Source organism: Deinococcus indicus, assembly GCF_002198095.1.
Classification (GTDB): Bacteria; Deinococcota; Deinococci; order Deinococcales; family Deinococcaceae; genus Deinococcus; species Deinococcus caeni.
Map to the genome: position 1 here is coordinate 1 of NZ_NHMK01000035.1, position 101,344 is coordinate 101,344.

Consider the following 101,344-nt stretch of genomic DNA (forward strand, 5'->3'; position numbering starts at 1 on the left):
CACGGGGGCATGCGGTACGTAACGCGGACCTTCGAGGTGCGGAACGTGAGTGGCCGGACCCTGCCGAACGTGACCCTGCGGGCAATCGCACGTCCGGGGAACCTGGGCGGGACGGCGGTGGTCGAGGTGCGGGGCGCGCCGACGGTCAGTGAGCCGCAGGGGCCGCTGATCACCGATTCAGCGTTCGCGCAGGCGTTCCGTCCAGTGCACCGGACGGTGCTAGGGGCCAGCAGTCCGGAGATCGACGCGGGGGGCGCGTCGTTCCAGGCGTACCGCGCGGCGGAAAATCAGGCGTTACAGGCGCGTGCGGGACTGGGCGCGGACGTGACGGTGCTGGAGTACGGGTTCACAGTGGGAGGTTCGGGCACGCGGACCCTGGCGCCGGGTGACGTGACGCGCATCAACGTGGCGTACCGCTTTCCGCGGCGGTTCGGGACGCAACAGAGGCCGTTCGCGATGACCCTGAGCTTCGTGGCAGTCACAGAGGATGGCGTGCGCGTATCGCAGGCGGTGGGAGAAAGCCGCGCGCAACTGCTGGGCCGGGCGCAGGCCCTGCTGGGCACGGCGCAGGTGGTGCAGGTCAACGCCACAGACGGCACGGACCCGCTGGAGAGCGACGTGACGGGGCTGCTGCCGATGATCACGCCGGACGTGCGGGTGGGAACACAGACAGGGCTGCGGCCCTGAAAGGAATGGGAGGAGCTTGATGAATCAGAAGTACGAGGTGAACCCGGACGTGCTGGTCACGGACCTAGATGATGAGCTGGCGCTGCTGGATCCGCGCACTTCGAAGATGTACACGCTCAATGCGGTGGGGCGGGTGGCGTGGCAGGTACTGGCGGGAGTTGGGGCGACTGCAGCAGAACTTCTGGACGTGATCGTGCAGGCGTTCGAGGTGGAAGAGGAGCAGGCCCGTGAAGATCTGCGGTCACTTCTGTCTGACCTTGAACGGCAAGGGCTTATCAGGCCTGCCTGAAAGCAGCTTCCGTTCATACCTCATACGGACTCCGCTTGGTAACTGCTCAGCAGGGCCAGTTCAGAGGTTGAAATTGGGCATGAGCACGTCACCAGTAAACACGCTGACCAGACCCTCCCAGACGCTGAGACCCTGCTTCTGCAGCGTGGAGATATAGCTCCTGATCCGAGCGAAATTCTGCCCGCCCTCCGCGGACCGGAATCCCCCAGACACCTTGCGTTTCACGCACCAGGACCGCACGTCCCGTTCCGCCTGATTGTTGTCGAACGGCACCCGGCGATCATGCAGGAACAGCAGCACCGCTGCGCGGTGCTGCTGGCACCGTAACGCCAGATTCCGCCCGTGTGACTGCTTCGCCCTGCCCCGCCGTCCCGGAACGGGCGGCGCGGCCGGATTGGCCAGCAAGCCCTCCTCGAGCAGCTCATCAAATCGACGTTCAAACGCTGTGCGGGCCTCTGGGCTTAGCGTCCCAGCTTTGAGCTCGTGATACACCGTCCTCAGCGCTTCCCGAAGTGCTCCAGCCCAGACCTGCCCATGGTGTTCGGCCAATCCCCGCAGTTCCCGCAGGAGATGAGCACCGCACAGCGCATGCTGTGCCGGAAGTTTGAAGTACGAGCTCCAGGCATCGTGGACCAAGATGCCCGTATAGTTCGGCAGGATCTTCATGTCCTCCAGGGCTGCGCGGCCACGCCGGGCATGCTGGCCGTAGAACGTGAGCTGCGCGCAGCTCACGACATGCATCCATTGCAGCTTTCCGTTCACTGGGCTGCCGGTCTCATCTGCATGCAGCACCGGTTGCTCCGTCAGTGCCGTTCGGAGGTGCGACTCAAAGTCCTGCAGCCGATCGGCCGCGAGGTTGAGGTTGAGGGCGATGGTGCCATCACTGGGTCGCGCCCCGCAGAGAGCACGCAGAATCTCACTGGTGCGTTCGAGGGGCACGAAGTGCGCCACGTTCAGATACACCGTCAAGGCGTGGACCCGTGGGCCGTACTGCACCTGACCCGTGACGTGCGTCGGGAAGGGTGCTCGTTGCCGGTGATGACAGCCAGGACAGATTTTGACGTCGGCGCGGTATTCGGTGATCTGAAGCTGCCACGCTGGGAGGTCATGGACCTGTCGAGTAACCTGAGTGTCGACTGGAATGTCATCCCAGACCTGTCCGCAGGTGCAGTGTCCCGTGACAGAGAGGTGGACCGTGTGGTCGGGATGCGCTGACATCTTGAGGGTGTTGCCGGGATGATCTGGTTGAGCGCCAGAAGACCGGCCGGTCTTCTGGCGCTCACTCTTGGGCTGCCAGGGTTTGTCCTGACTGGGTGGTTGATTGGACGTGTGGCTGTTCTTGGCCTGTCGTCCTTCGAGCTCTTGAAGGCGTTTCAGGAGGACCGCAACCTGCGCTTCGAGCTCACGGATGCGTGCCTCGAGACGTTCACAGTTTGGGCAGGGGGGCTCGCTGATCGCTCTACCTTACCCAATCGACTCCGGGAAATCACCCTGCTGAGCAGTTACTCCGCTTGAATGGCTTGCAAGCCATCCAAGCAGAGTCCGGGTCAGTCAGCCGGGTCCTCGCGGGGGGGTTCGTCGCCGGGCTGCGGGTGGCGGCCCAGCTGGTTCCATTCGTCCGGGCCGCTCAGGCGGGGTGGCAGGGCGCGCAGGTACGCGGCCTGCGCGATCAGGTACGCGCTCAGGGGGGTGGTCAGGAACTGGAACAGCAGGATCGCGGCCAGTCGCGTGAAGGCGGCCGCCTCGGTCAGTTCGAGCGCCGCGCCCAGGAAGATCCCGGCCGAGCCGAGCGTGACCAGTTTGCTGCTGGCGTGCAGCCGCGAGTACAGGTCCGGGAAGCGCAGCACGCCGACGGCGGCCGTCAGCACGAAGAACGACCCGATCAGGATGGGAATGTCGCGCAGCGGACTGAAGTCGTTCACCGCATCACCCGGCCGGTCAGCAGGTAGCGGGTCAGGGCGACGGTGGTCAGGAAGCCCAGCAGGCTCAGGACCAGCGCGGCGTCCAGCAGGACCAGCAGGCGGGTCTTCACGGCGATCAGGACGATCAGGACGATCAGGTTCACGCTCAGGAAATCGAAGGCCATGATGCGGTCGCCCCAGCTGGGGCCGCGCAGGACGCGCGCCGCGACGAGCAGGGTGGAGAGCGTCACGATGACGAGGGCCAGGTTCAGGATCACGGGTGGACCTCCGGGGTGGCGCGGCGGGTCAGGACCGGCAGCAGGGCGTCCTCGACCCGGCGGATGGAGTCGCGCGCCTCGGCCGCGCCGGGCAGCCCGATGGCGTGCGCGTACAGCACGCGCCGCTCGTCGTCGAAGCCCATGGCGACCGTGCCGGGCATCAGGGTGATGGTGGCGGCCAGCAGCGTCTGCGCCGTCTCGCCCTCGAGGCGCATGGGGTACGCGACGATCATCGGGTTCAGCGGCGGGCGGGGGCGCAGGGCCAGCAGCGCCACCTGCACGTTCGCGAGCGACAGTTCCTTCAGGAAGAAGCCCGTGAAGCGCAGGGTGGCGACGCTGCGCCGCACGTACCCGGCGCTGCCGAGGGCGCGCGGGAACAGCGCCAGGATGCCGAAGCCCACCAGGAACCCGACGAGCAGTTCGCGCACGGCGACCTGCCCGGCGAACAGCGCCCAGGTGACGGCCAGCAGCAGGTTCAGTGCCAGGCCCCTCATGGCTGCCCTCCGGCCGGTTGCTCTGCGTCCGACTGCCCTGCGTCCGACTGCTCGCCGGCGGGCGCGTCGGGAATGACGACCGGGCCTGTTCCCAGCACGCCGCGCACGTAACCGTCGCCGCGCAGGTCGCTGGCGGCCGCCCCGGTGAAGGACAGCAGGGAGCCGCCGCCCACGGCGAGCGCCGCGACGAGCGCGGACGCCGCGTAGGCCGGCAGGCGCGTGCCGCGCGGGGCGGGCGCGGGCCGGGTGCCGGTCGCCTCGCCCCAGAAGAAGCCGCGCCAGACGTTCAGCAGCGCCAGCAGCGTCACGAGGCTCGCCAGCAGCGCGCAGGTGACCGCCACCCACGCGAGCGGGGTACCGCTCTGCACGCCGGCCTGCACGAGCGCGAACTTCGCGATGAACCCGGCGGTGGGGGGCAGTCCGGCGGTCGTCAGGGCGCACAGCAGGAACGCCCCGGCCAGCCAGGGCCGCTCGTCCAGGAAGCCGCGCGCGCGGACGTTGCGGGTCCCGGCGGCCCGTTCGGCCACGGCGGCGATCAGGAACAGCGCGGCCGTGACGGCCACGCTGACCGCGAGGTACGACAGCGTGGCGCGCAGCGCCAGCGGCGTGCCCAGGCCCAGGCCGAACGCGACGTACCCGGCGGAACTGACCACCGCGAACGACAGCACGGAGCGCCACTCGCGCTGGCTGAGCATCCCGAGCGCGCCGTACAGCATGGTGACGCTGCCCAGGATCAGCAGCAGCGTCTGCGGCAGCGCCGGGTCCTCCGTGAACACGGTCGTGAACACCCGGATCAGGGCGTACGCGCCGACCTTGGTCAGGATCGCCGCGAAGAACGTGCCGGTCGCGGCGGGCAGCGCCGGGTACGTGCCGGGCAGCCAGAAGCCCAGCGGGAACAGCGCGCCCTTGGCGGCGAACACCAGCAGCAGCAGCACGCTGATGGCGTTGACCGTGGCGTTCGGGCCGAGTTCCGCGCTGCGCTGCGCGAGGTGCGCGAAGTTCAGTGTGCCCAGCGCGCCGTACGTCAGGCCGCAGGCCAGCACCAGCAGCGCGGACGCCGCGAGGTTCATCACGATGTACCGGAAGCCCTCGCGCAGCTGCTCGCGGGTGGAGCCCAGGACCGCCAGGGCGTAACTGGCGACCAGCATCACCTCGAAGGCCACGAACAGGTTGAACAGGTCGCCCGTCAGGAACGACATCTGCACGCCGGCGAACAGCACGGCCATCAGCGTGAACAGGTGGTGGCGTTCGCGCGCGGGGTCCGGGTTGACCAGCGCCGCCCAGGTCGCCAGCAGCGCCGACACGGACGCCAGGACGCTCATGAACGCGCCTAGACGGTCGGCGGTCATGACGATCCCGAACGGGGCGGGCCACGCGCCCAGCTCACTGACCAGCACCGCGCCGTTCCACACGGCCGACAGCAGCAGCGCCGAGCACAGCAGCGTCAGCAGCGCCGCCGCGAGCGCCAGTCCCGCGCGGGCGCGCCGGCCCATGGGGGCCAGCATCAGGATGCCCATCCCCAGCGGCACCAGGATGGGCGCCAGCGGCAGCCAGGAGGTCGTCACGCCGCTCACGCGGGCCTCCGGGGCGCGCGGCGGGTGGAGGTCGGGGCCTCGGTCGGCTCGTCCGGCCCGAGGTGACTGGCGTCCGCGTGCAGGCCGTCCGGGCTGTCCGGGTCGCGGGCCAGACTGTCGCCGAAGGCCTCGACGTCGTCGTGCCCGGCGACCTGGTAGGCGCGCAGCGCGACGGTCAGCAGCAGCGCGGTCGTGGCGAACCCGATCACGATGGCGGTCAGGACCAGCGCCTGCGGCAGCGGGTCCACGTACGGGCCCTTCAGGGTCAGCAGGGGCGGCGCGTCCGGCCGCAGTCCGGCGACCGTCAGGATGGCGAGGTTCACGCCGTACGCGATGAACGCCAGTCCCAGCACCACCCGGATGATCGTGCGCGACAGCAGCAGGAACACGCCGGTGCCGACCAGCACGCCGATCAGCAGCGCGAACAGCGGTTCCATGTCGGCCTCCGGGTGGGGGTGTGGTGCGGGCGGCCCTGCGCCGCGCCCGGCGGGCGGGTCGGGGTCCGGGAAAGGTGGGTCATCGGTCGTCCTCCACCCGCTCGCGCGGGTTCACGTCAATCAGTTCGTAGGCGATGTGCAGGGCCGAGCCGGCCACGATCAGGTACACGCCCACGTCGAACAGCAGCGCGGTCGCCCACTCGAACTCGCCGGTCAGGGGCGTGCTGACGTACCCGTAGTCGCTTTTCAGGTACGCGCGGCCCAGCAGGTACGGGACCAGTCCGGTCGTGAACGACAGCGCCAGTCCCCACGGCACCACGGTCAAAGGCGGGAAGTTCAGCGCGCAGCGTCCGTTCGCCACGCGGTGCAGGATCAGCGCGCAGGCGGTCATGAGGCCCGCGATGAACCCCCCGCCCGGCGCGTTGTGCCCGCGCCACAGCAGCAGCGCCGTGAGCAGCATCACCAGCGCGAACGCCGCGCGGCTCACGACCCGCAGGACCGGGTCGCCCACGTCGGTCAGGGCGTTCGGCCGGGCCGCGGGGCCAGGACGGGCGGCGGGCCGTTTCCCGGCGCGTCCCTTGCGGCCCCCGCTCACGGTTTCCTCCGGGGGGCCGGCGCGGCCAGCTGTTCGGCGTCCACTTCCGGCGGGGCCTGTCCGGGCCGCCCCAGGCGCACAAGCGCGCCCACGGCGAGCGCCACGACCGCCACGACCGTGATCTCACCCAGCGTGTCGAAACCGCGGAAATCCACCAGGATGACGTTCACGACGTTCTTCCCGCCGCCCTCCTTGTACGAGTTGAGCAGGTAGTACGGCGAGATCGGCGGCGCCAGGAAGCGCAGGCTGGCCATGACCAGCAGCGTGGCGCCCGCCGCCGCGGCCGCCGAGAGCAGCAGGTCCAGGCCCAGGCGGCCCCGGGTGCGCGGCAGGTCCCGCACGCCCGGCAGGAACCGGAACACCAGCAGGAACAGGATCACCGTGACCGTCTCGACCAGCAGCTGCGTGAGTGCGAGGTCCGGGGCGCGCATCAGCAGGAACGACACGGCGCTCCCGAACCCGGTCAGGCCGGTCAGGACGACCGCCGTCAGGCGGTTACGGGACAGCGCCACGCCCACCGCGCCCGCCACGAGCAGCGCCGCGACCGGCAGCGCCTCGAGGGGCACGGTCCCCAGCCGGGGCAGCACCTGCGGCGCCTGCCACACGGCGTACCCGCCGATCAGGGCGGACGCGCCCAGGCTCAGGCGCAGCTGGTCCGGCAGCGCCAGCCCCTGCGTGCGCGCGGTCACGCGGCTCGCCAGGGTGTTCAGCAGCGTCAGGATCAGCACGTACGACAGGTTGGCGTTCCAGCGCGGCGTCAGGCGTTCCTGCAGGCGCTGCGCGGCCGGAGCCTGCCACACCAGCGCCGCGCCCAGCGCCCAGGTGACCAGCGTGCCCAGCAGGGCGGGCGTCACGCCATGCCACCAGCGGATGTGCCCACCGTACGACGCGAAGGCCAGCGCCTCCTGCGCCGTGCGGGTCAGCGTCTCGGTCAGGGCCGGCCACAGGCCCATCAGCAGGGCCGCGCCGGCCAGCAGCGCCGCCGGGACCGTCAGGCCCGCGCCGGCCTCATGCGGCACCTTCGGGGCACTCAGCTCGCCGGTGAACACCCGCAGCAGCCGCGCGCTGTACGCGAAGGTCAGCGCGCCTCCCGCGACCGCCACCGCCAGGAACAGCGGTCCCTGGTGCCACATCGTCTCGTAGAACAGTTCCTTGCTCAGGAACCCGCCCAGCGGCGGCAGGCCCGCCATGCTCAGGGCCGCCAGCACGGCCACGACGAACGTGACCGGCAGCGCCCGGCGCAGACCCGACAGACGCCGCACGTCCCGCGTGCCGGTCTCGTGGTCGATGATGCCCACCACGAAGAACAGCGCCGCCTTGAACGCCGCGTGGTTCAGCAGGTGCGTCGTCGCCGCGAAGCGACCCTCGGCGTCCGCTACGCCGTACAGGCTGACCAGCAGACCCAGCTGCGAGACCGTCGAGTACGCCAGCAGTGCCTTGAGGTCGTTCTGCCGCAGCGCCAGCCACGCGCCCCACACCATGGTCGCCAGTCCCAGCGGCACCAGCAGCCCACTCCAGAGCGGACTGACCGAGAAGATCAGCCCGAACTTCGCGACCAGCAGCACGCCCGCCTTGACCATCGTCGCCGAGTGCAGGAACGCCGACACGGGCGTCGGGGCTTCCATGGCGGTCGGCAACCACAGGTGGAACGGCAGCTGCGCAGACTTCGTCGCGGCGGCCAGCACGGTCAGCAGCAGCGCCGGCACGAACAGCGGCGAGGCCCGCACCGCGTCCAGATCAAGCTGCGACAGCTGCGCGCTGCCGCCGGCCAGTCCCAGCATCGCCACGGCCGCCAGCAGCGCCACGCCGCCCAGCGCGCTGATCAGGAAGGCCTTGACCGCCCCGTCACGCGCCGAACTGCGGGTGTGCCACAGGCCGATCAGCAGGAAACTCGTGACGCTGGTCATTTCCCAGAACGCGAACAGCGCCGCGAGGTTGTCGCTCAGGACCAGGCCCAGCATCGACCCGCCGAACGCCAGCAGGTACGGGTAGAACCGCCCGAAGCGCTCGCGGTCCGACAGGTACGTCACCGAGTACAGGCTCGCCAGCGTGCCGATCACGCCGATCAGCACCGCGAACATCAGCGAGAAGCCGTCCCCGCGGAACACCAGGTTCAGGCCCAGGTCCGGCACCCAGCGGGTCGTCTCGCTCAGCGTTTCGCCGCCCGTGCGCGAGGCCAGCAGCAGCGCCGGCACGAACGCCAGTGCGGCCAGCACGCCGGTCGCGCGGCCCAGGCGTCCGGCGAGCGCCGCGCACAGGGCCGCCATCAGGAACGGCAGCGCCACGGCCGCCGTCATCAGTCCCATGTCACGTCCGCCGCGCCGCTTCCGGGCGGGAGGGTGGGTTGTGTGTTCATCTGTGCCTCCTCTCGACAGGTGCGCTGCCAGGCAGTCTCCACCCGGAACCGTCCCCCTTCGGCTCCACGCGTCGTCCTCGGACCGTGACGGTCCGACCGGTCTGTAGTCTACGGAGGAACGGCGCCCCGGTGCCCGTACCTGAAGTGCATCCGAAGGTCGGGGCGGGCGCCGGGCAGGACATTCCCACCCGCCCGGCGCGCTATGGTGACCCGCGATGCACGCCCGGCGCGCCCCCCTTCCCTTCACGGTCCGTGCCGTGGAGCGGTGCGTGCTGGTCCTGCTGACGCTCGTCGCGTCCCTGATGCACCTGACCCGCAGCCCCGGCGCGGGCGGCCTGGGCCTGACCCCTCCCGCCGTGACCCGCCCCGCCCTAGCTGCCTCCGGCCCGGCTGCGTCCGTCCGGGTTCTTCCGGCCGGTGAGCGCGCCGCCCCGGCCGACACCGCCGCCCACCCCGGCGCCGGACACCCGCCCCACGAGCACGCCAGCCCGGCGTCCGTCGCGGACGCACCGGCCGGGCACGCCCCGCACCGTCACGCGGGCCACGCGCGGACCGACGCCGCCCCGAACGCCCCGCCCGGACACGCGGAGCACGCCGGTCCCCACTGCCCCTTCTGCCTGACGGCCGGCTTCGCGCTGGCTGCCGCGCCCGCCACGACCCTCCCGACCGTGCCTGCCCCGGTCGTCCCTGCGGCCGTCCGCCCTGCCGGACCGGCCGTTTCTGCCGTCCGTCACGCGGACCCGCGTGCGCCCCCCACCCTGGGCTGAGCGCCGCCCGCGCTGCAACGACCACGTTGCGCCGACACACGTTGCGCTGCGCTCCCGGCCACGGCCGCCGCGGCCCCCGTGGCCCATCCCCCCTGCCCGGAGTGCCCGGCACTTCCGGCTCCCTACTGCCGGCCCCCTGCCCCCGTTCCGCAGGTGCCTGTCTGCCGGCTGCGGCCCGCAGGTCCTGCCCCCACCCGAGGAGTTCCCCATGAAAACCCTGATCCGTTCCATGCTGTCCCTGTCCGCCGCCGTCCTGATCTCCGTGGCGGGGGCGCACGCGACCGTCCGTACCGAGGGCGGCCTGTCCGAGAGCAAGGTGGGTGTCAGCGAGACGTACCGCCTGAACGTCCCCACCGAGAAGGAGATCACGACCACGCAGATCCGCCTCGTCGTGCCGGCCGGCGTGACCATCAGCCGCTTCCAGGTGACGCCCGGCTTCACCCGCACCGTCACGAAGAACGCCGACGGACTGGTGACCGAGGTCGTGTGGAAGGGCCGCGTGGCCCCCATGGAGTACGCGCGGTTCTTCTTCCAGGCGCGCAACCCTGCGCAGGCGGGCGAACTGATCTGGAAGATCTACCAGACGTACAGTGACGGCAGCGTCGTGGCGTGGGACGACGCGGACCCTGCCAAGGGCCCGGCCGGCAAGACCACCGTCAAGTAACCACCCAAGGAGAGTTCCCATGCACCGACTCACTGCCCTGCTCGCGGCGCTCAGCCTGTCCCTGGCCGGCGCGCACACCGCCGTCACGTCCGTCACGCCCGCCCTGAACGCCACCGTGAGCGCCCCGGCCTCCGTGACCCTGACCTTCAACGAGGCCGTCGAGACGCGCTTTTCCACCTTCCGGGTGATGGCCGTCCCCACCGGCCGGACTGCCCAGGCCGCCGCCACGCTGGCCCTGGCCGAGAAGCCCGGCAGCGCCCGCCTCGTCAACCGCGCCGCCACCCTTCCCGCCCTGGCGGCCCGCGTGACCCTGCCGCTGCGCGCCGACCTGAAACCCGGCGCGTACGTGATCGCCTGGAAGATCCTCTCCGAGGACGGGCACCCCGTCTCGGGCCACAGCAGCTTCCGGGTCCGGTGAAGGGCCGCCCCGCGTGACTGCCGCGCTGGCCGCCCTGGGCTTCGCGGGCGTGGCCCTGCTGCTGGGCGGGGCGCTGGCCCGCCGCTGGCTCACGCCGGGCCACCCCCCCACGCGCTTCCTGGGGGCGGGGCTGGCGCTGCTGCTGCTCGGCTGGCTCGGGCAGGCGGCCTTGACCCTGGGCGCGCTGGGGTTCACGGCCCCCACCGACCTGCTCGACTACCTGAGCGGCACCTCCACCGGCCGGGCCATGCTGGGCGGCCTGATCGGCGCGCTGCTGCTGCTCGCCGCCGAACTGGGCAGCCGCCCGCGCTGGCCGGTCCTGGCGGCCGCGCTGCTGCTCGCGTGGGGCGCGGCCGGCACCGGGCACGGCGCCGGGCACGGCCCCTGGGTGCGCGGCCTGCACGCCGCGCACCTGCTGGCCATGTCCGTGTGGGTCGGAGGCGTGCTGGCCATCGTGACCACCCGGCCGCTCACGGTGGCCCTGGCGCGGCGGTTCACGCCGGCCGCGCTGGGCAGCGTGGCCGTCCTGGCCGGCACCGGCCTGCTCATGGCGGGCGAGCACCTGCGCTCGCCCGCGCAGTGGACCGGCACGCTGTACGGGCAGACGCTGCTCGTCAAGGTGACCCTGGTCGCCCTGGCGCTCGGCGCGGCCATCCTGGTCCGCCGGGCGTTCGCGGCCCGCTCACCGCAGGCGCGGGTCGCCCTGGCGCGCGAGGCGCTGCTGCTCGTGACGGTGCTGGGCACCACCGCCGTCCTGAGCACCCTCCCGCCGCCCGCACCGGCCCCGTCGGCGGGACCGGCCCGCGCCGCGCCGCCGGGCCGGTGAGCCTGCTGGTGACTCCGCCGGTGACCCCGCCGGGGCTTGTTACCCTGGGCCGGTGCCTGCCCCGTCCAAAGCTCTGTTCACTGCCGCGCTGCGCCGACACCCCTGGTTGACTGCCCTGCTGGGCGCCGCGCTGGCCTGGGCCGCGCTGTGGACGCTGCGCGCGCCCCTGCCGCCCGCGCCGCCCACCCTGAGCGGCTACGGGGCCGGCACGTACGAGCAGGCGGCCGCGCCGGGCGAGGCCCGCATCCGGCTGGACGACGGTCAGGTGGTCACGGCCGTCACGTACGCCGAATCCCGGCCGCGCCCCGGCCAGCGGGTCGTGGTTCAGGAGATCGGCGGCCAGCACGTCCTGGAAGGCCCGCTGCGCTGGCCGCTGCTGCTGGTCCTGCTGGCCCTGCTGATCGCCGCGACCCTGAGCGTCACGGGCCTCCAGGGCTTCCGGGCGCTGCTGGGCAGCGGCCTGTGTCTCGCCGCGCTCTGGCTGGTGCTGCTGCCCCGCCTGACCGGCGGCGCCGGCACCCTGACGCTCCTGCCGTCCCTGGGGCTGGTCCTGGCGCTCAGCGTGTACTTCGTGCACGGCCTGAACCGCAAGAGCCACGCCGCGCTGGCCGCGCTGCTGCTGTGCGCGGCCGCCGGATTCGGCCTGCTGACCCTGCTGGTCGGCGCCGGCCACCTGACCGGCCTGTCCGACCGTGGCGCCACCGTCGCGCAGGCCTCCTACGGCGTGGACGCCGTCAGCCTGTACGTCGTGGGCGTCATGCTGACCGCGCTGGGCGCCATGAACGACGTGGCGATCACGCAGACCTCGGCCGTCGCGGCGCTCGCCCGCACCGGCCACGCCCGCAGCCGCCGCGACCTGTTCCGCCAGGGCATGCAGATCGGCGCGGACCACGCCTCCGGCATGGTGAACGTGCTGGTCCTGGTGTACGCTGCCGGCGCCCTGCCGCTCCTGCTGCTGCTGCGCGCCAACCGCACCACGCCGCTGTGGGTGCAGATGAGCGGCGAGGGCCTGTTCACCGAACTGACCGCCCTGCTGCTGGCCCTGCTGTGTATGGTGCTGGTCGTGCCGGTCAGCACCGCCCTCGCGGCCCGCTGGATGTTCCGGGAGTCGCCCCCCACGGCACCCGCCCCGGACTGATACGGACTGCCGTTTGTTTCGCCGACAATCCGGAACTTCACCGCCCTGCCGGCTCCACGTCCGGAACCCGCTCCTCTCCCACTCTGCGGAGCAGCTCTACGAGTCGCTTCGCTCGGACCCACCGGGCTTTGCAGCCCATTCAATCGGAGTCCGTATGAAGCGCAGCGGCAACCCGGCGCCGTTCAGGAGGGCGCCAGCTGAGCCTGCCGGATCAGGCCGTCCAGGCCCAGCGCCTGCGCCTCGCGGTGGGCGCGCCGACGTTCGCGCCGGGCGGCGTCCGCCTGACCCTGCAGGTCCAGGAGGGCGGCGAGACTGCCCGCGCGCAGCACCCGCAGGCGCGGGCTGCCCTCGCCGCTCAGGCCCGCCGCTTCCTGCGCGGCGACCTCAGGCAGTCCGGCGCGCCACAGGATCCGGACCTCGTGGTCGCGGGGGTGGTGCAGCAGGCCACTGCCGCGCAGGGCCGGCGTGACCCTCAGCCGCTCGTCCCGCGCCGCGAGCACGTCGCGCAGCGCCTCGCCCCCGGCCGGGTCGCCCTGCCCCAGCGCCTCGCGGGCGCGGGCGCGCAGGGTCCAGACGGTCGCGCGGGTCAGGTGTCCGGCGTCGCCGCCGAGGTCGGCGGGAATGGCGGCCCAGGCGTCGTCGAGGGTGCGCAGGGCGGCGCGCGGCTCGCCCAGGTGCAGCCACGCGGCGGCCAGGGTGCGGTGCGCGGCGTACCCGTGCAGGCCGCCCAGCCGCGCCGCGACCGGGACGGCGGCGCGGGCGGCGTCCAGGGCGCCCGGCGCGTCACCCTGGTCGAGCAGCGCGAGGCTGAGGGTCCGCTGCGCGACGCCCAGGCCGTTCAGGAACTCGGTGTGCCCGAGTTCGTCCGTGAGGGCGCGCAGTTCGTCCGTCACGGCGCGGGCGTACCCCTGCGCGGTGGCGGCCAGCGCGCCCATCGTGCGGGCGTACGCCACCGGCAGTTTCAGCGCGGACCGGCCCGCGCCGCGCCGCACCACCTGCGCGGTGGTGGCCCGGCAGTCCTGCCAGCGGCCCAGCTGCTGCTGCGCCACGAACAGCACCTCCAGGGCGGCGGCGGCCAGGTCCTCGTCCCCGCAGGTGTCGGCGGCCCGCAGGGCGGTGCGGGCGCGGCGCACGACCTGCGGGTAGGCGCCGGCGCTCATGGCCAGCCACGCCTGCCGCTCGGCGATCAGGCCCTGCGCCCAGGGGTGCCGGCGGGCGCGGCGGCGCGCGAGGTCCAGCAGCTGCGCGGCGAGGTCCTCGCGCCCGGCGAGGCGCTGCTCGTCCGCCACGAGGCAGTCCGCGCTGGCCCGCAGCGCCGCGTCGCTGCGCGTCAGCGCCAGCTGCGAGAGCGCCGCGACGAGCTGCGCGCTGCGCGGATGCTGGAACAGCCCGGCGTGCAGCAGCTGACCGGCGCGGCGCAGCGTTCGGGTGAGCGCCGCGGTGTCCAGCTGCGGCAGCGCGCCCTGGTCGAGCAAGTCGAGCAGCCGGGTCAGGCCGCCCGCCACGAACCCGGCGGCGTACAGCTCGTCGAGCAGGTCGAGCTGCGCGAGCGCCGCGGCGCGCCGTTCCCCGGCCGCGTGGGCCGCCTGCGCCCGCTCGGCGGCCGGGACGGGTTCGCCGGTCGCGGCGCGGGCCTGCAACGCCGACCACCACGCGGCGCCCAGCCCGGCGCGGACCGCCCTGCCCAGCGTGCTGCGCGCCGCCTGCCGGATCAGGTCGTGCCGGAACGCCCCCTCGTTCACCCAGCGGGCCTGTTGCAGCGCCTCCAAGTGCCGGGCCAGCGGCAGGACCCCCACCCCCAGAACCTGCGCGCACACGGGCAGGGGCGGCAGGGCGCCGCAGACCTCGATCAGGTGCAGCAGGGCCAGCCGGTCGGGCGGCAGGGCGCGCAACTGCCGTTCCAGCAGCGTCAGGAGCGTGCCGCGCGGCGCGTCCCCCCCGTGCCGCGCCCGCGCGAGTTCGCTGAGGTGCAGCGGCCAGCCGCCGGTCACGCTCAGGACTTCCGGCAGGGTCGGGTCCAGCGGGGAGACGCCCAGCAGCGCCGCCGCGTCCGGCGCGGCCAGCGGCCCCAGCGTCCAGACGGACGCGTCAGGCAGGTCCGCGAGCAGCGCCGCCACGTCCGGGTCGGGCGTGTCGAACCGTCCCGCGAGAATCAGGGTGCCGGTCCCGGCCGCGGCGCGCGCGGCGGCGTGACGCGCCCATTCCAGCGCGACCGGATCGAGCCAGTCCGCGCCGTCAAGCGTCAGCGTCTCCCCGGCGAGCCGCGCGGCCTCGTCCAGCGCCGGGAACAGCTGCCATTTCTGCAGCGGGTCGCCCGGCACGTCCAGCGCCGGCAGCAGGTTCACGAGCTGCCGGGCCGCCCAGCGCGGCAGGTTCCGCAGGGCGCCGGCGGCGTGCCAGTGACCCAGCGCGCGGCCCAGCGTGGCGTACGGGCGGGCCGGGTCGCCCGGCTGCGCCGACAGCCGCGCCGCGTCCGGCCGGGTCCGCAGCAGCGCACTCTTGCCGGACCCGGCCGGGCCGCGCAGGACCCACACGCCGCCGCGCGCCCCGGCCAGCCACGCCTGCTCCCGCGCGCGTCCCGCCAGCGGAGCTGCCGTCGCGGCGGGCAGGTCGGGTGCCGGGAGGGTCCGGTCGCGCCAGGCGCGGACCTGCGCCGCCTGCGCGTTCAGGCCGCGCCGCTCGTGCGCCTCGATCAGGGCCGCGAAGGCGCCGGCGTGCAGGTCGTCCGTGGCGAGCAGCGCCGCGGCGTGCGCCGCGACCTGCGGCCAGTCGCTGTCGGCGCGGGCGGCGTGCAGGGCCGCCCTGAGGTGCGCGGCGCGCCGGGCGGTGTGGAACGCGCCGCGCTCCTGCGCCCAGTCGGCGAAACCCGGCGCGCCGGGCAGTTCGAAACCGTCGAGCCAGGGGGCGCCGCCGCCTTCCCGTTCCCCCAGCGTGTCCACCAGCCCGGCGAAGGCCCAGCTCAGCAGGGCGCCGTCGGCGGTGACGGCGGGCAGGCCGGCGGCGCGCAGCACCCGGTTGGTCTGCGCCAGGCAGTTGCGCAGCGCCCCGCGCGGGTCCTGCGCGTCCGTCCAGAGTTGCCGGGCCAGCGCCTCGCGCGGCTGCGGGCCGTCCAGGGCCAGACGCAGCAGCAGCGCCAGGCCCTTGCGGGACGCGAAGCGCAGGTCCTGGCCGCCGACCAGCACGCCTGGCCAGCCGTACACCCGCACCCACGCGCTCTCATGAGACACGCCGCTCATCGTACCGCGCCCGGCCGCCCGCTAACTCCGGGGCAGCGGGTGGGGGGGGCTGTTGCGGTTCTGTTGCGGCGCTCCGGCAGGCTGTCGGCGCGGCCCCCCGTACGTCCCCCCCTGCGCGCGGCCCGCCGGAGGCACCCATGAACCGAGCCCTGCTCACCCTGACCGTCACGCTGGCCGGCGTGGCCGCCGCGCAGTTCGCGCAGAACCGCACCCTCCCCACCAGTTTCCCCATCGACTGCCGCGCCCTGGACCGCCGCCCCAGCGCCCCGGAGGCCGCCAGGGACTGGAACGCCCGCTGTCAGCGCGTCGCGGACCAGTGGAGCAAGGGCACCCGCCTGGGCACCGGCCCCAGCGTCGCGCAACTCGCCAGCGCCTTTCCCACCAAACCCGGCAGCGTCCGCTACTGGGGCGGGTTCCTCGACGAACGCACCCGCAAGCTGTACATCGGCGCCACCTGGAGCGACAACCGCGACCGCAACGGCGACCCGGAACTGAAGAACTTCGGACTGCTGCTGGAAGTGGACGTGGACTTCAGCGGCCCCACGGCCGGGAACCGCCGCGTGATCAGCGGCAAGCACCTCAGCCGCCAGGGGGACCTGGACGTCGGCAGCGGCCCGAAACTCTCGACGGTCCGCACGGTCCGGCGCGGCCCGGACGGCGCGCTGTACGCCTTCACCATGGACGCCGGCAACCCGGCCACGATCGTCCGGATCGACCCGCAGAGCGGGGACCGCCGGGTGGTGTGGCAGGAACGGGCGATCCTGCACAACCAGCCCGGCCCGTTCCCCGCCGACCAGTGCGACAACGGGCAGACGCCCGGCAAGGACGGTGTCGCCGCCGGCGGCCGCCGGTCCATGCAGATCAACGGGGCCTTCTCCCCGTTCGAGATGAACCCCCGCACCGGCGAGTTCTACCTCGCGCCCATTCAGGCGAACAACGCCAGCCCCCAGGGCCTGCTGAAAATCAGCGCGGACGGCGCACAGTGCTCGTGGGTGACGCGCCTGAAAGCGGCGGGCAGCAACCGCTACGCGGACACGCCGCAGACCCGCGCCGAGGTGGACTCCGGGCAGCCGACCGGCAGCGGCCCGCGCGGCAGCGGCTTCAGCGGCATGACCCTGAACGCCACGAACCTCCACTACCGCGAGCAGGAGGGCCGCGCGTGGCTGTACGCCAGCAGCGGCGCGTCGTACTGGCGCACCGACCTGGAGAGCGGCAACCGCGAACTGGTCGTGCAGCAGGAGGTCGGCGACACCAACAGCGTCTGGGACGAGCGGCGGCGCGTCCTGTGGACCAGCGGCACCGGCAGCAACTCCGGCATCGCGCCCGTGACCATCGAGGCCGAGGAACCCCGCCTGGGCGGGAACCTGTACTGCCTGAACCCCAGCGACGCCACGTACCAGTGCGTGCGCGGGCCGGGCGAGGTCGGGCCGCTGCTGCGCGGCGGGGTGTTCCTCGACCCGCGCGACGGCAACCTGATCGTCGCGCACGACGGCGTGGGCCTGATCCGCATCGAGATCGCCACCGGCAACTCCTACCTGTTCTCCCTGTGACACGGACTCCGGGCGCGCGGGGCGCATCACCCGCCTCCGCCCGGGTCCAGAGGAGGTCCAATATGCACCGACTGACTCCCCACATCCTGGCCCTGGCCCTGCTGCCGGGCGCCGCCCACGCGCAGAACAGCCTGAACGGCATGGCGTACGTGTACGACGTGCCGCGGTTGCTGAACACCAGCCGCGTGGACCTGCTCGAAGGGCTGTTCACGTACCGCGTCAGTGACCGTTCGGGCAGCGCCGCGCTCCGCCTGACGCTGGACGTCCGCAGCGTCGGCGGGGGCCGCGTCCATACCACGGACCTGAGCGTCCCGACTCCGCTGCGCGCCCCGGCGCTGATGACCGTGCAGGACGTCGCGTGGAACCTCGCCAGCCAGTGCTTCAACCTGCTGCCGGAACGGCGCACGCCGGTGGCGTCCTGGCTTGCCGGTCTGAGCGAGGGCCTGCCCGACAACGAGCGGCGCGAGGCGACCTTCGGGCCGCTGACCCTGCGCGCCACGCCCGTGCCGGGCGGCCTGAAGCTCAGCTTCACGCGCTCCGACCAGCCCGGCGTGCGGCCATGGAACCGCTGGTGCTGGACCGACTGAAACGGACTCCGAGTGAATGGGCTGCAAGGCCCGTTCCAGCCGGGGAGGGCGAGGGGGGCGCAGCGTCCCTGGCGGGCCACACCGTTCCGGGGCGGCGCGGCGGTCATCCGGGTTCGTTGCTCTGGAGGGCCCGCCACCTGACCGGCATGTCCCGCAGGTCGCGGTCGAACAGTCCGGCTCCCCGCCCGCCGAACAGCTGTTCCCAGTCGGCGGCGTCCAGCGCCTTTCGCAGCCGCGTCGCGTAGTTCTGCACGAGGGCCGCCCGGTAGTGCGCCGCGTCGTAGTCGCGGCCGTCCGGGTCGCTCAGGGCGGTGAGTCCCTGCCCGGCGCGGACGTACAGGTCGATGCGGTCGCCCACCCGGAAGTCCAGTCCGGCCCGCCACGCCGCTTCCAGGTGCGTTTCCCGACGCTGGGCGCGCGTCTGGGCGTAGTCGGCGCGGGTCTTCCCGATCCGCAGGCGGGTACTGACGTCCGCGTTCGTGAAATCCCGCTCCGTCAGGCGCCTGACGGTGTCCTCGAACGCCGCCTGCACGCCCGGCACGTCCCCCTGCAACAGGGCTTGCAGCGCCGCGCGCAGGAACGCCGCGCCGTACCGCCCGGAGCGGCTGGACCCGAACGACGCGCCGCTCTGGTCGAGCGTGCCGTCGTACCGCAGCAGGGCGTAGTTCTTCACCTGATGGCTCAGCATCGCCCGCGCGCGCCCGTCGAACTCCAGCGTGATCCCGTTCGGCAGGCCGGCGGCGACCTGCGCGATCAGCGTCCGCTCGGCCGCCTCCCCGAGGTCCTGCCCGGTGCTGAAGTACACGCCGTCCGTGTCGGATTCGATCAGCTGCACGCCGCGCGCCTGCAGCGCCGACGTGACCTGCTGCAGGATGGCCCGCCCGCGCGCCGTGACCCGGTCGGCCGCCTCCCGGTCCCCCAGCCGTGCCAGCCGCCCGGCGCCCAGGTACCCGTACGCGGCGTTCACGACCAGTTTCATGGCGTCCTGCATGGCGTGGTGTTCCCGCCGCTGGGCCTCGCCGAGCAGCGCATTGCGCGCCTCGCGCTTGTGCGTCAGGCGCCGGGCGGTCAGGTCACTCACGATCCGGTGGAAGGCGCCCAGTTCGTCCTGGCGCGGGCCGATCCCCTCGGCGCGGATGATGCTGGGGTACATGCTGGCCACGTCCGCCTTGACGACGTGCCGCAGCACGCCCTCGGCGTGCAGTTGCACGTGACCGCCCCGGTGCGGTCCGGCGTGACCCCGCTCGGACGCCGGGAAGGGCCGACCCGCCTCGACGTACGTGCGGACCAGCATGGGTTCCAGCACGCCCTTGGCCGGCCCGGCCCGCGTCAGGCGGTGGTACGGGCGGGGCGTCAGGCGGGCCAGCGCGAACGCCGGGGCGAGCATGATCCGTGCCAGGGCGTCCACCTCCTGCACGTCCTGCCGCGCGTACGCCCGCACGAGCTTCGGGTGGTCCCGGTAGGTGGTCACGATCTGGTCGCCCTCCAGGTACACCCGGCCCTCCGGCGCGACCCCGAAGTGCCGCGCGGCGGCCTTCAGGCCCCCCGACGGGAGGTTCAGGCGACGCACGGCGTCGAGCGTGTCCAGCACCTCCCGGCCCGGACAGACCCACAGCGGCGTGCGGCTCCCGTCGTCCACCGTCCAGGGCACGCCGTCCCCCGCCCGGCCCAGCCGCAGCGCAATCCCGCAGCGGCGGGCCCGGGCGGCCAGGAACGGCAGGTCGAAGCCGTGAATGAAGTGATTCTCGATCACGTCCGGGTCGCGTTCCCGGACCAGTTCCAGGAACGCCTCGATCAGCTCGCCTTCCTGCGCCGCTCGCCTCGCCTCCAGCAGCGTCTCCAGGCCCCGGTTGTCCCGCACGGCGATCAGGAAGATGCGGCCCTCGTCCGGGCTGAGCGCGGTGGTCTCCAGGTCGAACTGCAACCGCACCGGCTGATCGAAGGTCAGGCCCTGATGGTACGTCTGCCGGGAGGTGATCAGGTACTGCTCGGCGTACCCGAGGCGCAGGTAGCCGCTCAGTTCCCCCAGCGGCGGCGGAACGTCCAGGCCGCGGTTCAGGCCCACGCCGCGCCGGACGGCGGCCTCCAGCTGCCGGGGCGACGGGCCGCTCAGCAGGTACCGGTACGCCCGCGCGTCCACCGGGCGGTCCGGCGCGAGGTCCCGCGCGTGGTACAGGGACCCCGTCGGGGCCTCACCGGCCGATACCGTCAGGGCGTCCCCCAGGTGCGTCAGGTCGTCCGGCGTCCGCGCGTACAGCCAGCCGCGCTGCCGCGTAGTCTCCCGCAGCGACGCGCCGCTGTGGGGGTCGCGCCGCCAGACGTGCACCGTCCCGTCCCCCGTCGCGTGAACGGACACGATGCCCGGTCGGGACGGAACAGTGGACGCCATCGCCCGCAGTATAGGAACGGCGCGCCCCCCCGGCCTCCGACCTGAACCCGCTGTATCCTGCGGCGCCAGGACCGGCCGACCGCACCCGACCCCCGCACCCCCCCGCCGACCCGCCCCGGAGGTTCCGATGCCGCCCCTCGACCGCACGAAGCTGATTCAGGACGCCCACAGCACCCTGGCCGCGCTGAGCGCACGCGGGTACGACGGCCCGCGCGGCCACGTGGATCTGACCCTGCACCTCGCCCGCCAGGACGCCGGCACGCGGCTGTACACCCCGGAACACCTGCGCGCCGCCGAACAGCTGCTGGAACCCGGCCCGCACGACACCCGCTTCGCCGTCACGCGCGAAACGACCCTCGCCGCCACGCGCCGCCTGCTTGGCGAACGCCCCGGCCCGGTCTCTGCGCTGAACTTCGCGTCCGCCACGTCCACCGGCGGCGGCTTCCTGACCGGCTCGGCCGCGCAGGAAGAGAGCCTGTGCCGCGCCAGCGGCCTGTACGCCGCCCTGAGCCGCGCCCCCGAATATTACGAGGGCCACCGCGCCCGGCGCGACCGCCTGTACACCGACCAGCTGATGTTCGCGCAGGACGTCCCGGTCTTCCGCGACGACGACGGCGCGTGGCTGGACCGGCCCTACCACACCGACGTCCTGACCGCCGCCGCCCCGAATCTCAGAGGTCTGGACGGCGCAGAACTCGACGCCCTGCGCCCCCAGGCGCAGCAGGCCATCGAACGGCGCGCCTCCCTCGTCCTCACGGCCTTCCGGCACGCCCGCTGCACCCGCCTCGTCCTGGGCGCCTGGGGCTGCGGAGCGTTCCGGAACGACCCCCACCACGTCGCCCGGACCTTCCACGCCCTCCTGACCACAGGCCGGCACCGCGGAGCGTTCGAGGAAGTGGTCTTCGCCGTTTTCGCCATGCCCTGGGAAGAAACCAACCTCCACGCCTTCGAGCAGACATTCGCCGGACTCACGGCGCCCCGCTGAACCGGCTGGCGCGCCCCACCCCGGCGATGCTGGTCACTCCTGCGGCACCTCGGTGGGGGGGAGCATGGCGCGGCTCAGGTCGTGGTGGCTGGTGAGGTCGAGCAGGGGCGGTGATTCGCGGATCAGGGTGCCGGTCAGGTGGTGGTAGCCGTCGGGCAGGTCGCGGCCGCGCAGCAGGTAGGTGTGCCGGTCGGGGGTGACGGCCAGCAGGTCCGCGCCGACCCGCTGGACGCGGGCGGTGACGGTCAGGGTGGTGCCGGCGGGCGCGGTGGGGGAGCTGCGGGGGTGGCGCCGGACGTCGCCGGGCAGGCGGGCGTTGTGGACGATCAGTCGCGGTGCGGGGCCGTTCCGGAGCTGCCCCCAGACGTCCAGGCGGGTGTCGTGCCGGGGGCTCCAGTCGAAGGGTTCGCCGGACAGTTCGATGGTGGCGTCGGCGTCGCTCAGGGTGGCGCCGGTGACGCTGCGGGCGTAGGTGCCGGTCACGAGGACGAGGGTGCCGTCCGGGGTGGCCGCCAGGTCCGCGATGGTCAGGGTGCGGTAGGTCATGGGGTCTCCAGCAGGGTGAGGACGATGGGGTGCGCGCAGAGGTTCGCGGCGTGCGTCAGGGCGGCGTCGGCGGCCAGGGGCGGGGTGGGGCCGCTGCCGGTGGCGTCGCGGCTCACGGTGGGCTGTCCGGGCAACCGAACTGAACCTGCGCGGCGGCGACGCAGGTGACGTGCAGCGTTCCGTGGGGCTGCACCCACGCCTCGCCGTGAAGGGTGAGCGCGGCGGGGTGCGGTGAGGGCGTGACTGTGAAGCCGACGTCGGTCAGGGCGCGCTCGAGGGCCTGCCGGGCGGCGCCGGGGGTGTGGTCGGTGCAGCGGACGTGCAGCGGCCTGAGTGTGAGGTCCGGCCGGGCGTGCAGCGCGGCCCGTTCGAGCAGGCCGTACGGGAGCGCCACCTGGGCGCGGACGGTGTGGCCGTCCGGTCCGGGTTGGTCGTGCAGGACGCGGGTGACCTGCAGCAGGTGGGCGGGGATGCGGGCGCTCAGGGTGGGGTCGCCGGGCGCGGTTCTCTGCGCGAGGGTGTGCAGGCCGGTCTTCAGGAGTGATTCGAGTGCGGCGGCCCGGTCGGGCGCTGTGAGGGTCACCTCGGCGGTGTTGGGTGGGGGAGAACTGGCGTAGATCATGCGGGCGTCACCCCCTGACGGTAGGCCGCTGCCTCCGATATTCAGGAACGAATACAAGTCCACATAGCGCTCACTGGCCGCTGACAGCGGTCGGATAACAAGCCTGCTCCCTGACCGCCTCCCGATCAGCGGTCCCTCCGGGCGGGTTTCTCCACGCGCCGCGCATGCAGGTACGGCCCACCGGTCCATTCACCCGGCCGGGCCGCCCGGAGGACTGCATGAACACCCTGCGCATCATCCTGACCCTGCTCACCCTGACTGCCCAGGCCCACGCCCGCGACGACGGCGCCGTGACCCCCCGGCCCGACACGGCGCCTCACCACCCGTCCCCCGCCTGACCCCGCCCCTCCACGCCACCTGCCCGTCCGGGGGCGTCCGGACAGGTGCGCCCTGGACCTCCTGGATTCCCGGCCGACCGTGAACGCGCTGCATCACGCCTGGCAGCGGGCCTACGCCCTGCATCCCCTGGGCCGCGCGGCCGAGGCGTACGCGGACATCGAACGGGCCGCGCAGATCGCCGAGACGGAATGGCTGCGCCACCGCAGCGCCGTGTACATCGACTGGGCCGTCATGCTGATGCGCGACCAGCGCTTCGAGGAAGGCTTCCGCCTCTACCACCAGGCGCTCGCCCACGCCGCCGACCCCGAGGAACGCGCCACGACCCTCTACAACCTCGGCTGGACGTACCTGCGCCGCGGGCACCTCGGCCACGCCCTCGACGCGCTGCAAGAAGGCCACGCCCTGACGCGCGGCGCCCGCCGGGACGGCCTGCGCTGGCGCGGCCACCTGTTCTGCTGCGCCCTGGCCCTGCACGCCCGCGCGTGCGGGCAGTTCGACCTCGCACTCGGACGCGCCCGGCACGCCACCCGCCTCGCCGGGGACGACCGCGCCGGCGTGTACGCCTGGAACGTCCTGGCCACCACCCTGCGCCTCGACGGGCAGACCGCCGCCGCCCGCGAGGCCCAGCAGCGCGCCCTGGAGCTGGCCGGGGACGGCGCCGCCCGCGACACCGAGGCCCTGTACCTCGCCCTGATCGACGTCGGCGGCCCGGACGCCGGGGCGGCCCACGACACCCTGCGCCGCCTCGCGCCGCGCGCCGCGCCGTACGACGGCTGGCGCGCCCGGCTGCACCTCGCCCAGGCGGACCTGCGCGCCGGGCAGACCGCCGCGGCCCTCCAGACCCTCTAGGCGGCCACCGACGCGAACGAACCCTACGTCCTGCTCGACGAGGCGCCCGCCCTGACCGACCTGTACGCCGCCGGCCGGGCCGCCGGACTGCTCCTCCCGGCGCCCGCCGCGCGGCAGGCGGTGACCCTGCACGTCACGGCGCGCGGCACGCCGGCAGCGGTCCTGTGCGGCCGGCCCTTTCCTGGCGCGCGGCCCCTGGCCCTCGCGGCCGTCGCGTACCTGCACCACGAGGGCCCCGCCACGCTCGACACGCTGGCCGGGGCGCTGCTGGACCTGCCCGCCGGGGACGCGCGCGGCCCGGCCCGCATCCGCGCCGCCCTGACCGACCTGACCGACCTGACCGGCACCGACACCCTGACCGTCACCCGGCGGCGCGCGGTCACGCTGGGACCCGACTGGACGGTGAGCACCGACCTGGACCGCCCCGGCCCCGACCCGTTCACGGAACTCTACGGCGAGTGGATCACGCGACTGGCCCGCTGAGCGGCCCACCATTCCCGAGCCAGTCCAGCGGGTCGTCCAGCAGGCACGGCCCCTGACCGTCCCGCAGGTCCGTCGACCACGCCCACTGCGGCCCCAGCGACAGCCGCCCGCCCCGCAGGCGCACCGCGCCCGAATCCCCCAGCAGGCTCCGCAGGCGCGACACGTGATACCGCACCTGCCCGTACAGCGCCTTCTCGGTCCCCTCGCCCAGCACCGCGTCCGCCACCAGCGGCCACGGCGCGCCGCCCCGCTCGATCAGGTACGCCAGCAGCGTCAGGCTGCGGCCCTCGCCGCGCATCGGCACGAACGTCAGGCCGCGCTGCACGCCCAGCCGCCCGCGCGTCACCAGTCGCGCCCGGTCCGGCGCGGCCGGCGGTTCCGGCCAGCCCAGCGCCGCGCGCACATGCGGCACGCTGCGGGCCTCGTCCAGCACCTCGAACCTGAACCCCGACACGTCCGGCAGCAGCCCCACCGGCAGGCCCGAACGCAACACCGACTCGGCGTCCTGCAACGCCAGCCTGAGCTGCACGCCCGGCGACAGCCGCGCCTCGTCCGGCCGTCCCGACCCCGGATGCACCAGATCCAGCAGCGCCTGCACGTCCGCCGCCGCCTCCGGTGACGGCGCGTACCGCAGCGCCGCGTAATGATGCCGCACCGACACCAGCGGATCGCCCATCACGCGCGTCGTGGTCGCCAGCGTCAGGTGCGCCCCGAACGCCACGCCCGCCTCCACCTGCCCGCCCAGCGCCTCACGCGCGCGGCTCAGGGACGCCTCGAACGCGCCCTGCACCCGGTCCACCGTCGCCAGTCCCACCAGCAGCGCCCCCCGCCACGGCCGCGCCGCACGCTGCGCCCGCACCAGCCCCATGCCCTCCTCGAACTGCCCGGCCGCCGCCGCGACCTCACCCGCCAGCAACGCCGCCCACCCGAGGTCATGCAGAATCGCCGCACGCTGCGGCACGCCCCGCCCACCGTCCGCGAGCAGGGTCAACCACGCGCCCGGCGGCCGACGCCATGACCACCGCCCGGCCGGCTCCAGCGGCGTCCCCACCGCCCAGCCGCCCAGCGGCGGCGGCAGGGGGGTCACGCCGCCCCCCCAGACACACGGGGACGGTCCCGCAGCGTGACCCGGCAGATCAGGGATTCCATCCGCCCGAGCATAGAGTCACTGGCGGCCCCTCTGCACCCCGCTCATGCGGAAGACGGTCGAGTTCCCGCGCCAGTCCGGCCGGAACCGGCGTGGGGGTCCACACCCGGTTCAGGGCCGCGCGCCGTTGCCTGTGGACGGGCAGCGTCATGACCACGCTCTCCGGTTCCGGCGCCGGGAGCCGGTGTCCCGTCGGGCGTTCAGGTACGGACGCTGCCAGTCAGCCGGTGGATGATCAACCTGGATGGCGACGCTCAGGCCCGTTCAGGTGCAGGGAGGTCCGTGCGTCCGTATGGCCTGTCCCGCCGGCCGCGACACGTCGGGTGGGACACAGGGACCTTATGAAAATAAGGTGAAAAAACCGGTGATAATACTGTGCAATTTTTGCACTAGGCTGTCTCCTATCCCGACGCAATGAGCTGTTTAACGGTGAGAGGGGATGCTGTTCCGCACCACTGCGGTAGACGGATCGCCCCTCATCTCCCTGGCCGCTTCCATCCTTCCGTCACATCGCCGGTTCACCCTCAGAGGTCCAGTTGCGCTCACTCTTCCGATTCCGTTCCAGTCTGCTGGGTCTGCTCTGTCTGCTGGGCGGAGGTGCGCTCGCCGAGGGCAGCCGCCACCTGTACCCGGCCAGTTACCCGGCCACCGCGTCCCGTGCCAGCCTCGACTGGCAGCCCGCCAGTGGCCTCTACGTCGGCCGGATCAGCCGCAAGAACGTCCTGTACACGTACGCGCAGGCCGGAGAGCAGATCCTGACCGGTTCGAGCAGTGTCAGCGGAACGACTGTCAGCACCCTGATCAGCATCTATGCCCCGGGCAACTTTGGAACTCCGGGCAACGAGGTGCTCGGTACCCCTGTCAACACCTGCACCGTCGCCAGCACGGTCGCCGGAACGCCCGGCTACATCCCGAGCCGCGCCGCAGAACTGGCCGGCCCGAAAAGCGCCAGCGGGAACGGCGGCGCGGATACCTGGACGCCCTGTGTCTACACCGCGCCGAGCACCGGAGTGTACGCCGTGACGGTTCAGCCCAGGGGCGCCGGATCGCCGACGGGCAGCGTTGCCACGCTCGACCGGGCCGGACAGGCGGTCGCCGCCTGGGAGGTGACCGTCCGGTCCGACGCGGCGAGCACCGCCGACCTGCTCGGCCGGGTGTTCACGTACGCCTTCAACGGTTTCACGGGAGGCAACAACCGGCCCGTGACCAGCAACTACTACGTAGTCACCCGCGACGGCTTCCGCTACCGCGAGAACTTCGCGGGCCCGACCGGGCTGGGCGTCGACCCGAACGGCTACGCCGTGTACGCCAACTCCAGGGGATTCGTCGATACGTTCGACAACTCGCCGCTGTACCGGAACCTGCGCGGCTCCAACGCCCAGGTGGATCCGCCGCTCGGAGCCCCGGCCGTCAGTGCGCAGGCGGCCGAATTCCCATTGTTCTTCGTCGATCCGGTGCAGTACGCCGGGGAGGTCAACCGGGTGCTGACGACCCTGGGGATTCCGGTCACGCCGGACACGCCGACCGTTACCGATCCCGCGTTCGTGAACGCCCAGGGCGGTCCGCGGCTGGTGCGTGGCGGCAGCGGCACCTTCTCGTTCACGAGCAACAAGACCGGAACGTACCAGATCGTCGTGAGCGCCGACGGCACCGACTTCGATCCCGAGAACACACGCAACCGTGTGCTGCGCGGCAACGCCGTGATCGGGCGCAACGCGGTCGGCTGGGACGGCCGGAACAACAACCTGCAACTGTTTGCGTCCGGTTCCGTCCGGTATCAGGTGGTCCTCAATGCCGGCGAGGTGCACTTTCCCCTGGTGGACGCCGAGAACAACCCGGGGGCCGGGCCGATCGTGACGCTGCTGAATCCGCCCCCCGGCGTCGCCAATCCCAACACCGTCTTCTACGACGACCGCGGCTACGTCACGAAGGGCGGAACAGCCGTCGGAACCCTGAACGGCACCCTCTGCCCTGGTCCCGTTCCCGCGGCGCCGACCGACCCGGCGAACCTGCTCGGCGTGGACTCCTCGGCGGTGCCGTACCGCAACTGGGGTTCCGGCGGGAACTCGAACACGGACTGCGCGGCGACGGCCGGCTGGGGCGACGGCAAGGCCCTGGACCTGTGGACCTTCGTGCGCGGCAACACGGTCAGCACGCTGGACGTGGCCGAAGCGGCGGACCTCAGCGTGCAGAAGACCGTGGATAACCCCACGCCAGTCGTGGGGAGCACGGTGACCTTCACGGTGACCGTCAGGAACGCCGGGCCGGACGCGACGACCAACGTGACCGTCAGCGACGCACTCCCGGCCGGATACACACTGATCAGCGCTGCGCCGTCACAGGGAACGTACGCACCCACGACGGGCGCGTGGACGGTCACGCCCTCCGCGCCGCTGGCCAGCGGCGACCAGGCGACCCTGACCATCACGGCCACCGTGAACCCGGCGGGACCGTACACCAATACGGCGCAACTGCTGAGCAGCGACCAACCGGACCCGGATTCCACGCCGGGGAACGGCGTGACCACAGAGGATGATCAGGCGAGCGTGACGCCCGCACCGATCACGCCTGTGGCCGTCGTGAGCAAGGTGGCGGGCGCGACCACCCTGCGTGCCGGCCCGTTCCCCTACGCGCAGACGTACGTGGTGACCGTCCGCAACACCGGCAGCGTCCCGGTCACGTACTCCCTGCAGGACACGCCGGCCCTGGATCCGGACGTGACCGTGGGCACTGTGACCGTCAGCGAGAACGGCGCGGCCCCGGTGCCGTTGCCCGGACCGGCACCGTACACGCTGGCCCAGGGGCGTGTGCTGGGGGCCGGCGCCGCCGACACGTTCACGCTGACGGTCACGCTGGCGGTCGTCCAGGGCGCAACCGACAACGACGTCTGCACCGGTCAGGCGGGGAACGGCCTGTTCAACACGGCGTTTCTGACCGTCGGAGCCATGCAGACCAGGGCGTTTGATTGCGTTCCGACGCCGAGACTGCCGGACCTGCGCCTTCAGAAAAGTGGTCCGGCCTTCTACCGCGCCGATCAGGCACTGACGTACACACTGGCCGCCACCAGTGACCGGGCCGCGTCGGGCGTGGTGGTCCGTGACGCGCTGCCGGTCGGCACGACGTTCGTGTCCGCCAGCGACGGCGGCGTGCTCAGCGGACAGGACGTGGTGTGGACACTGGGGGACGTGCCCGCAGGAACACGCACGCTGACGCTGGTTCTCAGGACCCTGCCGGGCGCCCGGGCCGGCGAGTTACCGGCCACCCTGACGAACACGGCGACCGTCAGCGCGGACCAGCCGGACCGTGAGGCCAGCAACAACGCGGGTGCGGCCAGCAGCCAGCTGGTGCTCGTGCAACTGACGAAAACCGTCCGGAACGTGACCCGTGACACGGCGGCCAGCACAGCGGGCGGCGGACTGCCCGGGGAGACACTCGAATATTGCATCACGGCCCTGAACCGGGGGGTCAGCGTGAACAACTTCGCCGTCCAGGATGCCGTGCCGGGCAACACGGCCGCGCGGACCTCCGCGTACGGACCGGACCGCGGATTACGGCTGGGCGGCGCCGAGACCGGCGTCCTCACCAGCGGCGCGGACGGTGACCAGGGTGAACTGACTTCGGCAGGCGGCCCGGCAGGCGCCGGTCTTCTCACCTACCGGATCGGGACCCTCGCGGCCGGCGTGACGCAGCAGGTGTGCTTTCAGGTGGTGGTCCGGTGACGACCGGCCCGGCAGGCGGGTGCAGGCGCGCGTCCTGTTCGTTGATCCAGACGAGCAGGGCGCTGGCCGCCGGATCGAACGCCCGCCCATCCTCTGTCAGTTCGTACGGCGCGGTCACGGACGAAGAGCTGCGGGTCAGGAAACCCAGGTCCGTCAATTCGCGCAGGCGGGCCATGACGCTCCGGCGGCTCACGGCCGGGAAGGTCAGGTCCCTGGCCCTCTTCGGACCGCCATGCAGGGCCAGGATGATCCCGAGGCTCCCGCTGCGCTGGAGGGTATCCCCGAGCAGGGGAGCTCGGTGATCGAGCTGCGCGTACCAGGACAGTACCCGCCGGACGGCCGGGCACAGGCGCGCGCCCTGCGCCGTCAGTGCGTAACGGCGGTGCCGGCGCTCTATCCAGCCGATCGCCTGCAGTTCTCCCAGTCGTGTCGACAGGGTCGAGGTGCTGGCGACACCAGTCAGGTCACGAATCTCGCCATAGGATCTGGGTTCCTGACACAGGTAGCGCAGAATCCGGAACGCATACCGGGCTTCGAGTTGTGCGAGTGCCCGCTGGCGTCCCTCCTGGAGAATCACCTCAGCGGCGTCTGGCGAAACCTTCACACTTTATCATGGCATGAATGTAAAAGGCAGGTCCGTGACTGTCCAGAACAGTCGGGCGCACCCGCTTCAGAAGGCCCCGACAGGATCACCGTACGACGACCCCACCCGCACAGACGGCTGCGCTGGGCAGTGACGCACGCGGGCAGGTCGCCCGAACACCTCTTCACCTGTCGGGTTCGTCCGCAGCCCCAGGCCGCTCTCCGACCGTCAGCAGACGGCGGGCGCGCCGGCGACCTTCCGGTCAACTCAGGACGCCCATCATTCCCACCGTTTCCGGAGGAGTCGTATGCCGAGCCCCCGTCGCCCCTGGATTCACTCGTTCCGCGCGCAACCTCTGCGCCGCCAGGCAAACCTGCTGGTCATCGCGGTGCTCGTGCCCACCGTGGTCCTGCAGGCTGTCGCCGTCCCGACGCTGCTGCTGCAACGCTTCCGCTCCCTGGAAAAGCGGCAGCTTGCGGGTAACGGGGAGACCCTCACCAAGGCGTACGCCCGTGAGGACGCCCGGCTGCGCGCCTTCACGAAGAATTTCGCCACCTGGAACGAGACCTACCGGTACGCGCAGGGGCGCAACCCGGGATTCCTGAACTCGAACCTCGTTCCGAGTACCTTCGAAGGAGGGAACGTCAGCATCTGGGGCGTCGTCGACCGGAGCGGCCAGATCCTCTCGGCCGCCACCTACACCCCACAGGCGATCCAGACCGGCGGGGCGGCCAGCGCGACCGTCCGGGCACTGCTCCGGCGGATGCCACAGGACTCCGCCCGGACGGCGTCCGGGATTGTGGCCGTCGGCGGCCGCTACTACCTCGCTGCCTCACAGCCCATCACGCAGGACGACGGCACAGGCCTGGCCGGCCGGTTCCTGCTGGCCCGCGAACTGACTCCCGGCGTCATCGCCGACATTGTTCCCCTGGGACAGGACAGCCGGTTGAGCCTCGCGGGACCGGGCGCCGACACCACGCCGCCGGAGCCCCTATCAGACCGGCTCACGCTGCCCGTCACGGCTCCCGACGGCACACCGTCCGCCACGTTGCGGCTGACGCAGACCCGTTTCATTCTCGAGGCCGGCCGCGCCGCCATCCTCCAGATTGCCCTGATCACGGCCCTGAGCACCCTCCTGACCCTATTGCTGGGCGTGACGTTCATCCGCCGGCAGGTTCTACAGGTCGTGGAAGAGTACGACCGGGACGTCCGGCGGATGCAGCGGGACAGCCGGCACCGCCTGACCGTTCGCGGCGACGACGAGCTGGGCCGCCTGGGCGTGACCATCAATGACCTGACCGATCAGTACCGCCGGCAGTACAACGAGATCCAGATCATGCACCAGCGTGACGGCCTGACCGGTCTGCTCAACCGAGAGGGCCTGATTCGCCGTTCCATGCCCCAGTCACTCCGCGCCGCCGCCGTGATCCAGGTCGGCAGCCTCGAGAGCCTCAGCGGGCTGTACGGCGCGGTCCGGACCGACCGGCTCCTGCTGGAGTTCGCCGCGCGTCTACGCGAGCACGCCCCCTCCGCCTTCTGCGCCCGGCTCCGGTCCGACACGTTCGCGCTGCTGTGCGGGCAACCACTCGAGACACTCCTGCCGGCCGTTCAGGCCCTCTCGGCCCCCTACCCGGTGAACACGGGCGAGGTGCAGCTGCGGGTGCACGTGGGACTGGTCGACAGTGAAGAGCTGCAGTCCGCTGACGCTCTGCTCGAATGCGCGGAACTCGCCCTGCAGGAAAGCCACGATTTCGGAGAGCCGACCCGGACGTACACCCGCCAGACCCGGCAGCGCCTGGAACGCGCCCGCACCCTTCAGGACAGCCTGCGGACCTTCACGGACGAGACGTTCACCCTGCACTACCAGCCGATCATGGACCTGAACGGACAGGTGCCCGTCTCGTTCGAGGCGCTGCTGCGCTGGACACACCCGGATCTCGGGTTCATCTCACCGGCCGAGTTCATCCCGCTGGCCGAGCGCGGCGGTCACATCTACGCCGTCGGTCAGTGGGTCCTGCGTCAGGCCGCGTCGGACCTGCTCAGGTCCGGCCGCTCCACCATGAAAGTCAACGTGAATGTCAGTCCGCTGCAACTGCTCAGCCCGTCGTTCGCGCAGGACACGCTTCAAGCACTGTCACAGCTCGGACTTCCAGCCACGCAACTCGTGCTGGAAGTCACGGAAAGCGCCGTGCTGGGAGACCTGGACCTCGCCACCGCCCACCTGAACGCCCTGCGGGAAGCCGGGATTCAGATCGCGCTGGACGATTTCGGCGCCGGATACTCCAGCCTGTCGCTGCTGTCACGCCTGCCGGTCGACGTGATCAAACTCGACCGGACGTTCCTGACCGAGGCCCTGACGGAACAGGGGGCGAGGTCGGTGCTGGCGCAGGTCGTCGTCCTTGCCACCCAGCTCGGGTTCCCGGTCGTGGCCGAAGGGATCGAGAACTTGGATACCCTGACCCTCCTGCGGGAACTGGGGGTCCGCCGGGGGCAGGGATATCTGCTCGGGCGGCCGGCGCCGTACGCGGACTCTCTGGGGAGAGCCTGATGTTCCGGGCGTTGTTCCTGAACACCTGCGTCCTAGTGGCGCTCACGTACGCGCTCAGCCTCACGTACCGCGAGTGGCCGCCGGGCGGCAGCCGCCTGCCATACACCCGCCTGCTGGCCTTCACGGCCATGGGCGCCGCCCTGATGAGTTTTCCGGCCGAGATCAGCCCCGGTGTCCTGCTGGACCTGCGGGTCGTCCCGGTGATTCTGGTGACGGTCCGGTACGGGCCGGGCATGGGACTGGCGGTGGCTGTGCCCATCCTGCTGATCCGCGCCTGGCACGGCGGGGCAGGCGTGGAACCCGCCGTGCTGGCCCTTCTGAGCGTCCTGCTGATGGCGGCCCTCGCCCGGCGCCTCGGCGTGACCCTGCAGGGACTGGTCAGCACCCAGCTGCGCTGGGCTCCCGTCATGGTGCTTCCCTACCCCCTGCCGCTCCTCCTGCTGCCGGACGGCGCCGCACTGTTCACGCAGTCGGCCACGCCTCTGATCGTGTTCAACACGGCAGGTCTGCTGATCTGCACGTCCATCCTGGTCGGGCGCTTCCAGGCGCTGGGGACGCTGCAACGCCTGACCCGTCAGGCCGAACTGGACGCCCTGACGGCGCTTCCCAACCGCCGGCGGCTGGACGCTGACCTGGCGAGACTGGGCACTCAGGACGCCCTGCTGCTGATCGACATCGACCACTTCAAACGCGTGAACGACCAGCACGGCCACGCGGCCGGCGACGCCGTCCTCAGAGAAGTGTCCCGTTGCCTCGAAGCGCAACTGCGCGCCCGTGACACGGCCTACCGCTACGGCGGTGAGGAGTTCGCGGTGATCCTGCGGCGCGTCGACCCGGCCTTCCTGACGCAGGTGGCAGAGCGGATCCGGCAGGCCGTCGAGTCCTACCCGGTCCAGGCACTCCAGGGCAGAAGTGTGACCGTCTCGATCGGAGCGGCCACCAGCGACGGACTGCCAGACGTGGTGCAGCGGGCAGACGCCGCGCTGTACGAGGCCAAGGAAGGCGGCCGTAACCGTGTGCAGACCCACCCGCACCCACCTGTCAATGAACACGCCGGTACGGGGAGTGGAGCGTGAAGATGTCCGGTAAATTCGAAGTTGCCCTGCCCGCCATGACGCCAGAGGACACGCTGGAGGCGTGGAGAGCGGCCTACATCCATTGGGCTCTATGCTGACTGGAGCCTGACCGAATGTTCTGGCATCGGTTCTGTGCGAGCAGCGAGGCGGTATGCCGTGCACGCTGATGCACCTGAGCCTGCGGCAGAATCGGCAACCCTCGCTGACCTCCGGCGGTTCTAGTACTCGACAGTCAGGGTCTCGATGGCGGAGTAGCGTCCGGCCGGGACCAGTTGCCCGCGTTCAATCAGGATGAACAGCGGGATTCGTGCGGTCCCCTGCGTGTCCAGCCGGACCACGACAGGATCGCTGAAACTCAGCTGTCTTCCCGGATCGCGGAACAGGCCGTACCGTAGGGTCCAGCTGTCCATGACCAGGACGCGCGGTGCGTTTCCTGGTCGCAGCAGGCTGACCGTGAGTGCCGGCGGCCGCTCCTGGGCTCCGCACTCGATGTGCAGGGAAGCCTCCGTCAGGGAATCGTTGATCCAGCTGTATGGCGCGGCCGGGCCGGACTGGAACGTGACCGTACAGGCGCCCTGGGCGCCGGCACCGGCCGTCAGGGCGGCCAGCAGGGCCGCGCTCCGGATGAGACGCGTCACGAGTCGCTGCATGAAAGTTCCTTCCTTTCTCGCGGCCACGGAACCGTGCAGGTGAAGGTGCCGTCCCGCAGGATACCGGTCCTGCCCTCGAAACGCTGGGGAATCAGGGTGGCGCCAGCGGCATCCAGGGCGAAGAGTTCCCCGTCGTACTCCACGGTCGGGGTTTCTCCGGGAGGCTGAACGGGCCAGACGTACGTGACCCAGAGATTCCGGGTAAAGTTCGGCCGCCAGTCGAGAGTGGTGACGGCGTCGGTCCCGGCCGTGAACTCCTGCCGTTCGGCACCGACGGTCACTTCGAACGGCAGGGCTTCCGGCACGACCGTCACCTGATAGGCGCCGCCGGGCGCGGCTCCCAGGAACGCGGCGTCACCTTCGGCGTTCGTCGTCGCCTCGCCCAGTGCCGACACGTTCAGTCGGATGCCGGGCACGCCGGTCCTGACCAGCAGGATGCCGCCGCTCTGGGTGGTCGCGGCGAAGACGTTCCCGGCCACCGCGATCAGGGTGCCCCTGGCCACCACGTTCACCTGCCCGGCGCTCGTCAGGCGGCCGGTGATGTCGGCGGGGCCCTGCTGCCTGACTGAAATCTCTCCCTGTTGACCGGTCGGGGTGACCGTGGCATGGAGTCCGACGGAACGCTGCGGGTCGACCTGCACGTACGCGCCGAGCGCCATGGTGCCGGCGGAGGTGTCGGCCCGTAACGTCACCTGATCCGAGGGGCGCAGCAGGACCTGCGCGCGCGCACGCAGGCGCTCGGCGCTCCGGCTGACCTGAAGGGACGCCTGGGCCTGATCGGTGACGAACCAGGTACCGGTGGCCGCCGCGCTCCACTGCTGCGTCTGCGGGACGTACGCCAGTTCCCCGCCGATCAGGACGTCCGGCGTCTGCCAGTTGATCAGCGTGGTGTAGGTCCCGTTTCCTGGTGCGAAGTCCGGCAGGTCGGCCCGCACCCCGAAAGTCACCGGCCCCACGTTCCAGCGGCTCGCCGCCTGGGCCGTCCAGGTGCTGCCGGCAGCATTCCACCGGCTGTTCAGGCCCAGGGTCGAGTGCGTGTGGCCGGCGGCGTAATCCACGGTGACACTGGCCTTCCCGTCCGCGCCGGTCAGCTGGGCGGTCCCGGCGACGGTCAGGTGATCGGTCACGTTCAGGGCGCCCCGGACCCCGGTGTGCAGCGCGCCCCCGGCGGCCCCCAGTTCTGCCTGCAGGTCGAACGAACCGGCCGCGAGGCCGCGCGAATCGACGATGTACGGCTGTTCCACACGGACCTGACCGCGCGGGTCCTGAAGGGTCACGACGATCCGTCCGCTGCCCTGTGTCAGGGGAATGCCCAGCAGACTCACCTCGCCGGCCGGGACGTTCAGGGCGCGGCGGAATCCCCCGGTCGTTTGCACGGTCGCCTGCGCGTCGAACGGCAGGGTCAGTTTCAGTTCCGGCCACAGGAAGGGAACCGTCCGTCCCGTCCGGGCGTGAACGCCGTTGAACGTGCCGGCGGCGCCCAATTCGGAGGTGCCGCCGACCGTCGCTTTCAGGCGCACGGTCTCGTCGGGTTGCCACGCGGCCCAGGCGCCGGCCCTGTTCAGGCTGGCGTCTGAGGACAGCGTGGCGGTGGCCCTGGCCTCCCACGGCCCCTGCCGGTAACCGGGTTCCACGGTGACGCCGCCCCGGAGGTCGCCTCCCTGAAGCGACAGCTGGGTGGTATACCCGAGCTGCCAGACGGGCGTGCCGGAGGTCGCCGGCAGGCCGGGCGTCCCGGTGACGTTGATGGTGTGGCGTCCCAGCCGTTCCGGGCGGGGTTGCAGGGTCAGTACCTGATCCGCCGCGTTCACGGACCAGGGAACGTCCGGTGACAGGATCACGAACGGCCCCTCGGGGCAACTGACTTCGCCCGTGCCGTAGCCCCGGCGCTCTGCCGGGGTCAGCGCCGAAGCCAGTAACCACAGGGCGCGGGTGTCCTCGTTGATCTTCACGTACTGCGCTCCCCGTGCGTCCGCCCCGATGCGAACGTCCAGCAGGGATTCGGGCAGGTCTTCGCAGGTCACGGCGGAGCCGGCGCCGAGCAGCAGGCAGCTCAGGACAACCGCGTTACGGAAGGGTGAATGTCTCATCTACCGTTCCGGTGGCGGTTCCCGTGGTGAGTCGGAACTCCCGGCGCTGCGGTTCCCAGTTCGGGAGGACAATGGTCCGGGTGGCGCCCGGCAGCACGTAGTACGGGATGGGAAGGTCGGCCACGCTGCTGTTCGCCGTGACCTTCAGGTTCGAGAACCGGACGTGCCCGGTGCCGCTGTTCGTCACCTGAAGCAGCAGGTCGTTGCCGCGCCGCTGGGCGGTCCACTTGACCTGCGGCTGAACGGAGCGGGTACTGACGGCCAGAGGCAGCCCGAAACGCAGGGCGCTCACCACGCCGGTCGCGGCGGTCGCCTGCGGGACCTGAGTGACGTACACGCGGTACATCTTCTCGGCGGCGAGATCGACCGGTCCTTTCCAGCCGAGCCTGAACAGCTGCCGCTGTCCGGGTTGCAGGGTCACGCGGGCCGGGTTGATCACCACGTCACGGGTGGGCTCGTACGTGTCCTCGCCGTTCACCTGACGCCACGCCATGATCTCGACCCTGTACTCGCTGGCCACCGAGTCCGTGTTGACCACATTGAACTGCGTAGTCGGAGCGGCGGGCGGCGTCAACTGGAGCGACAGGGGCGCGACGTTCAGGCTCGCGGCGTGTGCGGCGGTCGGCAGGGCCGTGACCAGCAGGGTCAGGAGCAGGCCCGGTAAGCTCAGCTTCTTCACGAATCAGTACTCCAGTGTCAGCGTGACCGTCTCTTGATACGTGCCGGCCGGGCTGTTCCACTGCCTGGCAGGGATGCGGCCGTTCACCTGATACACCTGCGCCGTGCCGTTGAACTGGATGGCCGAGGTCACGATCAGCGGAGAGCTTCCGGCGGGGATTTCGGCGGGCGTGACGGACGACCCGTTGGGCCGCACGAACGTCAGGCGGTAACCCAGGGTGTCGTTGCCGTGGCGGAGTCTGGTGCTGTAGCCGCTGAACTGCAGTTGCGCGGTGACGCCCGGATTGCAGGTCAAGGAGAAGGTGCCCGAAGCCCTGAGGTCACTGGGATCGGCGGCGCGGTACGTGCCGAAGTCGAGGTTCTGCGTCGTGATGGAGCAGGCATTGATGGTCTGCGCCGTGATGGCGAGCGGCTGCACCTGCGCCTGACCGACCCCGCCAAGCAGGACGCTGAACGCCAGCATCCGGGAAACGTATCTGTACATGAGCACTCCTATACATCTGGGTTTCTGGGAAACGACAGGTGGGGGGACGGGAAGCTGCCGGGTTCGCAGCGCTCCTGATCCCCCCTCCGCGTGTGCCGGAGAGATGGTCCCCGGCGTACCGGATTTAGTAGTCGACCGTGAAGGTGATGACTTCGTTGTAGTTGCCGGCCGACGCGCCCCACTGGTTCGGGGCGATGGTGCCGGTCACGGGCCAGATGAGATCGGTGCCGGTCGCCAGAATCCAGTAGGGCAGGGCGCTACCATTCTGGTTGGCCGTCAGGGGGAAGTTGAAGTTGCCTTCAACGTTCGAGGTGCTCACCGCGTAGTCCAGGGTGTCGGTGCCGCCGGCCTTGGTCAGCTTGCCGGTGAACCCCGAGTAGTTCAGGGCGAAGACAGCGTTCTTGGTGCAGGTGGTGGTGACCTTGCCGCCAGCCGTCACGGCATTCGTGGACGCGCCCATGTACCCGCCAAAGTCCAGACCCACGGTGGAGATGGTGCAGCTGTTCTGGACGGTCGCCGCGCTGGTGAACGTGGTGCTCACGGAGGCGGCCATGCCGGTCGAGGCGATCAGGGTCAGGGCGGTCATGGCAATGGTGTTTTTCATCAGGCTCTCCTGCAACTCCTTGGCTAACGGTCTGTTGGCCAGTTGCTCACAAACCTTACAGACCGCTGCATTAAGGCCCTCCTGACGTCGTCCCTGACGTATCCGGCGTCCTCATTGTGTCTCCCTGGGAGAGGGCAGGCGAGCCTCTCACAGCTCCATCCGGGGGGCGATGACCGGCGCCCCGCTGCCGTTCGCTGACCCCATGCCGGGAGCGACGCGGCGGAACGGGTCGTCCAGCCGTAGCCAGATGGCCACAGGCCGTGACCAGATGGACATGAGAAAAAATGAAAACATTCTTAGGGTGGCTGAGGAGGTCCTCACGCCATGCCCACTTCTTCTTCTCAAGCTGTTGCTCTTCAGACGCGGGGCTGTCTGAGACTGGGGCATGTGCAGGAACCCAAGCCGCTGCTGCTGCTCGCCTACCTGCTGATCGAGGGCGCCACGCCGCGTGACCGGCTCGCCCGGCTGCTCTGGCCGGATTCGAGCGATCCCAGGAACAACCTGCGCGTCAGCCTGTGTAAACTCAGGGGCTGGGGCGTGACCGTCATCACGGACGGGGATTGCCTGAGTGCCGAGCATCCGAGCGATCACCGGACCGGCGGAGCCTGCGGTGCTGGCGCCGGGTTCCTGCGGGGAGTGGAGTTGTCTGGCGTGAGCCCCGAGCTGGAGGACTGGGTGCTGGGCCGCCGCGAGGAACTGGCCGCACAGACCCAGGAAACCCTGCTGCGCGAGGCGGCGCTCGTCACCGACCGGGATGAGCTGCTGGACCGGGCGTGGCACCTGCCGGACGCGCCCCTGCCGTCGGCGGGCACGCTGGCGCGCTTCCTGTCGCTGTGCCGGGCCGGGACGGCGCTTCACGGCTCGCTGAGCGAGGAACTGGCCGATCTGTGGGACGGAACGCTGCCCACGCGCGAGCCGCTGGTGCAGGCGTTGCTGGCCGGCTGGCTGGAAGGCGGCGTGACCTGGCTGGCCGGTGACGCGGCGCAGTGGCGACCGTCCCTGGACTGCGTGCGGGCGCTGCTGGAAGCGGACGGGCAGCGCGTCCTGAGCCTGCACGTGCCGCCCGGCGTGGGGGGACAGGGGCCCGCGCAGGAACTGGAGGACCAGCTGACCCGGGCGTGCCGCTCGGCTGCGCCCCGGACCCTGACGGTCATCCTGACGGGCGCCGCACACGCCCTGACAGCGGCCCTGCCGAACACGCTGGCCGGGTGGCCGGACGTCCGTTTCCTGGTGCTGGGTGGCGTGCCCGCAGCCGGCGAGGGCCTGATCCTCACGCTGCCGGATTACTGTGACGGCGTTATGCCCGGACGCGCTGCCGGCGCAGAACGGACGCGCACACGCCCGGCCGGAACCCCGCTCAGGGCGCTGCTGCCGGGCGGGCGCGGTCCGGCCGGACTGCAACGACGCTGCGGGCAGCACCGTCCGCCCCACGGCGCCACCGGTCCCCCGCGCGGTTTCCTGTCGGCCCGCCCGACGGTTCGCTCCCCGACACGCCCGGACTCTACACTCGGGGTCTGATGTTTTCCCCGCTCTACCCGCCCGAGTACGGAACGCTTTCCTGCTCAGCCCAGGAAAGGACCACCTGATGGACACCACCGACCGCACCATCCGCCTTCAACTCGTCGAGGATCACGACCTGACCCGCTTTGGCCTGCGCATGCTGCTGTCCGCCCAGCCGGACTTTCAGGTGGTTGCGGAAGGACGCACCGCCGAGGAGGGCCTCGAGCAACTGGGGCATTTTGAGGTGGACGTCGTCCTGATGGACATCAACCTGCCCGGCATGGACGGCATCCAGGCGGCCCAGGAGGTGCGCCGGGTCCGGCCGGACGCGCAGGTGGTGATGTTCACGGCGTCCAACCGGCGCGACCAGCTGTTCGCGGCGCTCGCGTCGGGTGCCGTGGCCTACTGCCTGAAGTCCGCGCCGCCGGAGGTGATGTTCCAGGCGATCCGTTCGGCCGCGTCGGGCGCCGTGTTCTTCGACCCGGAAAGTGCGCGGCACCTGCTGCATACCGTGCAGGGCAGCGCGCCCCTGGCCCCCCTGACCGAGCGGGACATGGCCATTCTGCGCCTCGTGGCAGACGGGCAGGCCAACAAGGACATCGCGGCCACGCTCGGGATCAGCGTCGGTCTGGTCAAGAAACACATCGGTGAGATCCTCGAGAAGCTCCAGGCCACGGACCGCACCCAGGCGGCCATCAAGGCCTTCCGGGCCGGTCTGATCTGATGCGCGCCGCCCCGACGCCCGAAGTGGTGCGCCGCCTCCAGCAGCCTGCGCGCGGCCCTGTCTGGCGCGCCAGTCTCGTGACCCTGGCGGTCATCCTGGTGGGCGACGTCCTCACGCCGTTCTCCGCGCCGCTGAGCGCCGGCCTGCCCATCCTGCTGTTCGTTTCCCTCATCGCCGCGTCTGACCGCCTCACCGCCCGCCTCACCGCCGCCGCCATCGCCGTCAGCGTCGTGACGGGCCTGATCAACGTGCTTCGCAGCGGCAACGACACTGAAGTGGTCCTGCTTCACCTGGCCGTCACTGCCCTGACGGTCATGGGTGGCGTCACCGCCACGTGGCTTGCCCGGCGTGCGGACCACACCACCGACGAGCCGCTGGGGCTGCCCGACACGGACGTGAACGCCCCGCCAGCCGAACGGGCCGCGCACCTGCTCGCAGCCCTGAGCGGCGCGCGCGGTCATCAGCTGCACCGCGTGGATTCCATCCGCGACTGGCTGGCCCGCTCCCCGCACGTCCGGCCGCTCCCGGCCGGCCGGGTCAATCAGCGGCGCATTCCACGCCTGCCCACTCCGGTCAGCGCGAACACCGCCCCGCTGTGGCAGGACACGCGCGGGAACATCTACGTCCGCCTGACCCTGCCGACGCACGGCGAGGCGCTCGTGCAACTCGTCCGGCCGTCCGCACCGCCCGCGTTCATCCTGGACGCCACGCACGTCCTGCAACTGCAACTCGAGCGGGCCGCCCTGACCGAGCAGGTCCACCTGCAACGCGAGGTGCTGCGCGACCTCGTGTACGCGTTCTCGCACGACCTGCGTACGCCCATCACCGCGAACATCCTGCATGCCGAGGCGGCCCTGAGCGGCCTGTACGGTCCGCTGAGCGACCCCCTGGCAGAGTTCCTGCGGCACTCCCAGCAGGGCAACCGCGACCTGCTGACCGTCTCCGACCAGCTGATGCTGCTCGCCGAGTACGAGAGCGGCGACCTGACCGGTGAGGCAGGCAGCGCCGTGGAACTCGGCAGCGTGATCCGCAGCGTCGTGAGCGACGTGCAACTGCGCGGCCGGGAGCGCGGCATTCACTTCGAACTGAACCTGACCCCCTGCACGGTCATCGGCCACACCTACGACCTGCGGCGCGCGGTGCAGAACCTGCTGGAAAACGCCATGAAATTCAGTCCGCCGCACACGTTCGTGAGGGTGACGCTCCGCCCGGAGAGAATGTCGGCTCTGATCGAGGTACTTGATCAGGGGCCGGGCGTGCCCGAGTCGCAGGTGCCGCAGCTGTTCCGGCGGTTCCGGTCGTCCACGCGTGGCAGCGGCACGGGCTTCGGGCTTTACCTGACGCAGCGCATCGCGGAACAGTATGGAGGCACCGTGACGTATGCCCGCACGGAGTCCGACCACCCGTGGACGGTCTTCCAGCTGTGCCTGCCCCTCGCCCAGGACTGACGACGGCGTTCCGGTGTGGCCCGGGAATCAGGAGCGGCCCCCTGTTCTCCGCTCTCTACCGAACGGCCGATTGACGTCCAGCAGCCCGCTCCTGCTCCCAGTCGCATCCGCCCGGATTGATACGGACTCCGATTGAATGGGCTGCAAAGCCCGTTCAGTCCGAGCGAAGCGAGCAGGAGAGAAGCGGGTTCCGGACGTGGAGCCAACAATCCGGTGACGTTCCGGATTGTTGGCGAAACAAACGGAATCCGTATCAGTCCTGCGGTGCGACGCGCCGGGTGCCGCCGGGCTGGGCGGGGGCCGCGCTGCTCAGGTTGAACAGGTCCGTGGTGGCCAGTTGACGTAGCATCAGGGCCTCCTGGGCGCGCTCCACGTACCTCTGCCGGTACCAGGCGAGGCATAGCGTGGCCAGCAGTACGGAGAAGGTCACGGTCTGTGCGCGGATCATCGCCAGCAGGTAGGGGCGGAAGGCGTCGAAGTTCAGCACCCAGGGCAACGCGACGCACACGGCGTAGAGTGTCATGATCAGGGTCGCCGCCTGTCGCGCGGGCAGCAGCAGCATGATGACGGTGGCGTCCAGCACCAGTGTCCAGTACGACGCGGTCCCCACGAAAGACGGTGATTCGGGCAGGGTCGGTTGCAGGGCGAACGACAGGTTGTGCAGGAAGGCCGTCACGACCAGGATGACCACCGTGACACGTTCGGCGAGACGGCTGTACCCGCCCAGCAGGTTCCACAGGATCGATCCGATCATGAGCGGCATGATGATGGGATAGCCGTAGATCACGTAGGGTTCCTGCACGGGTTGTGTGAGCTGCAGGGCGTAGGTGGCGGTGAAGCTGATGAAGGGCACCAGGGTCAGGCAGATGAAGATCCACCGTTTCTCCTCGAAGGAGCGCCGTTCGTCGCCGGTGATGTGCAGCAGGTGCAGGTCGTGCTCGCGGGCGTCCACCCCGCCAGTCTAGCCCAGACCGTCTGTCGATCGAGACTGAGATCTTCTGTACAGAGTGAACGTAACATAAAAGTGCAAAATTCGAAGCATGCCAGCCCCGGAGATCTGGAAAGCTGTGCCGGACGCGGAAAACAGATACGAAGCGAGCGATCACGGTCGGGTTCGTAGCCTTGACCGAACCATTCAGGTTTCCGGCGATCGGACGGCGTTCGTCAAGGGACGGTTCCTCAAGCCCGTGCTGAACCCCAGTGGCCTGGGGACCGTCACCTGCGACGGCAGACGTTACGCCGTCCACATCCTGATCGCCACACTGTTCGTGGAGCGGCCAGAGGGCGCCAGACATGTCCGGCACCGAAACGGAGACCGGTCGGACAACGCCGCCGTCAACCTCCAGTGGGTCGTCAATCCCATTTTCGTGGGTCCCACCGATGACCAGATCGCCCTGGTGCTCGCCATGCACCAGCACTTCAGAATGTCTCAGCGTGACATGGCCAGCCGCGCCAGCCTGTCCGTCTGGCAGGTATCGCAGATCATCCGACTCCGCGGAACGCCGTAGTCCTGCCAGACCGGGAACCTCTGGCGGCATGAGACCGTACTGAGCTGCATGAGCATCTCACGGTGGCGGTTCCTGAAGTTCTGGCCTTCTCTGGCCATGGACCCACCCCTGGCCGGTGCTCAGATGAGGCAACGCCGCGCCGCGCCGGACGCTAGGGTGCCCGGCATGGCTCCCCCTGGCCCACCGGCGTGACCGAGTTCCTGCACGTGGTGCTGTCGTTCCCGACCGCGCCCTGGACGGCCCTGCTGACGCTGATCGCGGCGGCGGCGCTGCTGGCCCTGCTGGGCGCCATCGACGGGATCTCCGGCGGTGGCGAAGGCCTGCTCGACAGTCTGCTCGTGCGCGTCGGGCTGAACGGCGTGCCGCTGCTGCCCGTCGCGCTGGCGCTGACCCTGACGGGCTGGCTGAGCTGCTACCTGGGCCAGCTGCTGCTCCTGCCGCTGATCGCACCCACGGGGCGTGGCGTGGCAGCCGTGGCATTGCTGCTCGGTTCGCTGGGGCTGGGGGTGCTGGCGGGCTGGGCGGTGGCACGCCCGCTGCGGCGCCTCGCGCAGGGGCAGGACGCCCTGGCCCGCGCCCAGCTGCTGGGCCGCGTGGCGGTCGTCGAATCCGGCACCCTCGCCTCGACCGGTCGCGTGAGCGTGCCCGACGGCGGCGCGGGCCTGCTCCTCGACGCCCGCACCGACGGCGAGCCCCTGCGGCGCGGCGAACGCGTGATCCTCGTGGCGCACGACCCGGCCACTCACGTCTTTACCGTCCGCCGCGCCGACCCGACCGACACCTGATCCCCGAATTCCCCCTGTCCTGCCTGGAGGCCGTATGCCCGACCTGTCCGTAGTTCTGCCCTTCCTGATCGGCGTCGTGATCGTCCTGATCGCCCTGATGATCCTCATCTCGCTCGTGCGGGCCTTCTACGTGAAGGTCGAGCAGGGCACCGCGCTGATCGTGAACGACCTCTCCGCCCGGCCCAAGGTGCGCTTCACCGGCGCGCTCGTGGTGCCCGTGTTGTACAAGGCCGAGATCATGCGCATCAGCCTGATCACCCTGCAGGTCGACCGGCGCGGCAAGGAGGGACTGATCTGCCGGGACAACATCCGCGCGGACATCACGGTCGCGTACTACCTGCGCGTCAACGAGACCACCGAGGACGTCCTGAAGGTCGCCAAGTCCATCGGCGCGAGCCGCGCGAGCGACCTGAACGCCGTGGACGAACTGTTCAACGCCAAGTTCAGCGAGGCGCTGAAGACGGTCGGCAAGAAGTTCGACTTCATCGAACTGTTCGAGAAGCGCGAGGAGTTCCGAGACGCCGTGGTCGCCGTGATCGGCCGCGATCTGAACGGCTACGTGCTCGAGGACGTCGCCATCGACTACCTCGAGCAGACGCCCAAGAGCATGCTCGACCAGAACAACATCATGGACGCCGAGGGCATCCGCAAGATCACGCAGCTGACCGCCGCGCAGAACATCGTCACGAACGAACTCTCGCAGAACGAGCACCTCGCCGTCACGAAGAAGAACGTCGAGACCCGCGAGGCCACCCTGGCCCTCGAGCGCCAGCAGGCCGAGGCCGAGGCGCGGCAGAAACGCGAGATCGAGACCATCCAGGCCCGCGAGAACGCCGAGACGCAGCGCGTGCGCGAGGAGCAGCGCCTCATCTCCGAACAGGCCCGCATCCAGACGACCGAGCAGGTCGAGATCCGCGAGCAGGAACGCCAGCGGCAGGTTGAGATCGCCGAGCAGGCGAGGTTGCGCGCCATCGCCATCGAGGCCGAGCGCGTCGCCCGCGCCGCGAAGATGGAGGCCGTCACCACCGACCGCGAGGTGAAACTCCAGGAGATCGAACGCGACAAGAACGTCGAGCAGGGCGTCATGGACGTCGCGAACATCACCCGTGAGCGCATCGCCATCGACAAGACGGTCGCCGTCGAGGAGGAGCGCATTAACGAGGTGCGCGAGGTGAGCGCCGCCGAACGCGCCAAGCAGGTGCGCGTCATGCAGGCCGAGGCGCAGGCGCAGGAACAGCTCGTGCAGGAGGTCAAGGCCGCCGAGGCCGCCGAGACCGCCGCCCGCCACCGCGCCAGTGAGCTGACCACCATCGCGCAGGCGGAATTCGACGCCGCGTCCCGGCAGGCCGAGGCGAAGAAGATCCTCGCGGACGCCGTCAAGGTCGAGCAGGCCGCGCCGGGCCTCGCGCAGGTGATGGTGCAGGAAGCGAACGCCAGCGCCCTGGAGAAGACCGGCGTGGCCGAGGCCCGCGTGATCGAGGTCAAGGCCGACGCGAACCTCAAACTCGGGCAGAACGAGGCCCGCGTGCTCGCCGAGCGGCTGGGCGCGCAGGCCGAGGGCGAAACCCGCCTCGGTCAGGCGAAAGCCACCGCCACCGAGGCGCTGGGCGCCGCCGAGGCGAGTGCCACCCGCGACCGCATGAACGCCGAGGCCGAGGGCCTGACCGCCAAGTTCGGCGCGATGGACCGCATGAGCGCCGACGCCCGCAGCCACGAGGAATACCGCATGGCGCTGGAAACCAGTCTCCAGCAGGCCCTGGCGTCCATCGAGGCCGGGAAGGAGATCAGCCGCGAGAACGCCGAGGTGATCGCCGCTGCCCTGAAGAACGCGAAGATCGACCTCGTGGGCGGCGAGGGCGGCATGTTCGAGGCGCTCACCAAGGCGCTGAGTCTCGGCAAGGCCGTCGAGGGCTTCACGCAGAAGAGCCCGCTGTTCCAGAGCGTCCTGGGCCGCTTCGGCGTGAATGTCCAGCGGGAGAACCGCCCGAACTGAGGCGGATGATCGGGGGGCGGGCCAGAGGCCTGCCTCTCCACTGACGGACCGCAGTAGTGGCCGGATGCAGCCTCCTCGCGCCTTCCCTGGAGTGGAGTGGTCGGGTGGGGACGAGTGGCGCACGCGCGCGCCGGAGTGAATGGGGGAGAGGATGACGCAGGAACCACTGGCCGGAGCGGGCACGCCCGGCACCGAGACGGGCGGCAGTTTCGAGGTGCTGCGCCGCCGCCTGGACGCGCTGGGCGCGCAGGTCCGTGCGGCCGCCGAGGAGCTGAACGCCGCGCGGATCGCGGAGTACGGCGACAGCCGCCTGAGTCTGCTGGGCCGCGCGCACATCCGCACCGCGCAGGCCAGCCTGGGCCGGGATCTCGTGCAGGTCGGGGACGTGATGCTGTTCGGCTTCAACGTCACGCAGGGCCTGAAGGCCCGCACGGAACTGGCGGACGTGTTCGCGCTGTACCGACTGACGCACGAGGGCGGCGCGTTCGACGTGCAGCCCGTGCCGGTCGAGGGGTCGTTCCTGACCGATCCGGCGTTCGTGCGGGACTTCGAGGAACTGTACGCCTACTACCGGCACGCGCGGCTGCTGCAACTGGAGATCCGCGCCGGGCGGCTGCTGGCGGCCTTCCAGATCGGGGAGCGCCTGACCGACCGGCGGGTGTTCCGCTGGGACCTCACGCCGGACGGCGCGCGTTACCTCGATGCGCGCGGCGAACGGGACCTCAACCCGCTGCCGCCCTTCGATTTCGAGTGGACCCGCGCCGGGCGCGATCAGGAGGTCAGCGGGCGCTTCCCGCACCTGAACATCCTGGACACGCTGTTCGTGGAGACGGCGGGCGGCACGCTGACCGTGAAGGTGGAGAACAACACCGAGACCGGTGAAGGCATCTACAGCGAGCCCGTCGAGGAGCGCACCCAGGGTCTGGACGACGCGACCTTCGAGTTCGCGCGGGTGGGCCGCCTGATCCTGCTGCGCGTGCTGCCGTACCGCGAGAAGACGTGGCGCGGCCTGATCTTCGACACGCTGACCGGGCGGGTCACGCGCGAGGACGCCCTCACGCGCGGCTGCGTGCAGCTGCCCGAGGAGCACGGGATCGTCTTCCCCGGCGGGTATTACCTGCCGGGCGGCGAGCACCGCGCCTTCGAGGGCTTCACGCCCGGCATGGTCCTCGAGCGGGTCGTGCGCAGCCCGAACGGTGAGGACGTGCTGTTCGTCTTCTACGATCAGGACTCGGGCCGCAGCGCCCTGCTGGTGTACAACCTGATCCGCCGCGAGGTGCAGACGCCCATCAGCGCCCACGGGGACGCCGCGCTGCCCGACGGGCGCATGGTGCTGTTCCAGGCCGAGGCCGAACCCACCCAGGTGCATGCGGTGCAGGTGTGGCAGACGCCCTTCACGAGCGACGTGTTCGCCGCGCAGCGCCCGCCCGGCACGTCGTTCCTGGGCCGACTGGGGAACGCGGAACTCGTGCGGGGCGTGTCGAACCTGCTCGCCCTGGCAAGGGCCGCGCAGACGCCGGAGGTCACGGCCGCCCAGTACGCCGCGCTGGCCGAACAGGCCCGCCGCCTGCCGGACACGCACCACTGGCTCGACGACGAGTACACGGGCGGCGCGCGTACGCTGCTGCGCGACGTGACCGCCGCCGCCGAGGCGGTCCTCGACGAGTTCGAGAAGGTGCAGGCCCTGCGCGCCCAGGCGGCGCAGACCCTCGCGGACGTGCAGGGGGCGGTCCGCCGCCGCCTGACGACCCTCGACCCGGAGGGGTGGCGCAGCCTGCCGGAGTTCGTGACCGCCCTGGCCGAACTGACGGCGCTGCGCGCCCGCCTGCTGACGGTGCGCGAGACCCGCTCCATCGACGTGGGGGCCGTGGACGCCCTGCTCGGCGAGGTGCAGGCGGCGCACGCGCGGGTGGGCGGCGCGACCGGCAGCTACCTGGCCGACCCGGCCGCCCTGGCCCCCTTCCACGCGCAGCTCGACACGTTGAACACGCAGGTGGAGGCGGCGGGCACCACCCGCGACCTCGCCGCCGCGCTGGAGGCGCTGGGCACCCTGGCGACCGAACTGGACGTCCTGTCCGACCTGCTCGGCTCGCTGCCCGCCGAGGACCCGGTGCAGCGCACCCAGGTCGTCGAGGGCGTCTCGGCGCTGTACGGCCGCCTGAACGGCGTGCGCGCCCGCGCCGAGGGGCAGCGCCGCAGCCTGGGAAGCGGGGAACTCACCGCGCGCTTCGCGGCGCAACTGGCGCTGCTCGCGCAGACCGTCACGGGGGCGCTGGGCACCGCCGACACGCCCGAGAAGGCCGAGGAGGGCCTGTCCCGCGCGCTGCTGGCCCTGGAGGAACTCGAAGGGCAGTTCGGGGAGCACGAGGCGTTCCTGCCGGACATCCTCGCCCGGCGCGAGGAGACCGTGGAGGCCTTCGAGTCACGCCGTCAGGCGCTGCTCGACGAGCGTCAGCGCCGCGCGCAGGGTGTCGCGGACGCCGCCGACCGCATCCTGGCGGGCCTCCCGGCCCGCGCGGCGCGCCTGAGCGATCAGGACGCCCTGAACGGATTCTTCGCCGGGGACACGCTCATGCTGAAGCTGCGCGACCTCACCCTGAAACTGACCGAGCTGGGCGACAGCGTCCGCGCCGGGGACATCGAGGCCCGCCTGAAGGCCGCGCGCGATCAGGCGCTGCGCACCCTGCGTGACCGCGCCGACCTCGAAGGGGACGGCGGCGCGCTGATCCGCCTGGGCCGCCACCGCTTCAGCGTGAACACCCAGACGCTGGACCTGACGCTGCTGCCGCGGGGCGATCACCTCGCGCTGCACCTGACCGGCACGCAGTTCATGGAACCGCTGCGCGACCCGGCGCTCGACGCGGGCCGCGCGTACTGGGACGTGACGCTGGAGAGCGAATCCCCGGACCTCTCCCGCGCGGAATTCCTGGCGGGCGAGGTGCTGGCCGCCGCGCGGGCGGGGCAGGGGGGCCTGACCCTGGACGCCCTGCGAGGCATGACGCCGGACACGCGGGCCGGGACGGTCGCCACCTTCGCCGCCGCCCGCTACCGCCAGGGTTTCCAGCGCGGCGTGCACGACCACGACGCCGCGCTGATCCTGAACGCGTTGCTGCCGCTGCTGGACGCCGCGGGGCCGCTCGTCGCCCCACCGGAGGCGCGCGCGCTGGCCGCCGCGTTCTGGGCGCAGGCCGACGCGACCTGGACGGCGCGCCTGACCTCCGCGCGGGCGGTGCAGACCCTGCTGGGCAGCGGCGCGGCCCTCGCGGACGCCCGCACGGCGCTGGAGGGAGCGCTGCGTGAATTCCTGACCCGCGTGCCGCTGCCCGTTCCCGACAGCGTGATTCCGGAGGCCGCCGCGTTCCTGACGGAGGCGGCCCCCGACGCGGGCGGGCCGTTCCCGTTCACGCAGGCCGCCGCCGACCTGAACGCCGCGCTGGACGAACACTTGCGCGCCGCCGGGCAGCCGGACGCCCTGAGCGTCAGCCTGGACGCCCTGAGCGCCGATCCGGTCCAGGCCTGGACCCTCAAACACGCGTGGCTGGACGCCCTGACCGGACGGGACGACGCTCGCCCCCTGGCGCGCTTCGTGCCCGAGGCGGTCGCGCTGCGCCTGTACGGGGACGCCCTGCGCGCCCAGCCGCGCGCGGTCACGCTCGACGCGACCATCACCGGCCTCCTAAGTGACCACCCGCGCCTCCAGGGCGGCACGCTGCACCTCGCCGCAGACGACCTGCTCGCCCGGCTCGCCACGCACGCCCGCACCTTCCTGCCGGGTCTGCACGCCTTCCAGGCGCAGCGGCAGGCGGTGCTGACGCGCGAACGGGCCCGGCTGCGCCTCGCGGAATTCCAGCCGCGCCCGCTGACCTCGTTCGTGCGTAACCGCCTGATCACCGACGTGTACCTCCCGCTGATCGGGGACAACCTCGCCAAGCAGATCGGCGCGGCCGGGGACGGCAAACGCAGCGACCTGATGGGCCTGCTGCTGCTCATCTCCCCGCCCGGCTACGGCAAGACCACCCTGATGGAGTACGTTGCGCACCGCCTGGGCCTCGTGTTCGTGCGCGTGAACGGCCCCAGCCTGGGTCACGCCGTGCGCTCGCTCGACCCGGCGCAGGCGCCGGACGCCGCCAGCCGCCAGGAACTGGAGAAACTCAACCTCGCGCTGGAGATGGGCGGGAACGTCATGCTGTACGTGGACGACATCCAACACACCCACCCGGAATTCCTGCAGAAGTTCATCGCCCTGACCGACGGAACCCGCCGCATCGAGGGCGTCTGGAACGGCGAGCCGCGCACCTACGACCTGCGCGGCCGGAGATTCGCGGTCGTTATGGCCGGGAACCCCTACACCGAGACGGGCGAGGTGTTCCGCATTCCCGACATGCTCGCCAACCGCGCCGACGTGTATAACCTCGGGGACGTGCTGGGCGGCATGCAGGACGCCTTCCTGCTCTCGTACGTGGAGAACAGCCTGACCAGCAACGCCGTGCTCGCGCCGCTCGCCGGACGGGACCTGAGCGACGTCCCCAAGCTCGTCGCCCGCGCCCAGGGCCACGAGGATCCCGGCGAACTGTCGCACCCGTACAGCGAGGCGGAACTCGCGGAGATCCTCGCCACGCTGCGCCTGCTGCTGCGCGCCCGCGACACGCTGGCCCGCGTGAACGCCGCGTACATCGCCAGCGCCGCCCAGGCCGACCGCGACCGGACCGAACCGCCCTTCAAGCTCCAGGGCAGCTACCGCAACATGAACAAGGTCGCCGAGAAACTCAGCCCGGTCATGAACGACGCCGAACTGGACGGCGTGATCAGCGACCACTACCGCGGCGAGGCGCAGCTCCTCACGACCGGCGCGGAGGAGAACCTCCTGAAACTCGCCGAACTGCGCGGTACCCTGACCGCCGAGCAGGCGGCGCGCCGGGCGCAGATCCGCGAGAACTACGCCCGCGAACGCCGCATGGGCGCCGCCGACGGCGACACCGGCGCGCGCATGGTGGCGCAACTGGCGGACATCGCGGGCGGACTGGACCGCCTGAGGCTGCCCCCGACCGCTGCGACCCCCCAGCCGGTACCGCCCACCCGTCCCGCAGAGCCGCTGGCCGCGCAGCTCGAACCCCTGCTCGCCCCCCTCCTGGCCGCGCTGCGCGACCGCCCGGCGCCCGCATCCGTCACAGGCGACCCCGACCCGCTGACCGGAGTCGTCACGCCGCTGCTCACCGCGCTGGCCAGCGTCGTGCAGGGGCAGCAGGCCACGAACGCCGCCGTGCAGGACCTCGCGGAAGTCATCCGCCGGCGACAGAACGCCCTGCGGCCCAGCAGTGACACCGGACCGTCCGGCGGGCGGCCGGGCGGCAGCTCCTGATACAGACTCCGATTGAATGGGCTGCAAAGCCCGTTCAATCCGAGCGAAGCGAGAAGGAGCAAAACGGGTTCCGGACGTGGAGCCGGCAATCCGGTGAAGTTCCGGATTGTTGGCGAAACAAACGGAATCCGTACGATCGGACTGCCGTCTGCTTCGCCGACCATCCGGGAGGGCCGGCTCCACGTCCGGAGGGGCGTGTTGCTCACACTCTGCGGAGGGGCTCTCCGGGCACATCGTTGCATTCATCGGAGTCCGTATGATGCGGACTCCGATTGAATGGGCTGCAAAGCCCATTCGATCGGAGCGAAGCGAGTGGGAGCAAAACGGGTTCCGGACGTGGAGCCGGCAATCCGGTGAAGTTCCGGATTGTCGGCGAAATAAACGGAACCCGTATGATCCCCTCGCCCCTGGCTGTTCCAGGAACGGCCGCTTGATGATTCCTTCAGGACATTTTCACCTGACTGGCGCGTTACTATCCTGGCGATGATCCGCCGGTCAGGTCCAGCGCGCTTCACGGTTCCGGCCGTGGGGCGCTGGGTGCTGGCGCTGCTGACCCTCGTGGCAGCCCTGGCGCACCTGACGCGCAGCCCGGCATCCGGCGGCCTGGGGCTGCCCCTGACGGGTCTGGCCGCGCCCCGCCACACGGCCCCGGAGCACGCGGCGCCGGCCACCATGGGCGGGCGCCCCGACCACCCGACCGATCAGCACCCGGCCGACCACCATTCTGCTGACCATCACCCGGCTGACCGCCACGCCGATCACTCGACTCCGGGGCGCCGCCTGCACCCGGCCGGCACCGACCCGCACGCCGGGCACGGGCCGTCCCTGACCGACGCCGCGCCCAACGCGCCGCCCACCCATGACCACCACCCGGACGCGCACTGCCCGTTCTGCCTGACGGCTGCTTTCGCCCTCGCGGCGGCGCCCGTCGTGGCTGTCGCCGCCACCCTCCAGGCACCCTCCCAGCCGACCAGCGTTCCCCTGACGCTGGCGCTCGCCGTTATCCGGCACGCGGATGCCCGCGCGCCACCCACCTCCGGAACGTCACAACCCCCTTTCCCCACGTTCCGCTGAGACGGATTCCGGCTGTTTCGTTGACAGCCTGCCCCCGCGCCGGGTCGCCAATCCGGCGCCCGGAATCCGCTCCGCGCCTGCCTGCCTCCACCCGGACGAAACGGTGCCCGTTTACCCGGCGCCGAGGAGGCGTGACTTCCGGAGGTCTTCCCTTGACGACGATTCCCTCGCCGTCCCCGTCCCGCCCCATGGCGCTCTACCGCGCCGCGTGGCGCTGGCACTTCTACGCCGGCGTCTTTGTCACGCCCTTTCTGCTCCTGCTGGCCCTGACCGGGCTGGTCATGCTGTTCGCCCCGCAACTCGAACGCGTGCAGTACCGCGACCTGCTGACGGTCACCCCCGGTCAGGCGGCCCTGGCCCTCGACCGGCAGGTGGGCGCCGTGCAGCAGCTGTACCCGGCCGCCGAGGTCACCCGCGTACGGCCCCCCGCCGCCCCCACCCAGAGTACCCAGGTCGCCGTGACCACCCAGGGCCACGACCTGACCGTCTACGTCGACCCGTACACCGCGCAGGTGCTCGGGCAGGTCGACCAGTCCAGCCGGCTGTACGCGGTCGCCGAGAGGGTCCACGGCACCCTGCTGCTCGGCGACACCGGCGACCGCATCCTCGAACTCGCCAGCGGCTGGGCGCTCGTCCTGACCGCCACGGGCCTCTTCCTGTGGTGGCCCCGCCCGGTCAGGGGCCGCCGCGACTGGCGCGCCTCCTTCATCCCGCAGCGCGCCGCTGGCCGGGCCGGCTGGAAAAACCTGCACGCCACCCTGGGCTTCTGGGTGGCCGGCATCCTGGTGTTCTTCCTGATCACCGGCATGGCCTGGACCGGCGTGTGGGGCGAGAAGGTCGTGCAGGCCTGGAACACCTTCCCCGCCCAGCTGTGGGGCGCCCCCACGAGCACCGTGCCCACCGCCGCCCTGAACCGCGACGGTGAGAAGGTCGTGCCCTGGACCCTCGAACAGACGCCGCTGCCCACCTCCGGTTCCGCGGCCGGCGCGCCCGGCGTGACCGGTCCCGTCACCCTGGACGCCGTGAACCGCTACGCGGCCGCGCAGCTGCCCAGCTACTGGATCGCGCTACCCGGCGGCCGGGACGGCGTGTACACCGTCAGCGCCAGCACCATGAGCGGCGACCTGACCGACGCCCGCCGCGACCTGACCCTGCACATCGACCAGTACAGCGGCCGTGAACTCGCCCGCGTCGGCTGGGACGACTACAGCCTGGGCGCCAAAGGCATGGCCGCCGGCATCGCCCTGCACCAGGGCCGGCACGGCCCGCTGAACTACGCGCTTGCCCTCCTGTCCTGCGCGGTCATCGCATTCCTGTGCGTGAGTGGCGCCGTGATGTGGTGGCTGCGCCGTCCCGCCGCCGCCCGCCGCCTGCACGCCCCCCCCATGCCCAGCCCGGTCCTGTGGAAGGGCGGCGTGGCGATCATGGCCGCGCTGGGCGTCGCCTTCCCCCTGGTGGGCCTGAGCCTCGTCGCCGTGCTGCTGCTGGACCTGCTGGTGCTGCGCCGACTGCCCGCCGTGAAAGCGGTCCTGTCGTGACGGCCCAGCACCGCGCCACCCGCGCCGTGCAGGTCTGGCTGCTGGCCTTCGGACTGCTGGCCGCGCTGCCCGTGCCCCTATCCGCCCTGGTCGCCCGGCAGAGCGCCGGCCAGCCGCTGAGCGTCACCTGCTCGTTCCGGCATCCCTGTCCGCTGGTCATTCACGTGCCGGGACAGCCGCTCGCGACCCTGCACATGCGCGAGATCACGCAGCCGCGCCCGTAACCCGGGCCATCCTCGCCTTCCGCTCCATCCCATCTTGTCTTTTCCACCTGCCCGCTGCAGGTCACCCAAGGAGTTCACCATGCGTACCCTGATCCGCCTGACCGCCCTCACCACCGCCCTGACCGGCACCACCCTCGCCGCGCCCTTCGCCCTGAACCTGAACGTCCTGAACGGCGACCGGCCCTTCACCGGCCAGCTCACCACCCAGGCCGGGCAGGTCATCACCACCGATCTGTGGCAGCTGTACATCAGCAACGTCGCCCTCGTGAAGGACGACGGCACCGAACTGCCCGTGCCCGGCCTGACCCTCGTGAAACTCGGGGGCAGCGCCGGATACCAGAACGTCCCCGTCCTGAAGGGCGACGTGCCCGCCGGGACGTACCGGGGCGTGCGTTTCGACGTGGGCGTGCCCCGCGCCCTGAACCACCTGGACGCCAGCACCCAGCCGGCCCCGCTGGGCCTGGACGCCGGCATGTTCTGGGCCTGGAACCCCGGCTACATCTTCAGCCGCTTCGAGGGCAAGGCGCAGGTGGGCGGCCAGACCCGCGACGTGGCGCTGCACATGGGCGCCGACACCCGCCGCCTGACCGTCAGCCTGGGCGACGTGATGAAACCCGGCACGGTCCAGGTGAAAGGCGGCGGCGCGCCCGTGACGGTGAACCTGAACGCCGCGCGAATGGTCGCGGCCGGCGTCGGCGCCGAGAAGTTTGACCTGAGCGACGCGAAGTACACGCAGGTGCACGGCGGCCCGGTCGCCGATCAGCTGTACCTGAACCTGGGCGCGGCCTTCAGTCTGGCGAGCGCCGCCCCCACCGCCGGCATGGCCATGCCCGGTCACAAGTGACCCTGGTACACCCTCACATTCCCCGATGACCCGGCCTGGTTGACCCGACTTTCTTCCGGGTGGAGCGCAGCGCTCCACCCACCCTCAAGGAGTACCCCATGAAGACCCTGATCCGTTCCATGCTGTCCCTGTCCGCCGCCGCCCTGATCTCCGTGGCGGGGGCGCACGCGACCGTCCGTACCGAGGGCGGCCTGTCTGAGAGCAAGGTGGGTGTCAGCGAGACGTACCGCCTGAACGTGCCGACCGAGAAGGAGATCGCGACCACGCAGATCCGCCTCGTCGTGCCGGCCGGCGTGACCATCAGCCGCTTCCAGGTGACGCCCGGCTTCACCCGCACCGTCACGAAGAACGCCGACGGACTGGTGACCGAGGTCGTGTGGAAGGGCCGCGTGGCCCCCATGGAGTACGCGCGGTTCTTCTTCCAGGCGCGCAACCCTGCGCAGGCGGGCGAACTGGTCTGGAAGATCTACCAGACGTACAGTGACGGCAGTGTCGTGGCGTGGGACGACGCGGACCCCGCCAAGGGCCCGGCCGGCAAGACCACCGTCAAGTGATCCCCCGGGGGTCGGGGCTCATACGGATTCCGTTTGTTTCGCCAACAATCCGGAACTTCACCGGATTGCCGGCTCCACGCCCGGAACCCGTTTCTCTCCTGCGCGCATCCGCTCGGATTGAACGGGCTTTGCAGCCGATTCAATCGGAGTCCGTATCAGTCCCCGGCCCCGCCCGAGGTGCCCCATGAACAGGTTCCTGAGCCTCCTGACCACCCTGGCCGTCTCCACGGCGCTGGCCCACACGGCCGTGTCGTCCATCACGCCGGCGCTGAACGCCGTGGTCGCCGCCCCCAGTGCGGTGCAGCTGAAGTTCAGCGAGCCCGTCGAGTTGCGCTTCAGTACGTTCCGCGTGATGGCGGTCCCGGCCGGGCAGACGGTGAAGGCCGCTGCGAAGCTGGCATTGGCGGAGAAGGCCGATTCGGACAGACTGGCCAGCCTGCCGCTGACCGCGACCACCATGGCCGCGCAACTGAACATTCCCCTGAACGCCGGGCTGCGGTCCGGACAGTACGTGATTGCGTGGAAGATCCTCTCGGAAGACGGCTATCCGGTCGCCGAGCAGAGTACCTTCCGCGTGAAGTGAGCTGGGCCGTGCAGGGACGCGACTGGCCTGCGACCTGCGGCCCCGCGTCTTGCCGAGGTGAACCATGAAATGGCCCATGACTGCGCTTGGTCTGCTGATCACGGCCGCCGCCGCCAGCGCCGCCCTGACCCCGCTGCCGCCCGGCCCACCCTCGAATCCCACCACACCCGAGAAGGTCGCGCTGGGCCGCGCTCTCTTCTTCGACCCCATCCTCAGCCGCGATCGCAGCGTGTCCTGCGCGTCCTGTCACGACCCGGCGCGGGCCTTCACGGTCCCGCAGGCCGTCAGTCCCGGCGTGGGCGGGCGACTGGGGCGGCGCAACGCCAGCACCCTGGTCAACGTCGGTGACCGTCAGGCACTGACCTGGGCGGGCGCCTCCCCGAACCTGGAAGTGCAGGCCATGATTCCCCTCCAGGACCACGCGGAACTGGATATGACCCCTGAATTGCTGCGTGAGCGGCTCCAGGCGGACCCGGCGTACGCCGCGCAGTTCCGCGCCGCGTTCGGCGAGGCGCCCAGCGTGCAGAACCTCGTGCGGGCCCTCGCGGCGTTCCAGCGGACCCTGATCAGCCGTGACAGCCCCTTTGACCGCTACCGCGCCGGGGACGCCTCGGCCCTGAACGAGGCGCAGGTGCGCGGCCTGGACCTGTTCTTCGACCGGGCCGAGTGCTTCCACTGCCACACCGGACGGGACTTCACGGACGGCCTGGCGCACAACAACGCCATGCGGGTCTTCAATCCGGACATCGGTCTGGCCGAACGTACCGAACAGGAGGGTGATGTGGGCCGCTTCATCACGCCCACCCTGCGGAACGTGGCGCTGACCGGCCCGTACCTGCATGACGGGAGCCGCGCGACCCTGCGCGACCTGCTGGAAACGTACAACGACGGCGGGGAACCCAACCCCAACGCGGACCCGCTGATCCACCCGCTGGGCCTGACCGACGCGGAACTGGACGACCTCGAGGCATTCCTGCACGCCCTGACCGACGAGAGCGTCGCCCGGAACCCCGCCTTCCGCCCGGAGCGGCCGTGAGGGGCGCGGCGCGGCTGCTGGCCCTGCTGAGCCTCACGCTGCCGGTCCCGGCGGCGGCGCACGAGACGCAATCGGCCGGGCAGGTGCAGGTGACGTTCTCGACTGGAGCGGACGACACCCTCAGCACGCAGGGACCGACGCTGCTGCAGTTCGTCTTGACCGGGCCGGGAGGGGACCTGCCGGGCTGCCGCTGCCGCCTGCTGCTGTACCAGGGGACGCCTTCGGCGCGGGTGGCACCGCTGCTGGATGTCCGGCTGGAGAACCTGCAGCGGGGCGTGACCCGCCTTGAACTGCCGAAGGTAGCGGCGGGCGCGTACACGGTCGTGCTCGACGGTCGCCCGGTGAACTTCGGTGAATTCGAGGCGTTCCGGTTGCGCTACACGCTGACCGCACCCTGAGACGGCCTCCGATTATTTGTAGTCCGCTGACTCCTTCGATCTTTGCGTCTTGAGCGGAGTTCGTAGAAGGATGCTCTCGGCGATGGGGTAAAGTCCTGGCTGTCCAGATCTCCCCCCACTCCCTGGGAGGCCCGGTGGTGGGCTGTGACTGGTAGGGGAGAGGTGAGGAACTGCAGGAGGCTTACGGCAGCGGATCGAAGCGGTTCCTATTGGTCAGGTCGACATAGCGGATGCCTCTGAAATCACCAGCATGGGGGACCTGCCTAGTGACGGCCCTGCCAGATGATTTCCATCGGCTGCTGCGCCTGCGTGGCCGGATTCAGCTTGACGGCATAGAGGCACAGTGTTCGTTGTTCGACCCATGACAGGAGGATCACGGCACGCTCTTCGAGGTCGCTGTAGCGAGGAAGGTCGTCCCATTCGCTGCGAGCAAACAGTCCCCGGATGGCGATGGGGGTGAGGCCGGTGTGCCTGCTGACCGGCCGCTCCCGGTGGAACCACCAGCCGAGGTGTTGGTGGCCTGCGCGCCTGATGGCGTGAGCGTAGCCGGCATTCCAGGCTCCGTCATGGCTCTGACGTTCGAAAGGGAGCCAGTCTTCCCGCTGATTGAGCCGGCGATTCGGTTGTACGGCGAACCCATCCACCACGGATGTATGTGGCCAGAGCAGGCCGACGATCAGGGCCGGTGACAGGTGGTGGCCGTAATCCTTAGCGTAGTGGGCCATGGACCAGGCGCCCTGGCGGGTGATCAGGAGACTGGACTGGGATCGGGTATCGTCGGGGCTGGGGTTCTTGAAGACGGAGCGCATGTGAGCGAAGTGATTGAGCATATGTTCTGTACCGAGAGAGAGGGATAGAAGCTTCGGCTGGACTACTTCGGTTGACTGCGCCGCTCCGCGGCTAATGGTGGTGGCGCGAACGGCGGTGCTGTAGGAACGAGGCGGGTAGAGGCAGCAGTTGCGGGCAGGAACAGCCTAACATGACTTTAATTGATATGGCTTAAAGTGAATGGCTGGAGCAGTGGTCTGCCGCCACGCTGAGCGGATGGCCAAAACAAACAAGGGGCCAACGGAATCACGGCTGACCTTCGGACGACGTCTGAGAGAAGAACGGCAAAAGAGAGGCATGACCCTGGAGGACCTGGCCGAGGCGAGCGGGATCACCTGGTCGTACATCGCGCAGGTGGAGGTGGGCCGCCGGAATGTCGGTGTGGATAACATGCACGTTCTGGCGCAGGGTGTGGGGCTTACTCTCCGGGACCTGCTGTGAGGGGCGCTCCTGCTGACGGTCCAACCGGTCTTGTGTTCGGTTCTGCACAGGCCACTGTGGTGCCTGACGATGATGGCTTGCTTTTGCTACGAACAGTGCTGACGGGAAAGACTACCAATTGGGAGGACGCGCGCTCATCTCCAGCGGTTGGACATCGGCCAGGTCGTCCTCGGGCGTAGGAATTGGGATAGGGCCGAGTCCTGGCGCAATTCGCCGCGCTGTGCCGCTCCGCCAGGTGTAGGCGCGGCCTGCGAGGTGTTCGGCGATGTAACCGATCATGATCAGCGGGTGCCACTCGTCGACCAGACCCCGTTTGGCACAGTGGGTCAGGTGAATGAGATCTTGGTCCTCGACGGGCAGCTGATGATGTGGGGGAGAAAGCCACTGGCCACACCACTGCACATTTTCGCCCATCAGGCTGGTGACGGCCTGAGACACACCGACAAGGTAGGGCAGGTTGATGGTGAGCGGATCACGGATGTCGGGGGTGGGTGGATGCAGCGGGCTGACGTGGCGGACGTGCAGGATGCCGCTAACAGCTGTGCCGTACAGGGCGCCACCGGACCAGCGACCGGGGGTGTGCAGACCACGAACGATGTGTTCGCGAACCGCCGGGTCGAAGAGCAAGGTTTCGGTCGGGGGATGGGTGGTGCGGGGCTGGGGGAGCCCAAGGTGCCAGCGGGTCGCGCGGTCCATGACCTAATATAACTTAATTAGTTGACAACGAATCAGGTGTGGACTCAGATGATGGTCACACCGAGCATGGTCGTCATGTCTGAATTCAGCGCGCCGCTGTCCCTGCGCCAACGGCTGGCGCAGAACCTGCGCCGACTGCGCTTGGAGCGCCGCTGGTCGCAAGAAGACCTCGCCGAGCGCTCCGGACTGCACCACAACCAGATCAGTGTCATCGAACGCGCCCGCAGCAGCGTAGGCATCGATATCGTCGAGAAACTCATGACAGCTCTCGGCGTGCGCGCCAGCGACTTGCTCGACTGACCCGTATTCCGATGCAATGCTTGCAGCATCTTCACGCCGGGCAGAATGGGTTCCAAGTTGTTATTTGTGTATCACCGGTGTGTCGTTCAACGCAGTGTTTCCCCCAACCTGCTTGGGCTTGAGCCCGGACAGTTGGTTTGACGGGACAGGTCGCGCGGCTGCCCGCTTTGCTCTTGGTTGGTGCGATCCGACTCGACATGTCATACGGATTCCGTTTGTTTCGCCAACAATCCGGAACTTCACCGGATTGCTGGCTTCACGTCCGGAACCCGTTTCTTTCCTTCTCGCATCCGCTCGGATTGAGCGGGCTTTGCAACTGGTTATTGAGGGCGGGCCATCCCCACAGGCGTGGGGAACTCGCGCGGGCTGCTGATCTGATCCTCGCTTAGTTCGGGCCATCCCCACAGGCGTGGGGAACTCGACCTGGATATGGTGCATGAACCGCAGGCGACGGGCCATCCCCACAGGCGTGGGGAACTCTTCGTCATCGCTGACAACCTCGGCAGCGTGGACGGGCCATCCCCACAGGCGTGGGGAACTCAACGGGAAGACAGGCGTGGCCCGCAGTAAGCACGGGCCATCCCCACAGGCGTGGGGAACTCCTGTTCAACCCCGTCAACTACAGCACCCGTGACGGGCCATCCCCACAGGCGTGGGGAACTCACGAACATGAACTCACCGACAGCCGCGTCAATCGGGCCATCCCCACAGGCGTGGGGAACTCGTGCGTGAGCATCGCCGTCAGCGGGTCGGTCCCGGGCCATCCCCACAGGCGTGGGGAACTCTCCCACACGCTGCCCAAGTCGGCGTACTTGGACGGGCCATCCCCACAGGCGTGGGGAACTCGTAGGGGGTGGGGTGGTCTTCCAGCCCGAGGGCGGGCCATCCCCACAGGCGTGGGGAACTCCTCCTGAACCTCATATCGTGCCGTTCGTGCATCGGGCCATCCCCACAGGCGTGGGGAACTCTCAGTCGCTCAGCTTCCTTCAGGATGCGATGACGGGCCATCCCCACAGGCGTGGGGAACTCCTGGGCGGGTTGAATGACGGCTGACCAGTCGGCGGGCCATCCCCACAGGCGTGGGGAACTCCGGCGCTGAGTGCCGCTAATATGGTTCTTCCTCGGGCCATCCCCACAGGCGTGGGGAACTCGGCGCGGCTCTGCCGCGAGACGTTCTCCAGGCCGGGCCATCCCCACAGGCGTGGGGAACTCGCTGAGCGGTATTCCGCTTTCTTCGCTTACGTCGGGCCATCCCCACAGGCGTGGGGAACTCCCCTCGTACTCTGTCGGCTGCGCGCCCTTCGCCGGGCCATCCCCACAGGCGTGGGGAACTCCGCCTTCCTCGCCGTCCAGTTGGCGGCGGACGCGGGCCATCCCCACAGGCGTGGGGAACTCTACGCGTCCTCACCAGTGCCGGCCGCCCCCTTCGGGCCATCCCCACAGGCGTGGGGAACTCGGTGGGGGCAGTTGCGTTCATGCTGTACCTCGCGGGCCATCCCCACAGGCGTGGGGAACTCGCGCGCAGGTCCGTCTGGATGGTGCGGATGCCCGGGCCATCCCCACAGGCGTGGGGAACTCCTGGCGCCTCGCCCGGATGGCCTCGCCAGCGACGGGCCATCCCCACAGGCGTGGGGAACTCCGCAGCAGCGTGCTTCTATTCGGGCTGTAGATCGGGCCATCCCCACAGGCGTGGGGAACTCGTCAGCCGTGTGCTCACCCAGGATGTACATCTCGGGCCATCCCCACAGGCGTGGGGAACTCGGCCTGATCCATGTCCACACTGGCCGCGCCCGCGGGCCATCCCCACAGGCGTGGGGAACTCACTTCAGAAACACGAGGTGCAGCGGGTATGTGACCCCTGGAAGTCTCTTCGTCGGGATCGGATGCAGCTCACAGTTTGTCATCGTCCTCGGGAGGATCGTATTCCCCCTGCAATTCTGCATGACGGGCATTGCGAACGGCAACCAGTTGGAAGCCGTCGAGGGTGACGAGGGTACGGCGGGGGTCGCCGTGCAGGCGGATGGCGAAGCCCTGTTCGTTGTTCGCGCGGTACAGCTGGGTGCAGCGGCCGGTGCGGGCGTACTGCACGACCTTGTCCCAGAGGAGGTCGCGGACGAGGGCGGTGGTGTTGCCGACGTACACGCCGGGTTGCACTTCGATCAGCCAGCGGCTGAGTTCGCCGCGCAGGCTGGGCGGGACGGCTTCGAGGGTCATGACGATCATGCGTGGTTGATGCCGCCCTGGACGTCGCCTTCGGGGTCCCAGAGGTCACCGGGCGCGGTGGGTTCGGGGTCGTTCTGGTCGCCGCCGAGGAGGTGGTGGAGGTCGGCGGCCATGCGTTCGAGGAGGCGCAGGCCGGTCATGTGGTCGCGCAGCCCGGTGCGGACCCGGCGTTCGAGATCGTCGCCGGGTGTGGCCGCTTCGCGAAAGGCGATGGGGAGGACGACTTCGATCTTGTACAGGTCGGCGACGTCGTATACAAAGGACAGCATCTTGCCGGTGTGGACGAATCCCAGGGCAGGGCTGTATCCGGTGGCGAGGATGGCGGCGTGCGCGAGGCCGTAGATGCAGGCGTTGCCAGCGCTGAGGGCTTTGTTGATGGGGGTGGCGCGGTTCCAGTCGTTCTGCTTGTACTGGCGTTGTTCCCATTTGACGTTGTATGCGGCGCTGTAGCGAGCGTAGGCGTCGCGGACGCGGGCCCCTTCGTGTCCGCGGATCTGCGCGAGCGTGAGTCCTTCGGGGAGTCCATGAGGGAAGCGCATGGTGTACATCTGCCGGACGACACGCAGGCGACTGTCCGGGTTGGCCCACAGGCGGGCCTGCTGCTGGAGGCGAGCGGCGCTGCGGGTTTCGCCGATGCCGCTGGCGTACAGGCGCACGCCGCCCTCCCCGACCCAGAGGAGGGAGCAGCCGGTGTCGGAGAGAGCCTTGACCGCTTCGTGACTGACGGAGCAGCCGGGGCCGAGCAGCAGGACGCTGAGGCTGGCGGCGGGCAGGGTGATCATGCCGTCGGGGTGGTAAGCGCGCACGCCGCGTCCGTCGTGTTCGAGGCGGGTGTGTTCGAGGTAGAGGTACGTGGTGCCGTCGCGGAATTTGGGGAGTTCCCGGAGGTTCTGGCGCCCCCAGACGACGCCCTGCCCGTTCATGGGGCGAGGCTCAGGAGACCGCAGCCGAGGCTCTTGGCATGCCCGAGTCCTTCCCGAACGGCCTGTTCGAGCGCGGCGGCGTCCGTGACCTGCAGGGCTCCTTCGAAGGTAACGGTGTGCAGGGTGATGAGTTGCCTGCCCTTGCGGGTGCGGGTGCGTCCGGCGCGGGTGATGTCGGCGCCCAGCACGTCGAATCCGGCTCGGCTGCCCTGCCGGTCCAGCCAGCCCAGCTGCTCGGCTGGGGTGTGCAGGCCGTGGCGGGCGCTGCGGCCCTGTTCGTCCTGGCGGCGGACGGTGACGTTGGCGTGCAACCGGAAGTGCAGCACGCGCCCTGATATCAGAGCAGGGGTCAGATCGAGGGTGCGGACGTCCCACCCCGTCAGGTATTCGGGGTCGCGGGCGTTCAGGGCGCCCCAGTCGGGCGGGGTAACGCTCTGGACGAGCAGGATGGGGGTGGGTTCCCCGGTCTGCGGATCGAGGGTCAGGTCCTGGCGCCACAGCAGACGCTCGCCGTCCGGGAGGGGGGTGTCGGCCTGCCCGGCGCCGGGGAAAGCCCAGCGCAGCGTCTGGTGCAGGGCGTAGGGGCTGCTCAGGTCGCGGGAGGCGTGGCGGTGCCGTTCGTTCAGGTGAAGGCGGGACAGGTGCAGGGGGGCGGTCAGGGTCGTCACGCGGGAACCTCCGGTGAAGCGTGCAAGTGCGGGAGGGGTTCAACCCACTGGAGGACGTCCCGCAGGGCGTACCGACGTTCGCTAAAGGGCGCGCTGGGATCGTCCCGGCGTTCGCCGGGCGTGGCATGGCGGAGTGGGTCGCTGACCTCGTGGGCGTCCACGATCAGGCGATAGGTGCTATCCGCCTGATCGGTATTCCGGCGCAGGGTCGGCGCGTGCCGTAGCGCGTCCAGCAGCCCCTCGGCCCGCAGGGTGTTCGGGTGCCAGACGGGCGTGCCCGGCACGAAGGCCTTGCGGCCCAGGCTGAGCGGCCAGTACGGGCTTTTCAGGGCGGCGTGCAGGTCGCGCAGCAGTTCCGGGTCGCCGTGCAGGGCCGCCCAGAAGGCCGCGTCGGAGAGGAAGGCGCGGCGGGTCAGGCTGGTGTGCGTGCCCCGCTGCCCCGGATGAAGCTGCGCCGTATGGTAATCCTGCATCAGGACGCCGGGGCGGTCGACCCGCACGCCGAACGCCAGGGCGCTCAGGTGCGCGACGGGTTCGGTCCGGTCGATGCCCAGCGCGGCGGCGCACAGGCCCAGGACGCCGCTCTTGCTGGGTTCACTTTCCGTGTCGCGGTCATCAAAGCGGCTGCGGGTGCCCCAGGACTGCATGGGACCAGCCAGGGGAATCAGGAGGGTGTTCACCCCCGCGCTGCCTTCACCGGGACGTTCAACGCCGTCAGGATAGCCTGCGCGTCCGCGATGGTCGCGTCGATCAGGGCCTTCACGCTGCCCTGCGGTTCACCGAGGCTTGCGAAGGCCTGATTATCCACGGCGTTCACGTACCTTGAGCTTCCCTCATCACCGAAGATGCGGTCCTGGCGGGCCTTCTCCTCACCCAGCGCGATCATGCTGGGCCGCACGAACCCCTTGTCTTCCCGCACGGCCTTCTCGAACGCGTTGGCAAGATTGCGGGGCGAGGCGTCCTGCCGCACGACCTGCACCATCAGGCCCGGCGTGTTGTGCGCCGCGAAGGTGTTCTGCTTCCCGGTCGGTGCAGCGAAGACGCTCGCCTCCAGGAAGGCCCGCAGACCCCGCACGGCCAGATCCACGTCGCCACCGAGGTTCTCCAGCAGCTTCTGGAGGTCCACGCAGGCGTAGCGGTAGTACGTGGCACTCCCGAACTCCACGGTACCCAGCATGTCCGCGCCCGCCGTGTCGGTGGGCTTCAGGTCGTCCACAGCCGTGTAGAAGTCGAATTCCCGGCCGCGCATGGCGTGCGTGCTGATCGCGTGCGCCACCTGCGCCGCTGCGTCCGCGTTCTTCTCCGGCAGGTCGGCCAGCATCCGCCCGAACAGCGCCACATCCACCGCGCGGGAACCGTCAAGGGCACCCAAGAAGATACCCTTGAATTTCTTGTCCAGTTCGACAGGTTTTGGCTTCGCCTTCTTGCGTTCTGCCGCAATTTTTTCCAGATGGGCTTCGAAATCAGACCAGTGGCTCAGGATCAGATCGGTGAATGCCTTCAGTTCATCACGGCCCAGGAACAACAGGTACTCGGACTTCTTCTCCTCCTCACCATCCCGCCTCTTGGTGACCTTGATGTCCAGCTTGACGGCTTTCAGGGCTTCAATGGCAGCGTCCTCGGCCTGATCTTTGGGAATGCCAGCGGCCACGAGCTGTTTGCCAATCTCCTCATGGGCGCGTTTGGTCCGTTCGCCCAGTTCGTCGGGGGCTACGGTGCCCCGTGCCCGGAAGTCCATGCGCATGGCGCGTTTGAAGCTCTGCGAGCTGACGCGGGCGCGGCGGGTGCCGCCGAAGTAGGCGTCCTTGGGGCTGCCAGTATCGTCGCGGTTGAGGTTGCTGGGAGCGAAGTTCTGCAGGTAGTGGAGTTCCAGAAGGGCTTTCACAGGCGTTCTCCTTCGTCCTCGTCCGGGACGGCGGTGTCAGAGAGGGTGGGTTGCGTGGTGGCGGTGGTCTGACCCGCGCTGTCTGTCTCGGCGTCCGGGGTGCTGCTGGTGCGTTCGGCGGCGCGGTAGAAGTCCCGTGCCCAGGTCTTGCGGACGCGTTCGCCGGCGGTGTCGTGTTCCCACCAGTTCACGTCCTCCATGAGTTGCACCCAGTCGGGCGTGCGCCCGTCCGCGTTCAGCAGCGTGACGGCCTGTCTGAGCGCGTACGGTAGTCCGTCCGCGTCGGCGTCCAGCAGGGACAGGAAGCGTTTCTCGGTGCTGGGACGCTGATCCTGCGCGAGGTACAGCGCGCCGAACGTCTCCCCGAACGACGGGCGGCGATCCGGGGCGGGCGTCTCTTCAGCCGTGCCGTCGGGCCGCTCGACCAGGGCGTACAACCCTGAGACGAGCGCCAGCGCCCGCCACTGCCGGTCGTACGTGACATTCAGGCCGGATCGCAGAAAGACCCCCTCCAGCCACGGGACGCTCTGACCGGGTGTGTCGTCGCCCAGCGAGCGGCGCAGCCGGGCCAGCTGGCCCCGGTCCAGCCGCGAAAGGTTCAGCACCAGCCGTTCGAACGGCGTGGCAGTCGGTGTGGCGGTCGTCATGAAGGAACCTCCGGTGCAGTCGAGTTGGTGCGCTGGGCGGCGTTCAGGGAGGCAAGGGCACGGTCGAGAATGCCCTGTGGACTGGGCTGGTACTTCCCGTCCGTGCGGCGCGGCCGGAACGCGAAGCCCAGCACCTGCCCATCCCCGCCTGTCCCCTGCACGTTCATGGCCCAGGCCGCGCGGGCCTCACGGGTCACGCTTTCCTGCCATGCAGCAGCGGCCTCATCCGGTGCGTCCAGTCCGGCCAGGAACCCCCGGAATGGAGCTTCCAGTGCCGCCCAGTACACCCCCAGCCCGGGAAGCGTCTGCGCGAGGTTCCGCACGTCGTCCTTGTGCGGCTCCCGCTCGCCGCCGCGCGATACCACCTCGGCAGCCAGTCGCAGGGTGGCGTGGTTCAGCGCCTGCGCAGTGGCCCGGGCCACGTCCAGTGCACGGTTCACTTCAGTGGTGAAGGCTTCCGGATCAGTGATGAAGGCGTGTGGGAACGCGTAGCCCTCCTGCCGGTACGCGAAGGCTTTCCCCTGGTCACTGAGGAGGCCGGTCACCGTCACGGATGTACCCTGAGGGGCTAACGCGGCGTCCAGCACTGCGCGGGCATGGGACAGCGTTCCGGGTGGTTGGGAGCCCCGCTGATCCCCTTCTGGGCCTGCCAGCAGGGCACTCAGGTCGCGCCACAGCAGCTGGTCGCGTTTCAGCTTGAGCGGGAACCGCTCTGGCCGCTTCGGGTCGGCCGGCGGCCGGAGCGTCACCATCGGGTCGATATTGCTGCCGCTCCCCTCGGCGGTCCCTTCCAACGGAATGCCCGCCGCGAACCCGATGGACGTGACCTGCACGGCCCCTTCCTTGTTGATTTCGGGGATCAGCAGGACGCTGCGTGACGGCCAGGTGTAGCGGTCCGCACGGCCCGTGGGCACCTCACTCAACTCGTCTTCGTAGAACGCCCGGACGCTCTGCACGGTCAGCGGTTCACGCTCCCACACGGCCCTGTCGTGGTCCTTCCCTGCGTACACGGGCAGATTCAGGCAGAGGGTTTCGTGCAGGTCGTTCCCCTGCGCGGCGGTCAGGGCCAATGTGGCGACAGGAGCAGCCTTGGCAGCGGTCGTGAAGCGTTTGATCAGGCCGCCCAGCAGGAACGTCTGCCCTTCGACGAGTCGGCGCGCAGCCTGCGCGGGTGTGAGGGCATCGGTGCGTTCGCCTCCCGGTCGCCCAGCGACATTGAACAGCGGCAGGGTGTTCGCACTGCCGACCTCGGTGCCCAGGCGCGTCCAGTGACTGCGGTACTTGCCGCCTTCCAGGTCCAGGGTCAGGTCACGCACCTGCCAGAAGGGCTTTTCGGGGTGGAACAGGTCGAAGTGGTCGTCCCACTGCTGAACGTAGGCTTCGAGCCTGTCCGTGGGGAAGCCGTGGGTGAACCACTCGGCGGCCTGTTCGAGGTTGTTCGGTCCCCGCAGGGCGCGATGAAGTAGGGCCAGTGTCAGGCGCAGCAGCGCGACCGTGACCAGGGGCGACGGGTCGTCGATGCGGCTGTAGGTGCGGGCGTGCAGGATCAGGTCGCGCAAACCGACTTCGCGCACGGGGCCGCCGTTCACGGGGCGAACTGGAATCCAGGGTTCGTGCAGCAGGTTGAAGGTAGGTGGGCTGTTCACAGCGTGTTCCTCATGCGCTCCTCCGGTGGGTCAGGCGGTGTTGCGGTTGGGTGGGGTGTCGTAGCGGGCGAGGGTTTCGCGCAGCTCGGCGAGCCACGCTTCGCGGACGTGCGGGGGAGAGAGGACTTCGGCGCGGGGGCCCCAGCTGAGGAGGAACGGCATGAGTTCGCGGGGCAGGCCGGTCCGGTCGGTGCCGGCGCGGAATTCGACTTCCACGCAGCCGTCGCGGCGGATGAGGGTGGCGTTCGGGAAGCCGCCTTCGAGAACGCGGTACGCGGCTTCCGCAGCGAAGCGGACTGTGACGGTGAGGGGGTTCTCGCTGCCGATGACGCCCCAGGCGTCGCTGAGGAAGGCTTTCGGGTCGAAGTCGGGGTCGGGTTCGTAGGTGTCCTGGTGCAGGCTCAGGTTGGCCATCCGGGAGAGTTTGAAGGTGCGAACTTGACCGCGGCGGCGGCGTTCGAGGCCGATGACGTACGGGGCGAGGTTGTCGCGGCTGATCTCGATGAAGTACACGCACAGTTCGTTGCCGGTTTCGAGTTCGCCGTTGGGGCGGCGGTAGTCAAAGTTCAGGACCCTCCCGTCTATCCAGGCTGCGGCGACCTGTTCCAGTTGCCGTTCGGCGAAGGGGGTGGCGCCGGTGTCCTTGACGCTGGCGTTGAGGGTGTGCCGGATGCGTTCCGGGAGGGCCATGGAGATGCTGTGCAGCGCGTGGCGGTAGTGGCTGTTCAGGGCGGGTGAGTGGTGGTGCGCGAGGCGGATGGCGGCGTAGGCGGCGAGGGCCTCGGCGGGGCGTAGGAGGGTGCCGTTTCGGGGGATGGAGTAGGTCTGTCCGGCGTGTTCGACAACGTCGTGACCCATACGTCTGAGGGCGTCGATGTCGCGCTGGATGCTGCGCTGGCCGACGTCGAAACGGCGGGCGAGATCGGCAGTGGTGCAGCGGCGGGCCTGAAGCTCGTCCCGCAGGGCACTGAGGCGTTTGGCCTTGTCCCAGGTTTTGGCCTGGCGGGGGTTGGGCGTACGGGGTTCTGGGGTTGGTGTGGAGTCACCCATGGGCCGTACCGTATGCGGAGGCTGTCACAGGCCTGTCGCATCTATTCAGAGAGCTAATCGGCTATCTGATATCTTGAGTGTCTAGCAATCAGATATTGTTCCTGCTCGGTGATCCAGGGAAGCGGAACGCCGGACATGAAGACCGTGATGGGCTCGCCGGCTGCCAGGGCGATCTGCACGTCACTGTGCCAGTCCACGGAGGGGTCCAGCTGGTACGCGCCGCCGAGCGACAGGACGCTGCCCTCCCAGCCGAGTGTGTCCCGCAGTTGCCGAATCACCCTCGATACACGCTGCGCGGCCGTGCGCGTCTCGCGCGGTTTCCCGTCCCGCACCACCTCGATCAGTTCGTCGGTGGTCAGGTCCCCGCCGGCCAGCATCAGGGCGGCCAGCGTGGCGAGCTCCAGGTGACCGGGGCGGATGCGCCGCCCGTTGACCTGCACGCCCGGTACGCCCAGCGCCCGCAGGTGCACCCGCGTCTGCTGTGGGCGCGGTAGAGGTGCCGGGCGTTGCCCTTCGGGAAGCAGTGCGAACAGTTGCGAGAAGGCGTGCGCCTCCTCACGGGTCCACAGTGCGTGGCGACTGACGGAACCCAGCAGCGCGGCAGCCTGTTCAGGGTGCCCGGTCCGGCGCGCCAGTTCTGCCCGGACGATCACGGCCCGCTGAGCTTCCTCAGTGTCCAGCGGTCCGGTCCGTGCGAGGTGATCTTCCACGGACCGGACGTCGAGGACATCCAGGCTGGTCAGGGTAGCGGCGACATCGACGTTCACCCACGACTGGCCGGCGTCACGGTCCTTCCGGGTGGTGGTCGCGGCGCCGCGCAGCGTTTCGAGTGCCTGCATGTGCCGACCCGCGAGCCGCTGGGTGTACCCCAGACCCCGCAGGGCTTGGCGCCGGTCGTCCTCGTCCTGGCTGGCACCGGCGGCCTGCTGGTACAGCGACTCGGCCCGTGCCCACTCGCCCAGGGCGCGGCGGGCAGCAGCCTGACCGGACAGCGCCCGGCTGCGGTACGCGGATTTCAGGCCCGCGACCTGCATGAAGTACTCCTCGGCCTCCTCGAAACGTCCCAGGCGCAGACAGACCACGCCCATGTTGTTCAGGACCATCGCCTGGTGGCCGGTGGACACCACCAGATTCCGGGCGTCCGTGTAGGCCAGCATAGCGCCCGGCTCGTTCCCGGCGCGGCTGCGCAGGCCACCCAGGTCCAGCAGGATCAGCCCGCGTGTCCAGCCCTCACTGACGTCCAGCGCCGCCTGGAAGGTCCCTTCCCAGTCGCTGTCAGGATCGAGGCGGTTCTGCGCGAACCCTTTCATCCTCAGGGCCAGTCCCAGCTCGCGGTTCGTGAGGTTCTTCCGGTCCCGCAGGGCCGTTTCGGCGGCCTGGAGTGCGCCTGGGAAGTCCTCCTGCTGCGTCAGCGCCCAGGCCAGATCCGCAAACAGGAATCCGTCCCCGAGCCCGTCGGCCTGCGCCTCCCGCACCAGGGCCACCACGTCGGCGGGCGTCCGTGCGTTCCCGAGGAGGCGGAGCTTGAGCCGCAGTCCATGCAGGCTCAGGCACCCCCCCACCCCGCGCGGCAGCACTGCCGGGGCGCTGCTCTCCACACGCTCAAGGAGTTCCAGCAGGTTCGTGGCGCTCTGTCCCTCGTTCAGCGCCCGCTCGATGGTTCGGGTGACGTCGTCAAACCGGTTCTCTTCAGCAAGGGCCAGGATCGACTCCTGCCACGCCGCCCAGGGCACGGCAGGTAGGGAGGTGCGGCGGGGGGAGGGCACGGACGCCAGCCTAACGCCCCGGTCACGGCACTGGAAGACTGTAGCTGCACCGGAGTGAGCGGTCAGCCGGACCCGCCACCAGTTTTCGTGTCGTCGCCTGCCAGGACGGTGGGGGCGGACGGCTGCGCGGACCCCGTCTGTACGGAAGAGAACGTGCCGAGCAGCAGAGCGGGCAGGACAGCGACGGCGAGGACGGTGGTCACGACGGTGCGGCGGACAGGGCAGAGATTGTTCATGGGGGTCACCTGGAGCGCCGCCCGGTCAGGGCGTGCGCGGGACAAGAGCTCCCCCAGGCCCCCAGGTGATGGGGGCCCCGCGTGGTCAGCGTTCAGAGATGGGGGAGGCGGCGAAGAGAGCGCAGCTGCGGCGTCCGATTTCGCGGACGGTCACTTGCGGGAAAACGCCCACTGGGACGCTTCCGCTCGGTGATGCGCGCAGCTTGAGGTCCAGTCGCGTCCAAACGTGACGCCTGGTTCACACCCGATTCATTCGTCCTCACCTGCGGTCCCGGCTTCCCGATTCAGGCCGTACGCTCCGGTCATGACTGCACCCCACATGACCCCGCACATTCCCAGCGCCGCCGTGCAGGTCCTGTGGGCCAAGAGCGGTCAACTGTCCGCTGGGACCGGCTGGTTACCTGTTCTGCACCACCTGCTGGACGTCGGCGCTTGCGCGGCTGCCATCCTGGAACGCGAACCCGCCTCCACCCGCGACCTGCTGGCCGGCGATCTGGGCGTCCCGGACACGGATCTCGCCGTGCGCTGGATCTGCGCCCTGGCTGCCCTGCACGATCTTGGTAAGGCCAGCCCGGCCTTCCAGCACAAGGCTGACGTGCTGGCCGCGCGCGTCTGGAAGGTCTTGCCCTGGCAGAACCACTCCGAGAGCACCCCGCACGGTCTGGTGACGCAGAAAATCCTGCCCCCCCTGCTGGAAGCGCGCGGCTGGAACTCGGGTGTGGCGCGCCGCGCCGCGCAGGCCATCGGCTGCCACCACGGCCAGCGGCAGGACACGCCCCGCGCCCCCGACCGGGGCACCGGAACTGAATGGCACGCCGTTCAGGACGAGCTCGTAACGCTCGTCCTGAACGCCTTCGGATTGCAGGGCGAACCGGCGCCTCCCGCGACCTCGTTCGCCGGAGGCGCGTTCATGCGACTGGCCGGACTGACCAGCTTCGCCGACTGGGTCGGGAGTTCCTTCCCGCTGACGGGCGAACCCAGCCCGCTGCCCTTCACGGACCCGGCTGCCTACCTGGTCCGAGCGACCGCGCAGGCCCGCGAGGAGTTGGATCGCATCGGCTGGACCGTACGCGAACCTCTCGCCCCCAATCCCGCCCCGATTGACGCGACGTTCGACTTCATTCCCGGTTTCAGTGCCCGGCCCCTCCAGACCCTGCTGGCCGACCTCCTGAACACCCCGGACGCGCGCCCCGCGCTGATCCTCGTCGAGGCCCCCATGGGCGAAGGGAAGACCGAGGCGGCCCTGTACGTGCACCTGCAACTCCAGAATGCCGCCGGGCACCGCGGGCTGTACGTCGCGCTGCCCACCCAGGCTACTGGGAACGCCATGTACGGCCGCCTGCGGACCTTCCTGGGCCAGCAGGCCGCACGGCGCCCCAGTCAGACCCCGGTCACCGTGGACCTGCAACTCCTGCACGGCGGCTCCGCCCTGAACGACACCTACCAGCATGACCTGGCCCGCACCCGCAGCGAGGAGCAGCAGACCCTCCGCCCGAATCCCAACACGACCAGGGACGCCGCCGACACCGTCCGCGCCGGTGAGTGGTTCAGTCACCGAAAACGCGCCCTGCTCAGCGAGTACGGCGTCGGCACCGTCGACCAGGCGCTGCTGGGGGTCCTGAACGTGAACCATCAGTTCGTGCGCCTGTGGGGTCTCGGGAACCGTGTCATCGTCCTGGACGAGGTGCACGCGTACGACACCTACACCACCCAGCTCATCCACGCACTCGTCCGCTGGATGCACGCCCTGAACTCCAGCGTGATCATCATGAGCGCCACCCTGCCCGCCCAGACCCGGCAGGACCTTCTGAACGCCTGGAACGTCACGCCCGACCCGGCCCCCGACTACCCCCGCCTGACCGTCGCCCGCACCGGCGACCCCACTCCCACCTCACGGCACATTCCCGGCCCCCGCCGCACCCAGACCGTCACCCTGCGCGCGACCGACCCCGCTCCCGCCGCCCTGGCCACGCAGGCCGTTACGCTCGCCGAAGCGGGTGGCACCGTCACGATCATCGTGAACACCGTCCAGCGCGCCCAGAACATCTTCAAGGCCGTCCGCGATCAGCTCGGCCCCCGCTTCCGGAGCATGTGCAAGGGCAGCAAGCACCCCGAGAAGATCGGCGTGCACCTCTACCACGCCCGATACCCCGCCGACGACCGCGCCGAGCGGGAAGAACGCGTCCTGCGGTACCTCGGCAAGCAACCCGCCACGTACAACAGAAACGGCGAGCCGCACACCGCCGACGTCCGCCCCGAACGGTTCATCCTGATCGCCACGCAGGTCGCCGAGCAGAGCCTCGACTTCGACACGGATGTCATGATCACCGACCTCGCCCCCATCGACCTGCTCCTCCAGCGCGCCGGGCGCCTCCACCGGCACGAAGGCAACACCGGTCGGCGCGGAGGCCACGAAATCCCCACCCTGTTCGTAGCAGGCCTGCACGACTGGCCAGAGGACGCCCTCAGCGAGTACCACTGGAAGTACGTGTACGCCCCCGCCCTGATGTACCGCACCTGGCACGCCCTACAGGACCGCACCCACCTCACACTCCCGGACGACCTCGACCCCCTCGTGCAGAGCATCTACGACCCAGCCACTCCCATGCCGGAAGGCCTGGACGAGCAGCAGCAGGCCACCCTCCGCAAGGCCGACCACCACCTGAAACAACAGCGGAGCAACCAGACGTCACTGGGCGGACAGGCGCACATCGGGCAACCCGATACCTTCCTCGACCTGTCCCCCCAGCCCAGCCTTGGCGAACCCGACGGCGAGCCCACCCACGACGACACGAACGCCGCGACAGACGACCTGGCCGCCGAAACCCCCCACTTCGGCACCCGCCTGGGCGACGACAGCCTCCGCATCGTCCCCATTCACCGCAACGGCACCGACTACCTCGATCCGAAAGGCCAGACCGCCGCTCAGATCACCACCCTCCAAAAAAATAACTGGGAAACCGCCCGCGCCATCTACCGCCGCAGCCTCCAGGTGTCCCGCCATGACCTCGTCAGGCACTACCGCGACCACCCCACCCGCCGGGGTACGGAACACACCGGCTGGGCCGCCCACCCACTCCTGCGCGACGCCGAACCCCTCATCCTGACCGGCAATCAGACGGTCATCGGCAAGACCCGCGTGGCCCTCGACCCCGAACTCGGCCTCACCTACGAACGCATAGAATGACCGCAGGCACCCGCCCGCGCCGCATGAAAATGTAAGCTGAGACTGAGGGGAGAGAGGAGACCTCCCACCCCCCTTACTCCCCCGGAGTGCGTGTTCCTGAAGTGAGTTCCCCACGCCTGTGGGGATGGCCCGGCAACAGCAGCACCAGACCGAGCAGCAACAGCGAGTTCCCCACGCCTGTGGGGATGGCCCGCCGCCACTGACGGCACTTCCGAAACGGACGCCGAGTTCCCCACGCCTGTGGGGATGGCCCGCAGCTCGTCCCGCCCGCGCTGGCCGCCCTGGCGAGTTCCCCACGCCTGTGGGGATGGCCCGACCGCCGAGCGCCTCGGCCTGAGCGTCGAAGCGAGTTCCCCACGCCTGTGGGGATGGCCCGGCAATCACCCCGACCGTCAACCCCGCCCCCGCGAGTTCCCCACGCCTGTGGGGATGGCCCGTTCGACGGGGGCTGGGTGTAGGCGTAGGGGTCGAGTTCCCCACGCCTGTGGGGATGGCCCGGGGAGATTTTTTAGTCTGATAGGCGTCGAGCGGAGTTCCCCACGCCTGTGGGGATGGCCCGCTTCTCTATGGCGTACTGGGCGCTACAGGTTGGAGTTCCCCACGCCTGTGGGGATGGCCCGGGTCTGGAACGCTTCTTCCAGCAGATGCAACAGAGTTCCCCACGCCTGTGGGGATGGCCCGGTCAGCAAACTCTTTTAATTGATCATCAGTAGGAGTTCCCCACGCCTGTGGGGATGGCCCGAGATTCAGAAGCGTGTGTTGCGTGAGCGCAATGAGTTCCCCACGCCTGTGGGGATGGCCCGAGTTTGCTGACCTTGACGGTGACGGTATACCGAGTTCCCCACGCCTGTGGGGATGGCCCGCGCTCCAAGCCCTTATTAATCAGACCAGCGCCGAGTTCCCCACGCCTGTGGGGATGGCCCGATGCTCGACCGCACCGGCAGCTAAGGAGACTGGAGTTCCCCACGCCTGTGGGGATGGCCCGCAGAGTCATACGCCACGCTCCGCACCAGCTGCGAGTTCCCCACGCCTGTGGGGATGGCCCGGCGGAACGGCGCGCAGCCGGTAGAGTACGAGGGAGTTCCCCACGCCTGTGGGGATGGCCCGATGGACGTGTTTACTACCCTATTGGATGATCCGAGTTCCCCACGCCTGTGGGGATGGCCCGACCGCTCTGATGATCGCTCCCTTCGCTCTGGCGAGTTCCCCACGCCTGTGGGGATGGCCCGAATGATGGTCTCAATCAATTTCCAAAGGATTTGAGTTCCCCACGCCTGTGGGGATGGCCCGAAGTCCGCGTGAACGGCGCGACCAGCTGGGCGGAGTTCCCCACGCCTGTGGGGATGGCCCGTCTCGCCGGACCTCGATGTGACCCCCTGCCCTGAGTTCCCCACGCCTGTGGGGATGGCCCGACTCCGCTCTGCGTGAGGCTCAGGCGCTCCCGGAGTTCCCCACGCCTGTGGGGATGGCCCGGATGATGTGCTCGGGCTGTTCGAGAGCCGCACGAGTTCCCCACGCCTGTGGGGATGGCCCGATGTAATCCGGCCCCCTTCCGGGGGTTCAGCCGAGTTCCCCACGCCTGTGGGGATGGCCCGGTCGACCAGACACGATCCAGCACCAGGCGCAGGAGTTCCCCACGCCTGTGGGGATGGCCCGCCGACTGACGAACAATTAGAAGAGTTTGCTGAGAGTTCCCCACGCCTGTGGGGATGGCCCGTCCTGGGCGTCCTGAGCTTCGACAAGGGGCAGGAGTTCCCCACGCCTGTGGGGATGGCCCGCACCGCATCACGCACAAGTACGCCGCGTGGGGGAGTTCCCCACGCCTGTGGGGATGGCCCGGTGTGAGGGGCTGAAGGTGCCGGGGATCGTCGGAGTTCCCCACGCCTGTGGGGATGGCCCGCCTGGTGAAAAAAACCTCTGGGACATGCTAAAGAGTTCCCCACGCCTGTGGGGATGGCCCGACGATCACGCGGATGCGGACCCTCTCGCGCCTGAGTTCCCCACGCCTGTGGGGATGGCCCGGTGTACATGATCGGGTCGTGTTTGGGCTTGAAGAGTTCCCCACGCCTGTGGGGATGGCCCGCGACCCGCACCGGGTATGGCCTGCACTACCACGAGTTCCCCACGCCTGTGGGGATGGCCCGTTTACGCAGGACCCGCCCCCACCGCCCCCGACGAGTTCCCCACGCCTGTGGGGATGGCCCGCCGACGAATACGACTACTACGGCGTGCGCGCAGAGTTCCCCACGCCTGTGGGGATGGCCCGCATCATGCCGTTTGCGCTGCCCATCAGGGCGGTGAGTTCCCCACGCCTGTGGGGATGGCCCGTGCGGTACGTGCGGGCGCTCCTACGTGGGCAGGAGTTCCCCACGCCTGTGGGGATGGCCCGACCCCCACGTGTTCACGCAGTTCGTGCAGGAAGAGTTCCCCACGCCTGTGGGGATGGCCCGCCATCGTGTGGACCCTCCTCGGCGGAGGGATCGAGTTCCCCACGCCTGTGGGGATGGCCCGTTTACGCAGGACCCGCCCCCACCGCCCCCGACGAGTTCCCCACGCCTGTGGGGATGGCCCGGCGGCGCGAGCGGCACTGCGGGGGCAATCATGGAGTTCCCCACGCCTGTGGGGATGGCCCGCAGCTCTGCCATGCCGGGCGAGTCTTCCGGGTGAGTTCCCCACGCCTGTGGGGATGGCCCGTCGTACCCGCCGCCGTTTACGCCGATAATGTAGAGTTCCCCACGCCTGTGGGGATGGCCCGAACTATTTCCCAACACCACACAATGCCGTGCAGAGTTCCCCACGCCTGTGGGGATGGCCCGTTGACGGCGGCCCGCGTGCTGGGTAAATCGGTGAGTTCCCCACGCCTGTGGGGATGGCCCGTTAGCAAACAGGTATTGCTGTTCGTTGTGCTGGAGTTCCCCACGCCTGTGGGGATGGCCCGACCATGGGTACGCTCGTCCTGGGCCTGCTCATGAGTTCCCCACGCCTGTGGGGATGGCCCGGTGCGGGCCGGGGATCGACTGCACCCCGCACGGAGTTCCCCACGCCTGTGGGGATGGCCTGCCCGTTTGAGGCGCGTCCCTCTCTCACCATCAGGCGTGGGTGGGTCGCCGCGCGGCGTCCCCGAAGGCCAGATCCGCATTGATTGCGGCGGCCGCGCGTGCGCCACTGGCGGCGGCCAGGACGACCTGCTGCTCGCCGATCATGTCGCCCGCCGCGTATACGCCCGGCACGCTGGTCAGCCCGCTTTCCGGCGTGACTTTCAACAGGACGCCCGCCAGGGGGCCGCGCTCAATGCGGGCGCAGTCGAGTTGCTCGGGAATCGTGGAGCGTTGCGCCTGCCCGGGCGTGACGAACAGCGCGTCGCGTTCCATCGACGGACCGTCCTGGAAGGTGACGTGCCGGCCGTCCCAGCTGGTGACGGGCCGCTCGTCGATGCGGACGCCCAGGTGCGCGAGATTGGCGCGCTGGTCGGCGCTCAGGTGATCGGGGCCGTGCGTGAGGAGGGTCAGGTGCGGCGTCCACTGCCGGAGCAGGACGCCGCGGTGGTAGGCCATGTCGCCGCCGCCGGGGATCAGGTCGGCGAGGTGCTGGTCGCGGACTTCCCAGCCGTGGCAGTACGGGCAGTGGTGGACGGTGGTGCCCCAGCCTTCGCGCAGTCCTGGGATGTCCGGGAGGAGGTCGGTGACGCCGGTGGCGAGCAGGAGTCGGCGGGCATGGACGGTGCCGCCGCTGGCCAGGGTGACGGTGAAGCCGTCGGGGTGGGCGGTGACAGTGTCGGCGTGGTCGGGGTGGAGGGTGACGGGGTAGGGGGCGAGCTGCTGGCGGCCGAGGCGGGTGAGTTCGAGGGGTGGGGTGCCGTCGCGGGTGAGGAGGCCGTGGGAGGCGTGGGCGGGGGCGTTGCGGGGTGGGCCGTGGTCGAGGAGGAGGGTGCGGCGGCGGGCGCGGCCGAGGACGAGGGCGGCGTTGAGTCCGGCGCTGCCGGCGCCGATGATGAGGACCTCGAATGAATCATCTATTGAGAACATGTTCTCAATAGATGCCCTGAGGGCTGCACTGTCAGTGTCGGAATCACCTTTCAGCCGCAGCCGACGAAGATGCTGAGGCCGCACTGACGTCAGTGCGGCGAGTGGGGCTCGTACAGGGGAGGCAGGCTTTACTCGACTTGGACGTAGGCGCGGGGGCGTGGCGGAACAGGACGGACGCGCCGACGGGCCGCAGAGCCAGCAGGCCGTGCGCTTCCAGCAGGGAGAGGGTCTGCTCGACGCGTGGCCAGGGCCAGCGGGTCTGCTCCATCAGTGCCTGCCGGGAGAGGCTGGCATCGCGGTCCGTGGCGGCGCGCAACAGCCCCTGGACGGCCTCCGCGTCGGGCGTCAGGGGCCGCACAGCCACGCAGGGCAGGCCGCTGCGGACTGCCTCGTACGTGGTGGCGCGGGCGCGGCGGGTGGTGCCCGTGATCATCAGGGCGTCCTGCGTCTCGTGCACGAGGTACGTCAGCGTCTCGCGGGCCATGGTGACGCTCAGGTGCGGCACGGCGGCCAGGAGGTCCTGTTCCGGAACGGGGCCGGGCGCGGCGCGCAGGGCCGGGGTCTGCGGCCACGCGCGGAACCGGTACTCGAAGCGCGGGCGGTCGGGGCGGTGGTCGGCGGCGTGCTGGCGGTCGAGGCGGCCGGTGCGGTGCAGGTACGCGGCCCGCCTGGCGTAGTTGCTGGTTTCTTCCATGCCGAGCAGGTCGCGCAGCTGCGTGACGGTGATCCACCGGCCGGCGTTGGCGTGCGCGACCCGCAGGAGCAGGGGGCTGCGCCCTTCCGTTTCCGGCGCGGCGGGCCTGAGCGGCGTGGTCACAGCGTCACGCCCAGCGCGCTCCGGCAGGGGATAGGGTCGGTCAGGCGGACGGGGTCGGCGAGCTGTGGTCTGCTCCCCAGAATCTGGACAGTATCGGGCAGAGACCTCAACTCACGCCTGACTCTCCACATCGCCCCGTCCAGTTTTTGGGTTTCATACGGTGGCCAAGGACAAGGGGAAGCTGTACGGCTTCCTGCTGCTGTCCCTCGTCTTCAGCGCCAGCACCACCGTTCTGCTCGTGCAACTCACGGCACTGGACGATTACGTGTGCGCCACGGTCGGCACGCTCGCCGGGGCCATCCCGCCCCTGTGGACCCTGCGGGCCGCCGTGAAACTCATCGGGCAGAAGTACGGCGTGGAACTCGGCGAACTCACGAACCCAGCCGGCCCGGCCGCTCCCAAAAAGGAAGGTGACGCGACGTGATCATCGACGGCTACTGGCTGAAACTCATGTGGGCGGTCCTGGCGGGCGGGTGGTTCATCAGCGCCCTGATCCGCCTGATCCTCACGGCCCTCAGCTGGCCGGACCAGCGGGAACGCCGGCTGTTCGCCGTGATCGTGCACGCCGTTGCTGGCGTGTTCTTCGTCTGGCGTCACGGCAGCGCCGGCCCCCTGCCGGCCTTCATTCCCATCGAGGAGACGTACCGGAACCTCGCGGCCCTGCTGCTGGTCACCTGGGCGATCCTCGACGGCATCTGGGCCGTGCTGGGCATGGTGGAACGCCGCGCCCGACTCATTCAGAAAGGAAGGAACGCATGATCACCCCCGACCTCATCCGCGCCCTGAACGCCCGCCATCCGGACCCGGTGACGGCCGCCACGAAGCTGAGCTGGGCCTTCGGCCAGCAGGGTCTCACGGACCCGCTGGTCGTCGCGCACCTCCTGGCGCAACTGGCGCACGAGTCGGGCCTGGTGCCCAGAGAGGAGAACCTGCACTACCGCGCGGAGCGGCTGATGCAGGTGTGGCCCACGCGCTTCCGGACGCTGGCGGCCGCGCAGGCGTGCGCGGGGAACCCGGAGCGGCTGGCGAACACCGTGTACGGCGGCCGGATGGGCAACACCCAGCCCGGAGACGGCTGGCGCTTCCGGGGACGCGGCCTGATCCAACTGACGGGCCGCAGCAACTACGAGACGTACGGCCGGCTGGTCGGCTTCGACTTGGTGGCGAACCCGGACCTGCTGCTGCAGTACGGGGTGGGCGCGCTGGTGGCTGGGGCGTACTGGAACGCGCGAGGCCTGAGCCGCCCCGCGCTGCGGGACGACGTGACCCGCGTGACCGAAGGCATCAACGGCGGGCGCAATGGGCTGGAGGACCGCCGCCGCCTGCTGGCCGTTGCCAAGCGGCACCTAGGGCTCAGATGAAAGGATGATGCCCGCACGCCAGGTACCTACTCGCAGCCGACGCCGTCGCCGTCCCGGTCGAGCTTGCTGCTGTACCCGGGTTGCCCGCGTCGGATGGGGGCCGCGCCGGCCGCGCGAACCTCGCTGCAGTTGCGGTACGAGACGTTGCTCGCCGGAGCAGGTGCTGGAGTGGCGGGGCGCGGCGTGCCGGCCGTGGCGGGGTTCGCGGGGTTCTTGCGGTAGTCCCACGGGTTCTGGAACGTCCCGGCGTACACGCCCTTTCCGGCGCTCTTCGCCTGAGCCGCGGCCACGCTGTACACCCCACCCCCGTACTCGAGGTACGGCAGCGCCCAGCCCTGCGTCACCAGCCAACGGTTGATCTCTGTGCCGCCGACCGTGCACACCCCGACCATGCGGCCGTAGCGGTCGGTGTCCTTGCGGGTGCAGGTGACGGTCTTGTTCCGCACCAGGTCCGCCAGGGCGAACGCCGCCTCCCGCCCGCAGCCGTAGGACTGCCCGGCCCGCAGGCACTGCTGACTGGATTCCGGCGCGTCGATGCCGTGCAGGCGGACCTTCACGCCCCGGATCACCAGGGTATCGCCGTCTGTGACGGTCGGAATGCCGGTAACGCTCGCTGGCACCTGAGCGGCGGCGATCGATGTGAGGGTGATGGCCGTCAGCAGGGGCAGAGAGCGCATGCCTCTGAGCGTAGAGGGCGGCGCTGGGCCTGTCGTCCGCATCTGCGGCAGCGAAGGGAGAGCTGGGGTGTCATGCTGCGTCGCATGAACCGGCATGATCTGGCGAACCTGGAACAGCTGGCCCTGCTGCGTGAGGCACTGGAGGCCGAACCGACCCGACCGGAGGACGCCACCGAGCCAGCCCAGCCCGCGTCCGAAGGGGCGGTGCCGGACAGCCCGGACGCCGACCCCGAGCCGCTCAGTCCAGTTCGGCGCGGCCTGACGGGCAACTGAGGCGGCGGAAACCGAATGGGCTGCCTACACTGCCAGGGTGGAATCGTGGACGCCGTTCATTCTGCTGGGCCTCGGCCTGCTCGCCCTGTGGCTGTACATGCGGTCCGGCTCCCTCACCAGACGCCCGGCCCGGTCCGGTCCCGCGCGACTGACGGCGGGACAGTGGGAAGGCCGGGTGCTGAACCAGATGCGAGGGGACCGCGCCCGGTTCGAGCGGACCCTGGCGGCCAAGCGGGTCAAGCATCCCAGGGCCTCCCGCGAGGAACTGCTGGAGATCATCCACGAGGAGTACGTACGGGACAACCGCTGACCAGGGACGGACAACTTGCGCCGTTTGCCCCCTGCCCGCGCTTCTGGCGTGAGGCAGGGGGGCTTTTTTTCATCGTGGGGGTTCATGGGGGAGCTGTGCCTGTGTGGTCAAGGAAGCGGACGGCCGTACATGGCCATCCAGAAGACACGCTTTCAGTTTTCCAGAAGCAGAGCAAGCCGGAACTTCATGCCCGGCAGTCCGCCCCCATGCCGCCCCGACTGAACAGTCTTCGCTCACCATCCAGCCGGAGTCCGCATCACCCGCCTTCAAAGCTGTCCCCATCCCGGACAGGTGGTTACTACCACGCGGTGATAACTTTGCAAGATATACGTACGAAAAATGACGTATGCCCGCACAATCCATGATGCTCATGTTCCTGTGCAGCGCGGCCTCCTTATCGATCAGTGCCGTGCTGATCGGCCTTCCCAGCCGGGAGCGTCTGGCAGAGAACACCACCTCCTTCAGCCGCCTGTTCGCGGCTGCGCTGATCATGGCCACCGGACTCAAGGCCACGCAATGGACCGCGCTGGATGGACTGACACCGCTTCCCCCGACGTACTGGGCGGCGGACTGGTCGGTGGCGTTGGCCCTGTCGTTCACGTTCCTGTTCTGGTACCCCAGGCACGCCACGGGCCGAGCCGCTCACATCACGCCGGCCCTCCTGGCCGTGGTTATCCTGGCACAACTCCCCCTCTGGCGCTGGCCGGCCCTGCCAGTCCAGACGTACCTCACCGTCGCTGGACTGCTCCTGTCGGGCGGCGCCGTGTCCCTGGCCGGGAGTCTGCTGCTGCGGCGGGGGACAGGCCGCGTCCCTGCAATCGTCACGATCGGCGTGAGCCAGGGCCTGATGATCACGCTGGTAACCCTCGCCTTCACGGTCCCCCTGCAGAGCCTCCCGTCCGCCGCGCCCCTCACACCCTCCCTGACCGCCAGTTGGATGAAAGCCATATTCCTGACCGGAGCCCTCGCCCTGATCGTCCGCGAAGTGCAGGTGAGACGTGCGCGGCGGTTCCAGCAGCAGGTTCAGGAAAAGACAGCGGCCCTGCAGCGTGAGCAGGACCTGCACGTCGCGCTGATTGAAAGCCTCAACGATCAGGTCGTCATCTGCGATGCGGCCGGACAGCTCGTCAGTCACAACGCGCGGGCCAGCGACCTGCACGAGCGCAACCCCATCGGTACGTTCCCGGTGGACTGGGCCCAGACATACGGGCTGCACACCACCAACTTCTCGCGGTTTCTACACCTCGAGGAGATTCCCCTGTACCGCGCCCTGCACGGCGAGCAGGTCCGTGACACCCTGATCGGCGTGCAGACCGGCCAGACGCGGCGGGTCGTGACCTGTAACGCCAACCCCATCCGGAACGCGCAGGGAACCATCATCGGCGCGGTCGTCGCCATGAACGACGTCACGGACCGCGAGCAGGCCCGGCAGGAACTCGAACGCACCGCCGCCCGGCACGCGCACATCCTCAACGCCCTGGACGAGGGCCTGCTGATGCTGGACCTTGACGGCGGCATCCTGTCGTTTAACGACCGCGTCACACACCTGCTGGGCGTGAATGCCGCCGCGGCCAGTCACTTCTCGGACCTGCTGGTCGGCAGTGTCGTGCGGGACGCGAACGGACAGCCCCTCCCGATGCGCAGTGTGAACTTCACGCAGATGCTGTCCGGGCAGGCGTCCGTGGCGGACTCGGTCGTGGAGATCATCCGCCCGGACGGCACCTCCATCTGGCTGCGCAACCACGTGCAGGGCGTGTACCAGGATCAGAAACTCACTTCCGTCCTGTACACCATGATGGACATCACCTCCCAGACGCGACTGAATTCCGAGTTGCAACGCGTGACGCGGTACGCTCCCCTTTCGGGCCTGCCGAACCGTGAGTACTTCTGTCACCTTGCTCAGGTGATGCCCGATGCACCTGAACGAACCCTGCTGGTGCTGCGTTGTCTCAGCGTCACGCAGCTGCGCACGGCCCAGCAGCCGCGCATCGCGGAACTGCTGACGGTGCACTTCACGCGAGCACTTCAGGAATGCTACCCGGACGCCCTGCTGTTCGGGCAACTGGATGAACAGACCTTCGCGGCCCTGCTCCCTCACGGCACTGCTCATCTGCCAGCCGAGCTGCTGAGCGCCGTGCTGGTGGACGGTGAGAAACTGTTCCCACGGGTGAGCGCCTGCGCGCGCCTATGGCCCGTCACCGACGACCTCGGGACGGCCATCCACGAGACGGAAGGCGCGCTCGAGAGCGTCCTTGCCGGCACGCTGCTTCCCTTCGAGGCGCGCCACCTTGAGACGTTGCGCCGCACCCTGCTGCTCGAATCCCGACTGCGTCTCGCCCTGACCGAGATGCCGTTCACCGTCCACTACCAGCCGATCGTGAACCTCGACACGGGTCGCCTCGTGAAAGCCGAGGCGCTCATCCGGTGGATGGACGAGCACATGGGGTTCGTGCCACCGGATCAATTCATTCCGCTGGCCGAGCAGATGGGTCAGATCCAGGTAATCACAGACTTCGTGGTCCGCGCCGCTCTGAAGGAAGCGAGACGAGCCTCTGCGCTGCTGGGCCGACCGTTCCGGATCGCCGTGAACCTCTCTCCAGTCGAGTTGAACGCCCCGGACTTCATGGACCGCATCCGGCACCTGACGCACTGCGAACCGGACGCCCCCGAACATCTCGGGTTCGAGGTGACAGAGGGGGGCGTGCTGGAACACCTGAACGTCGTGTCCGGGCACCTGCAGCAGTTGCGGGACTGGGGGTTCGGGCTCGCGCTGGATGATTTCGGGACCGGGTACTCTGCACTGAGCGTCCTGCAGCACCTGCCCATCCATCACCTGAAACTCGACCGGACGTTCGTCTGGGGCATCGGCGGGAACGAGAAACAACGCGTCGTCACGGCCGCCGTGGTGGACCTCGCCGCGCGCCTGAACGTGGACGTCATCTGCGAGGGAATCGAGACCCTGGAGCACGAGGGCATCCTGCGCAGCATGCAGTGCGCACTCGGGCAGGGATACCTCTACAGCCGACCGCTTCCCTCCCCGGACTGGTCAGCCCTTGACACGTCCACCGCCCTGCACCGCTGACACGATCACCCCGCCGGTCCCACCGGATTCCTACCCACGCCGTCTCACCGCTGAGCTTCTCCGAGGTTGCCGCATGATGAGCTCACTGCTGTTCAATCTGACCCTGCTCGTCACGCTCCACTACGGACTGGCCCAGTCGTACCGGTCCTGGCCTGTCACGCGGAGCGGCCTGGGGTACTGGGCACGCCTGGCGCTGTTCAGCGGGACGTCCATCCTGCTCATGCAGGTGCCGACGCGACTGGCTGACGGGGTGTTCGTCGATACGCGCACGGTCCCGCTGGCGTTCGTGACCCTGATGTACGGCCCGGTGGCAGGCCTAGCGGTCACGTTGCCTGTCATCGCCTACCGGCTGTGGGTGGGGGGAAACGGCGTCCTCGCGGCCATTCCCAGTCTGATGGGCGTGCTGCTGATCGCCACGCTCCTGCGGCGCACCCTGCTCCGGCATCCCGGGTCCTGGCTGCCGTGGCCGTGGATTCCAGTGGTGTTCTGCCTGCAGGGCGTGTCCCTACTGCTCCTTCCGAACGGACGGCAGTTGTTCGAGCAGGCGTACCCGACCCTGCTGCTCGTGAACACGATCGGCGCCGTGATCGGCTGGGGCATCCTCCGTGACCGTTTCGCCACGCTGCGGCTCACGCGGGACTGGCGGGCAGCGGCCGTCACGGACGCCCTGACCGGACTGGCGAACCGGCGGCAGTTCGATGAGGATGTCCGTCTCCTGGAACCCGGTGACGTACTGATGCTGATTGACCTTGATCACTTCAAACGGGTGAACGACACGTTCGGCCATCAAGTGGGGGATGAGGTGCTGCGCGAGGTCGCGTCCCGCCTGACCGCCGAGGGCCGCGGTCGTGACCGGGCGTACCGGTACGGCGGGGAGGAGTTCGCCATGATCTTCCGGTCCGTGCCGGAAGGCGCGATTCCGAATGTCGCCGAGCGGCTGCGCTCGGCGGTCAGTGCCCGGGTGATGCCGGCCACGCAGGCGCGGGTGACAGTGTCCGTCGGGGCAGTGGCGTTCTCAGGCGTGTCGGTGCCCACCCTGCTGGCCCGGGCCGATACGGCTCTGTACGCCGCGAAGGAAGCGGGGCGCGACCAGGTGAGGATCTGGAAGGAAGTCAGCGATGAGGTCGTGCCGGTGCAGGAAGAGGATTCGGCGCGGCCTGACCTGCTGGGCGGATCACCTTCCTGAACTCCATGAATTGCAGGGCAAGGAATGACGTGACGTCTCAGGTGACGGGACTGGGATCTGCCGGGCCGTGGTACGCGAGCGGCTGGCCGGCGTGCTCGCCGGCGGCGCTCAGCTCAGGTAGAGGGCGCGGCAGGAAGAGGCCGATTCCGACGGGCATGACGGTCAAGTACCAACCAGGCTGCGTTCACTCGTGCTTCCTGCCGTGCCGGCGACCGGAGCGGGCGCACCCGGACGTCAGTAACTTTTCACCAGCCCTTGGACAGGCGGACCTGCCGGGCGCGCCGCAATGTAGGCAGTGAACGCGGTGCCCGTGGGATAGCTTGATCTCAACCGGTCTTCCGTTTCGCCCACCCGCCCCACCTGGAGTTCACATGCTGAGCAGTCCGCCATCCAATTTCGATGACCTGAGCGTGGTCGAGCCCCTGCTGGCTCAGCTGGGGGCGCTGGCGGAACGGTACGCCGCGGATGATCCCAACACGGCCCTGCTGAAACTCAGGCAGTACGGCGAACTGCTCTCCCGGGTCGTCGCGGCCCGCTCGGGAACCCTGCAGGGAGAGGACGAATCCCAGCAGGTCCGCCTCGCCCGGCTGCAGCGTGAAGGGGTGCTGCCGCGCGAGGTGTGGCAGCTGCTGACGGAACTGCGGCGCACCGGGAACGAGGCGAACCACGCCTTCACGGGTGAGCACGATCAGGCGCTCAGTCACCTGCAGTTCGCGTGGATCGTCGGCGTGTGGCTCCTGCGGACCTTCCACGACCCGGCGTACGTGCGCGGTGAGTTCATTCCCCCGCAGCGGAGCGATGATGCCCGGCGCCTGCGGGCCCTGCTGGCCGGGGCGGAACAGGCCCGCGCCGAGGCGGAGGCGCGCCTGGCCGAGCAGCAGGCCGCGGCGCCCGCCGACACGTCACGCATTGCCACGGCCGCCAGTCACGCGGCGTCCCACATCCAGCTGACCGAAGCGCAGACGCGGCAGCTGATCGACGCGCAGCTGCGCGCGGCCGGGTGGGAAGCCGACACCGCGCACCTGAAGTACAGCCAGGGGACCCGCCCCGTGAAGGGTCGCTTCCTGGCGATCGCGGAGTGGCCGACCGATCACGGCCCGGCGGACTACGCGCTGTTCGCCGGGCTGACGCCCGTCGGCGTGGTCGAAGCCAAACGCAAGAACAAGGGCGTGATGAGCAGCCTCGAGCAGGCAGCCCGCTACAGCCGCGGGTTCCGGCTGCATGTGCCCGGCCTGGAATTGCCGGGCGGCCCGTGGGAAGCGGGGGAGAGCCCCTACCGCACGCCATTCCTGTACGCCACGAACGGCCGCCCCTACCTGGCGCAACTGAAGACCGAGAGCGGCATCTGGTTCCGGGACGCCCGGCGGCCCGTCAATCCCGCCCACGCCCTGCCCGGCTGGCACACCCCGGCGGAACTGCTGGCGCTGCTGGAGCAGGACACGGCCGCCGCGGACGAGCGCCTGCGCACCGAACCGCTGGAGTACGACCTGGGCCTGCGACCCTACCAGAAGGCCGCCATTCAGGCCGTCGAGGCAGGCGTGGCTGCCGGGCAGCGGGAACTGCTGCTGGCCATGGCGACCGGGACCGGCAAGACCAAGACGGCCATCGCCCTGATCTACCGCCTGCTGAAGGCCGGACGGTTCCGGCGCGTGCTGTTCCTGGTGGACCGCGAAACGCTCGGCGAACAGGCCAGTAACGATTTCAGGACCACCCGCCTGGAAGGCACCCGCACCTTCGCCGAGACGTTCGGCCTGACCGCGATGGGCGACGGCCCCATCGATGCGGACACCAGCGTGCACGTCACGACGGTGCAGGGCCTCGCGCGGCGCGTCACGGGCGACGCGCCCCCCTCGGTCGGCACGTACGACCTGATCGTGGTCGACGAGGCCCACCGCGGGTACACGCTGGACAGGGAACTCGCAGACGCGGAACTGGGTTGGCGCAGCGAAACGGAGTACGTCAGCCGGTACCGGCAGGTGCTCGAACACTTCGACGCGGTGAAGGTCGCCCTGACGGCCACGCCCGCCCTGCACACCACCCAGATCTTCGGGAAGCCGGTCTTCACGTACACCTACCGTCAGGCCGTACTGGACGGCGTACTGATCGACCATGAGCCGCCCATCCTGATCGAGACGGAACTGGCCATGACCGGCATCCAGTTCAGGCGGGGAGAGCAGATTCCCACCTACACGCCCGGTGACGACGGCGTCGTGCTGTACGAAGCGCCTGACGACGTGGGACTGGACGTCGGGGACTTCAACCGGCGCGTGATCGCCAGGGGCTTCAACCGGGCGGTGTGCACGCACCTGGCCGAGCACCTGAATCCGTTCGGGCCGGACAAGACGCTGGTGTTCTGCGTGAACGACCGGCACGCCGACGAGGTCGTGGACCTGCTGAAAGAAGCGTTCCGGGTGAAGTACGGCGAGCTCGACGACGGCGCCGTCGTGAAGATCACGGGTGCCAGCGACCAACCGCTGCAACTCACCCGCCGTTACCGCAACGAGCGCCTGCCCGCCATCGCCGTGACCGTCGACCTGCTCACCACGGGCGTCGACGTGCCCGCCATCAGCACCCTGGTGTTCCTGCGCCGCGTGAGCAGCCGCGTCCTGTTCGAGCAGATGCTGGGCCGCGCCACCCGCCGCTGCGACGACATCGGCAAGACCGTGTTCCGCATCTACGACGCCGTGCGCGCCTACGAAGCCATTCAGGACTTCATCACCATGCCGCCGGTCGTGCAGCAACCCCGGCGCAGCTTCGTCACGCTGGGCAGCGACCTGCACGCCGCGCCCACCCCCGAAGCCCGCGCCCTGATCCGCGACGAACTGGTCGTGAAACTCCGGCGTGTCGAGAACCGCCTGACCGACGCGGCCAGGGACACCTTCGAAGGTGAAACCGGCCTGACCCCCGGCGCCTTCGTTCACGCGCTGCGCCGCGCCACGCCGGACGAGGCGGCCGCCCTGGTCACGCGGCACGCGCCCCTCCTGGCACTCCTCGACACCGGCCGCACCACGGGCGGGCAGCCCATCTACATCAGCGAGCACCCGGACCGGGTGATGTACGCCGGGCAGGAATTCCCCGGCGGACGCCGCGCCGAGGATTACCTGACGGCGTTCGAATCGCTCGTGCGCGGCGGCAGTGACACCCTGTCCGCCCTGAGCACCGTCCTGACCCGCCCGGCGGACCTGACCCGCGCTGACCTCCTGAGCATCCGGCGACAACTGGACGACCAGGGCTTCAGTGAAGTCAACCTGCAACGCGCGTACGCCAGCGTCAGGCAGGTGGACGCGGCCGCCAGCATCATCGGTTTCATCCGCGCCGCCGCGCTGAACGAGGCCCCCACGCCGTTCGACGCCCGCGTGGACGCGGCGCTGGCCAGGGTGCTCGGCTCGGGCAGCTGGACGCCCCCGCAACGCAAGTGGCTCCAGCGGCTCGCGTCGCAACTCAAGGCGAACGGGTACCTGGACCGGGACCTGCTCGACCAGCCGACCAGTCCCGTCCGGAAGGAACTGGGCGGATTCGACCGCCTGAGCACCAGCATCTTCGGCGGCAAGCTTCAGGGCGTCGTGAACGACCTTCAGGCGCAGGTGTGGGCCACGCGGGCCTGACAGCAACTGCTGACCCTGACCGCTGGACACGCCCTAGCCCAGGACGCGTGGGGCGCAGAACGCCGGAGTCAGCCGTGACAGGTTCGGTATACGGAGCGGCTACCGCCAGGGCAGACTCACGGGGTCACCGGTTCGGGTGCCTGGTACGGCTGCAGGGTGAGGTACGCCTCGGCCAGCCCCCGCACATCGGTTCGCCACACCAGGAAGGGCGGCCCGGCAGGCAGCTCCTGCTGCGCCGACCTGAACACGGCTGCCAGGAACGCCGTGGCAAACGCACTGCCTTCCCGCAGGTTCTGGGGGCGTGGCGTCTCGTCACTGCCCAGATTCCCGTTCTCCAGATCCAGCAGTTCGGACAGAGAGGCGATCGTCAGGGACTCGGCCACGTTCAGGACGTCCCCGCTGACCGTTTCCTGCTCGTCCGGGAAGGCGAAAATCACGAACTCCGCCCCGGTAGCCGTGTGACTGCGCCCGCGGGTCGAGAATTCACGGGTCTGCCCCGCGTAGTTCCGACCATTCCGGCGCAGCAGGTACAGCCCGCGGCGGGCCTTGAACGCAGGATCGCTGTCCACCTGCCGGCGAACCTCCGCCATCTCCCCCACGAGCACGGTCAGCGAGGGCAGGTGGCTGCCACGGGTGGAGAAGGTGTACTGCCCATCCTGCACCTTGCTGAGCAAGCCCTGAAAGGCCGTCAGGCGAATGACCGCGTGATCGGCCGCTTCCAGGAACCGCCAGTTGCTCATGACCGTGGGGGCGGGCCTGAGTTTGCGGTCCACTGACAGGTAATGCACGGGCTGGTTGTCTTGCTTCTGCAACGCGGTGCCCTTGGTCCGCCGCTGAAGGTAGTCGCTGACAGCGCCGCCCCGGTACGGGGGGAGGCCCATGTCACGGCGCGCCTGCTGAACGGCTGCCTGAATGTCCTTCGGCGCGAACGGCTCCTGGCGGTGACGGTAGGTCCACGCCGCGCTGCGGAGAGCGGCTGTGAAATCGGGACGGTCGGTGTGGTGTTTGGCAGTGCGTGTACTGGTCACAGAGCTCCTTGAGCGGCGGGGACGGACAATCTGAACAACACGTTCCGGAGTGCCGTGCTGATGCGCGACTGACCTGTCCCCGCGCTGACCGGCTGAGGGTACTGCGCCGCCACGCCGCGCACCTGCAGATCTGCGTGTGGGAGTGCCCCCTGGGGGGCTTCAGACCTCCAGTTCCTGTCGCGTGTGTCCCTCACGCGCCTGCACCTGCCGCAGGTCATCATCCGCGCGGCCTCCGCGTGCGGCACAATCGGGGGTATTCATGACCCGAACTGTCGACATCGTCCAGAAACTCTGGAACCTCTGCAACGACCTGCGTGACGACGGCGTCACGTTCCACCAGTACGTCACGGAACTCACCTACCTGCTGTTCCTGAAAATGGCCAAGGAGACCGGGCAGGAAGAAGGCCGCGACGGCGGCATCAACATTCCTGTCCAGAACCGCTGGGACACCCTGAAGGCCGCCTCCGCGCCCGACCGGCTGGACCACTACCGGCAGACGCTGCTGGACCTCGGCAAGAGCCCCGCGCCCCTCGTGCGGATGATCTACGCCGACGCCAGCTCCTTCATCCGCAAACCCGCCACCCTGAGCAAACTCGTGACGGACATCGACGCGCTCGACTGGTACTCCGCGAAGGAGGAAGGGCTGGGCGACCTGTACGAAGGCCTGCTCGCCAAGAACGCCAACGAGAAGAAGAGCGGCGCCGGGCAGTACTTCACGCCCCGCCCGTTGATCGACAGCATCGTCGCCGTGATGAACCCCACCAGCGACGACATCATCCAGGACCCCGCCGCCGGGACGGGCGGGTTCCTGATCGCCGCGCACCACCACATCACCACGCACGAAGACGAGTACTCCTGGCCCGAAACCAAACAGCGGGCGTACTACGAGAATGCCTTCCATGGCATGGAACTCGTGCCGGACACGCAACGCCTCGCGCTGATGAACCTGATGCTGCACGGCCTTGCCAACGACCCGGAACGCAGCGGTATCCGCCTGGGCGACACCCTGAGCAGCGACCACCAGAAACTCCCCAGAGCCACCCTGATCCTGAGTAACCCGCCGTTCGGCACGAAGAAAGGCGGCGGCACCCCCACCCGCGACGACCTGACCTTCGTTACCAGCAACAAGCAGTTCGCGTTCCTGCAACACATCTACCGCGCCCTGAAAACCCACGGCCGCGCCGCCGTCATCCTGCCCGACAACGTCCTGTTCGAAAGTGGCATCGGCAAACAGATCCGCGCGGACCTGATGGACAAATGCACCCTGCATACCATCCTGCGCCTGCCCACCGGGATCTTCTACGCGCAGGGCGTGAAAACCAACGTCCTGTTCTTCACGCGCGGCGCGACCGACAGGGGCAACACCAAGGAAGTCTGGGTGTACGACCTGCGCGCCAACATGCCCCAGTTCGGCAAACGCACCCCCTTCACCCGCGAGTACTTCACTGACTTCGAAACAGCCTTCGGCCCCGACCCCTACGGCGGCCCGGACGCCTTGGCTGCCCGCGTGGACACCGGCCCCGAGGGCCGCTTCCGCCGCTTCACCCGCGAACAGATCGCCGAACGCGGCGACAGCCTGGACATCAGCTGGCTGAAGGACGACAGCGCCGACCAGGGCGACCTGCCCGAACCCGCCCAGCTGGCCGAGGAAGCCCTGACGGAACTCGCCGGCGCGATGGAAGAACTCCGCGCCATCCTCCTCGAACTCGGCGAGGACCAGCAGGCCCTCGAAGAAGCCGGGGTGCTCAGTTGAACGACACCCCACCCGACTTCACGCCCATCCTGACCCTGATCCGCGACGCCCAGGGCCGCGCCCTCCAGCGTGTCAACCGCGAACTGATCGACCTGTACTGGCAGATCGGCGCGTACCTGCACGCCCGCATCCAGGCAGACGGCTGGGGACGCGGCACCGTCCGGCAACTCGCCGACTGGCTCGCCCGGGAACACCCGCAGGCACGCGGGTTCTCCGCATCGAACCTGTGGCGCATGGGGCAGTTCTACGACACGTATAGCGGAAACCCGAAACTCGCACCACTGGTGCGAGAACTGGACTGGACGCACAACCTGCTGATCATGGGCCGCGCCCAGAGCGACCAGGAACGCGAATTCTACCTTCAGGCCGCCACCGCCGGACGCTGGAGCAAACGCGAACTGGAACGCCAGCTGGACGGCAGCCTCTACCAACGCACCCTGACCAACCCCGCCCAGCTGAGCCCCGCCCTGCACCACCAGCACCCCACCGCGCCGCCCCTGTTTCGCGACAGTTACCTGCTGGACTTCCTGAACCTCCCACCCGCCCACAGCGAACACGACCTGCGGCGCGGACTGGTCACGCACCTGAAACACTTCCTGATGGAACTCGGCCCGGACTTCACGTTCATCGCCGAGGAGTACCGCGTGCAGGTCGGCACGCAGGACTTCTTCATCGACCTGCTGCTGTACCACCGGGGCCTTCAGGCGCTGGTGGCGTTCGAACTGAAAATCACGCACTTCACGCCCGCCATGCTGGGCCAACTGGACTTCTACCTGGAAGCCCTGGACCGCGACCACCGCAAACCGCACGAGAACCCCAGCATCGGCGTGCTGCTGTGCCGTAGCGCCGACGAGCAGGTCGTCGAGTACGCCCTGGCCCGCAGCGCCAGCCCCGCCCTGGTTGCCCGGTACCTGACCGCCCTGCCGGACAAGGCCCTGCTGCAAGCCAAACTGAACGAGTTCTACACCCTGGAAGAAGGAATGAAAGATGACGAGTGACCTGAGAGGATGCAAAGTGAACACGCCTGAATTAGGCGAAGACCAGCAGGCACTGGAAGAGGCTGGGGTGGTGGCGTGACTTACGGGAAGGACAATTTCCCAGAAATCCCTGATAGCTGGATTTCCATTTTGGTGGGCGAATCTCAGGAAACACAGGGAAACTCCGAAAAAATAAAGGCGAAAGACTATCTGGACTCAGGCCTATTTCCGATAGTTGATCAGGGCGCAAAACATATTGGCGGCTATAGCAATGATGCCGAGAAGTTAATCAACAATGCCGGCTCGGTGATCGTCTTCGGCGATCACACTCGGCACATTAAATATATTGATTTTCCATTTATCCCCGGAGCGGATGGCACCAAGATATTACAGCCTAACGCCTTCTGTCATCCGAAAACTTTTTACTATTTTTTGAGAGCAATAGATTTACCTGCCAGGGGATACGGACGTCATTTTCAATTTCTGAGAGACTCAATAATCCCCCTTCCACCCCTCGCCGAGCAAGTCCGCATTGCCGATAAGCTCGATGCCCTGCTGGCGCGTGTGGAGGCGGGGCGGGAGCGGCTGGAGCGCGTGCCGAAGCTCCTGAAACGCTTCCGCCAGAGCGTCCTCAGCGCCGCAGTCAGCGGGGAATTGACACGGGAATGGCGGGGGGGCAACCAGTGCGATGATCCACTATCCGATTTGAAGAGAATCGAAAGATTTAAGCACAACTGGGCGGAGAAAAACCGCATGCATAATGAAGCCAAGCGAGTGGCTTCTTATCAATATTCGGAAGTGTCGCAATCAGCTGATTCTTCGGAAATTCCACCTGGATGGCGCAGGGCAAGTTTGGAGCAGACGCTTCTGATGGTGGTGGACTGCCATAATAAAACCGCACCATATGCAGGTGCCGGCTACCCACTGATACGGACTACAAACATCCGTTATATGGGGTTTAACTCCAAAGATTTAAAATTTGTTGATGAAGCAACATTCTTGTTCTGGTCAAAGCGCGCAAGACCAGAAAGCGGTGATATTATCTTTACCCGAGAAGCCCCAATGGGGGAAGCCGCCATCATACCTAATGACGTTCAATTCTGCCTAGGCCAAAGGACCATGCTTTTCAAGCCTGCTGGAAATCTTTCAAATATGAAATATATCCTCTACTCAATTTACTCGACTGAATTTACTAGGCAGTATGGCCTCGGCGCAGTTGGAAGCGGTGTTCAGCACTTAAGAGTCGGCGATGTGGGTAATCTGGAGCTTTCTTACCCTCCTCTCGCGGAGCAAGCCGAAATCGTCCGCCGGGTCGAGTCTCTCTTCTCAATCGCGGATCGGATTGAGGCGAAGTACGCGGCGGCCCTGTCGTCCTTTGACCGCCTGACGCCGGCGCTGCTGGCCAAGGCGTTCCGGGGGGAACTGGTGCCGCAGGACCCGAACGACGAACCCGCGTCGGTGCTGCTGGAGCGCATCCGCGCCGCGCGGGCAACCGAAGGCGGGAAGCGCGGTCGGGGTCGCCCCGCGAAAGCCGCAGCGGGCAGCGGGGACGGGGCGGAGGTGAAACGCCGGGGACGCCCACCCGGAGCGAACGTGCAGGCGGGGGTAGAGGGCGCGGAACCGAAGCGGCGTGGTCGCCCGCCCAAGGTGCCAGCGGCGGTCAGTGAACCGGACGCCCGGCCCGCAGCGGTGCCTGAAACGGTGGAGGCCAGCGCGGCCCCCAGGGGTCGGGGTCGCCCGCCCGGAGCGGGCATCCCGCAGGCCAGCAGCTTCGAGGACGCCCTGCGGAAGCTGGAGGCGCAGAAGCTGGCGCGGATGCAGGGCACGCGGCAGGTCGGGCTGTTCGGGGATACAGAGGACTGAGTGGGTGGGCGCCGCGCGGTACGTTCACCTGTCGGGCGAGATTGGGTACTGCTACGCAAAGTACCTTGCGGCGCGTGCTGCACAGACCCCAGCATGCGGGCATGCCGAAACCATCCCTGACCGCCAGGCCCGCCGCCACTGCCTCCAAGATCGCCAAGACCGAACTGGTCGACCGGGTCGCCGCCGAGACCGGCCTGACCAGGAAACAGGTCGGTGATGCGTTCGACGTCTTGGTCGAGGGCGTGGTGACCGGCCTGAAGAACGGCCAGAGCGTGGGCCTGCCCGGCCTGGGCACCCTGAGCGTCCGCGCGACCGCCGCCCGGACCGGCGTGAAGCCCGGCACCAGCGAGAAGATCCAGATCCCGGCCGGCAAGAAAGTCGGGTTCAAGGTCGCCAGCGCCCTCAAAGACACGCTGTAACGCAGCAAGACAAGCGCCGGGCCTCACGTTCGAGTCCCGGCGCTTCGTGTGATCGACCTGGGTTCAGGCGGCGCGGCCGTCGCGCATGGTCAGGTGGAGTGCCCGGTGGGTGAGCTGGAAGCCCGCGAGGTTGCGCGGGACGCCCTGGCCGGAGTCGCTGATGAACAGGGCGTGGCCGCTGGGTAGGAGGCTGTGCAGCCCGAGGTGGCGGGGGCCGTCTTTGAGGATGTCGAACTTCAGACCGTGCACGAGATCCGCCCAACTGGTCACGCCTACACGGTGGGCGACCGCGTCACGTCAGGCGGGCGCGGCGCGGCTGGCCTCCCTCCAGATGCGCGAGGAACGCCGCCTGAAAGTGCCCGGTGAACCCGTCGTTGTCACTCGCCGAACAGCGGCCCTTTGCGGGCGGCGCACTGCCGGCTGAGCAGTCGGCGGCAAGTACTGAGGTGACGCCTGCTCCTTCTCTACACTGAGCGGCGTGATCCACCCGCTTCCCCTGATCCGACCCCGCCGGAACACCGATGTGCCGGTGCTTACGGCGGCGCTGCGGGCCGTGCATGAGCAGCGCGGCTACCCATCCGTGTGGCCGGCTGACCCAACGGCTTTCGTATCAGCGCAGGGTGAGGCGTGGGTGGCGGTGTACGAGGGCCGCGCGGCAGGTCAGGTGTTGCTGACTTCGCTGCCGGAACCCGCGCCGGCGTGGGCGGTCCCGCTGTTGGGGCCGGAGCCTCTCCTAGAAGTCAAACGGCTGTTCGTGCACCCGGCCGCTCAGGGACATGGACTGGCACGCGCTCTGCTGCATCACGCCTGGCAGCAAGCGCAGGCGCGCGGCGCACGGACAGTCCTTCAAGTGAACGAGAGTAGCCTGCCGGCGGTGCGCCTGTACGAACAGGCCGGGTGGACTCTGGCCGGACGGACCCGCGCGGCCTGGACAGATCCCGACGGTACGCACCCCCTGGTCAGGGTGTACGTGGCGCCACGACTTTGAGCGGGACTTCAGCTGTCAGTTGACGCGCACCAAACATTGTGGCTGCGCGCATCGCCAGTGGCCGGGGCTCAGGTTGCTGATCAGCGCCCGCTCACGCGGCGCCCTGGATCAGGCGGGCGGCGTGGCCGCGGACCTGCTCGGCCTCGTGGGGCTGCACCTGGGTGAGGCTGCTGATCACGCGGCCCAGCGCGGCACTCGCCACGGCGGAGTGGTTCCCGGCCAGGATGCCGGCCAGGGCAAGGTCACGGTGCAGGCGGCTGGCGGCGGGCTTGGGCAGGCCGATGCGGACCTCCTCGAACAGCTGCACCTGACCGCCCCGTTTGGCGCGGTTGAGGATGGCGACGACGGCCGCCTCGGTCGCGTCCCTGCCGTCGACGCTGGCGCTGATGACGCCCTGGCCGTCGGCGGCGAGGGTCACGCGGTGCTGGCCGAGGATGACCGGGGCGGTGCCGGACTCGTAGCGGCCGTACAGGGTGACGTTCCAGGTGCGGGTGATGTGGCGGGGTCTGGTATGGTTGCGCATGGCCTTGCTCCTTGATCGGGGTGGGGTTTGAGAGAGGCGCGGTGAATCTTGGCGGACGACCCGCGCCCTTCTCTTGTTAATTATGATGGCAGATTATGCGTATGCGTTGGTGTGAATAACCTGTGCTCCCACGGGTCGGGCTCGAATGGGAAGCCGGTCAGGGCATGGCGTCGATCTCGGGAAATATCGCTGCTTGGCATACCTGATTGTTTCTCTGGCACGACGGAAACGGGTGTGTCTCATCTGTGTAAGATTGCTTTTCATGCGCCCGGTACGCATGATGACGGACATGCCCACCACCACGCCCGCCGCCCCCCCCGACCGCGACCAGCTGATCACCACGCTGACCGCCGCCGCCCGCGAGCGCGCCGCTACCCTCGGCCTGGACCGCGTGGAACTCGCCCGCCGCGTCCACGACACCCGCGAGCCCAGCAACCACCAGATCAGCGATCTCGACCGCATCCTGAATGGCCGTCGCCTCGGCCTGCTCGCCGCCACGGGCCTGAAACTGCTGGACGTGCTCGGCCTGCAGGAACTCCGCCCCGTCTGGGCTCCCGTGGACGCCGGGCCCAGCCGGCGGGCCGCGAACCTCAGCGCCGCCACCGACCTGCGCCTGGGCACCGACACCAGCATCCGCGGCCGCCTGACCTACGCCGCCGCGCGCCGCGCCGTGGAGATCGGCATGACGCGAGAGGAACTCGCCCGCCGCGCCGGACTGGTCGACCTGAACCGCGACCCGCCACCGCCGGACCACACCCTGAGGGCCATCGCGACGCGGTACATGACCGGCCGGACCAGCCTGCTGACCAGCAATGGCCTGGACGTGTTGCGTGCCCTGGGCCTGGTGGAACTCCAGCCGGTCTGGCGGGCGCCCCGCAAGACCCGCAGCGGGAAGGCGTGAGCCTGCTCACACGGGTGCAGGTCGGCAAGACCACCAGCGCCGTGCATATCGCCGGACGCTTTGCGGAGCAGGGCCGCAGGGTACTCCTGGCGGACGGCGACCGCATCCGCACGGCGACCACCTGGGCGGCCCGCGGGCACCTGCCGTTCACGGTCGGCAGTGAACGCAGCCTCGCGCGGGCCGCCGAGTACGACGTCGTGATCATCGACAGTCGCGGCGGACCCGAGACGGTGGAACTCGTGGAGCTGGCGCAGGCGTGCCATCAGCTGGTGCTGCCGGTGCAGGCGGACATTCCGAGCATCGACGGGGCGCAGCAGACCGTGAACGTCCTGCGGGAGCATGGGGTGCGGGACGAGCAGTTCGTGGTGATGCTGACCCGCGTGAAGAAACAACGGGTGGGGGAGGGCCGGGAGGCGATCAGCAGCCTGAACATGCCGCTGCTGGGTGGGAAGATCCGGCAGAGTGACGCGTTCATCGACGCGGCGAACGAGGGGGTGCTGGTGCGGGACGTGCGTGGGAACAAACTGGCCAAGAGCTGCTGGCAGGACTACATCGACGTGACCCGTGAACTCGAAGCGCGGATCGGGGGGCGGGCGTGACGGGCAAGCGCAGCGGGCTGCTGGGTGGCCTGGACGCCCTGCGTCAGAACCGGCCGATGGACGAGGACGGCGGCAAGCAGGAAGCCGCGCAGATCCAGACCCCGCCCGCCCAGGCCGAGCCCGCCCAGGCGAAGCCCCGCGCACCCCGGAAAGCCCCGGCGAAGGCGACCCCGGCGCAGAAGCCCGCCGCACCCGCCACAGCCCCGCCCCGCCCGGCTGGTGGGGTGACGCTGCCTGCCTGGGACGGTGGGACGGCCAGCCGGAACGGCGGGAAGAACCCGAACCTGGGGACGCGCGTGCGACCGGAGCTGAAGGCCGCGCTCGACCAGCTGGTGTACGGCCTGAAGCAGCAGGGGTGGCCGGTGGATCACCATCACGTCGTGGAGCTGCTGCTCGAACCCCTGCTCGACCAGGAAGGCGTCGAGCGGATCATCGCGGAACTGTCCTCCCGCCTAGGCCGCCGGGACTGACAGACGGATCCTGGTTCACCTATGGGTGGGCGTCGCTAGGTCAGTCAGGGGGCTGCAAGAAACCGACGTGGATAATCCGGTGCATGACGGTCACGCTCACGGACGCCCATCAGGCCTGGGAACTCCGGTTCACCTCGCCAGCACTCGTTCATGCGTGGTTGACATCAGTCCGTGACAGCGAGCTGGCTCCCGCGTCCGTGAAGATTATTCAGTCTTTCCTTGCCTGGCGGCAGGGTCGCATCGCTGAGGCACTAGATCTGATCGGACAGGCGGAGGCTCTCCTTGGTGAAGAACCCAGCCTGTGGCGGGGACGGATGCTCAGCATGTCTGCAGTGCTGGTGTACATCACAGGTGATATCAGTCGGTCGGTCGAGACGCTGCAGGAGCAGTTGGCGCTTGGCCGCCTACTGAAAGACACGGAACTGCAGGCTCTGGCACTCAACGACATGGGGGTCATCGCAGGTTGGACCGAAGCGGCGGGTGCACACACCCTGTACAGCCGGGCGCTTGAACTCATCGGTGAACCGGAAATGGACGGCAGTCCGGCGATGACAGCGATGAAAGGGTTGATTGCGGCGAATATCGCAGGACTGTACCAGCAGAAAGGGCATTACGACCTGGCGGCTCCGCTGATTGATCTGGCGGAATCGCTCTTTCAGCGTGCGCACTCGTTGATTCTGTGGCCGTGGTGCGTGAATATTCAGGTTGCGCACGCTATGCACGAGGGTCACCCTGAGCAGGCCAGACTCATTCTGGATCAGGCCATGGATCTGCTTGGCCGCTCCCCAGAGGGAATGGGGGAGTCCCTGTCGCTGCTACAGTACACCGCTGCCCGACTTGAGATGGAGGCTGGGCAGCCGCAGGAATCGCTCGCGTGGTTGAATCGGATGCGGGAGGGGGAGCCGTTGCGGGAAGAGGCGCAGATGCGTGTGCTGGATCTCGAGGCGTCAATACAGGCACAACTGGGCCGACATGAAGAGGCGTACATGACGACCCGTGCACTGCTGGAGGCGATCTGGAAGCGGTGCCACCAGGAGCGGAGCGTTCTGGTCAGTCGCCTGGAACTGAGCGAGTTGACAGAGCAGGCCCAGCGTCAGGTCGAGGAGGCCCAGCAGGTCATGGGGGAACTTCAGGAGCAATTGAAGGAAGTGCAGTCGGTCGGGAAGCACTACCGGACGTTGAGTGTAACGGACGCCCTGACCGGCCTGGGGAACCGCCGACAGTTCGATGAGGACCTCCGGATGCTGAAGGAGGGTAATGGGCTGCTGATGATCGATATTGATCACTTCAAGCGGGTAAACGATGCCCTGGGGCATCTACTGGGAGACCGCGTCATCCGCCAGGTGGCCGCGCGCATTGAGGCGGGTCTGCCAGAGGGAGGGCGCACCTACCGGTACGGTGGTGAGGAGTTTGCTGTGCTTCTGCGGGGTGACGGCTGGGGCGACCTGTTCAGTGTTGCTGAGCAGGTGCGTCACGCTGTGAGTTGGAGCGCGGGGGAGGACCTGCCGGCGGTGACGGTCAGCGTCGGGGGCGCACTGATTGGGTCCGTTGTGCCGGGGAGTGTTCTGGAGGAAGCGGACCGCGCCCTGTACGAGGCGAAACGTGCTGGGCGGAACAGGACATGCGTGGCTGATCCTTCTGGCCAGTAGCTTCGCTTGATATTCGTCTGTGGGACCATCTGATCTGTCAGGGAAGTTGATTCAGGATGGTGGGCAGTTCATCGGGTCAGGGGGTGGATGAACGTCCACGGATTGGCGCAGCAGGTCCTCCTGGCGCCGGTCCTCAGCGGCGCCCAGTTCGGCCTGCCTGCGGGCGCGCAGGCCCGGCACGGTGAAGAACCCGAGGTGAGCGCCGGGCTGGCTGCGGTACGTGCCGGAGATCTCCAGATCGTCGGCGGCGTAGCGGGTCACGTGCAGCGTGACGGGCTGCCCCAGGTCGGCGGGCGTGGACAGCAGCAGGGTCGGTTCCCCGGCCTGGGGGTCGGCGAAGCGCAGGACGTGCGTGACAGCGTCCGCGAGCGGGCCGGTGAAGGGGAGCTGCTGCGCGAAGCTGGACGGAGTGGGGGGAACAGACATGATACGGACTCCTGTGCCTGGCTGAAAGGCGGTAGAGGACGTAACCGGAGTTGGCACAAGATTGTGAACGGCCAACCATATCGTGCTTCGGGGGATTTAGAGTCTATCCGGAAAGTGTGCGGATGGGAGCGACAGGAGCCAACTTGCGCCAGATGATGAGACAGGACGCCAGTTCGACAAACCCCAGATACAGCTCCTGCCGCTTGTCCCAGCGCGTCAGAATGCGACGGAACCGATTGAACCAACTATGCCCGACCTCCACGACCCACCGCCGAGGGGGATGACGGTCCGGATCGCTCGGTGGAGGGAGAGGCTCCTGTTTCGTCGCCCTCTTCGGAATATGCGCGACCAGCCCTTCCATCTCAGCCAAGGCACGACATGCCCGCGTGTCGTACCCACGGTCCAGAAGCAGATGACGCTGTTCCTCCTCCTCAGGAGGAGGAACAGCGATGACCACAGCATCCAGGACGTCCATCAGCATCTTGCTGTCATGCCGGTTCGCTCCAGACAGCACCACGGCGAGTGGAATTCCTTTGGCATCTGTCAGCAGCGTGCGTTTACAGCCTGCTTTGCCTCGGTCGGTGGGATTGCTGCCCGTCGCTTCGGACGCTCCGAGGGCCCCCTTTTTCCGAGGGGAGCTTTGACGATGCTTCCATCAGCGGCTTGCCATTCCCAGTCGATCCCGAGCTCCTGGTCATATTCTTCCAGCACGATTGCCCAGGCCGCGCGTAAGCATCCGTGCTCGACCCAGGCAGTGAA

Annotated in this window: 89 protein-coding genes, 2 pseudogenes and 2 CRISPR repeat arrays; of the genes and pseudogenes, 50 read left to right on the plus strand and 41 right to left on the minus strand. The window is 69.4% G+C overall.

Annotated features, from left to right (window positions below; translation table 11 throughout):
- Both CBQ26_RS19525 and CBQ26_RS19530 read left to right on the plus strand, forming a co-directional pair.
- Positions 1–687, plus strand: a pseudogene (locus CBQ26_RS19525) (hypothetical protein); the annotation flags it as partial.
- 19 nt (positions 688–706) lie between these two features.
- The gene (locus CBQ26_RS19530; protein WP_088250277.1) at positions 707–976 is read left to right on the plus strand and encodes a PqqD family protein; all 270 of its coding nucleotides are present in this window, start codon (positions 707–709) and stop codon (positions 974–976) included.
- A gap of 60 nt (positions 977–1,036) precedes the next feature.
- Here CBQ26_RS19530 and tnpC read toward each other — a convergent pair whose 3' ends face one another.
- From tnpC to mbhE, 8 genes are all read right to left on the minus strand, one after another.
- Positions 1,037–2,431 (minus strand): IS66 family transposase, encoded by a 1,395-nt coding sequence (gene tnpC / locus CBQ26_RS19535; protein ID WP_425319431.1) that lies wholly within the window; start codon positions 2,429–2,431, stop codon positions 1,037–1,039.
- 92 nt (positions 2,432–2,523) lie between these two features.
- Positions 2,524–2,898: a monovalent cation/H(+) antiporter subunit G gene (gene mnhG / locus CBQ26_RS19545; protein WP_088250280.1), complete on the minus strand. Its 375-nt coding sequence runs from the start codon at positions 2,896–2,898 to the stop codon at positions 2,524–2,526.
- Positions 2,895–3,155 (minus strand): monovalent cation/H+ antiporter complex subunit F, encoded by a 261-nt coding sequence (locus CBQ26_RS19550; RefSeq protein WP_088250281.1) that lies wholly within the window; start codon positions 3,153–3,155, stop codon positions 2,895–2,897. Before CBQ26_RS19550 ends, mnhG begins: the two co-directional genes overlap by 4 nt.
- On the minus strand, positions 3,152–3,649 hold the full coding sequence (locus CBQ26_RS19555; protein ID WP_088250282.1) for a Na+/H+ antiporter subunit E: 498 nt from the start codon (positions 3,647–3,649) through the stop codon (positions 3,152–3,154). The genes CBQ26_RS19550 and CBQ26_RS19555 overlap by 4 nt, the downstream gene beginning before the upstream one ends.
- Positions 3,646–5,223, minus strand: coding sequence for a complex I subunit 5 family protein (locus CBQ26_RS19560; RefSeq protein ID WP_244898091.1), 1,578 nt, complete (start codon positions 5,221–5,223; stop codon positions 3,646–3,648). Before CBQ26_RS19560 ends, CBQ26_RS19555 begins: the two co-directional genes overlap by 4 nt.
- Positions 5,220–5,660, minus strand: a complete 441-nt coding sequence (locus CBQ26_RS19565; protein WP_088250283.1) for a Na+/H+ antiporter subunit C — start codon at positions 5,658–5,660, stop codon at positions 5,220–5,222. Before CBQ26_RS19565 ends, CBQ26_RS19560 begins: the two co-directional genes overlap by 4 nt.
- Before the next feature lie 79 nt (positions 5,661–5,739).
- Positions 5,740–6,255, minus strand: a complete 516-nt coding sequence (locus CBQ26_RS19570; RefSeq protein WP_244898092.1) for an MnhB domain-containing protein — start codon at positions 6,253–6,255, stop codon at positions 5,740–5,742.
- Positions 6,252–8,561, minus strand: a complete 2,310-nt coding sequence (mbhE, locus tag CBQ26_RS19575) for a hydrogen gas-evolving membrane-bound hydrogenase subunit E (protein WP_342351789.1) — start codon at positions 8,559–8,561, stop codon at positions 6,252–6,254. The genes CBQ26_RS19570 and mbhE overlap by 4 nt, the downstream gene beginning before the upstream one ends.
- A 319-nt stretch (positions 8,562–8,880) precedes the next feature.
- Between mbhE and CBQ26_RS19580 the strand changes: the two genes are divergently transcribed.
- The 5 genes from CBQ26_RS19580 (at position 8,881) to CBQ26_RS19600 (ending at position 12,424) form a co-directional block, all read left to right on the plus strand.
- Entirely contained in the window at positions 8,881–9,378 is a 498-nt protein-coding gene (locus CBQ26_RS19580; protein ID WP_244898093.1) for a hypothetical protein, read from the plus strand.
- Positions 9,379–9,586: 208 nt separating this feature from the next.
- A complete protein-coding gene (locus CBQ26_RS19585) occupies positions 9,587–10,042 on the plus strand; it encodes a DUF1775 domain-containing protein (RefSeq protein WP_088250285.1) in 456 nt (151 codons plus the stop codon).
- A 19-nt stretch (positions 10,043–10,061) separates the two neighbouring features.
- A complete protein-coding gene (locus CBQ26_RS19590; protein ID WP_088250286.1) occupies positions 10,062–10,460 on the plus strand; it encodes a copper resistance CopC family protein in 399 nt (132 codons plus the stop codon).
- Between the two features lie 13 nt (positions 10,461–10,473).
- On the plus strand, positions 10,474–11,286 hold the full coding sequence (locus tag CBQ26_RS19595; RefSeq protein ID WP_088250287.1) for a CopD family protein: 813 nt from the start codon (positions 10,474–10,476) through the stop codon (positions 11,284–11,286).
- A 52-nt stretch (positions 11,287–11,338) separates the two neighbouring features.
- Positions 11,339–12,424, plus strand: a complete 1,086-nt coding sequence (locus CBQ26_RS19600) for a YibE/F family protein (RefSeq protein ID WP_244898094.1) — start codon at positions 11,339–11,341, stop codon at positions 12,422–12,424.
- Between the two features lie 182 nt (positions 12,425–12,606).
- On the opposite strand, the gene CBQ26_RS19605 is transcribed toward CBQ26_RS19600, so the two are convergent.
- Complete coding sequence (locus CBQ26_RS19605) at positions 12,607–15,651, minus strand: hypothetical protein (RefSeq protein WP_143342214.1); 3,045 nt, start codon at positions 15,649–15,651, stop codon at positions 12,607–12,609.
- Positions 15,652–15,797: 146 nt separating this feature from the next.
- On the opposite strand from CBQ26_RS19605, the gene CBQ26_RS19610 reads away from it, so the two are divergent.
- Entirely contained in the window at positions 15,798–17,210 is a 1,413-nt protein-coding gene (locus CBQ26_RS19610; RefSeq protein WP_088250289.1) for an SMP-30/gluconolactonase/LRE family protein, read from the plus strand.
- A gap of 62 nt (positions 17,211–17,272) precedes the next feature.
- Positions 17,273–17,797 carry a hypothetical protein gene (locus tag CBQ26_RS19615; RefSeq protein ID WP_088250290.1) on the plus strand — a complete coding sequence of 175 codons (525 nt, stop codon included), beginning with the start codon at positions 17,273–17,275 and terminating at the stop codon, positions 17,795–17,797.
- Positions 17,798–17,900: 103 nt separating this feature from the next.
- Here CBQ26_RS19615 and CBQ26_RS19620 read toward each other — a convergent pair whose 3' ends face one another.
- Complete coding sequence (locus CBQ26_RS19620) at positions 17,901–20,186, minus strand: DNA polymerase domain-containing protein (RefSeq protein ID WP_088250291.1); 2,286 nt, start codon at positions 20,184–20,186, stop codon at positions 17,901–17,903.
- A 127-nt stretch (positions 20,187–20,313) separates the two neighbouring features.
- Here CBQ26_RS19620 and CBQ26_RS19625 point away from each other — a divergent pair, with 127 nt between their 5' ends.
- Positions 20,314–21,171: a TIGR02452 family protein gene (locus CBQ26_RS19625; protein ID WP_172418183.1), complete on the plus strand. Its 858-nt coding sequence runs from the start codon at positions 20,314–20,316 to the stop codon at positions 21,169–21,171.
- 33 nt (positions 21,172–21,204) lie between these two features.
- Here CBQ26_RS19625 and CBQ26_RS19630 read toward each other — a convergent pair whose 3' ends face one another.
- A complete protein-coding gene (locus CBQ26_RS19630; RefSeq protein ID WP_088250293.1) occupies positions 21,205–21,717 on the minus strand; it encodes a hypothetical protein in 513 nt (170 codons plus the stop codon).
- Between the two features lie 112 nt (positions 21,718–21,829).
- Positions 21,830–22,339 carry a hypothetical protein gene (locus CBQ26_RS19635; RefSeq protein WP_088250294.1) on the minus strand — a complete coding sequence of 170 codons (510 nt, stop codon included), beginning with the start codon at positions 22,337–22,339 and terminating at the stop codon, positions 21,830–21,832.
- 417 nt (positions 22,340–22,756) lie between these two features.
- Between CBQ26_RS19635 and CBQ26_RS19640 the strand changes: the two genes are divergently transcribed.
- Together CBQ26_RS19640 and CBQ26_RS19645 are read left to right on the plus strand one after the other, a co-directional pair.
- Positions 22,757–23,527 (plus strand): tetratricopeptide repeat protein, encoded by a 771-nt coding sequence (locus tag CBQ26_RS19640; RefSeq protein WP_088250295.1) that lies wholly within the window; start codon positions 22,757–22,759, stop codon positions 23,525–23,527.
- 120 nt (positions 23,528–23,647) lie between these two features.
- Positions 23,648–24,010, plus strand: coding sequence for a hypothetical protein (locus CBQ26_RS19645; RefSeq protein ID WP_088250296.1), 363 nt, complete (start codon positions 23,648–23,650; stop codon positions 24,008–24,010).
- On the opposite strand, the gene CBQ26_RS19650 is transcribed toward CBQ26_RS19645, so the two are convergent.
- Entirely contained in the window at positions 23,991–25,097 is a 1,107-nt protein-coding gene (locus CBQ26_RS19650; RefSeq protein ID WP_088250297.1) for a hypothetical protein, read from the minus strand. The two genes, CBQ26_RS19645 and CBQ26_RS19650, sit on opposite strands and share 20 nt — an antisense overlap.
- 596 nt (positions 25,098–25,693) lie before the next feature.
- Between CBQ26_RS19650 and CBQ26_RS19655 the strand changes: the two genes are divergently transcribed.
- A complete protein-coding gene (locus CBQ26_RS19655; protein WP_088250298.1) occupies positions 25,694–28,876 on the plus strand; it encodes a DUF11 domain-containing protein in 3,183 nt (1,060 codons plus the stop codon).
- Here the strand turns inward: CBQ26_RS19655 and CBQ26_RS19660 are convergent.
- Entirely contained in the window at positions 28,806–29,480 is a 675-nt protein-coding gene (locus CBQ26_RS19660; protein ID WP_088250299.1) for a winged helix-turn-helix transcriptional regulator, read from the minus strand. The genes CBQ26_RS19655 and CBQ26_RS19660 overlap by 71 nt on opposite strands.
- 286 nt (positions 29,481–29,766) lie before the next feature.
- Between CBQ26_RS19660 and CBQ26_RS19665 the strand changes: the two genes are divergently transcribed.
- Both CBQ26_RS19665 and CBQ26_RS19670 read left to right on the plus strand, forming a co-directional pair.
- The gene (locus CBQ26_RS19665) at positions 29,767–32,007 is read left to right on the plus strand and encodes a putative bifunctional diguanylate cyclase/phosphodiesterase (RefSeq protein WP_088250300.1); all 2,241 of its coding nucleotides are present in this window, start codon (positions 29,767–29,769) and stop codon (positions 32,005–32,007) included.
- A complete protein-coding gene (locus CBQ26_RS19670; protein ID WP_088250301.1) occupies positions 32,007–33,083 on the plus strand; it encodes a diguanylate cyclase in 1,077 nt (358 codons plus the stop codon). The genes CBQ26_RS19665 and CBQ26_RS19670 overlap by 1 nt, the downstream gene beginning before the upstream one ends.
- 218 nt (positions 33,084–33,301) lie before the next feature.
- Here CBQ26_RS19670 and CBQ26_RS19675 read toward each other — a convergent pair whose 3' ends face one another.
- The 5 genes from CBQ26_RS19675 to CBQ26_RS19695 all read right to left on the minus strand — a co-directional run bounded on the left by CBQ26_RS19675 (position 33,302) and on the right by CBQ26_RS19695 (position 37,589).
- Positions 33,302–33,721, minus strand: a complete 420-nt coding sequence (locus CBQ26_RS19675) for a Csu type fimbrial protein (RefSeq protein ID WP_088250302.1) — start codon at positions 33,719–33,721, stop codon at positions 33,302–33,304.
- Positions 33,718–35,823 carry a fimbria/pilus outer membrane usher protein gene (locus CBQ26_RS19680; protein ID WP_143342215.1) on the minus strand — a complete coding sequence of 702 codons (2,106 nt, stop codon included), beginning with the start codon at positions 35,821–35,823 and terminating at the stop codon, positions 33,718–33,720. The genes CBQ26_RS19675 and CBQ26_RS19680 overlap by 4 nt, the downstream gene beginning before the upstream one ends.
- Complete coding sequence (locus CBQ26_RS19685; protein WP_088250304.1) at positions 35,801–36,502, minus strand: fimbrial biogenesis chaperone; 702 nt, start codon at positions 36,500–36,502, stop codon at positions 35,801–35,803. Before CBQ26_RS19685 ends, CBQ26_RS19680 begins: the two co-directional genes overlap by 23 nt.
- A 3-nt stretch (positions 36,503–36,505) precedes the next feature.
- A complete protein-coding gene (locus CBQ26_RS19690) occupies positions 36,506–36,985 on the minus strand; it encodes a spore coat protein U domain-containing protein (RefSeq protein WP_088250305.1) in 480 nt (159 codons plus the stop codon).
- Between the two features lie 124 nt (positions 36,986–37,109).
- Positions 37,110–37,589: a spore coat protein U domain-containing protein gene (locus CBQ26_RS19695; RefSeq protein WP_143342216.1), complete on the minus strand. Its 480-nt coding sequence runs from the start codon at positions 37,587–37,589 to the stop codon at positions 37,110–37,112.
- A 387-nt stretch (positions 37,590–37,976) separates the two neighbouring features.
- On the opposite strand from CBQ26_RS19695, the gene CBQ26_RS19700 reads away from it, so the two are divergent.
- The 3 genes from CBQ26_RS19700 (at position 37,977) to CBQ26_RS19710 (ending at position 41,261) form a co-directional block, all read left to right on the plus strand.
- Complete coding sequence (locus CBQ26_RS19700) at positions 37,977–39,107, plus strand: hypothetical protein (protein WP_088250307.1); 1,131 nt, start codon at positions 37,977–37,979, stop codon at positions 39,105–39,107.
- A 67-nt stretch (positions 39,108–39,174) separates the two neighbouring features.
- Positions 39,175–39,813: a response regulator gene (locus CBQ26_RS19705; RefSeq protein WP_088250308.1), complete on the plus strand. Its 639-nt coding sequence runs from the start codon at positions 39,175–39,177 to the stop codon at positions 39,811–39,813.
- Complete coding sequence (locus tag CBQ26_RS19710; RefSeq protein WP_088250309.1) at positions 39,813–41,261, plus strand: sensor histidine kinase; 1,449 nt, start codon at positions 39,813–39,815, stop codon at positions 41,259–41,261. Before CBQ26_RS19705 ends, CBQ26_RS19710 begins: the two co-directional genes overlap by 1 nt.
- Before the next feature lie 253 nt (positions 41,262–41,514).
- On the opposite strand, the gene CBQ26_RS19715 is transcribed toward CBQ26_RS19710, so the two are convergent.
- A complete protein-coding gene (locus CBQ26_RS19715; RefSeq protein ID WP_088250310.1) occupies positions 41,515–42,213 on the minus strand; it encodes a hypothetical protein in 699 nt (232 codons plus the stop codon).
- A gap of 88 nt (positions 42,214–42,301) precedes the next feature.
- Here CBQ26_RS19715 and CBQ26_RS19720 point away from each other — a divergent pair, with 88 nt between their 5' ends.
- The 12 genes from CBQ26_RS19720 (at position 42,302) to CBQ26_RS19775 (ending at position 57,157) form a co-directional block, all read left to right on the plus strand.
- Positions 42,302–42,769 carry an NUMOD4 domain-containing protein gene (locus CBQ26_RS19720; protein WP_088250311.1) on the plus strand — a complete coding sequence of 156 codons (468 nt, stop codon included), beginning with the start codon at positions 42,302–42,304 and terminating at the stop codon, positions 42,767–42,769.
- 188 nt (positions 42,770–42,957) lie between these two features.
- Positions 42,958–43,554: an NfeD family protein gene (locus CBQ26_RS19725; protein WP_088250312.1), complete on the plus strand. Its 597-nt coding sequence runs from the start codon at positions 42,958–42,960 to the stop codon at positions 43,552–43,554.
- Between the two features lie 34 nt (positions 43,555–43,588).
- Entirely contained in the window at positions 43,589–45,547 is a 1,959-nt protein-coding gene (locus tag CBQ26_RS19730) for a flotillin family protein (RefSeq protein WP_088250313.1), read from the plus strand.
- A 151-nt stretch (positions 45,548–45,698) separates the two neighbouring features.
- A complete protein-coding gene (locus CBQ26_RS19735) occupies positions 45,699–50,906 on the plus strand; it encodes a DNA repair ATPase (RefSeq protein WP_216360390.1) in 5,208 nt (1,735 codons plus the stop codon).
- Positions 50,907–51,389: 483 nt separating this feature from the next.
- Complete coding sequence (locus CBQ26_RS19740) at positions 51,390–51,980, plus strand: hypothetical protein (RefSeq protein WP_088250315.1); 591 nt, start codon at positions 51,390–51,392, stop codon at positions 51,978–51,980.
- Positions 51,981–52,132: 152 nt separating this feature from the next.
- Complete coding sequence (locus CBQ26_RS19745) at positions 52,133–53,518, plus strand: PepSY-associated TM helix domain-containing protein (RefSeq protein WP_143342217.1); 1,386 nt, start codon at positions 52,133–52,135, stop codon at positions 53,516–53,518.
- Positions 53,515–53,742 carry a hypothetical protein gene (locus tag CBQ26_RS19750; protein ID WP_088250317.1) on the plus strand — a complete coding sequence of 76 codons (228 nt, stop codon included), beginning with the start codon at positions 53,515–53,517 and terminating at the stop codon, positions 53,740–53,742. The genes CBQ26_RS19745 and CBQ26_RS19750 overlap by 4 nt, the downstream gene beginning before the upstream one ends.
- A 79-nt stretch (positions 53,743–53,821) precedes the next feature.
- Positions 53,822–54,586 carry an MbnP family protein gene (locus CBQ26_RS19755; protein ID WP_088250318.1) on the plus strand — a complete coding sequence of 255 codons (765 nt, stop codon included), beginning with the start codon at positions 53,822–53,824 and terminating at the stop codon, positions 54,584–54,586.
- A gap of 98 nt (positions 54,587–54,684) precedes the next feature.
- On the plus strand, positions 54,685–55,140 hold the full coding sequence (locus CBQ26_RS19760) for a DUF1775 domain-containing protein (RefSeq protein ID WP_088250319.1): 456 nt from the start codon (positions 54,685–54,687) through the stop codon (positions 55,138–55,140).
- A 184-nt stretch (positions 55,141–55,324) separates the two neighbouring features.
- Positions 55,325–55,723, plus strand: coding sequence for a copper resistance CopC family protein (locus CBQ26_RS19765; protein ID WP_088250320.1), 399 nt, complete (start codon positions 55,325–55,327; stop codon positions 55,721–55,723).
- A gap of 76 nt (positions 55,724–55,799) precedes the next feature.
- The gene (locus tag CBQ26_RS19770; RefSeq protein WP_172418184.1) at positions 55,800–56,759 is read left to right on the plus strand and encodes a cytochrome-c peroxidase; all 960 of its coding nucleotides are present in this window, start codon (positions 55,800–55,802) and stop codon (positions 56,757–56,759) included.
- Positions 56,756–57,157 carry a hypothetical protein gene (locus CBQ26_RS19775; RefSeq protein ID WP_088250322.1) on the plus strand — a complete coding sequence of 134 codons (402 nt, stop codon included), beginning with the start codon at positions 56,756–56,758 and terminating at the stop codon, positions 57,155–57,157. The genes CBQ26_RS19770 and CBQ26_RS19775 overlap by 4 nt, the downstream gene beginning before the upstream one ends.
- A gap of 263 nt (positions 57,158–57,420) precedes the next feature.
- Here CBQ26_RS19775 and CBQ26_RS19780 read toward each other — a convergent pair whose 3' ends face one another.
- Positions 57,421–57,987 (minus strand): hypothetical protein, encoded by a 567-nt coding sequence (locus CBQ26_RS19780; RefSeq protein WP_143342218.1) that lies wholly within the window; start codon positions 57,985–57,987, stop codon positions 57,421–57,423.
- Positions 57,988–58,201: 214 nt separating this feature from the next.
- Between CBQ26_RS19780 and CBQ26_RS22990 the strand changes: the two genes are divergently transcribed.
- Complete coding sequence (locus tag CBQ26_RS22990) at positions 58,202–58,426, plus strand: helix-turn-helix domain-containing protein (protein WP_088250324.1); 225 nt, start codon at positions 58,202–58,204, stop codon at positions 58,424–58,426.
- Positions 58,427–58,537: 111 nt separating this feature from the next.
- Here the strand turns inward: CBQ26_RS22990 and CBQ26_RS21605 are convergent, their stop codons facing one another.
- Positions 58,538–59,122 carry a hypothetical protein gene (locus CBQ26_RS21605; RefSeq protein ID WP_143342219.1) on the minus strand — a complete coding sequence of 195 codons (585 nt, stop codon included), beginning with the start codon at positions 59,120–59,122 and terminating at the stop codon, positions 58,538–58,540.
- 48 nt (positions 59,123–59,170) lie between these two features.
- Between CBQ26_RS21605 and CBQ26_RS19795 the strand changes: the two genes are divergently transcribed.
- Positions 59,171–59,422 carry a helix-turn-helix domain-containing protein gene (locus CBQ26_RS19795; protein WP_244898096.1) on the plus strand — a complete coding sequence of 84 codons (252 nt, stop codon included), beginning with the start codon at positions 59,171–59,173 and terminating at the stop codon, positions 59,420–59,422.
- A gap of 330 nt (positions 59,423–59,752) precedes the next feature.
- Positions 59,753–61,244: direct repeats of the CRISPR family, unit length 29 nt; unit sequence CGGGCCATCCCCACAGGCGTGGGGAACTC.
- Positions 61,245–61,312: 68 nt separating this feature from the next.
- On the opposite strand, the gene cas2e is transcribed toward CBQ26_RS19795, so the two are convergent.
- From cas2e to CBQ26_RS22165, 10 genes are all read right to left on the minus strand, one after another.
- Positions 61,313–61,645 (minus strand): type I-E CRISPR-associated endoribonuclease Cas2e, encoded by a 333-nt coding sequence (gene cas2e / locus CBQ26_RS19800; RefSeq protein ID WP_229779556.1) that lies wholly within the window; start codon positions 61,643–61,645, stop codon positions 61,313–61,315.
- Complete coding sequence (gene cas1e, locus CBQ26_RS19805) at positions 61,642–62,568, minus strand: type I-E CRISPR-associated endonuclease Cas1e (RefSeq protein WP_088250326.1); 927 nt, start codon at positions 62,566–62,568, stop codon at positions 61,642–61,644. Before cas1e ends, cas2e begins: the two co-directional genes overlap by 4 nt.
- A complete protein-coding gene (gene cas6e, locus CBQ26_RS19810) occupies positions 62,565–63,236 on the minus strand; it encodes a type I-E CRISPR-associated protein Cas6/Cse3/CasE (protein WP_088250327.1) in 672 nt (223 codons plus the stop codon). The genes cas1e and cas6e overlap by 4 nt, the downstream gene beginning before the upstream one ends.
- Positions 63,233–63,916 (minus strand): type I-E CRISPR-associated protein Cas5/CasD, encoded by a 684-nt coding sequence (gene cas5e / locus CBQ26_RS19815; RefSeq protein WP_088250328.1) that lies wholly within the window; start codon positions 63,914–63,916, stop codon positions 63,233–63,235. The genes cas6e and cas5e overlap by 4 nt, the downstream gene beginning before the upstream one ends.
- Positions 63,913–65,121: a type I-E CRISPR-associated protein Cas7/Cse4/CasC gene (cas7e, locus tag CBQ26_RS19820; protein WP_088250329.1), complete on the minus strand. Its 1,209-nt coding sequence runs from the start codon at positions 65,119–65,121 to the stop codon at positions 63,913–63,915. Before cas7e ends, cas5e begins: the two co-directional genes overlap by 4 nt.
- A complete protein-coding gene (gene casB / locus CBQ26_RS19825) occupies positions 65,118–65,768 on the minus strand; it encodes a type I-E CRISPR-associated protein Cse2/CasB (protein WP_088250330.1) in 651 nt (216 codons plus the stop codon). Before casB ends, cas7e begins: the two co-directional genes overlap by 4 nt.
- Positions 65,765–67,414, minus strand: coding sequence for a type I-E CRISPR-associated protein Cse1/CasA (casA, locus tag CBQ26_RS19830; RefSeq protein WP_088250331.1), 1,650 nt, complete (start codon positions 67,412–67,414; stop codon positions 65,765–65,767). Before casA ends, casB begins: the two co-directional genes overlap by 4 nt.
- A gap of 30 nt (positions 67,415–67,444) precedes the next feature.
- Positions 67,445–68,464, minus strand: a complete 1,020-nt coding sequence (locus CBQ26_RS19835; protein ID WP_088250332.1) for a helix-turn-helix transcriptional regulator — start codon at positions 68,462–68,464, stop codon at positions 67,445–67,447.
- A 53-nt stretch (positions 68,465–68,517) separates the two neighbouring features.
- On the minus strand, positions 68,518–70,230 hold the full coding sequence (locus CBQ26_RS19840; protein ID WP_244898097.1) for a tetratricopeptide repeat protein: 1,713 nt from the start codon (positions 70,228–70,230) through the stop codon (positions 68,518–68,520).
- A 62-nt stretch (positions 70,231–70,292) separates the two neighbouring features.
- On the minus strand, positions 70,293–70,466 hold the full coding sequence (locus tag CBQ26_RS22165; RefSeq protein ID WP_172418185.1) for a hypothetical protein: 174 nt from the start codon (positions 70,464–70,466) through the stop codon (positions 70,293–70,295).
- A 304-nt stretch (positions 70,467–70,770) separates the two neighbouring features.
- Between CBQ26_RS22165 and CBQ26_RS19845 the strand changes: the two genes are divergently transcribed.
- Complete coding sequence (locus CBQ26_RS19845; protein ID WP_088250333.1) at positions 70,771–73,653, plus strand: CRISPR-associated helicase/endonuclease Cas3; 2,883 nt, start codon at positions 70,771–70,773, stop codon at positions 73,651–73,653.
- Positions 73,654–73,756: 103 nt separating this feature from the next.
- Positions 73,757–76,713: direct repeats of the CRISPR family, unit length 29 nt; unit sequence GAGTTCCCCACGCCTGTGGGGATGGCCCG.
- A gap of 29 nt (positions 76,714–76,742) precedes the next feature.
- Here the strand turns inward: CBQ26_RS19845 and CBQ26_RS19850 are convergent.
- Both CBQ26_RS19850 and CBQ26_RS19855 read right to left on the minus strand, forming a co-directional pair.
- Positions 76,743–77,678: an NAD(P)/FAD-dependent oxidoreductase gene (locus tag CBQ26_RS19850; RefSeq protein WP_088250334.1), complete on the minus strand. Its 936-nt coding sequence runs from the start codon at positions 77,676–77,678 to the stop codon at positions 76,743–76,745.
- Positions 77,679–77,721: 43 nt separating this feature from the next.
- Positions 77,722–78,495 carry a hypothetical protein gene (locus CBQ26_RS19855; protein ID WP_088250335.1) on the minus strand — a complete coding sequence of 258 codons (774 nt, stop codon included), beginning with the start codon at positions 78,493–78,495 and terminating at the stop codon, positions 77,722–77,724.
- Positions 78,496–78,655: 160 nt separating this feature from the next.
- Here CBQ26_RS19855 and CBQ26_RS19860 point away from each other — a divergent pair, with 160 nt between their 5' ends.
- Genes CBQ26_RS19860 through CBQ26_RS19870 form a run of 3 tightly spaced genes read left to right on the plus strand, consistent with a single transcriptional unit; the run spans position 78,656 to position 79,856 of the window.
- Entirely contained in the window at positions 78,656–78,919 is a 264-nt protein-coding gene (locus CBQ26_RS19860) for a hypothetical protein (protein ID WP_088250336.1), read from the plus strand.
- A complete protein-coding gene (locus tag CBQ26_RS19865) occupies positions 78,916–79,254 on the plus strand; it encodes a hypothetical protein (protein ID WP_088250337.1) in 339 nt (112 codons plus the stop codon). The genes CBQ26_RS19860 and CBQ26_RS19865 overlap by 4 nt, the downstream gene beginning before the upstream one ends.
- Positions 79,251–79,856: a glycoside hydrolase family 19 protein gene (locus CBQ26_RS19870; protein WP_088250338.1), complete on the plus strand. Its 606-nt coding sequence runs from the start codon at positions 79,251–79,253 to the stop codon at positions 79,854–79,856. The genes CBQ26_RS19865 and CBQ26_RS19870 overlap by 4 nt, the downstream gene beginning before the upstream one ends.
- 26 nt (positions 79,857–79,882) lie before the next feature.
- On the opposite strand, the gene CBQ26_RS22745 is transcribed toward CBQ26_RS19870, so the two are convergent.
- Positions 79,883–80,533 (minus strand): thermonuclease family protein, encoded by a 651-nt coding sequence (locus CBQ26_RS22745; protein ID WP_088250339.1) that lies wholly within the window; start codon positions 80,531–80,533, stop codon positions 79,883–79,885.
- Positions 80,534–80,617: 84 nt separating this feature from the next.
- On the opposite strand from CBQ26_RS22745, the gene CBQ26_RS19880 reads away from it, so the two are divergent.
- From CBQ26_RS19880 to CBQ26_RS19895, 4 genes are all read left to right on the plus strand, one after another.
- Positions 80,618–80,806: a hypothetical protein gene (locus CBQ26_RS19880; protein ID WP_088250340.1), complete on the plus strand. Its 189-nt coding sequence runs from the start codon at positions 80,618–80,620 to the stop codon at positions 80,804–80,806.
- A gap of 37 nt (positions 80,807–80,843) precedes the next feature.
- Positions 80,844–81,116: a hypothetical protein gene (locus CBQ26_RS19885; protein WP_088250341.1), complete on the plus strand. Its 273-nt coding sequence runs from the start codon at positions 80,844–80,846 to the stop codon at positions 81,114–81,116.
- Positions 81,117–81,462: 346 nt separating this feature from the next.
- Positions 81,463–84,198, plus strand: a complete 2,736-nt coding sequence (locus CBQ26_RS19890; protein ID WP_088250342.1) for an EAL domain-containing protein — start codon at positions 81,463–81,465, stop codon at positions 84,196–84,198.
- A gap of 76 nt (positions 84,199–84,274) precedes the next feature.
- Positions 84,275–85,384 carry a GGDEF domain-containing protein gene (locus CBQ26_RS19895; RefSeq protein ID WP_216360391.1) on the plus strand — a complete coding sequence of 370 codons (1,110 nt, stop codon included), beginning with the start codon at positions 84,275–84,277 and terminating at the stop codon, positions 85,382–85,384.
- A gap of 37 nt (positions 85,385–85,421) precedes the next feature.
- On the opposite strand, the gene CBQ26_RS22995 is transcribed toward CBQ26_RS19895, so the two are convergent.
- Positions 85,422–85,550: a hypothetical protein gene (locus CBQ26_RS22995; RefSeq protein WP_268248363.1), complete on the minus strand. Its 129-nt coding sequence runs from the start codon at positions 85,548–85,550 to the stop codon at positions 85,422–85,424.
- Positions 85,551–85,755: 205 nt separating this feature from the next.
- Here CBQ26_RS22995 and hsdR point away from each other — a divergent pair, with 205 nt between their 5' ends.
- On the plus strand, positions 85,756–88,989 hold the full coding sequence (gene hsdR / locus CBQ26_RS19900; protein WP_088250344.1) for a type I restriction-modification system endonuclease: 3,234 nt from the start codon (positions 85,756–85,758) through the stop codon (positions 88,987–88,989).
- 116 nt (positions 88,990–89,105) lie between these two features.
- Here hsdR and CBQ26_RS19905 read toward each other — a convergent pair whose 3' ends face one another.
- The gene (locus CBQ26_RS19905; RefSeq protein ID WP_088250345.1) at positions 89,106–90,017 is read right to left on the minus strand and encodes a hypothetical protein; all 912 of its coding nucleotides are present in this window, start codon (positions 90,015–90,017) and stop codon (positions 89,106–89,108) included.
- A 259-nt stretch (positions 90,018–90,276) separates the two neighbouring features.
- Between CBQ26_RS19905 and CBQ26_RS19910 the strand changes: the two genes are divergently transcribed.
- The 4 genes from CBQ26_RS19910 to CBQ26_RS19925 all read left to right on the plus strand — a co-directional run bounded on the left by CBQ26_RS19910 (position 90,277) and on the right by CBQ26_RS19925 (position 95,029).
- Positions 90,277–91,770, plus strand: coding sequence for a class I SAM-dependent DNA methyltransferase (locus CBQ26_RS19910; protein WP_088250346.1), 1,494 nt, complete (start codon positions 90,277–90,279; stop codon positions 91,768–91,770).
- Positions 91,767–92,768, plus strand: coding sequence for a PDDEXK nuclease domain-containing protein (locus CBQ26_RS19915; protein ID WP_088250347.1), 1,002 nt, complete (start codon positions 91,767–91,769; stop codon positions 92,766–92,768). Before CBQ26_RS19910 ends, CBQ26_RS19915 begins: the two co-directional genes overlap by 4 nt.
- A gap of 75 nt (positions 92,769–92,843) precedes the next feature.
- Positions 92,844–94,610 carry a restriction endonuclease subunit S gene (locus CBQ26_RS19920; protein ID WP_088250348.1) on the plus strand — a complete coding sequence of 589 codons (1,767 nt, stop codon included), beginning with the start codon at positions 92,844–92,846 and terminating at the stop codon, positions 94,608–94,610.
- A gap of 74 nt (positions 94,611–94,684) precedes the next feature.
- Positions 94,685–95,029: an HU family DNA-binding protein gene (locus CBQ26_RS19925; RefSeq protein ID WP_280522612.1), complete on the plus strand. Its 345-nt coding sequence runs from the start codon at positions 94,685–94,687 to the stop codon at positions 95,027–95,029.
- A gap of 63 nt (positions 95,030–95,092) precedes the next feature.
- Here CBQ26_RS19925 and CBQ26_RS19930 read toward each other — a convergent pair whose 3' ends face one another.
- A complete protein-coding gene (locus tag CBQ26_RS19930) occupies positions 95,093–95,299 on the minus strand; it encodes a hypothetical protein (protein WP_088250350.1) in 207 nt (68 codons plus the stop codon).
- 208 nt (positions 95,300–95,507) lie between these two features.
- On the opposite strand from CBQ26_RS19930, the gene CBQ26_RS19935 reads away from it, so the two are divergent.
- Entirely contained in the window at positions 95,508–96,017 is a 510-nt protein-coding gene (locus tag CBQ26_RS19935; RefSeq protein WP_244898099.1) for a GNAT family N-acetyltransferase, read from the plus strand.
- Positions 96,018–96,108: 91 nt separating this feature from the next.
- Here CBQ26_RS19935 and CBQ26_RS19940 read toward each other — a convergent pair whose 3' ends face one another.
- A complete protein-coding gene (locus CBQ26_RS19940; protein ID WP_088250351.1) occupies positions 96,109–96,540 on the minus strand; it encodes a hypothetical protein in 432 nt (143 codons plus the stop codon).
- A 289-nt stretch (positions 96,541–96,829) separates the two neighbouring features.
- Here CBQ26_RS19940 and CBQ26_RS19945 point away from each other — a divergent pair, with 289 nt between their 5' ends.
- The 4 genes from CBQ26_RS19945 to CBQ26_RS19960 all read left to right on the plus strand — a co-directional run bounded on the left by CBQ26_RS19945 (position 96,830) and on the right by CBQ26_RS19960 (position 100,159).
- A complete protein-coding gene (locus CBQ26_RS19945) occupies positions 96,830–97,441 on the plus strand; it encodes a hypothetical protein (RefSeq protein ID WP_143342220.1) in 612 nt (203 codons plus the stop codon).
- A complete protein-coding gene (locus CBQ26_RS19950; RefSeq protein ID WP_244898101.1) occupies positions 97,438–98,040 on the plus strand; it encodes a ParA family protein in 603 nt (200 codons plus the stop codon). Before CBQ26_RS19945 ends, CBQ26_RS19950 begins: the two co-directional genes overlap by 4 nt.
- A complete protein-coding gene (locus CBQ26_RS19955; RefSeq protein WP_088250353.1) occupies positions 98,037–98,510 on the plus strand; it encodes a hypothetical protein in 474 nt (157 codons plus the stop codon). Before CBQ26_RS19950 ends, CBQ26_RS19955 begins: the two co-directional genes overlap by 4 nt.
- 83 nt (positions 98,511–98,593) lie before the next feature.
- A complete protein-coding gene (locus CBQ26_RS19960) occupies positions 98,594–100,159 on the plus strand; it encodes a GGDEF domain-containing protein (RefSeq protein ID WP_088250354.1) in 1,566 nt (521 codons plus the stop codon).
- 51 nt (positions 100,160–100,210) lie between these two features.
- Here CBQ26_RS19960 and CBQ26_RS19965 read toward each other — a convergent pair whose 3' ends face one another.
- Positions 100,211–100,585, minus strand: coding sequence for a hypothetical protein (locus CBQ26_RS19965; RefSeq protein ID WP_088250355.1), 375 nt, complete (start codon positions 100,583–100,585; stop codon positions 100,211–100,213).
- 103 nt (positions 100,586–100,688) lie between these two features.
- Positions 100,689–101,180, minus strand: a pseudogene (locus CBQ26_RS23275) (IS5 family transposase); the annotation flags it as partial.
- Positions 101,181–101,344: the final 164 nt, after the last annotated feature.

Excerpts from the sequence above, each read along its gene's own strand:
- CBQ26_RS19765 (WP_088250320.1), top strand. The coding sequence starts at position 55,325 with ATGAACAGGTTCCTGAGCCTCCTGACCACCCTGGCCGTCTCCACGGCG.
- CBQ26_RS19695 (WP_143342216.1), bottom strand. The coding sequence starts at position 37,589 with ATGAAAAACACCATTGCCATGACCGCCCTGACCCTGATCGCCTCGACC.
- CBQ26_RS19625 (WP_172418183.1), top strand. The coding sequence starts at position 20,314 with ATGCCGCCCCTCGACCGCACGAAGCTGATTCAGGACGCCCACAGCACC.
- CBQ26_RS19665 (WP_088250300.1), top strand. The coding sequence starts at position 29,767 with ATGCCGAGCCCCCGTCGCCCCTGGATTCACTCGTTCCGCGCGCAACCT.
- CBQ26_RS19835 (WP_088250332.1), bottom strand. The coding sequence starts at position 68,464 with ATGGGTGACTCCACACCAACCCCAGAACCCCGTACGCCCAACCCCCGC.
- CBQ26_RS22745 (WP_088250339.1), bottom strand. The coding sequence starts at position 80,533 with ATGCGCTCTCTGCCCCTGCTGACGGCCATCACCCTCACATCGATCGCC.
- CBQ26_RS22990 (WP_088250324.1), top strand. The coding sequence starts at position 58,202 with ATGGCCAAAACAAACAAGGGGCCAACGGAATCACGGCTGACCTTCGGA.
- CBQ26_RS19585 (WP_088250285.1), top strand. The coding sequence starts at position 9,587 with ATGAAAACCCTGATCCGTTCCATGCTGTCCCTGTCCGCCGCCGTCCTG.
- CBQ26_RS19530 (WP_088250277.1), top strand. The coding sequence starts at position 707 with ATGAATCAGAAGTACGAGGTGAACCCGGACGTGCTGGTCACGGACCTA.
- CBQ26_RS19615 (WP_088250290.1), top strand. The coding sequence starts at position 17,273 with ATGCACCGACTGACTCCCCACATCCTGGCCCTGGCCCTGCTGCCGGGC.
- CBQ26_RS19735 (WP_216360390.1), top strand. The coding sequence starts at position 45,699 with ATGACGCAGGAACCACTGGCCGGAGCGGGCACGCCCGGCACCGAGACG.
- CBQ26_RS19705 (WP_088250308.1), top strand. The coding sequence starts at position 39,175 with ATGGACACCACCGACCGCACCATCCGCCTTCAACTCGTCGAGGATCAC.
- CBQ26_RS19910 (WP_088250346.1), top strand. The coding sequence starts at position 90,277 with ATGACCCGAACTGTCGACATCGTCCAGAAACTCTGGAACCTCTGCAAC.
- CBQ26_RS19610 (WP_088250289.1), top strand. The coding sequence starts at position 15,798 with ATGAACCGAGCCCTGCTCACCCTGACCGTCACGCTGGCCGGCGTGGCC.
- CBQ26_RS19880 (WP_088250340.1), top strand. The coding sequence starts at position 80,618 with ATGAACCGGCATGATCTGGCGAACCTGGAACAGCTGGCCCTGCTGCGT.
- CBQ26_RS22165 (WP_172418185.1), bottom strand. The coding sequence starts at position 70,466 with ATGAACAATCTCTGCCCTGTCCGCCGCACCGTCGTGACCACCGTCCTC.
- CBQ26_RS19565 (WP_088250283.1), bottom strand. The coding sequence starts at position 5,660 with ATGGAACCGCTGTTCGCGCTGCTGATCGGCGTGCTGGTCGGCACCGGC.
- CBQ26_RS19965 (WP_088250355.1), bottom strand. The coding sequence starts at position 100,585 with ATGTCTGTTCCCCCCACTCCGTCCAGCTTCGCGCAGCAGCTCCCCTTC.
- CBQ26_RS19590 (WP_088250286.1), top strand. The coding sequence starts at position 10,062 with ATGCACCGACTCACTGCCCTGCTCGCGGCGCTCAGCCTGTCCCTGGCC.
- CBQ26_RS19670 (WP_088250301.1), top strand. The coding sequence starts at position 32,007 with ATGTTCCGGGCGTTGTTCCTGAACACCTGCGTCCTAGTGGCGCTCACG.
- CBQ26_RS19795 (WP_244898096.1), top strand. The coding sequence starts at position 59,171 with ATGATGGTCACACCGAGCATGGTCGTCATGTCTGAATTCAGCGCGCCG.
- hsdR (WP_088250344.1), top strand. The coding sequence starts at position 85,756 with ATGCTGAGCAGTCCGCCATCCAATTTCGATGACCTGAGCGTGGTCGAG.
- CBQ26_RS19945 (WP_143342220.1), top strand. The coding sequence starts at position 96,830 with ATGCCCACCACCACGCCCGCCGCCCCCCCCGACCGCGACCAGCTGATC.
- CBQ26_RS19740 (WP_088250315.1), top strand. The coding sequence starts at position 51,390 with ATGATCCGCCGGTCAGGTCCAGCGCGCTTCACGGTTCCGGCCGTGGGG.
- CBQ26_RS19850 (WP_088250334.1), bottom strand. The coding sequence starts at position 77,678 with ATGTTCTCAATAGATGATTCATTCGAGGTCCTCATCATCGGCGCCGGC.
- CBQ26_RS19630 (WP_088250293.1), bottom strand. The coding sequence starts at position 21,717 with ATGACCTACCGCACCCTGACCATCGCGGACCTGGCGGCCACCCCGGAC.
- CBQ26_RS19760 (WP_088250319.1), top strand. The coding sequence starts at position 54,685 with ATGAAGACCCTGATCCGTTCCATGCTGTCCCTGTCCGCCGCCGCCCTG.
- CBQ26_RS19870 (WP_088250338.1), top strand. The coding sequence starts at position 79,251 with ATGATCACCCCCGACCTCATCCGCGCCCTGAACGCCCGCCATCCGGAC.
- mbhE (WP_342351789.1), bottom strand. The coding sequence starts at position 8,561 with ATGGGACTGATGACGGCGGCCGTGGCGCTGCCGTTCCTGATGGCGGCC.
- CBQ26_RS19755 (WP_088250318.1), top strand. The coding sequence starts at position 53,822 with ATGCGTACCCTGATCCGCCTGACCGCCCTCACCACCGCCCTGACCGGC.
- CBQ26_RS19960 (WP_088250354.1), top strand. The coding sequence starts at position 98,594 with ATGACGGTCACGCTCACGGACGCCCATCAGGCCTGGGAACTCCGGTTC.
- CBQ26_RS19780 (WP_143342218.1), bottom strand. The coding sequence starts at position 57,987 with ATGCTCAATCACTTCGCTCACATGCGCTCCGTCTTCAAGAACCCCAGC.
- cas2e (WP_229779556.1), bottom strand. The coding sequence starts at position 61,645 with ATGATCGTCATGACCCTCGAAGCCGTCCCGCCCAGCCTGCGCGGCGAA.
- CBQ26_RS19770 (WP_172418184.1), top strand. The coding sequence starts at position 55,800 with ATGACTGCGCTTGGTCTGCTGATCACGGCCGCCGCCGCCAGCGCCGCC.
- CBQ26_RS19710 (WP_088250309.1), top strand. The coding sequence starts at position 39,813 with ATGCGCGCCGCCCCGACGCCCGAAGTGGTGCGCCGCCTCCAGCAGCCT.
- CBQ26_RS19555 (WP_088250282.1), bottom strand. The coding sequence starts at position 3,649 with ATGAGGGGCCTGGCACTGAACCTGCTGCTGGCCGTCACCTGGGCGCTG.
- CBQ26_RS19635 (WP_088250294.1), bottom strand. The coding sequence starts at position 22,339 with ATGATCTACGCCAGTTCTCCCCCACCCAACACCGCCGAGGTGACCCTC.
- CBQ26_RS19720 (WP_088250311.1), top strand. The coding sequence starts at position 42,302 with ATGCCAGCCCCGGAGATCTGGAAAGCTGTGCCGGACGCGGAAAACAGA.
- CBQ26_RS21605 (WP_143342219.1), bottom strand. The coding sequence starts at position 59,122 with ATGGACCGCGCGACCCGCTGGCACCTTGGGCTCCCCCAGCCCCGCACC.
- CBQ26_RS19940 (WP_088250351.1), bottom strand. The coding sequence starts at position 96,540 with ATGCGCAACCATACCAGACCCCGCCACATCACCCGCACCTGGAACGTC.
- CBQ26_RS19730 (WP_088250313.1), top strand. The coding sequence starts at position 43,589 with ATGCCCGACCTGTCCGTAGTTCTGCCCTTCCTGATCGGCGTCGTGATC.
- CBQ26_RS19680 (WP_143342215.1), bottom strand. The coding sequence starts at position 35,823 with ATGAGACATTCACCCTTCCGTAACGCGGTTGTCCTGAGCTGCCTGCTG.
- cas1e (WP_088250326.1), bottom strand. The coding sequence starts at position 62,568 with ATGAACGGGCAGGGCGTCGTCTGGGGGCGCCAGAACCTCCGGGAACTC.
- CBQ26_RS19690 (WP_088250305.1), bottom strand. The coding sequence starts at position 36,985 with ATGTACAGATACGTTTCCCGGATGCTGGCGTTCAGCGTCCTGCTTGGC.
- CBQ26_RS19895 (WP_216360391.1), top strand. The coding sequence starts at position 84,275 with ATGAGCTCACTGCTGTTCAATCTGACCCTGCTCGTCACGCTCCACTAC.
- CBQ26_RS19845 (WP_088250333.1), top strand. The coding sequence starts at position 70,771 with ATGACTGCACCCCACATGACCCCGCACATTCCCAGCGCCGCCGTGCAG.
- CBQ26_RS19620 (WP_088250291.1), bottom strand. The coding sequence starts at position 20,186 with ATGGCGTCCACTGTTCCGTCCCGACCGGGCATCGTGTCCGTTCACGCG.
- casB (WP_088250330.1), bottom strand. The coding sequence starts at position 65,768 with ATGACGACCGCCACACCGACTGCCACGCCGTTCGAACGGCTGGTGCTG.
- CBQ26_RS19890 (WP_088250342.1), top strand. The coding sequence starts at position 81,463 with ATGCCCGCACAATCCATGATGCTCATGTTCCTGTGCAGCGCGGCCTCC.